This is a genomic window from Giesbergeria sinuosa, assembly GCF_042652905.1.
In the GTDB taxonomy this organism is placed as follows: domain Bacteria; phylum Pseudomonadota; class Gammaproteobacteria; order Burkholderiales; family Burkholderiaceae_C; genus Simplicispira; species Simplicispira sinuosa.
Genome location: NZ_JBHSHJ010000002.1, coordinates 57,672 through 173,014 on the forward strand (window position 1 = coordinate 57,672; position 115,343 = coordinate 173,014).

Below are 115,343 nucleotides of genomic sequence, written 5' to 3' on the forward strand. Positions count from 1 at the left end.
CCACAATGTCGGCGCCGTGTTCAATCGGGCGCAACAGATAGGGGCTGGGCACGGTGTTGTCCACGATCAGTGGCACACCGTGGGCATGGGCCACATCGGCCAAAGCACGGATGTCGGTGACGTTGCCCAACGGGTTGCCAATCGATTCAATAAAGATGGCCTTGGTGCGGGCATCAATGTGCTGTGCAAAGCTGGCTGGGTCGCGCGGATCGGCAAAGCGCACCTCAATGCCTTGTTGTGGGAAGGTGTGGGCAAACAGGTTGTAGGTGCCGCCATACAAGGTGCTGGCCGAGACAATGTTGTCGCCCGCTTCGGCCAAAGTTTGGATGGCATAGGTAATGGCCGCCATCCCCGAGGCGACTGCCAGCGCCGCAATGCCACCTTCCAAGGCCGCCACACGCTTTTCCAGCACGTCGGTGGTCGGGTTCATGATGCGGGTGTAAATGTTGCCTTGGACTTTCAGGTCGAACAGGTCGGCACCATGTTGAGCACTGTCAAAGGCGTAAGCAACGGTCTGGTAGACAGGCACGGCCACCGATTTGGTCGTGGGGTCAGGGGAGTAACCAGCGTGAACGGCAAGGGTATCAAGATGCATGAAATGTGTTCCTCAAAGGCGAGCCCCGCGCTCGTGCGGAGCTGGCGGGCATTGTTGCATGGGGCACTACAGCACCAGCAATGTTTTGCAGATGTGCTTATGCTTTTTGTGTACCGTGGCCGCCCTGCAAGAAATGGATGTCCACGGGATAATGGTCGGCTTTTGCATGGCCGTTTGCGCTCTGCACAGCGTTGTCCATGCGTTCTTCTTCCTCCTCTGTGTTTGTATCGCCGGAGCCTCTCACCGGCCACCGCTTTATCCTTTGGGTGCTGCTGCTGGGGGGACTGACAGCGGTAGCCCCCTTGTCCATCGATATGTACCTGCCCAGTTTTGGGCAGGTAGAGCAAGATTTGCACGCCCCCGCCGGTAGCATGGAGTGGACACTGTCTACCTTCTTTATTGGCCTGATGTTGGGTCAGTTGATCTACGGCCCTGTCAGTGATCGTTTTGGCCGCAAATGGCCGTTGTATGTGGGTTTTTCCGTGTACACCGTGGCCTCGTTGGGGTGTGCTCTGGCCGACAACATCACGATGCTGTGGGTATGCCGGTTTTTGCAGGGCATGGGGGGATGTGCTGGTTTGGTCATTTCCAGTGCCATCGTGCATGACCGCATGGGTGCCCGCGAATCGGCGCGTATTTTCTCGTTGCTGATGCTGGTCATGGGGCTGGCACCTATTCTGGCGCCCTTGTTGGGGGGCTGGTTACTGCAATGGTGGGGTTGGCGGGCCATTTTTGGCGTCTTGGTGGTGTTTGGGCTCATCTGTTTGTGGGGAGTGCGGCTGGGCTTGCAAGAGAGCCACGACACTACCCAAGAGCCACCATTGCAGTGGGGTACGGTGGCGCGCAATTACCGCAACTTGTTGCGTGACCGCACTTTTATGGGGTTGGTGGTCAGTGCCGGCCTGACCCGTGCCGGCATGTTTGCCTACATAGCAGGTTCACCCTTTGTGCTGATGCAGCTTTATGGTGTCACACCGCAGAACTACGGCTGGTTTTTTGGTGCCAATGCGTTGGGATTGATTGTGGCCAGTCAGCTCAACGCTTATTGGCTTAAAAAGACAGCCGCCACTACCTTGCTGCGCTTGGCCTTATGGCTGCCACCATTGGCTGGGTCTGCACTGGCCGTGTTGGCACTGACGGGCTGGATGTCGCTGGGCTGGTTTGCCGCAGGCTGTTTTGTGTTTATGTCCAGTGTGGGGGTCATTGGCCCTAATGCCAGTGCCACTGCCTTGGCAACCCAAGGGCAGCGGGCTGGCACTGCGGCTGCCTTCAATGGTGCCCTGGCTTTTCTGTTTGCCACGTTGGCAGGCACCTTGGTTGGGGGCTTGCACAACGGCACCAGCGAGCCGTTGGCGTTGGTCATGGCCTTGTGTGGTTGGGGGGCATGGGCCAGCTACTATGGTTTAGTCAGGCACGATGCTGCATCCGCACCCGCCACACCCTGCTGAGGGTCAGGCACCAGCACGGCGTGGACGCTGGCGCCACATTTTTTCCAGTTCTACTGCCACATACATCATCGAGGCCGCACCCAGACAAATCACCAACTCCAGCGTGCTCAGAGGTTGGGTTTTGAAGATAGGGTTGAGCGCCGGTACATAAATCGTTGCCATCTGCAACACAAAGGTCAATGCCACAGCACCCAGCAACGGCAGGTTAGTCCCCAGGCCCAAGCGCCACAGTGGTTCTGTTTCGGAGCGTATGCCCATGATGTGTGCCATCTGACCCAAAATCAGCACCGTAAACACCATCGTCTGCCAATTTTCGTGGCCAGTGTGTATGGCCCACGCCTGCACACCCAAGCACAAAGCCCCCAGCAGCAAGCCAATACCCACAATATGTTGCCACATTCCACCGGCAAACATGCTTTCTGTCGGTGGGCGCGGTGGGCGGCGCATGATGTTGCGTTCGGCTGGTTCGGTGGCCAAAGCCAACCCAGGCAGACCATCGGTAACCAAATTGACCCACAAAATGTGGATGGGCAACAGCGGCATGGGCAGCCCCAGAAGCGGGGCCATGCAGATGGTGATGATCTCGCCAGAGTTGTCGGTCATGGTGTACCGAACAAACTTGCGAATGTTGTCGTAGATGCGCCGCCCTTCTTTCACGGCTGCCACAATGGTAGAAAAATTATCGTCCAGCAGCACCAAGCTCGAAGCCTCACGTGCCACATCTGTGCCGCCCTTACCCATTGATATGCCAATGTCAGCCCGTTTGAGGGCGGGGGCATCATTGACGCCATCGCCTGTCATGGCCACAAAATGGCCTTGGGCTTGCAGTGCTTGCACAATCCTGATTTTCTGCGCTGGATCTACCCGCGCATAGACCTGAACGCCACGCACATGCGTTTGCAAACTCGCATCGTCCATGCTGGCTAGATCGGCGCCTGTCAATACGGGTGCGTCGGCATGGGTGACGATGCCCAACCTGTGGGCAATGGCGCGCGCAGTGGCTGGGTGGTCGCCAGTGATCATCACCGGGACGATACCTGCGGTAATGCAATCGTGTACCGCTGCTTGTGCCTCGGGGCGTGGGGGATCAATCAGGGCGATCAGGCCCAGCAGTTCGAGTTGATTTTCTACGGCTTCTAGGGCGTTGGTGTCTGGCAAACGGGTATGGTTGCGCCGGGCCAGTGCCAATACGCGCAGACCTTGCGCTGCCAGCATCTGGGCTTTGTGCAGCACAGCCTCTGTGTCCAGGGGTTGTGGGCCTTGGGGTGTCCATTGCTGGGTGCAGCGCGGTAGCATAGACTCCGGGGCTCCTTTGGTGTAGGCCACAAAGCCAGTACCCTCCCGGTGGAAGGTGGTCATGCGCTTGCGGTCTGAGTCAAAGGGTTGTTCTTGTACCCGTGGCTGGGCCGCTTCCAAGGTGGTTTTGTCTAACCCGCCCGCATAAGCGGCCAAGACCAGTGCAGTTTCAGTAGGGTCGCCTTGCCATTGATGGCTGGGGCTGGTGGTGGCATGGTCGGCATGGCGGGTTGCATCATTGCACAGAGCCGCGGCGCGCAAAGCCTCGGCATGTACGGGGCTGGGCAAAGCATCACCGGGAATCCAGCGATCTTCCAAGGCCAACAACAATTCCGCGTGCATTCGGTTTTGTGTCAAGGTGCCAGTTTTGTCTGAACAGATGGTGGTGACAGAGCCCAGTGTTTCTACCGATGGCAAGCGCCGCACCAGGGCATGAACTCCCACCATGCGGCGTGCCCCCAATGCCAACAGGATGGTCACTACGGCAGGCAGTGCTTCAGGAATGGCCGCGACGGCCAAGCTGATGGCCGTCAGGGCAATCAGCGCCGGGTCTTCTCCGCGCAACAAACCCGTTAAAAACAAGACGGCACAAATCGCCAATACCACCAACGCCAGTTTTTTGCCAAAAGCCGCCAAGCGCAGTTGCAACGGGGTGCTGCGCTCACCGCTGTCAAGCAAAGTGGCTACTTTGCCCAATTCGGTACGCATTCCGGTGGCTACTACCAAACCACGGGCACGGCCATGTGTGGCCGTAGTGCCCTTGAATGCCATGTTGGTGCGGTCGCCCAAAGCATGGCTGTTTTGGCGCTGCAAAGTAGCGGTTTGTTTGGCGACCGTGACCGATTCGCCAGTCAGCGAGGACTCGTCCACCTGCAACTGTGCAATCTCGATCAGGCGCAAATCGGCCGGAATCTGGTTGCCCGCCTCAAGTAGCACGATGTCGCCCGGCACGAGCACATTGGCGGGTACTACCTGCACTTGGCCGTTGCGCAGCACAGTGGCCTGGGCTGCAGCCAATTGGCGCAGGGCTGCCAGCGCCTTATCAGCCCGCCACGCCTGTACAAAGCCGATTACCGCATTGAGCACCACGATAAACAAAATGACCAGCGTGTCGGTCATTTCTCCTATCAACCCAGAGATGATGGCTGCTCCGAGCAACACCAGCACCATGAAATCCTTGAACTGATCAAGCAACAAAACCCAAGGACTGCGCTGGCTGCCGGTTTCCAATTCATTGGGGCCGTGGGTGTTGGCGCGGCGTTCGGCTTCTGTGCTGGCCAAGCCTTGCTGCACATCCACAGCCTGTGCCTGAGCCAAGGTATCGATATCTTGCAGATGCCATTCGCCCGGTTGGGCGGGAGACTCAGGGGTGGTCATGGGCTTGTCTCCTTGCTTCGTTCAGGTAGGACGGGTACGGTAGAACTGCAAAGGCTGTTCTTGCACCGCTTTTTGCTGCTGTTGCAGCACGGATCGCTTGATTTTGCCCATCACATGCATTTCGCAAGGTTTGCAGTCAAAACGCAACGTCAGTTTTTCTTTGCCATTGATCAGGTGCAGTGGCTCGGCCTTGATCGTACCCTTGACGCCAATGACCCCCTTGGCCTGTTTGGGGCACAAACTCAGTGAGAAACGCACGCAATGTTTGGTGATCATCAGGCTGACTTCGCCTTCTTCCTCGTGGCTTTCGTAGGCAGCGTCAATCACCCGTACCCCATGCTTGGCGTAGAAGTCTCTGGCTTTATGGTTAAACACATTTGCCAGGTAACTGAGCGTGTCTTCTGGATATGGCACGGGGGGCTCCACTGGCTGGGCACGCGGTAGGCGTTGTAGCCCACTGAGGCGAGCGGCTTCCAGGGCTGTTGCGGCTTCGCGGCGCAATGCGTTCAGTACCGAGGCTGGCACAAACCACGGTTGTGACAACGACAGACTGACGTCATGCACCGCAAAAATGGTGGTGCCAAAACGGCCCAGTTGTTCATGCAAACTGGCTTCAGCTTTGCCGGGATCTGTGGCCTGCTGGTGGGCTTGCGCTACTTGAGCCGTTCCTGTAAACCCGTCCTCATCGGTGAGGGTGAGGGCAAAGCCGTTCACTATTTCAGTCAGTTGTACCCACAGGCCAATGCGCCGATCACTGGATTTTTTGTCCAGCGTGCGCACCCAATCCATATCTCGGTTGCGGTTGATCTCTGTGCCTTTGCGCAAATCTTTCAGGTTGGCCAGAGGGTCTTTAGGAAAGACCCGCCATTGCGTTTTATGGCGTGCTGATACAGGTTCGGCCCGGTTGATGGCCAGCCCAACCAGTTCTTTTTGCAGGTCGTAGTAACACAAGCCATCGCCGTTGTGCAGCACAGTTTCGGGGTTGCTCACTTCTAGTTCGACAAAATCTGGCCCCAGTTTGGTTACCCAACCAATGGCCTGACCAGGGTTCTTGGGCGTGTCAAAAGCACCAATGTCTGCTTTGCGACCATTGACAAAATAATCCGTGAACTCACGGTTAAAGTTTTGCAATGGATCTGGTGTGAAGGTAAAGGTGGTCTGGCCGCTGGAGGCGCGTGCCAGTGGCTGCTCAGAGAACTGGCGCTCCTCCAAGATGTCATCGAGCAGTTTGCGGTAGTGCGCCGTGATGTTTTTCACATAGGCTATGTCTTTGTAGCGGCCTTCGATCTTGAAGCTGCGCACGCCGGCATCCACCAAAGCACGCAAGTTTTCGCTTTGGTTGTTGTCTTTCATGCTCAAGACATGTTTGTCGTGGGCTACAAACCGGCCCGTGTCGTCCACCACTTGGTAGGGTAGGCGGCAGGCTTGGCTGCAATCGCCCCGGTTGGCACTGCGGCCTGTGTGGGCATGGCTAATGTTGCACTGGCCGCTATAGGCTACGCACAGTGCACCATGCACAAAAAACTCGATGGCGCAGCGTGCAGGGTCGGTGGCGGCACGCACGGCGGCAATTTGTGGCACCGTCAATTCACGGGCCAGCACAATCTGGCTCAAGCCAGCGTCTTGTAAAAAACGTGCTTTTTCGGGTGTGCGGATATCGGTCTGGGTGCTCGCGTGCAGCTGAATGGGGGGCAAGTCCAGCTCTAGCAACCCCATGTCTTGGATAATCAAGGCATCGGCACCGGCGTGGTACACATCCCATGCCATTTGGCGGGCACCTTCGAGTTCATCGTCGCGCAAAATGGTATTGAGCGTGATAAAGATGCGGCTGTGAAAGCGATGGGCATGGCGGATCAGGCGTTCAATGTCGCGCAAATCGTTGCCGGCTCCGGCGCGGGCGCCAAAGGCAGGGCCGCCGATATAAACAGCATCGGCGCCGTGGTTGATGGCCTCAATGCCGATGTCGGCATCGCGCGCAGGAGAGAGGAGTTCAAGCTGGTAGGGCAGGAGAGACATGCCTGCGATTATCCTGTGCAGCTTACACAGTCCTTGTCATGGCACAGTAAAACAACAATTTCCTTTCAGGGCACCATGTCATCTGGGCTCTGCGTGTAAAGCATGGGTGCAGTACGATAGGATTGAGGAAATGAGTGCAGTTCCATCGGAAGCCAAACAACAACCCCTGAGCCTGACTGCCAGTTCAGTAAATGGCAAGGTCTTTCGCATGCCGTTGTTTCGACCCGGCACGGTGGTGTTGCGTGGTACCAAAAGGCACACAGTTCATTATGTGATGATTCGCCGAGGAGACTTGTGGATCTATCTCAACGGTGTAGAAGCTCCAGTACGACCCGAAACCTTGCGCGTAGCACCGGCTTTGTTTGCAATCGAGCGCCAGTCTGGCCGCTGAGGGCACACCAAGGCGGGCTGTTTATGGCGCTGTGGTTTTGTGTTCTGCCATGGTTTGGCCCAGCCGGACGGGGCGGGCAGGCGCCCAGTGGGTGCTGAAATGCAAGGGGCCTGGTGGAAACAGCAGCACCACGGTCGAGCCGAGTAAAAAGCGGCCCATCTCTTGGCCCTGCTCCAAGTAAATGTTCTGATCGGCATAGTTCCAGCTGCGCAATTGTCCGGTGCGCGGTGGATTGACTTGACCGTGCCAAACGGTGGCCATGCTGCCCACGATAGTGGCACCCACCAGCACCATGGCCATTGGGCCGTAGGTTGTTTCAAACAGGCAGACCACCCGCTCATTGCGGGCAAACAGGCCCGGCACCCCGCGCGCGGTGGTGGGATTGACAGAGAACAAGGCTCCTGGCACATGCACCATGCTGTGCAGTTTGCCAGCACAGGGCATGTGAATGCGGTGGTAGTCGCGCGGGCTGAGGTAGATGGTCGCAAAGTGCCCGTTGGCAAACTGAGCGGCCACAGTAGCGTCACCGCCTAGCAATGCGGTGGCGCTGTAGCGGTGGCCCTTGGCCTGAAAAATCTGCTCCCCCTCAATAGCCCCAAATTGGCTTACTGCCCCATCGACAGGGCAAATCAGGTCGGCTCGGGCCAAAGGCCGAACCCCCGGCTTGAGCGAGCGCGTAAAGAAATCATTGAAACTGGCGTAATTGCGGATGTCGGGGTCGGCTGCCTCGGACATGTCAACGCCATAACGGGCTACAAAACGCCGAATCAGGGTTGTCGTCCAGGCACCAGCCTGTGCGCGAGCCACACGACCGGCCAGAGTGGTCAATGCCCGTTGGGGCAGCAGATATTGTGGCAAGACGGCAAGACGATCGGACACAGGTAGGGCTGTCTGGTAATGGCAGGATAGGGGCATTCTATCGGTACCGATGTTGGCATGGGTGTACGCGGGCAGAATCGGCCTCTCTGGTGCTTTTGTTTTCACCCTACGTTCGGTTGCTTATGTCTTTGCCAGACCCCGTTCCATCGACCCCTCCTGTGCCCAAGTCTTCTTGGCCGGGTAAGGCGTGGTGGGCGCGTTTTCAACCGGGGGTTTTGGGCATTGACCGTGTCGAGGCAGTCCGCGTGGTGGTGGGTATTGCGTTGGGGATCTGGGCGGTGGCTTGGGTGGGGCGTTGGTGGCAGGGCTGGATGCCAACGGCGGGGCCGTGGCTGATTGCTCCCTTGGGCGCCAGTGCGGTGTTGGTGTTTGGGATGCCGTCAAGTCCACTCTCACAGCCGTGGCCTTTGTTAGGTGGCAGCATGGTGTCGATGGGCGCTGGGGCATTGGGCGCAGTGCTATGGCCCGAGCCAGTATGGGCGGCTACCTTTGCCGTGGCTGGGGCTGTGCTGGCCATGTTGTTGTTGCGGTGCCTGCATCCCCCTGGGGCCGCATTGGCTTTGTTCATGGTGCTGAGTCATCAACAGCAGGGACTGATGCCCGATGTTCGTGCCGTGTTGCTCATGCTGTGGGTGTTACTGCTGGTGGGGATGGCCTACAACCACTTGACGGGCCGCAGTTATCCCCATGCACCATCGGCATTACCCGCCAGTTCGCAATCACCAGGGCAATTCACGGCCAGTGATTTGGATACGGCGCTGGCCCATTACAACGGTGTGTTGGATATCAGTCGGGCGGATCTAGAAGGGCTGTTGCACATGGCCGGTCGGGCCGCTTTTCAGCGCACGCTGGGCGATTTGCGCTGTGCAGACATCATGTCCAGTCCGCCGCTGGCAGTGCAAGCGGGTGTATCCCTCTCGCAGGCTTGGGCGTTGATGCAGCAAGAGCAGGTAAAAGCCTTGCCCGTAATGGATGCCCAAGGCAGGGTGTGCGGTATGGTCACTACCACTGACTTCATGCAATTGGCCCGTCCCCCAATGCCAGCTTCTTGGGGACAACGCTTGCGTGCAATGGTGCGTCGCAGCCACAAACCACCCAGTGTGGTCAGCGAGTTGATGTCGGGGCCAGTGCAGGTAGCACAGGCCCAACAATATGCAATGGAGCTGGTGCCCTTGTTTTCGCAGGGCCGTTACCACCACATTCCGATTGTGGATGCAGAGTTGCGGCTGGTGGGCATCGTCACACAAACGGATCTTTTGCGCGCCTTAGCTGCTGCAGTGCAGCCAACGGCGCAGCGTTGATACAGCACTGGTCAGACAGGCGACAAGCGCGTTACAATCGAGACTGCTCATGCACAGCGCGTTCTGCATGCACACTGAAGCCGTATCCTCGGCACTTTCCTGACCTGTCCTACGGGTGCAGCGACTCTCACAGCCCGCCACGCCAAGTGCAGCCCACCCCTACAGGGGGCATGGTTCTTGTGCCGGATGCGCAATGCGCGTCAGCACCAGACCTTGACGATAAACATACCAATTTGCTTTTTACGAGATAGAAAATGGCTAAAGAAGAACTGATTGAAATGCAGGGCAGCGTGACTGAAGTCCTGCCCGACTCGCGTTTTCGCGTGACGCTGGACAATGGGCACCAGTTGATTGCCTACACGGGTGGCAAGATGCGCAAGCACCACATCCGTATTTTGGCGGGTGACAAGGTGTCACTGGAAATGTCCCCTTACGATCTGACCAAGGGTCGCATCACTTTCCGTCATTTGGCAGGCCGTGGCCCTGGCCCAGCCCCCCGTTAATGGTTTGTTGGGCTGATTTTTTTAGCCATTCTCTTCAGAACAGAGATTTTTCCGGTTAGAATACAAGTCTTGTCGGAGCGTAGCGCAGCCTGGTAGCGCATCTGCTTTGGGAGCAGAGGGTCGCGAGTTCGAATCCCGCCGCTCCGACCACCGTTTAAAAGCCTGTTGCATTTTGTGCAACAGGCTTTTTTATTTTTTCTGTGCCTGTCTCACAAAAAACGCGGCCGAAGCCGCGTTGTCTGCAAGGGCAGGGCCAAGGGGTTTATTCCACCTTGGCTTTGGTACGCAAGCCTTCTTGGTATTGCGCCAGCTTTTGTTGCCGCAATTGCTGAGCCACTTGGGGCTTGACCTCTTCTAGCTTGGGCAATTGGGCTTGGCGGGTGTCATCCAGGCGGATAACGTGCCAGCCAAATTGGCTCTTGACCGGGGTTTGGGTCATTTTGCCTTTTTCCAGTTTGATCAGAGCTTCGGTGAATTCGGGTACATAGCTGGCTGGATTGGCCCAGTCCAGGTTGCCACCTTTGGCGCCCGATCCAGGATCTTTGGATTGTTTTTTAGCGATGTCTTCAAACTTGCCACCTTTTTTGATGGAGGCAATGATGGCCTTGGCATCGTCTTCTTTCTCTACCAAGATGTGGCTGGCTTTGTATTCTTTGCCACCATTGGCCGCAACGAACTTGTCGTATTCGGTCTGGATTTCGGCATCAGTGACAGGGTTCTTGGCTTCGTAGTTAGAAAACAGCTCGTTGATCAGCACTTGCTGACGGGCCAGTTCCATCTGTGCTTTGTAGCTGGCCGAAGATTCCAAGCCCAGGCGCTGAGCCTCTTGGGTAAACACTTCGGCTGTGATGATCTGGTCTTTGATCCGTGCTTCGATCTCGGGGGTGACTTTGCGGCCAGAGCGTTCTACCTGATCCTTGATGGTGTTCAGACGCTCTGTGGGCACAGGCTTGCCGTTGACGACGGCCAGGTTTTGGGCGGAAGCAGGCAGGGCCAAGGTGCCCAGCATGGCAGCAGCCATCAAGCTGGACAGAAACTGTTTCTTCATGAGAGAAATCCAAAAAAGGGAAAAAGACTGGTCAGAGAATTTCAATGGCGATGGCATGCACGCCACGGTTTATCCATTCTTGCAGCGCATCATACACAAGGCGATGCTGGCGTACACGGGGCAAATTGGTAAACACCGGTGAGCTTATGCGTACTCGGAAATGGCTGCCAGCACCTGTTGCATTAGCACCCGTATGGCCCGCATGGGCCGCGCTTTCGTCTAGCACTTCCAGCGTGGTAGGAGCCAGTGCCGTGTGCAGGCTGTGTGCCAAGGCCGCCGCAGTGATGGGGGGCTGCTGTTGTGGGGTCATGGCTGTGCATCCTTGCCATTGCCGAGCAACGCTGGCTCTTTCAGGTGGCGCGACAGATAGAGTGCCTGTGCAATGACAAAAGCAAACATCAACCCCATGCCGCCAAAGAGCTTGAAGCTCACCCAGGTGTCAGTATCGAAGGTGTAGGCCACCCACAGGTTGAGTACGCCCATGCTGGCAAAAAATCCGGCCCAAGCCCAATTCAAATGGCTCCAGACTGCATCGGGCAATTCCATCTGCGCTCCCATCAGGCTTTTGATGAAATTTTTGCGCAAGAACAGTTGTCCTAACAACAAGGCTCCACCCATCAGCCAATAAAGTACGGTGGGTTTCCATTTGATAAAAGTTTCACTCTGGGCCAGCAGGGTAGCGCCGCCAAATAGCACGATCACGCCCAGACTGAGCCATTGCATAGGCTCTACCTTGCCGTGCTTGAAGCGCAGATAAGCAATCTGTAGCACGGTAGCGGCAATGGCCACCGCCGTAGCTACATAAATGCCACCGAGCTTGAAGGCGACAAAAAACAAAATGATGGGGAAGAAATCGATCAGGAGTTTCATGGGGCAGTGGAGCTAGAGGGTCAAGGCTGGCTAGAGGTGAAATCTAGCGCGGCTGAATTCATACAGTAGCGCAGGCCGGTGGGGGCGGGGCCATCTTCAAATACATGGCCTAGGTGGGCGCCGCACTGGCTGCACACGGTTTCTACCCGTACTCGGCCCAGACTGTGATCCATGACCTCGGTGATAGCACCGGGCAGAGCTTGCGAAAAACTAGGCCAACCACAACCAGCATCAAACTTGGTGTGGGCACTGAACAAGGTGGCGCCGCAGCAAATACAGTGGTAGCTGCCATCGGTCCACTGCTGGTTGTATTTGCCAGTAAACGGGCGTTCGGTAGCCGCATGGCGTGTCACTTGCAACGCACCGGGCTCTGCCCCCTTGGCTTGTAACAGTGCTTGCCATTCGGCTTCGGTTTTTTGGATGGGGAAGTTCATGATGAGCAACTGATGGAAATGGAAGAGGCCCACGCGGGCGGAAAGTCCGCCCACGCCGCATGATCAGGGTGGGCATCAAAAGGACTGCCCAGCACAGTTTGCAAACGTTGGAGCACAGAAAAGTCGCCAAGTTTCGCCGCTTCGATGGTTTCTTCGGCCAGATGGTTGCGCAACACAAAGCGTGGGTTGGTGTGTTGCATCGTAGCAGCCACTTGCCCCCGGCTTTCTTGGCCCAGCCGCGCCAAGTAACGAGGTAGCCAACTATCAAAATCTACCGGATCGAGCAGTAATTCGCGCACGGGGGTAAAGTGGTCTTCGGCCACAGCAACTGATAGCCGGTGCCAGAAGATGGGGTAATCCACTCGCTGGAGTGCCAGCCATTGCAGTAAATTGCCCACCAGTGCCGTGTCTTGATGGCAAGGAGTGGACAGGCCCAGTTTAGCCCGCATTTGCTGCAAAAACGAATCGCTAAACTGTTGCTGGTAGTCCTCCAAAGCGGCTTCTGCGATGGTTGGTTCACCAATCAGTGGTTGCAGAGCTTGCCCCAGGCGGTAGAGGTTCCAGCGCACGATTTCGGGTTGGCGGTGGAAGGCATAGCGGCCGTGGTGATCGCTGTGGTTGCAGATATGGCCGGGATCGAAGGCATCCAAGAATTGAAAAGGGCCGTAATCGAGTGTCAGGCCCAAAATGCTCATGTTGTCGGTGTTGAGTACGCCATGACAAAAACCGATGGCTTGCCATTGCGCTACCAATTGGGCGCTGCGTTGCGACACCGCATGTAGCAAGGCTGCATAAGTGTTGCCATTAAAACGGTCATTGTGGCGACAGTTTGGATAGTAGTGGTCTATCACGAAATCAGCCAGTTGGCGCAGTTCGGGCCATTGTTGACGGGCTGCAAAGTGTTCAAAATGCCCGAAGCGGATAAAACTGGGTGCGACCCGAGTGACCACGGCAGCGGTTTCTCGGGTTTCGCGGTATACCGGCTCGGGCGAGCCAGTGATGCACAGCGCCCTGGTGGTTGGAATGCCCAGCGCGTGCATGGCCTCACTGCACAGAAATTCACGAATACTGGAGCGCAATACCGCCCGGCCATCGCCACCACGAGAATAGGGGGTGCGTCCACTGCCTTTGAGTTGCAACTCCAGTGGGCCGGTGGGAGTTTGCACCTCGCCTAGCCAGATGGCCCGGCCATCACCCAGCTGTCCAGCCCAATGGCCAAACTGGTGTCCACTGTAGACGCTGGCCAGCGGTGCGCTGCCTACCAAGGGTATATTGCCACTGAAGGCGTGTAGGGCGGCATCAGACGACAACCAGTCGGTTTTTAACCCTAGCAGTTGTGCTGTGCTTGGGCTGATGCCCACCCAGTAAGGGGCTGGTAGGGGGCTGGGAGGCAGCCGGGTAAAGAATGCAGGGCCGAGACTGGCAAAACGGTTGTGCCAGACCCAGCCTGCATCGGCCAGCAGTGGATTATCGGCAGACGGATTCATGGAGCCGATTGTCGTCGGCGGCGTGCAAGCACAAAGGGGGCAGGGTTAAAGCCTGGTGGGTATTTGCCAAGCCGCTAACATGCTGGCACCGCTGGTGCTGGATTTGTTCTTGTGTCCAGCGAAGGAGCACTGCTGATGGGTTTGGAGTTATTGTTGGTGTCCTTGCTCAATGGCATCAGCTATGGGTTGCTGTTGTTCATGCTCAGTGCTGGTCTTACGCTCATCTTTAGCCTGATGGGGGTGCTCAACTTTGCCCATGCCAGCTTTTATATGTTGGGGGCGTATTTGGGCTACAGCTTTTCGGCGTTGTGGGGTTTTTGGTTGGCACTGTGGCTAGCACCCTTGGCGGTAGGAGTGCTGGGGGCGATGTTTGAGCGTTATTGTTTGCGTCGTGTGCATCGCTTCGGTCATGTGCCAGAGTTGCTGGTGACGTTTGGTTTGTCTTATCTGGTGCTGGAGTTGGTGCAATTGCTCTGGGGCCGCTCTACGGTGCCTTACACCCTGCCAGAAGCTTTGCAGGGGCCATTGTTCCACCTGTATGGCGTGCAGTTTCCGAAGTCACGCGCTTTCATTATGCTGGTAGCCTTGCTCATGTTGGCGTCAATCGGGTTATTGCTGGCCTATACCCGTATTGGGCTGGTCATTCAGGCGGCACTGGAGCATCCTGAGATGGTGCAGGCGTTGGGGCATAACGTGCCGCGTGTTTTTATGTGGGTATTTGGCGGCGGTTGTGCATTGGCAGCATTGGCTGGGGCGATTGGTGGCAATACCTATGTGACCGAGCCAAGCATGGCGGCTTCGGTGGGCTCCATCATTTTTGTGGTGGTGGTCGTGGGGGGGATGGGGTCGCTGGTCGGGGCTTTTTTGGCCTCTTTGTTGATTGGCCTATTGCAAACATTGGCAGTGGCTATAGACACCCCAGTGGCCCGTTTTTGGCAAGTGCTGGGCGGCTCGTCGCTGGGTGAGGGTAGCGCATGGGGGCAATTAACGGTGGCGCAACTGGCGCCCATTTTGCCCTATGTGCTGCTGGTGTTGGTGCTGGTGTTGCGCCCCCAAGGGCTGCTGGGCCAGCGCCAAGATTAAAGGATATCGCCTGCGATGACTACAACCACTGCCCAAACCATGCGGCCGCGCTGGGTGATGGGTATGCTGTGGGCCTTGCTTATTCTGCTGCCATTGGTGTTGCCCTTTGTGTGGCGCAGCAGTCTGGCCCTGAGCATGTTCTCGCAGATGGGCTATTTGATCATCATTTGTCTGAGTTACAACATTTTGCTGGGTCAAGGCGGTATGTTGAGCTTTGGTCACGCGGTTTATTCTGGCGTGGGCGCTTTTATGGCGGTGCATGTGATGAACACAGCCAGTCAGGGCGGTTGGCTGGTGCCCTTGGTGCTGGTGCCTTTGGTGGGGGGGGCTGCAGGGTTGGTGTGTTCTGCCTTGTTGGGCTTTGCCGCCACGCGCAAATCGGCCACGGTATTTTCAATGATTACTTTGGGGTTGGGCGAGCTGATGGCCGCTGTGGCTTTGATGTTTCCGCAATGGTTTGGGGGGGAAAGCGGCATCAGTACCAATCGGGTTTATGGCCCTGCATGGGGAGGCATCACCTTTGGTTCTGCTATCGAGGTCTATTATTTGATTGCTGTCTATGGCTTGTTGTGTGCTTTGGCGATGTGGGCGCTGACCCAGACACCTCTGGGCCGTGTTCTGAACGCTGTGCGCGACAACCCCGAGCGAGTGGCATTCATTGGTTACAACCCACAACGTGTGCGCCATATAGCTTTCATGATGGCTGGGTTTTTTGCCGGGGTTGGTGGTGCACTGGCTGCCATTCATCTGGAAATGGTGACGGCAGCCGACAGTTTTAGCATGGTGCGTTCAGGCCATTATTTGCTCTTCACCTTTTTGGGGGGAGCAGCGTTTTTTGCCGGCCCGATTCTGGGGGCCGTGTTGATGGTCTTGACATTGGTGTGGTGGTCTGAGATTTCGGCCGCTTGGCTTTTGTATTTGGGGCTGGTTTTCATTGGCATGGTGATGTATGCCCCCGGTGGGTTGGTCAGTGTGTTGGTGGCTGGGTGGCATTGGCTAGGTGCGTTAAGACAATGGCGTTTGTGCTGGCGCTGGTACCTACTGCAAGCCTTGGCTACGGTGTCAGCGGTGCTGGGCGCTTGTGCTTTGGTAGAGATGGCCTACCATTGGCAACAGCAGGCCACGCTGGGGCCAGAATTGGGGTTTTTGGGTGTTGCGCTCCACACCAATCTGTTTTTGCACTGGGGTGGTGCAGCCGTGCTGTGTTTAGGTGGTGGGTGTGCCAGTATCATGTTGCAACGCTTTGCGAATACAAAGGCGTGCAGCAGCCTATAATGCGAAGGCATGCGGGTGTAGTTCAATGGTAGAACGGCAGCTTCCCAAGCTTCATACGAGGGTTCGATTCCCTTCACCCGCTCCAGTCAAACTGGGCAAACGAGTCGCCTTGTGACAAAGACAGTTGATTTCCCTGCTTCGGCGACTGTGCTTTTTCCTGCAAAATTTCATAGCAAGCGTTCTGCGCCGTTTTGCCCGGGCAGCCTCGTGATTCGTGAGGCATATCAAAGCCAAGCACCGCAACGTGCTATGCCAGATTACCGTACCATCCGCGAACGCCTAGTAGCAGCGGTCTCTGTCCTTAGGGGGAGAGACAAGAGCAATCCAATGCACAGTCCGGTGCCGTATCCCGTTTCCCCTTGGGCGCTTGAGTTGTGTGATGTGCATCAGCGGTTTGGCAAAACCGATGTGTTGCGTGGAGTTAACCTGACGGTAGCCAGTGGTGAGCGTCTGGCTATCATTGGCCCTAACGGTGCGGGCAAGTCCACCTTGTTTCATCTCATCAGCGGGCGCATGCCACCCACTGGCGGGAAGATTTGGTTGCAGGGGCAACGCATTGATGGCAAGCCTGCGTATGAGATTAACCGTCTGGGGCTGTCGCGCAGTTTTCAGATCAGTAATCTCTTTCCTCGCTTAAGTGCGTTTGACAATCTACGTTGCAGTTTGCTGTGGAGTCTAGGCTACCGCTACAGTTTTTGGCATCTGCTCTCTGGCTTGCATGATGCCAATGCCCGCAGTGCTGAACTGCTGGAGTTGCTGCAATTAACCGATAGCCGTGATACCCCAGCCATGCACCTGAGTTATGCACAACAGAGGGCATTGGAATTGGGCATGACCTTGGCCAGTGGTGCCCGTGTGATTTTGCTCGATGAGCCCACCGCAGGCATGAGCCGCAGCGAGACGACACATTTCATCCAGTTGATACGGCAGGCCACACAAGGCCGCACCCTCTTGACGGTGGAGCACGATATGGAGGTGGTATTTGGGTTGGCAGACAAGATCGCTGTGCTGGTGCAGGGGCAGATCGTTGCTTGTGACACCCCAGAAAGGGTGCGTGCCAACCCACAGGTGCAGGCAGCTTATCTGGGCACAACGGTATGGAGTGATGTACCAGTACCAACTGGGTTGGCGCAGGAATAGCGCAGGCCGAAGATGCTCCACGTACAAGACCTCCATGCCTATTATGGCAACAGCCATGTGCTGCAAGGCGTTTGTTTGGATGTGCAGCCGGGTGAGATTGTGGCGCTGCTGGGGCGCAATGGCTCGGGACGTTCCACCACAGCCAAGGCCATCATGGGGTTGGTGCAATGGCATGGCACATTGCAATGGTGCGGTCAGAGTTTGGCAGGGCTGGCTCCCCATGATATAGCCCAACAGGGGCTAGGCTATGTGCCTGAGAGTCGTGACGTGTTTGCCCAGTTGACGGTACAGCAGAACCTATTGTTAGGACAAAAAGATGGACGCTTAGCCAAGCGTTGGTCGTTGGATGATATGTACCAGCTGTTTCCGCAACTGCGCCAGCGCCAACACACACGGGCGGGTGTGCTCTCTGGGGGCGAGCAGCAGATGCTGACGTTGTGTCGCACCCTGATGGGAAACCCAGAGTTGATCCTCATTGACGAGCCCACCGAGGGCTTAGCTCCCCAGTTGGTTGCATTGGTAGGGCAGTTTTTGCATACACTGCGTCAGCACGGCGTGGCTGTGCTGCTGATAGAGCAAAAACTGGCCATTGCATTGGAAGTATCAGATCGGGTGGTGTTGATGGGACAGGGCCGGGTGGTGTTTGAAGGCACGCCTGAGAGTTTGCGCGCCCGCAGTGATGTGCGGCAGGAGTGGCTGCAGGTTTGAACGAACTGCCCTATCCTGCGCATTTTTTGCTCTGAAAGTTGCCATGTTAAGTTTTGGTGTTGATATCCCCTTTGTCAAACTGCTGGGCTTTACCTTGCACCGTATGGAGAATGGCGAGTCCGAACTGCACTACGAAGCCCAGCCCGACCATTTGAACTCCTTTGCCGTTACCCACGGCGGTGCCAGCATGACCTTATTGGATGTAACCATGGCCACGGCTGCTCGCAGTGAGATTCCACACATGGGGGTGGTGACGATCGAGATGAAAACCAGCTTCATGCAACCCGCCCGTGGGCCACTGGTTGCCAAAGGACGGCTGCTCCACCGCACGGCGACCCTGGCCTTCACGGAAGGTACTGTTTTGGATGCTGAAGGCCGCATTTGCAGCCATGCTACTGGCACTTTCAAATACGTGCGTCGTTTGCCAGTGGATGGTCGCAGTATTCATGCACTACAGACCATTGCTACCGACTGAGGCGTTGAAGGGGCTTTCAGGGTTGCCGAAATGGGGTGCCCGTCAGCCGTGCGCCAGCCTTGAGCCCCCGCTGTTTGAACCAGCCTTGGTGCATTTCTAGCACATAGCGCACGGGTTTGCTGGAGCAGTGTGACTCCAGACTCTGGGGTTGCATGTCGACCAAATTGACGATAGTGCCATCATCTGCCAAAAAGGCAGCTGTCAGGGGCAACAGGGTGTTTTTCATCCAGAAACATTGGGTGGCGGCTTGTTCAAACACAAACAGCATGCCTTCATGGCCGGGCATATTCTGGCGGTGCATCAGCCCAATCTGGCGTTCTTCAGGGGCTTGGGCTACTTGCGCGTCAATGCGGTGCATGCCTGTGGTGAGTACGACACGTGGCAGATGCAGTTGGGGTGCGTCTTGGGCGAGGGCGCCAGTAGCCACTGTAGACAAGAGCAGCGCGAGTAGGGAGCGCAACAGCACAAGGGCTGTACTGGGTACAGGCATGCGGCCACGCAAGGCAGACAGGAGCGAAGACATAAGTGGGCAGTACAAAACAAAGACAAACAGAAATGCCAGTTCTACCGCACCGGGGCCGATGGTGGGGTGGTCGATAGAAAAAATTTCTGCGTAGAACGGTAGTAAATTTTGTATTACGCAATTTCAATGCCAAAAACCGGATTTCTACCGATGCTTGGAAACGAAAATCAGGCACCATCGGAGTGCGCCTGTCGGCCTACCGTTACAGTTGCCAGCGTTTCTGAATCTTATTTCTGGAGATAAGCCATGAGTACCCAAGCACCTACCATCATCTATACCCTGACCGATGAAGCGCCACGTCTGGCCACTGCATCGTTCCTGCCTATCGTTCGCGCTTTTGCCAAGTCGGCTGGTATTTCGGTAGAAACCAGTGACATTTCGGTGGCAGGTCGCATTCTGGGCCAGTTTCCTGAGTACCTGAGCGAAGAGCAGCGCGTGACGGACAATCTGGCCGAGCTGGGCAAGCTCACGCTCAAGCCCGAAGCCAACATCATCAAGCTGCCCAATATCAGCGCCTCCGTGTCTCAGCTGTTGGCAGCTATCAAAGAGCTGCAAGCCAAGGGCTACGCCATCCCCGACTTTCCCGAAAATCCCAAAGACGAGAAAGAAAAGGAAATCCGTGCCCGCTACAACAAGTGCATTGGTAGCGCCGTGAACCCTGTTTTGCGTGAGGGCAATTCCGACCGCCGCGCTCCCAAGGCCGTCAAGGAATACGCCCGCAAAAACCCACACAGCATGGCCGAGTGGAGCCAAGCCTCGCGCTCGCACGTCTCGCACATGCACCACGGCGACTTCTACCACGGTGAAAAGTCCATCACCCTAGACCGCGCTCGCGATGTGAAAATGGAGTTGCTCACCAAGAGCGGCCAAACCATCGTGCTCAAACCCAAGGTCTCGCTGCTGGATCGTGAAGTGATCGACAGCATGTTCATGAGCAAAAAAGCACTGGTGGCGTTTTACGAAAAAGAAATCGAAGACGCGCACAAAACAGGTGTCATGTTCTCGCTGCACGTCAAGGCCACGATGATGAAGGTATCGCACCCCATCGTGTTTGGTCACTGCGTGAAGATTTTCTACAAAGATGCCTTTGAAAAGCACGCCAAGCTGTTTGAAGAATTGGGTGTGAATGTCAACAACGGTATGGTGGATCTGTACAACAAGATTGCCACCCTGCCCCAAAGCCAACAAGACGAAATCAAGCGCGACTTGCACGCCTGCCACGAAGGCCGTCCCGAGCTGGCGATGGTGGACTCTGCCAAGGGCATCACTAACTTCCACTCGCCCAACGACATCATTGTCGATGCCTCCATGCCCGCGATGATCCGCAATGGCGGCAAGATGTGGGGTGCGGATGGCCGCCTCAAGGACGTGAAGGCGGTGATGCCCGAATCGACCTTTGCCCGTATCTACCAAGAGATGATCAACTTCTGCAAGTGGCATGGCAACTTCGACCCCAAGACAATGGGCACCGTGCCCAATGTGGGTCTGATGGCCCAGCAGGCAGAAGAATACGGCTCGCACGACAAGACCTTTGAGATTCCTGAAGACGGTATTGCCAACATCACGGACCTGAATACCGGTGAAGTGTTGATGAGCCAGAACGTGGAGCAAGGCGACATCTGGCGCATGTGCCAAGTCAAAGATGCAGCGATTCGCGATTGGGTGAAGCTGGCGGTGAACCGTGCCCGCAACTCCGGTATGCCTGTGGTGTTCTGGCTGGACGCTTACCGTCCGCACGAAGCCCAGCTCATCACCAAGGTCAAGATGTACCTGCACGAGCACGACACCACTGGCCTCGACATCCAAATCATGAGCCAAGTGCGCGCTATGCGCTACACCTTGGAGCGCGTGATCCGTGGTCAAGACACCATCAGCGCCACTGGCAACATTCTGCGCGATTACCTGACCGACCTGTTCCCCATCATGGAACTGGGCACCTCGGCCAAAATGCTGTCCATCGTGCCTTTGATGGCTGGTGGCGGTATGTACGAAACTGGTGCAGGCGGTTCGGCACCCAAGCATGTGCAACAACTGGTGGAAGAAAACCACCTGCGTTGGGATTCGCTGGGTGAGTTCTTGGCCTTGGCGGTGTCGTTGGAAGACTTGGGCATCAAAGAGCACAACGCCAAAGCCAAGCTGCTGGCAAAAACTTTGGATGCAGCCACTGGCAAGCTGTTGGACAACAACAAGAACCCCAGCCCCAAGACAGGCCAGCTCGACAACCGTGGCAGCCAGTTCTACTTGGCGCTGTATTGGGCGCAAGAATTGGCTGCACAAACTGAAGATGCTGCATTGGCTGCCCAGTTTGCCCCCTTGGCCCAACAACTGTCTGCCAACGAACAGCAGATCGTGGAAGAGCTCAATGCCGTTCAGGGTCAGCCCGCTGACATTGGTGGTTACTACCTGCCCGAAGTGCAAAAGCTCGATGCTGTGATGCGTCCAAGCCAAACCTTCAATACCGCACTGGAGAGCCTGCAGGCTTAATCCTGCGGTTGGGCGATAGCTTTTGGAGCCATGTTTGTATGGCTCTGGGGCACCGCTAGAATCAAAAAAGCACACACAGGCTGTGGCATTTGCCCAGCCTGTTGTTTTTTGATCCATAGAGTTTTCACCACCATGACCCATTACCAGCATATTCAGGTACCTACCCAAGGTCAGAAAATTACTGTCCAAAACGATCTGTCGCTGCAGGTGCCAGACCGGCCCATCATTCCGTTCATTGAGGGTGACGGAGTGGGGGTGGACGTGATCCCTGTCATGATGCGGGTGGTCAATGCGGCAGTAGAGCGCGCTTATGCGGGTCAGCGTCAGATTCAGTGGATGGAAGTCTATGCGGGGAGTAAAGCGACCCAGATTTATGGCCCGGATGTGTGCCTACCCGAAGAAACCGTTGCGGCTCTGCGCGATTTTGCGGTGTCTATCAAAGGGCCATTGGCTACTCCGGTGGGGGAAGGTATCCGTTCGCTCAATGTGGCACTGCGCCAGGCACTCGATTTGTATGTCTGCTTACGCCCTGTGCGCTACTTCAAGGGGGTGCCTTCGCCTTTGAGAGAGCCTGAAAAGACCAATATCGCCATCTTCCGTGAAAACTCAGAGGACATCTATGCCGGTATTGAGTTTGAAGCGGGATCGGTGCAGGCCCAAAAACTGATTGACTTCTTGCAGCAGGAATTGGGTACGCAAAAAATTCGCTTCCCAGACACCTCTGGCATTGGCATCAAGCCGGTGTCGCGCGAGGGGACAGAGCGTTTGGTGCGCAAAGCCATCCAATATGCGATTGATCATGACAAGCCTAGCGTCACCTTGGTGCATAAGGGCAACATCATGAAATACACCGAGGGAAGTTTCCGCAATTGGGGCTATGCCTTGGCGCAAAAAGAGTTTGGCGCTCAGCCCGTGGACGGTGGCCCTTGGTGCCACCTGACCAATCCGAGGACGGGCCGAGAAATCACCATCAAGGACAGCATCACAGATGCTTTCTTGCAGCAAATCTTGTTGCGTCCAGCAGAGTATTCGGTGGTAGCTACCCTGAACCTCAATGGGGATTACCTCTCAGATGCATTGGCGGCCCAAGTGGGGGGTATTGGGATTGCCCCAGGCGCCAATCTGTCTGACTCGGTGGCCTGCTTTGAGGCCACGCATGGCACAGCCCCACGTTATGCGGGCAAAGACTATGTGAATCCAGGCTCGGCCATTTTGTCGGCAGAGATGATGTTGCGCCATATCGGGTGGACGGAAGCTGCCGATCGGATGGTGGCGGCACTGGAGCAGGCGATTGCGTCCAAAAAAGTGACTTATGACTTTGCCCGTTTGATGAGTGGTGCCACCCAGGTCAGTTGTTCTGGTTTTGGTCAGGTTGTGGTCTCCTATCTGTGATGGGTATGGCAAAACCAGCACCTCGTAGCAGTTCTAGCTCTACTGTGTCCATGTCTGCAGCCTTGGTGGTGATGATGCTGGCGCTGCTGCTGGGGCTGCAACCTATCACCACCGATTTGTATTTGCCGGCACTGCCTGCCTTGCAAGGGCAGTTGGGGGCAGGTATGGCGCAATCCCAATTGACACTGACGGCCTTGCTGTTGGCTTTTGGGTGCTCGCAGCTGGTCTGGGGGCCGCTGTCAGACCGCTGGGGGCGGCGGCCTATTTTGCTGCTGGGCCTGTCAGCCTATGTGTTGGCCGCCTTGGGTTGTGCGTTGGTGCAATCGGTTGAGGCATTGATTGTCTGGCGTGCGGTGCAGGGTGTGGCAATGGGGGCTGCGGTGATGTCGGCCCGTGCGGTCGTGCGTGATTTGTATGCGCCTGTAGAAGGAGCGCAGGCCATGTCACGTGCCCTGACAGGGCTGGGCGTCATTGCCTGTCTGAGTCCGCCTTTGGGGGGCTGGCTGGCGGGGTATTTGGGTTGGCGGGCAACGATGGGGGCGCTGGCCGCTTTTGGTTGTTTGGCTTTGTTATTGATTGCATTGCGTTTTCAAGAGACATTGCAGCGGCCCAATCCTCAGGCATTGCAGCCCACACATTTGCTGCGTACGTGGGGGCAGATATTGCGCCACCCCACGTTTTTGGCCTTTACAGCCACCACGACCTGTACTTATGCTGGGTTGTTTACCTATTTGGCTACGTCTTCGTTCACCTTCATTCAGGTGCTAGGCTGGAGCAGTACGGCCTACGGCATGTTGTTAGCGTGTAATGCCCTGCTCTATATCACGGGCACGGTGTTGTGCCGCCGTTTGGTGGTGCGTTGGGGCGTACGACGTAGCATGGTGTTGGCTGGGGCTTTGAGCTTGGGTGGCGGTTCGCTCATGGGCGTTTTTGCCTTGCTAGGGGTGCAAAATGGCTGGGCCTACGCTCTGCCATTTTGGCTCTACCAAATCGCCCATGGTATTCATATGCCTTGTAGCCAAAGTGGTGCGGTGGGGCCATTTCCGCAAGCGGCCGGTACCGCGGCAGCACTGAATGGGGTGGTGATGATGGTGGTGGCCTTTGGTATTGGGCACTGGCTGGGCCAGCACATGAATGGCACGGTGTTGCCCCTGGCGCTGGGGGTTTGGTTTTGGGGGGCCTGCGCTGCTACTGCTGCCTGGACGTTGGTACAAAAGTTTGGTGATCCGCAAAAACCATGAATATTGCATTGCCTTGCATTGCTCTGGCAGGCCCGACTGCTGCTGGCAAGACGGCTGGCGCATTGGCTATCGCTGCAGCGTTGGCACAACACCAGCAACCCGTAGAAATCATCAGTGTGGATTCAGCCTTGGTGTATCGGGGCATGGATATCGGCACTGCCAAACCAAGCCCTCAAGAGCGGGCTGCTGTGCCACACCATCTGATCGATATTCGGGATCCCTTACAAGCGTACAGTGCCGCAGAGTTCGTCAGGGATGCCACACATCTGGTGGCTGAGATTCGCACCCGCGGGGCGCTGCCCTTGCTGGTGGGGGGGACGATGCTCTATTTCAAGGCTTTGTTGGAGGGGCTGGACGATATGCCGGGGGCCGATCCAGTGGTGCGTGCCCAGATTGAGGCGCAGGCGCTTGAACGGGGCTGGCCTGCACTCCATGCAGAACTGGCCCAAGTGGATCCGATAACGGCAGCCCGGTTGGCCCCGGCAGACAGCCAACGTATTCAACGGGCGTTGGAGGTTTGGCAGGTGTCAGGGCGACCGCTATCGAGTTTCCACAAGGTTAAACGTGCTGTGGCTGGCGCTGGCGTGGTGGCTCCAGAGCATTTCTTTGCCTTGGAGCCACAAGATCGCTCTTGGTTGCACGAGCGTATTGCCCAACGCTTTGATGCCATGATCGATCTTGGTTTGTTGGAGGAAGTCCAAGCCTTACGACAGCGTGGTGATTTGCATTTGGATTTGCCCTCTATGCGTTGTGTGGGCTATCGGCAAGTTTGGGAGGCGTTGGATGTGCAAGACAGCCAACAGGAGAAAACACCTTTAAACCTGGCTGACCTGCGTGAGCGTGGCATTGCAGCGACCCGTCAGTTGGCTAAACGCCAGATCACTTGGTTGCGCAGCATGCCCCAGCGCCATGTGATTGCTTGCGACCAGCCCCACGCCCTGCAAGCACTGGTGGCTACTGTTTGCAAGGGCTTAGGGCTGGTTTAGACCCAGAGTGTGTGGGCGGGCCTGCTTTATTCGATAGTCAGGCGTTGCGCGTTGCCACCCTGCTTTTTAGGCAGTGTCAGGGTCAGTACGCCGTGGTCGTATTTGGCTTTGGCACGGGAAGTATCGATATCAGCGGGCAGCTGGAAGCTGCGGGCCACTTGACCAAAGTAGCGTTCTGAGCGCAGTACCTTTTCTCCCTCGACTTGTTGATCGAGTTGGCGCACTTCGGCGCGCAAACTCACCACATTGCCTTCAATCGAGACATGGATGTCTTCTTTTGGTACGCCTGGCAGCTCGGCCTGTACGGTGTAGCTATCGTCGGCTTCTGTGACATCCACTTTCATTTGCGATGGTGAAGGCAGGGGATCGCCATGCAGGGGGCGCACATAAAACCCCGGATTGACATCTTTGAAGAACTCGTCCAGCAGACCGCCGCGACCAATCAATGCATTCATGAGGTGCTCCTTCAAAATCAGTGGAAAAAACAGTGGTGCGTTTTAGGCACCCTGCCAAGATAGGTCGATTGCCGTGCAAATTCAAGCGGGACAACACCAAAAAATGATGCTTACCAGCGGATCTGTTGTGCGTGTCGTTCTTCCCTATAAACTGCCCATATTCAAGGCTCCTGTGGCCCATCTCGGCACAATGCAGGTCTGCGGGTGATAATCTGGGCTTCGGCCCTGCGGGCGCTTGCGCCTTGTCACGGTAGATACCCATTTCTCATCATCCGATCTCCCGCCGTCGCTCTTTTATCCATGACGCTTTCCTTTTGCACCGCGCAGCTCAACTTTGTTGTCGGTGATCTGTCCGGCAACGCACAAAAAATCATTGCTGCAGCCCATAAGGCCTATGCAGCCGGTGCCCGTGTGTTGCTCACCCCTGAGTTGGCTTTGTGTGGTTATGCTGCGGAGGATTTGTTCCTGCGCCCAGCCTTTCTGCGGGCCTGTGATGAGGCGGTGCATACCGTAGCCCGCGAAACCGCCGCATTGCATGGATTGGTGATTGTGCTGGGGCATCCCCACCCACAGGCCTCTGGTGGATTGCCGCTCAATGCAGCCAGTGTGTTGTGCAATGGTCAGATAGAGCAAACTTATGCCAAGCAGGCATTGCCCAACTATGGCGTGTTTGATGAACAACGCTATTTCGCCCCCGGCTCCCAGCCTTGCGTGTTTGAGGTCGAAGGAGTGCGTATCGGTTTACTGGTATGTGAAGACGCTTGGTGGCCCGCTGCGGCGCAGGCCGCCGCAGCGGCTGGTGCCCAGTTGTTGGCCGTTATCAATGCTTCCCCGTTTCACGCGGGGAAACCACACGAGCGCGAACAGGTGTTGCGCGCCCGGGCGCAAGAAACCAGTTTGCCTGTGGTGTATGCCCATTTGGTAGGGGGGCAGGATGAACTGGTGTTTGATGGTTATTCTTTTGCCCTGAACGCTGATGGCACGGTGGCCGGACGGGCGGCAGGCTTCCAAGAAACACTGTTTTTTACGCAGGTGCAGTCTACGCCTGTTGGCTTGCAGTGCAGTGCTGCCATAGCCCCCCATGCCAGTGCTGAGGCTGATCTGTGGGATGCCTTGGTGTTGGCTGTGCGCGACTATGTGGGTAAAAACCGTTTTCCAGGTGCCTTGCTGGGGCTGTCGGGGGGCATTGATTCAGCGTTGGTATTGGCTATTGCCGTGGATGCCTTGGGGGCCGACAAAGTCCGTACGGTGATGATGCCATCGCCTTACACCGCAGACATTAGCTGGTTGGATGCCCGTGACATGGCTGCCCGTTTGGGCGTGCGTTACGACGAAATCGCCATTGCTCCGCAGTTTGACAGCTTCCAACAGGCATTGGCTGGAGTGTTTGACGGGCGTCCGCAAGACACCACAGAAGAGAACATCCAAGCCCGTATTCGGGGTACTTTGCTGATGGCGATGTCTAACAAGTTGGGTGCCATCGTCTTGACCACGGGCAACAAGAGTGAGATGGCTACCGGCTATTGCACGTTGTATGGCGATATGGCGGGCGGCTTTGCCGTCATCAAGGATTTGGTCAAAACCACAGTCTATGACTTGGCTCGCTGGCGCAATGCCCATGACCCCTACAGTACAGGACTGAACCCTATTCCCGAGCGCATCATCACCCGTGCGCCCAGTGCTGAGCTGCGCCCAGACCAAACAGATCAAGACAGCCTGCCGCCCTATGAGGTGCTCGATGCCATTGTGGTGCGCTATATGGAACAAGATGAATCCATCGCGGCTTTGGTGGCAGATGGGTTCGCTCCTGCTGATGTGGAGCGTGTCACCCGACTGATACAGCTCAATGAATACAAACGCCGCCAAGCGCCACCCGGCCCGCGTCTGACACGGCGCAGTTTTGGCAAAGACTGGCGCTATCCGATCACGAACCGTTTTCGGGCCTGAGCTGGTATGGGCCTGCCGATTTAACCATTAGAGGAGTGTTATCCCCATGAAAATGATCACCGCCGTCATCAAGCCCTTCAAGCTCGAAGAAGTGCGCGAAGCACTGGCCGAATGTGGCGTCACTGGACTGACTGTCACCGAGGTCAAAGGGTTTGGCCGCCAAAAAGGCCACACAGAGCTGTACCGGGGTGCCGAATATGTGGTCGACTTTTTGCCTAAAGTGAAGGTCGAAGTGGTGGTCAAGTCCGACGACGTCGACCGCTGTGTCGATGCGATCGTCAACGCCGCTCGCACGGGCAAGATTGGCGACGGTAAGATCTTTATCACTGCCGTGGAGCGGGTGGTGCGCATCCGCACAGGCGACATGGACGAAAGCGCAGTGTAAACAACACTGCCCAGAGGGCCATTGATGCCCTCTGGTTATCGTCAGATCACAGATTCTAGAGCGACACCGGCAGCGCGGCAGCTGGCTGTCTGCACCAAGCTGCGCAGTAGCGTGGCGCTGTCGGTGCTGCTGTGCAGCAGATCAAGTTGCCACGATCCCATAAAGTCTTGCGCTGTGCTGTGCCGGACGAAGTCTAATAGACCATCGTAGTAACCGGCCACGTTCAACAAGCCAATCGGTTTTTGGTGGTAGCCCAGTTGGCGCCAAGTCCAGACCTCAAATAATTCTTCAAAGGTGCCGATACCACCGGGCAAGGCCAGAAATGCGTCACTGCGTTCTGCCATCAGCGCCTTGCGTTCGTGCATGGTTTGCACCACATGCAACTCGTCGCAGGCCTCGCGGGCATGTTCTTTGGCTACCAGACTTTCTGGAATCACACCCACTACCCGGCCCCCGGCGGCTTGGGTTGCATCCGCTACCGTGCCCATCAGGCCACTGCGGCCTCCACCATAGACCAGCTGGCCTCCGTGGCTGCCAATCCAATGACCAACCGAGCGTGCTGCCTCGGCAAACTGTGCATCCTTGCCAAGGCGCGAGCCGCAATAGACTGCCAGTGAAAAAGTGGGTTCAGCCATGAAAGAACCTTTGCAAAATGGCCCCTGTCCAGATGCCTATACACAGCAACAAAGTGAGCAGTACCGCCGCACTGCCCATATCCTTGGCCCGTTTGGACAATGGATGCCACTCCGGGCCAATGCGATCAATGGCGGCTTCAATACCTGTGTTGAGCAGTTCAACCACCATCAGTAGTACCACAGACCCCGCCAATAAGGCCATTTCTGTCCAACTCTGGCCCAGCCAGACAGATGCGGGCAACAAGACCAATGCGGCCAAGGCTTCTTGGCGAAACGCTGGCTCGGCCCAACCTGCACGCAGACCGTGTAGCGAGTACCGTGTAGCATGCCAGAGACGGTGCAGACCGGTGCGGGTTTTTTGTGCGTTGACCGGTTCACTCGGGGGGCTGAGAGGCTTTGTCACGGTTTGGGCTTTCGGTGGTGAACAAAGTGGACTAGCCGTGTGCCTGCCAGTGCATCGTGCCAGAACTGTCTTTGTGGGTGCAAGCGGCTCAGTACGGCCCAGATAGTGACCCAACCCAACAGCAGCACCGTGATGGCACCACCCGAGAGGTCAAAGGAGGCTGCTGCCAACAGTGGGGGCAAAAACCATAGCCAGCTCAACACATAGCGTCCTAAAGCGCGTGTTTGTGTCAGTGCTCGCCCGGAGGTGTCAACCACCCGAATATGCCAAGTCTTCATGGCCAGCGTGTGGCCTTTGGCCCAAAACCAAGTGAAATAAATGCCAAACACAATGAACAGAAAACCTTGCAGTGCATGGCGGTTATCAAGCGCATGGCGTGTCTGGCTCAAGGTGCCAAACAGGTAGCCCGCAATAAACACAACGCCAAACATCAACAGGCCTTCGTAAAGCCAGCAGGCCATGCGCCGCCACAAAGCGGGTGCTTGTAAGCGCAAGCCCTCCTCAGTGGGTTCGGGGGATGGTGTGGTGGAGGTAGGGGCAGGAGCGTGCATCGGGAAGTCAGTGCCCGTAAGCAGAAGGGGGCAGAGTAGGCACGGCAGTCTCTGGTGCGGGTGTGCCAGGCGCTGCCGATTCTGCCAAAGGCGGCAGGGCTTGGATCACAGGGCTGTTAGGAACAGAGACAGGTGCTGTCTCTACCACCACTGGGGGGGCTGCCACTGGTGTGCTGCTCTTGTGCTCTTGCGGTGCCACAGTAGGATGTGGGCGTGGCATCGTTTGTGCTGTGGCAGCTTGGGGCGGGATTTTGGGCGGGTTCACGGGGTTGGCGTTGCTGGCGGTGGCCGCGGGCACCTGTACGAGTTTGCGGGCAGGCACTGGGCGCAATGCGGTGGCTGCGCCCTTGGGGCGTGGGGCGGCATTGGCGGCCAAACGGCGTTTTTCCTCTGCGCTCAGGGCTTGATAGGCCTCCCACTGCGCTCGTTTGTTATCGGGGGCTAGTTTGTTAGCCGTTGCGAAATTAAGCCTGGCTTGATTGCGTTGCTGCGCGCTCAGATTGGCCCACTCGGTCATGCGGTTATGCAGTTTGGTCTGCTCTGCGACTGGCAGGGTGGCAAACGTTTGAGCCAATGCCAACCAACGGCGTTTCTGAATCTCGCTCAATAAAGCCCAACGGGCCGCCAATGGTTGCAGGGCATGCTTTTGCCCCGTTTCTAGGTCACTCCATGCAGGCCCAGAGGCTACTACCATCATGGCATCTGCACTGCTGCGCAACTCATTGCCCGTCTGTCCGGGCAGTGCCAGGGCACCCATAGCCAGTACCGTACTGGGTGCCATACGCACCTGTTGCAGTATGTACACACCATAAGCCGCCAGCAAGCACAGCAGGGCCGAGGCCAATACCAGTGGTACACGAACGCGACAGCGTCGCTCAGGGGCAGAAGGGTGCAACATGCAGGCGTGCAGGATTTCGCAAGAAACGTAGCTTAATGGCTTTGCTGGTTGCCGCCGTTTTTCAGAAACTGGACAAAACCGGGATCGGCATAGGCTTCAGGCGGGAGGTCGTCGGTGAGCAGAGCCGCATCTACCTCTGCCACTTCGGCAGTGCCATATTCGTTTTGGGCGGTGTTGATGACGACCAACCCCACCACCAGGGCCATTGCTGGAATGGCCGCCAGTAGCGATTGCCACCAGCCGCCCCCTTCACCACGCCAACCCAAGGCAGCAGCGCCGCCCGAGGGAACGATCAGCGTGGCTGTTTGGGGGGCATGCACCGGCACCGCCTTTTTGCGTCGGGCCAACGCTTGCTCGCGCGAGGCACGCAGGCGCTCAGAAATGTCGTAGGGCAAAGAGCTGGCGTTGTCGTCCAGACGCGCCACCACGCGCCGCGCATAGGCGTGCAGCGCCTGTTCATCAGGGGGCAGGTGTAGATTTGTGTTCATGGCTTGATTCCTTTGGCCCGCAGGGCTTTGCTGAGGGCTTGGATGGCGCGGAAGCAATGGGTTTTGACACTGCCTTCAGAGCAGCCCATAGCCGCTGCGGTTTCCGCCACATCCATCTCTTCCCAATAACGCATTAAGAAGGCTTCTCGTTGACGCGCGGGCAGTGCTTTGATTTCTTGTTCTATGCCGTGCAGGGTTTCGCTGCGCTGCGCCATGTCTTCTGCACTGTGCACCCGCTGGTCGGGGTCGCTGTCACTCCAAGTTTCGAGCAGATCAAAACCCTCGGCATCATCGCCGCCAGAGTCAAAATCACTCAGATCAGAAAACAGGGCGTGGTGCCGTTTTTGGCGTCTGAACCAGTCCAGCGTGCAATTGGACAAGATCCGCTGAAACAGCATTGGCAACTCGTTGGCCGGCTTGTCGCCGTAGTGCTCTGCCAGCTTCATCATGCTGTCTTGCACGATATCGAGCGCGGCTTCCTCATTGCGCACATGGTAGAGCGAACGTTTGAAGGCACGCTTTTCCACGTTTTTGAGGAAATCAGAGAGTTCTTGTTCGGTGGCCAAGAGAGACGGGCTTGCGAGTGGGCGTGGGGCGCACCATGCGCCATGCGCCATGCAAAAGCCTGAGATTATCGCACTGCTGATGCTTTTTTGTCGTGTTGGCAGCGACAGTGATGTTGCAGTGCGATAATCGCTGCTGCATACTAAAAAAGCAAACGGGTCACGGTCCGGCGCGGCAATCATCTCGCCCATGTCCCTGGCCTCAAGTTCCGAGCCGGCTTCACGAGAGTGCGTGCAAGGAGCACCCAAGGTTTTTCGTCAGAGAAATTCACAAAGGTTCATCATGGAAATCAACAAGGCAGACGCCACTACCACCCCTACTACTGAGACTCCCGAATTGATGGGGTCTGAGATCCTTGTTCGTGCCTTGCAGGCCGAAGGCGTACAACAGATCTGGGGCTACCCTGGCGGTGCCGTGCTCTATATCTATGACGCGATCTACAAGCAAAACACCATCCAGCATGTGCTGGTGCGCCATGAGCAGGCGGCGGTGCATGCGGCCGATGGCTTTGCCCGCGCTACCGGCGAAGTCGGCGTAGCATTGGTCACGTCGGGGCCAGGTCTGACCAACGCAGTGACGGGCATTGCGACAGCCTATACCGACAGCATCCCTATGGTGATTATCTCGGGTCAGGTGGGCACAGCCGCCATTGGCTCAGACGCTTTTCAAGAATGCGACACCGTAGGCATTACCCGCCCCATCGTTAAGCACAACTTCTTGGTCAAAGATGTGCGCGATATGGCTGACATCATGAAAAAGGCCTTCCACATTGCCCGCACAGGTCGCCCTGGCCCGGTGGTGGTGGATGTGCCCAAAGATGTCTCGTTCAACAAGACCGCCTACCACGGCTACCCCGAGAGCGTCACCATGCGCTCGTACAACCCAGTGCGCAAGGGCCACGGTGGTCAGATTCGCAAGGCGCTGCAACTGCTGCTCAATGCCAAGCGCCCCTATATTTACACTGGCGGCGGTGTGTTGCTGGGCAACGCCTGCAACGAACTGCGCACGCTGGTCGATATGCTGGGCTACCCGGTGACACATACCCTGATGGGCTTGGGCGCTTACCCAGCTACGAACAAAAAGTTCTTGGGTATGTTGGGTATGCACGGCACGGTCGAGGCCAACTATGCCATGCAGCATTGCGATGTGCTGCTGGCGGTGGGGGCGCGCTTTGATGACCGTGTGATTGGTAACCCTAAACATTTTGCTTCGGTAGAGCGCAAGATCATCCACATTGATATCGACCCGTCCAGCATTGCCAAGCGCGTGAAAGTAGATGTGCCGATCGTGGGCGACGTGAAGGACGTCTTGACCGAATTGATCACGATGATCAAAGAGACGCCACAGCGCCCCGATGCCCAGGCCTTGGGCGCATGGTGGGACACCATCGAGGGCTGGCGCGTCAAGGATTGTCTGGCTTACGACCGTGCCAATACCGAAGTCATCAAACCCCAGCGGGTCATTGAAACCCTGTGGAATATGACCAAGGATGATGACTGCTACATCAGCTCCGATGTGGGTCAGCACCAGATGTTTGCGGCGCAGTTCTATAAATTCAATGAGCCACGTCGCTGGATCAACTCCGGTGGCTTGGGCACGATGGGGGTGGGTCTGCCCTATGCGATGGGCATCAAGCTGGCCAAGCCGCAAGCAGATTGCTGGTGCGTGACGGGCGAAGGCTCCATCCAGATGAACATCCAAGAGTTGTCTACCTGCCAGCAGTACGGCACCCACGTCAAGATCATCTCGCTGAACAACCGCTACCTGGGCATGGTGCGCCAGTGGCAAGAGCTGATCTATCAGGGCCGCTACAGCCATAGCTATATGGATGCGCTGCCTAACTTCGTTAAGTTGGCCGAGGCCTATGGTCATGTGGGGATGCTGATTGAGCGCCCTGAAGACGTGGAGCCAGCCCTGCGCGAAGCCCGTGCCATCAAAGACCGCACCGTGTTCTTGGATTTCCGCACCGACCCGACCGAAAATGTCTGGCCGATGGTGGAAGCGGGCAAAGGCATCACTGAGATGCTGTTGGGCTCTGAAGAACTGTAATCCCCTTTAACTTTTTGGACGAATCTATTGTCCGCCAAGCCTGCGGCTTACCGGCAGCAGGGGAGGGCGGCGAAAAGAGGACTTTCCTATGAAACACATCATTGCCGTTCTGCTAGAAAACGAACCCGGTGCGCTGTCGCGTGTGGTGGGTTTGTTTTCTGCCCGTGGTTACAACATTGAGTCTTTGACAGTGGCGCCGACCGAAGATCCTTCGTTGTCGCGCATGACCATCCAAACCACGGGTTCTGAAGACGTGATTGAACAAATCACCAAGCACCTGAACCGCCTGATCGAAGTAGTCAAGGTCGTGGATTTGACCGAAGGTGCCTATACCGAGCGCGAGCTGATGATGGTCAAGGTGCGGGCGGTGGGCAAAGAGCGCGAAGAGATGAAGCGCATGGCTGACATCTTCCGTGGTCGCATCATCGATGTGACCGATAAGAGCTACACCATCGAACTCACGGGCGATCAGAGCAAAAACGATGCTTTCTTGCAGGCGCTCGATCGCACGGCCATCCTTGAGACTGTGCGTACTGGTGCCAGCGGCATTGGCCGTGGTGAGCGCATCCTGCGCGTCTAAATCTATTCCCTGATTTCATTTATTTCCCCTATTCAACCCTGGAGCCAACATGAAAGTTTTCTACGACAAAGACTGTGACCTGAGCCTGATCAAGGGCAAAACTGTAGCCATCATTGGCTACGGCAGCCAAGGCCACGCACACGCCCAAAACCTGAACGAAAGCGGCGTGAAAGTCGTAGTCGGTCTGCGCAAGGGTGGCGCTTCTTGGGACAAGGTCGCCAAGGCTGGCCTGACCGTGATGGAAGTGGATGATGCCGTCAAGGCTGCCGATCTGGTCATGATCTTGTTGCCCGACGAGAACATCCCTGAGGTCTACAACAACAATGTGGCCCCCAATATCAAGCAAGGCGCCACGTTGGCATTTGCCCACGGTTTCAATGTGCATTACAACCAAGTCGTGCCCCGCGCCGATCTGGACGTGATCATGGTAGCCCCCAAAGGCCCAGGCCATACGGTGCGCTCCGAATACCTCAAGGGCGGCGGCGTGCCTACCCTGATCGCTGTCTACCAAGACAAATCGGGCAAGGCTCGTGATTTGGCCCTGTCTTACGCTTCGGCCAACGGCGGTGGCAAGGGCGGCATCATCGAGACCAACTTCAAAGAAGAAACCGAAACCGACCTGTTTGGCGAACAAGCCGTGCTGTGCGGTGGTGCCGTTGAACTGGTGAAGATGGGTTTTGAAACCCTGACCGAAGCCGGTTACGCTCCTGAAATGGCCTACTTCGAGTGCCTGCATGAGCTCAAGCTGATTGTGGACTTGATGTACGAAGGCGGCATTGCCAACATGAACTATTCCATCTCCAACAATGCGGAGTATGGCGAGTACGTGACTGGCACCGAAGTCATCAACGACAAGTCGCGTGAAGCCATGCGCAACGCCCTCAAGCGCATCCAAACTGGTGAATACGCCAAGATGTTCATTCTGGAAGGCAAGACCAATTATCCTTCCATGACGGCCCGCCGTCGCCTGAATGCCGAGCATTCGATTGAACAAGTGGGCGCCCAACTGCGTGCCATGATGCCTTGGATTGCCAAGAACAAGCTGGTCGATCAGACCCGCAACTGATTCGGGCGCTGATTGCCCTGATCTCCCAAGGCCACTGCGGTGGCCTTTTTCATTGGGGGTACGGGTAAACTGCTATCTTGTCCTGCCCCATCGGGGCGGTAGACGGATACTCTGTTTGGAATAGCTGCTTGCGCACCACGGGGATTGCGCTGGAGGTCAATTTGATGGATGAAGGTACATCGGGTGTGCAAAACCCTGAGTTGCTGGTGCGCAAGCGCCGCAAGGGAATTTACATCCTGCCCAACCTGTTCACGCTAGCGGCGTTGTTTGGTGGCTTTTATGCTGTGGTCATGGCGATGAACGGTCGTTTTGACATGGCGGCCATTGGTGTGTTTTGCGCGATGGTGCTCGATAGTCTGGATGGCCGCATTGCCCGCATGACCAACACCCAGAGCGCGTTTGGCGAGCAGATGGATTCGCTCTCGGACATGGTGTCTTTTGGCGCGGCACCAGCACTCATTGCCTATATTTGGGCACTCAAAGATTTGGGGCGCTGGGGGTGGGTGGCGGCCTTTGTCTACTGTGCCTGTGCTGCACTGCGTTTGGCGCGTTTTAACGTCAATACGGGGGTGGTGGATAAACGCTATTTTCAGGGGCTTCCCTCGCCCGCTGCCGCCGCCTTGGTGATGGGGGTGATCTGGCTGATGACCGAACTGGGTGTGCAGCGTGGTGGCAGTACATTGCTGCTGGGGTGGCACGGCATCACATGGCTGATGTTTGCCTTTACTTTGTATGCAGGCCTGACGATGGTGACCAATGTGCCGTTCTATAGTTTCAAAGACATACAGATGAAGAAGAGCGTGCCTTTTGTGGTCATTGTGCTCATGGCACTGGGGATTGCTGTGATCAACATCCATCCACCTATCGCCTTGTTTGGTGTGTTTGTGCTCTATGGCTTGAGCGGCTATGTGGTCTATGCGTGGCGCAAGGCCAAAGGCTTGCAAACCAGTGTCATCAGCACCTCGACTGACGAGCCTGAGGAACGCGGTTTGCACCAATAGTCTTAACAAGACGGCCACAACTGTGCTACATTGAGCGCCATGAAAACGTTGGCCCTCGCTCTATTGCTACCCTCCACTGGGCGGAGGCAGTAGGCGCGCGCGCACACTTTTTCCTCAAAGGCCCGTATGCATCCGCAGCGGGCCTTTTGTTTTGGCGTTTCAGAAACCAGGAGAAACACATGGCCGATCAATTGATCATTTTTGACACTACTTTGCGCGATGGCGAACAGTCGCCCGGTGCTTCCATGACCAAAGACGAAAAACTGCGTATTGCACGCCAGTTGGAGCGTCTGAAGGTGGATGTGATTGAGGCAGGTTTTGCCGCCAGTTCCAACGGCGACTTTGAAGCGGTGCAGATGATTGCCAATGCCATCAAAGACTCCACCATCTGCTCGCTTTCGCGTGCCAATGACCGCGATATTGCCCGTGCTGCCGAGGCACTGAAGGGGGCCAATCGGGGGCGCATTCACACCTTTATCGCCACGTCGCCGTTGCACATGGAAAAGAAGTTGCGCATGACACCCGAGCAGGTGTTAGAGCAGGCCAAGCAGGCGGTGCGGTTTGCCCGCAACCTCTGTGGTGATATTGAGTTTAGCCCTGAAGATGGCTACCGCAGTGAGATGGATTTCTTGTGCCGTGTCATTGAGACAGTGATTGCCGAGGGGGCGACCACGATCAATGTGCCCGACACCGTGGGTTATGCCATTCCTGAACTGTATGGCAATTTCATCAAAACCCTGCGTGAGCGTGTGCCCAACAGCGATAAGGCGATTTGGTCGGTGCATTGCCACAATGATTTGGGCATGGCTGTTGCCAACTCGCTGGCCGGTGTCAAGATCGGCGGTGCCCGCCAAATCGAATGCACTATCAATGGCTTGGGTGAGCGTGCAGGCAACTGCGCCTTAGAAGAAGTGGTGATGGCCGTTAAAACACGGCGTGACTATTTCAACTTGGATCTGGGCATTGATGCCCAGCACATTGTGGCGGCCAGTCGCATGGTCAGTCAGATCACGGGCTTTGTGGTGCAACCCAATAAGGCGGTGGTGGGGGCCAATGCCTTTGCCCATGCCAGCGGTATTCACCAAGATGGCGTGCTCAAGGCCCGCGATACCTACGAAATCATGCGTGCCGAAGATGTGGGCTGGAGCAACAACAAGATTGTGTTGGGCAAGCTCAGTGGCCGTAATGCCTTTAAGCAACGGTTGCAAGAGTTGGGCGTGAGCTTGGATAGCGAGACGGAGACCAACGCCGCCTTTGCGCGCTTTAAAGAGCTGGCCGATCGCAAGAGCGAGATCTTTGATGAGGACATTTTGGCGTTGGTCAACGACGAGAGTGTCAGCCACGACAATGAGCACTTTGGCTTTGTCTCGCTGGCGCAGCACAGCGAGACGGGTGAGCGCCCCCAGGCCACTGTGGTTTTTACGGTCGATGGTCAAGAGATCAAGGCACAATCGGATGGCAATGGCCCCGTTGATGCTTCGCTCAAAGCGATTGAGTCCCATGTGCAAAGCGGTGCCGAAATGGTGCTGTATTCAGTCAATGCCATCAGTGGCTCCACTGAGAGCCAAGGCGAAGTGACGGTGCGCTTGCAAAGCAGTGGCCGGGTGGTCAATGGTGTGGGTGCCGATCCGGACATTGTGGTGGCATCGGCCAAGGCTTACTTGAGTGCCTTGAACAAGCTCCATAGTAAGACCGAGCGTGTAGCTGCCCAAGGATAAAAGGCATGGCTTTCGAGCCAAAAAGACCCTTCGGTGCAACATCGGCACTTCAATTCTATAATTGAGGCCAAGATACAAAAAGTCACGCAAAATATAACCGTTGCGTGGCTTTTTGTTTTGTACCCTTGTTTTCTGTTTGGAGATGCCTCGTGATCTGCCGTCGTTCACCTACAGCACTGCGCTCCTTGGTTCAGATATTGACTGTTGCTGTCGTGGGAGTGGCAGTGTCTTTGCCGCAGACATGGGCCGCAGAACGCAAGAATGCCCCTGCCAAGAGAGCTGCTAAAGTCAATGTGGTGGCAGCGGCGGCTAAGCCGAGCGGCAAGGCGGTTGCCAAAGTGGCGCCCGCTGCCAACCGCAAGCCCGTGGCTAAACGCGAGGAGCGTGCGCCAGTGTTAGCCCGTGCGGCAGCGGGCAGCCGGGCTCTGGCCCAGTCTCCCAGCCGTGGCAAGACTGCGGGACGTGCTGCAGCAGTGGTGGCTACTGCCGCAGCGGCTACTGCTGTGGCGGCCCAGCCTTCGTTTGGTGAGTTGGCAGGACTGCACCATGCCACTGATCCGCTTGACCTCAAATCCAGTGTCGCTTTGGTCATTGACCAAGACACCCAAGAGGTGCTTTTGCGCAAAAATGACCATGCCGTTTTGCCGATTGCTTCTCTGACCAAATTGATGACCGGGCTGTTGATTTCTGAGGCCCGTTTGCCCATGCATGAGCCCATTACCATCACCCAGGATGACGTGGACACAGAGAAGGGTAGTCGCTCCCGTTTGAGCGTAGGCACAACCCTGACCCGCCAAGAAATGCTCCATCTGGCCTTGATGTCCAGTGAAAATCGGGCGGCCAATGCTTTGGGGCGTACCTACCCCGGTGGCTTGGGGGTGTTTGTGGCAAAGATGAATGCCAAGGCTCGGCAGTTGGGCATGACGGATACCCGCTGCGTGGAGCCCACGGGCCTGTCGAGTAGCAACCAGTCCAGCGCCCGTGATTTGGCGGTGTTGGTCAATGTGACGTACCGTGATCCCTTGTTGCGCGAGTTCTCCACCTCACCGGGCTATGAAGTGGCAGTGGGGCAAAAAACCCTGCAATACAACAACACCAATCGGTTGGTGAAGAACCCAGATTGGGATATTGGGTTGCAAAAAACGGGCTATATCGCCGAGGCGGGCCGTTGTTTGGTGATGCAAACCAAGGTGGCGGGCCGCAAGCTCATCATGGTGTTTTTGGACTCTGCGGGCAAGTTCAGCCGCTTGGGGGATGCGGAGCGCGTGCGCAATTGGGTAGAGGCCCGCCAGCACACGCTGCACTCAGCAGCCACCACGCAGGTGCGTAGTATCAACCGCTGACGCAGGGTTTTATTCGGTGCTGGCTACCTTGTTGTAGCCCAGTGCCGTAGAGATTTTTTGTGCGGTGGCTTGCAGTTTGGACAGCCAGCCTTCGTCCAAACGGTCGGCAGGAGCTGAGATAGACAGGCCTGCAATCAGTTTGCCCTGGTCATCGTAGACCCCGGCTGCCATACAGCGCACGCCCAGCTCCAGTTCTTCGTTGTCGCGGGCCACGCCCGATTGGCGGGCTTTGCTCAGCTCGCGCTCCAACACGGCCAGTTGGGTGATGCTGTTGTGTGTGTGCCCGGGCAAGCCGGTGCGGGTAGCGTAGGTGCGTACATGCTGTGGATCGTCGGCAGCAAGAAACAATTTGCCTGTAGACGTGAGATGCAGTGGTGCGCGGCCCCCAATGGCACGCACTACTTGCATGCCGGAGCGTTCGCTGTAGGCCCGTTCTACATACACGATTTCATCGCCTTGACGCATGCTCAAATTGACGGGTTGTTGGATCAGCTTGTGCAGATCGCGCATGGGGATTAGAGCAGCATCGCGCACGTTCAGGCGCCCTTTGACCAGATTGCCTAGCTCCAACAGGCGCATACCCAGTCGGTAGCTGCCGGACTCTGGGCGATCAACAAATCGGCCTGTAGCCAGATCGTTGAGAATACGGTGCGTGGTGGAGGGGTGCAGGCCGGATTTTTCGCTGATTTCTTTGAGCGAGATGGCTTCCTCGCGCGAGGCCAGAATGTCGATCAGCGTAAACATGCGTTCAATGACCTGAACGCTGGGCTTGGGAGGAAGGGCAGAATCTTTTTTTTTCATGAAGGCGCAACGTACTAGGTGCGCGTATTTTACTTCGTGGAATTTTCTGGGTTTACACGTTCCCAGTGCCGGTTGCGCAGCACTTCATGGGGCAGGTAGAAGGATTTGTAGCTCATCTTGGGGCTGTTGGCGATCCAGTAACCCAGATAGACATAGTCCATCCCTTGCAGGCGAGCTTGCTCAATTTGCCAGAGGATGTTGTAGGTGCCATAGCTGCAGCGGGCTTCGGGTTCGTAAAAGGTGTAAACCGCCGAGAGGCCATCGTCTAGCAGATCCAAGATAGAGACCATTTTGAGCACGCCATCGGGGTGTTGTGCGGAAGGTTCGCGAAACTCTACCAGTCGTGTATCGACACGACTTTGGAGCAGGAACTGGCTGTATTGGTCAATGCTGTCGTGGTCCATGCCACCACCAGCATGGCGGGCTTGTTGGTAGCGCAGGTAGAGCTGGTAGTGTTCGGGCACAAAGCTCGGCCTTAGCACACGCGTTTGCAGCGCAGCATGGCGGGTCAGGGAGCGGCGTTGACTGCGATCCGGGGCAAACTCCTGCACCAGCACCCGCAGGGGCATGCAGTTTTGGCATCCATCGCAGTATGGCCGGTAGGTAAACATGCCACTGCGCCGGAAGCCTTGGCGTACCAGATCCGAAAAGGTATCGCTGCGTACCAGATGGCCTGGTGTGGCTACCTGAGAGCGGGCCTGACGGTCTGCTAGGTAGCTGCATGGGTAGGGTGCAGTGGCGTAAAACTGCAAGGTTTGGGGCGGGAGGTCGTAGGGTTGCGTCATGCTGCGGCAGGGGTGGGCGGCACAAGGGCGTCCCAGTATAGGGGCGTGAATTGCCAGTGCATGGGGGGATGCTGTTGTGCTTGCAGCAAGTGCTGCAAGAACTCTGCCCGTGGTATTTCGTGGGCACCCAAGGAAGCCAAATGGCGGGTGTTCTGTTGGCAGTCAATCAAGCTTGCACCGTGGTGACGGCATAAACCAACCAATGCTGCCAGTGCAATTTTGGAGGCATCGCGTTGGTGGGCAAACATGGATTCACCAAACACAGCCTGTCCGATGGCAACGCAATACAGGCCACCAACCAGACGACCTTCGATCCAGGTCTCTATGCTGTGGGCGTAGCCATTGGTGTGGAGTTGCTGGTAGGCAGTGTGCATGGCGGGCACGATCCAAGAGCCGGATTGGCCGGGGCGTGGGGTGTTGGCGCAGGCCTGCATGACGCTGCTGAAGGCGCTGTCGATGCGTATCTCGCAGTGGGGGTTGGTGCGAAATTTTTCTAAGGTGCGCCGCAGCGAACGGTGCAGACGAAATTTGGCCACAGGCAGCACCATGCGTGGGTCGGGTGTCCACCACAAAATCGGCTGTCCGGCACTGAACCACGGAAAAATGCCATGACGATAAGCACGCAGCAGGTGTGGAACGTCCAGAGCGGCACCGGCTGCCAGCAGGCCAGGGGCTGGAGTGTTTTGGCCCCAGGCTGCATGGGGGGCAGGAAAGGATTCTCCTGGGGCCAGCCAGGGGAGATCAGGGTGCATGGGTGCAAATACGGTGAATGGGCTGGGGATTGTCGTGCCCACTGCGCTGGTGTGCAAGTCTGCAATGCGTGATGGTGCTCGGTGGTGGTGCAGGGGTATCGGCAACGGGTCTGCTGTGGCAGCAGCCTAGAATTGCTTGCAGTGCAATTGAGATAGAGGGGCGTGATGGCCCAAGGAGTCTGCGTAGTGCAAGAAGAGAAAACAGTGTCTGCTGCCCCCAAGCTGGCACAGCGTGTGATTAAAAAATACCCCAATCGACGCCTTTACGACACGGATACCTCGGCCTATATCACGTTGGCAGAGGTGAAACAGTTGGTCATGGAGCACCAGAATTTGGTGGTGCGTGATGCCAAGACGGGTGAGGACATTACCCGCAGCATTTTGTTGCAGATCATTCTGGAAGAGGAGGCGGGTGGCGCACCGCTGTTTACCGAGGCGGTTCTGTCCAACATCATCCGGGTCTATGGTCATGCGATGCAGGGCTTTATGGGCAGCTATTTGGAAAAGAATGTGCAACTCTTTACCGACATGCAGACCAAGCTGGCCGAACAGTCCCAGAGCATTACCCCTGAAATCTGGGCGCAGTTCATGAGCGCACAGTCGCCAATGATGCAGGGGCTGATGGGCAACTATGCCGAGCAGTCGCGCAGCATGTTTACGCAGATGCAGGAAAAGATGCAGCAGCAAACGGAGCAAATGCTGGGTGTGTTGGGCTTGAAGCGTTGAGGTTGGCGGTGTGTCAGCCCCCGGAATGGGGGCTGCTGAAAGCCTGAGGAGCTTTGGGCGGCTTTTACTGACCTTGCTGCGCCTGTTGGGATGCAATGCTGGGACAATACGGGGATGATTGAAGCTTCATCCCCCGCCAAAATTCCAAAAATCGGGTTTGTCAGCTTGGGCTGCCCCAAGGCATTGACCGACTCCGAACTGATCCTCACGCAATTGAGCGCCGAGGGTTACCAGACTTCCAAAACTTTTGATGGGGCCGACTTGGTCATCGTCAATACCTGTGGCTTTATTGACGATGCTGTGAAGGAGAGCTTAGACACCATTGGCGAGGCACTGGCCGAAAACGGTAAGGTTATCGTGACGGGGTGTTTGGGTGCCCGTGCGGGTGACACGGGTGGCAACTTGGTGCGCGAGATGCACCCCAGCGTGCTGGCCGTGACTGGCCCCCATGCGACCCAAGAGGTGATGGACGCTGTGCACCAGAACCTGCCTAAGCCCCACGACCCGTTTGTCGATTTGGTGCCCGGTGGCTTTGGTGTGGCGGGCCTCAAGCTCACGCCCAAGCATTACGCTTACCTGAAAATCAGTGAGGGCTGCAACCACCGTTGTACCTTCTGCATCATCCCGTCGATGCGCGGGGATTTGGTTTCGCGTCCGGTGGGCGATGTGTTGTCGGAGGCCAAGGCGCTGTTTGCTGGTGGCGTGAAAGAGTTGTTGGTGATCAGCCAGGACACATCGGCCTATGGTGTCGATGTCAAGTACCGCACGGGCTTTTGGGATGGTAAGCCGGTCAAGACACGGATGCTGGAGTTGGTGCAAACACTGGGCGAAATTGCCAAGCCGTATGGCGCTTGGGTGCGTTTGCACTATGTTTATCCTTACCCCAGTGTAGATGAGGTCATTCCGCTGATGGCCCAAGGCTTGGTGCTGCCTTATCTGGATGTGCCGTTCCAGCACAGTCACCCAGAGGTGCTCAAGCGCATGAAGCGTCCTGCCAGTGGTGAGAAAAATCTGGAGCGTATCCAACGCTGGCGCGAAGCTTGTCCCGATTTGGTGATTCGCAGCACTTTCATTGCGGGGTTTCCGGGAGAAACCGAAGAGGAGTTCCAGCACCTGCTGGATTTCTTGCGCGAGGCGCAGATCGACCGTGCAGGCTGTTTTGCCTACAGCGATGTGAAGGGCGCTGTAGCCAACGAGTTGCCTGGCATGTTGCCGTTAGAACTGCGCGAGGAGCGCCGGGCGCGGTTTATGGCGGTGGCAGAAGAAGTGTCGATTGCCCGTTTGCAGCGCCGCGTTGGTGCCACCATGCAGGTGTTGGTGGATTCCGCCCCTGCGTTAGGGCGTAAAGGTGGTGTGGGCCGCAGCTATGCCGATGCACCCGAGATTGACGGCACCGTGCAATTGTTGCCTCCCGAAAAGATCAGCAAGCAGCTCAAGGTGGGAGAATTTACCAAGGCGCGTATTGTGGGCGTGCGTGGACACGATTTGGTGGGGCAGCCGTTCTGAGTGCCGTGCATCGCGGAAGCCGTATGTTCCGCCCATGAAAAAAAGGCTTCCCACAGGGAAGCCTTTTTGCTGGGCAGGCCAGTTTGGTTTAAACGCGCTTGCGGTATTCGCCAGTGCGGGTGTCGATTTCGATTTTGTCGCCTTGGCTGACAAACAGTGGCACAGGCACTTCAAAGCCGGTTGCAATCTTGGCAGGCTTGAGCACTTTGCCAGAGGTGTCGCCCTTGACGGCGGGTTCAGTCCAAGTGACTTCACGCACCACGGTGGTGGGCAGTTCGACAGAGATGGCCTTGCCGTCATAGAACACTACTTCAACGGTCATGCCGTCTTCGAGGTAGTTCAACGAGTCGCCCATGTTTTCGGCTTCAACTTCGTACTGGTTGTACTCGGTGTCCATGCAGACGTACATAGGGTCGGCAAAGTAAGAGTAGGTGCACTCTTTCTTGTCCAGAATGACGTTGTCGATCTTGTCGTCGGCCTTGAACACGTTTTCGGTGCCGAAGTTGCCGATCAGGCTCTTGAGCTTCATGCGCACAGTAGCAGCACCACGGCCACCACGGGCGTATTCGGTTTTCAGCACGACCATAGGATCTTTGCCGTGCATGATGACATTGCCAGCGCGGATTTCTTGAGCGATTTTCATAGGAGATTTGCAGGGGTTGGGGCCGCTCTACGCGCGCAAGGGGCGGCTGGCAGGCCGCGCCGGAGCAGGTTCGGCGGCAAGGGTGCGCGGCGCCGGGTACAACAACGTAGCCAGCCCGATTGCGCAAAACCAGAGATTTTAGCGTTGAGCCGTACAAAACCCTAGAAGCTGGGTCAACAAATCCTCTTGTTGCAGGAGTTGTTTGCGGGCGGCCTGCACGCAGGCTGCCCATTCTTCTAGCAGTGCGGTGGTGATAGTTGGCAAGGGCGCGTCGATCAAACCATTCCAGACGGCATGAAATTGGCGCAAGGAGGGCGGTGCATGCAGCCAGTCTAAAAAGGCGTGCAGCTTGGCGTGGTGGGCATTGTCGTGTTGTGGGTAGATGTGCCAGACCAGTGGTTGCCCTGCCCAGAGGGCACGCACCAGCGAGTCTTCGCCGCGCACCAAGTTCAAGTCACAGGCCCAGAGCATTTCATCAAAGGCGGGCTGGGTGACGGGCGCCAGCGTGGTGAGGGTGAGCTGGCCGCTGGCGGGGCAGGCAGACGTTGCCAGGGCCGATTGCACGGCTGTTGTTGCCCGTCCGGGTGTGAGCAGCAGGTGGGTGTGGGAGGGGGCGCTCTGTTGGCATTGGGTCAACAGCGCGGGTAGGCCTGCGGGTTCGTAGCAAAAGAGGCTGATCCAGCGTGCTGGTGCTGGCAGGCCTTGTTGGGGGGTATGGGCTTGGCGCCAAGCCGCCCGGTCAAAACATGCTTGGCGTTGTAGCAGGTCGGGTTCGCGCAACAGGCCGCCAGTGGCAGAAGTAAAGCCAGGGTAAAAAAACCATTTTGTCCAGCCGCTGGCCGGGCCATGCTGCACGGGCGAGGGTAGGCGGTGGCAACGCTCGACGTAGTGCTCGGCAGAGAGGTATTCAAGGTTGATCCATACCGGCGGTGCGTGACCATTGCGTTGGGTCTGTGCTGCCACCTGTGCGATAAAGGGCGTATCGATCTCGCAGCCAAACGCCTCGACCAACACATCGCTGGGGGCGTCACTCGGCAGGAGGCCACTGCCCCACGCACGCACCTGTATGTTGGTATGGCCTTGCGCAGGGGCCATCCAAACCAAGGCGCTGGCATCGTCTGTCCAAAGGCGTACTTGCTGTGCTTGTGTAGCCAGATTGCAGGCCAGACGCCAGCACACGCCAATGTCACCAAAGTTGTCTATGACCTGACAAAAAATATCCCATTGCATTGGTAGGCAGCTCCTTGGTGAGCGATTGTCGCGGCTGTGGCTTGTGTCGTTTAGCGCAAGGACAGACCCGCCCGTTGCAGGGATTGGGACAGTTGGGCGCGGCCATGCAGGGCTGCAGCATCACGTAGCCGTGTGACTACCTGCTGGCTCCACTGGCTGGCGGGCATGCCCTGTGCTGCTTGAAAGGCGGCCAGGCGCTGGTCAAAGTCGCCAATTTCATCTTCAAGGCTTTGCGGTGCTTGGTAGCGTTCGCGGTGCAATACAGCACTTTGTGCCAGCCGGGGTTTGATGGCAGCTGGGCGGGCAGTGGGGTCGGGCTGGCCTACCACCAGACCAAATATTGGAAAGACGCCTGCGGGTGTGCCCAGCAACTGGGCAACGGCCTCGGGCTGATTGCGCAGGCCACCGATATATACCGTGCCCAAACCCAGTGCTTCGGCGGCCAGCACGGCATTTTGTGCTGCCAGCGCGGCATCAATGACGGCAAGCAGTGTGGTGTCGAGGTACTGTACGCCTTCGGCACGTTGTTGTTGGTATTGGGCGATGCGTTCAATGCGTGAAACATCGGCCAGCCAAGCCAAAAACAGCGGCGCTTGGCGCACATGGGCTTGGTGGCCTGCCAGTTCTGCCAGTTGGGCCCGGCGTTCGGGGGCTTCAATCGCAATCACACTCCAAGCCTGTAAATTGGAGGAGGTGGCCGCCGATTGGGCAGCGGCTATCAATGTCTCTAGCGTGCCTTCGGGCAGGGCATCGGGTAGAAAATGGCGGACAGAGCGGTGGCTGAGAATCTGCTCTAGTATGGGCAAGGCTGCATCGGGTGCCTGTAGATCGGGGGCGTGGGCGCCGTAGCGGATGGACAGGTATTGAGGCAACGGGACAGACATGGAAGGAAAACTCCAAGAGTAGGCACAAGCCTCGCACTGTAGCGATATGGGCCAATGCTTGCAGATATAAGCCTATGCCCTGCATAGCGCACAGTCTTACTGTGGCAGGCCACAATAGCGGTTATGTCTGATGATGTTGCTGCTGTGCATCCCCCCGAGTTGTTGGCGCAGGTAGCGGCCTTGCCCGCCTTGCCGGGCGTTTACCGTTATTTTGATGCCCAGGGCGGGCTGCTCTATGTGGGCAAGGCGCTGCACCTCAAGCGCCGTGTAGCCAGCTATTTTCAGAAAAACTGGGACGGCACCCGCATCGGCCACATGGTGGGAAAAATTGCCCGGTTAGAGACCACGGTGGTGCGTTCGGAGGCGGAGGCGTTGTTGCTGGAAAGCAACCTCATCAAGACCTTGCAGCCGCGCTACAACATTTTGTTTCGTGATGACAAGAGTTATCCCTACCTGCAACTGACCGGCGTGACAGCGCACGACGGCCACGGAGAGCCGCCTTGGCAGCGTTTTGCCCGGTTGGCTTACTACCGGGGGGCGGTCGATAACAAGCACCGCTATTTTGGCCCCTATCCCAGCGCATGGGCGGTGAAAGAAACGATTGAGCTGCTGCAAAAGGTGTTCCGGCTGCGCACTTGTGAAGATACGGTGTTTAACCACCGGTCTCGGCCTTGTTTGCTGTTCCAGATTAGGCGTTGCAGTGGCCCGTGCGTAGACAAAATCTCTGCCGAAGATTACGCCCGTGATGTGGCCGATGCCCAAGCCTTGTTGCGTGGTGAGGCCGACACAGTGCTGGCGCAGTTGCAACAACGCATGATGGCCCATGCCGAGCGGCTGGAGTTTGAGCTGGCGGCAGAGTTGCGCAACCAGATTGCGGCGTTGTCGCAGGTGTTGCAGCAGCAGTCGGTCTCTACCACAGATGACCGGGATGTGGATATTTTGGCGGTGCGTGTGCAGGGTGGGCGGGCTTGCGTTAATTTGGCCATGGTGCGTGGGGGCCGCCATTTGGGCGATCGGGCTTATTTTCCCGTGCAGGTACAAGAGGCTACGGCACTGGCTTTGCCAGAGGCAGAGCGGCCTGAGGAGGCTGGTGTGGCGTCTGAGGTGTTGCATGCCTTTATGGCGCAGCATTATTTGGGCGTGCCAGTACCGCCAGTGTTGGTACTGCCCATGCCGCTAGCAGCCCCCTTGTTGCAATTGCTGTCGCAACAAAATGGCCAGCGTGTCCATGCGGTGCATCAGCCGCGTGGTTTGCGCCGTACTTGGCTGGAGATGGCGCAACACAATGCCGAGCTGCAATTGGCTCGGCTGCTGGCTGAAGAAGGCTCGCAACAGGCGCGTACCAGCGCCTTGGCCCAAGTGCTGGATTTGCCGTTGGCCGATGTGGCGCAGTTGCGCATTGAGTGCTTTGACATCTCGCACACGGCGGGCGAGGCAACCCAAGCTTCGTGCGTGGTGTTTCAGGGGCACCAGATGCAGCCCAGCCAATACCGCCGTTACAAAATCGACGGTATTACTGGCGGCGATGACTATGCGGCCATGCGCCAGGTACTCATGCGCCGCTACAGCAAGCTGGCACAAGCCCAGCATGATGAGGCCGATGGCGCCGATACGGCACCCACATCGGCCCGTGTGCCCGATCTGGTGCTGGTAGATGGTGGGCAGGGGCAAGTCAAGGTAGCGCAGGCCGTGTTTGAGGCGCTGGGGCTGGATGTATCGCGCATCGTTGGGGTCGAGAAGGGCGAGGGCCGCAAAGTGGGGCTAGAGGAGCTGGTGTTTGCCGATGGCCGCTCTAAGCTGGCGCTGGCCGCAGATTCTGCGGCCCTGATGTTGGTGGCGCAGATTCGCGATGAGGCACATCGCTTTGCCATCACAGGAATGCGTGCCGCACGCGCCAAGGTGCGCACTGGCGGCAGCCGGTTGGAAGATATTGCTGGTATTGGCCCTAAAAGGCGTGCCCGGTTGTTGCAGCGTTTTGGTGGTGTTCGTGGGGTGGCAGCAGCCAGCGTGCAAGATTTGGCGACGGTGGAGGGTATTTCGCTCGCCTTGGCCGAAACGATTTATCAGGCACTGCGCTGATTGTCCTTGTGGCGACACCTTGGCATGACACAATCGCGGCCATGTTCTGGACTATCCCCACCCTCATGACCTGGACGCGCATTGTCGCGATACCCTTGATCGTCGGGGTGTTTTATGCGCCGTTCGATTTGGCCACGCGCAATTTGCTGGCCACAGTGATGTTTGTGTTGTTTGCAGCCACCGATTGGCTCGATGGCTATTTGGCGCGCAAACTCAACCAAACTTCTTCCTTTGGCGCGTTTCTGGATCCAGTGGCCGACAAGTTTTTGGTGTGCGCCTCTTTGCTGGTGCTGGTGCATTTGCAGCGCGCCGATGTGTTTGTGGCGCTCATCATCATTGGCCGAGAGATTGCGATTTCGGCCTTGCGTGAGTGGATGGCCCAGATCGGTGCCAGCAAGAGTGTGGCGGTGCACATGCTGGGCAAGCTCAAGACAACGGTGCAGATGGTGGCGATTCCGTTCCTGCTCTACGATGGGCAGTTGTTGGGGTTGGTCGATACCGGTGTTTGGGGCACTTGGCTGATTTGGATTTCTGCCGTGCTTACCGTGTGGTCTATGGTGTATTACTTGCAAAAGGCACTGCCAGAAATTCGTGCCAGAGTGCAGCAATAGGCAGTGCAAGCGTTTAGGCCAAACAGTGGCGCAATTGGTGGCGCCGCGAGATCATTTCTGCCGCAATGCTGATGGCAATTTCTGCCGGGGTGTGGCTGCCAATGGGCAGCCCCATGGGGGCATGAAAAAATGCTGGGCGTGGTTTGCGCCCTAGGATGCGGGCAATTTTGGCGGTGCTGCCCAGCAACCCCAGATAGCCCAGCATCTTGCCTTCCAGTGCTGTCAATGCCGCCGCATCGCGCTCCCAAGCGTGGGTCATGATGCCCACAAAAACCAGTGTTCCATCGGGGATGGTGTGGGCCAGTGCCTCGTAAGGCAGGTTGAGCTGGGCGTGGGCATGGTGGTTGGCGGCCAAGGTGGTGATGCCTTGTCGTTCTTCGCAGACCACCACCCGGAAGTTCACCCCCACCAGCAGGGCCGAGAGCGCCAAACTCACATGACCACCACCAACCAGCCAGACTTCGCCTTCGGTGCCACAGTGGTGCGTATAGACCCAATGTGCCGCATCTGTGTCCACCCAGCTAGGCTGGGCATGGGGGGGGGCAGGTGCCCAGCCTTGGGGGGAGAGTTGCCATGCAAAAGGCTGTTGGTCATGGAGCTGGTCGATGAGATGTTGGATGTCCGCCATTTGGTTGGGCTCCAACAGGGCCAGGACGGTCGTTTGGCTGCCGCCGCAAACCATGCCAGAGGTGGATGGCGTGTGCGAGCGGTGTATTTGGTGCAAACGCTGCACGACTGTATGGCCTGTGGTGAGCAGGGGTTGGGCTTGTTGAATGGTGAGGTATTCGGCCTGCCCCCCACCCACAGTGCCAGCCAGCGGCCCATGCCGTCCTATGGCTAGCAGAGCACCTGATTTGCCAGGGGAGCTGCCTTGGCTGTGTACCACGGCAGCTAGCACCACGGGGCGGTGCGCGGCCAGCTCTTGCACAACGGCATGCCAGAGATCGATTTCAGCCAAACCAGACCTCGCTCCAAGCGTAATACACGGCCATCATTGCCGAGAAGACGGCACTACCCACCACGCGGTGCGGTGGTGCAAGGCGGTTTTGTATCAAGTAGTTGGCGGTCAGGGCCAGTGGGGCATTGCAGACAAAAGAAAAAGCACCTGTGAGCAGTACGCCAGTGTGCAAGTCGGCTATCCTCCCTTCCAATAGGCGCAATAGCCAAGTGTGGCGGGCAATCCACAACGGGTTGAACCACAGCCATCCTAACGCAGCACGTTGCCAGCGCCCACAGTGCTGGGGCTGGTGGGCAAAGCGGCGTTCAATCCAAGCAAAATATGCCCGAATTTCTGGGGCATACAACACAGCGCCTACCAAGCCAATGCCCAAAGCACGCAACAGCTGGGGCGTGCCCAAAATGGATGTTGCTGCCAGATCGCCAGCGCCATATACCAGTCCGATACGCAGCCGTTCAAGGGGGGTCATTGCCATGCAATAGGCCAAAAATAGCTTCGGAGGTGAGTGGCGCACGAAACACTGCCGCGGCTTGCGGTTGCCAAGACGTGATGGCATCTTGCAGCGCAAAGTAGGCGGCTAAACCATACACCAGAGGCGGCTCGCCTACGGCCTTGCTGTGCAGTATGCCTGCGGGGCCGCCATTGTGGGGCAGGAATTCGATCTCTATCGGTGGGGAGCTGTCTAAATCGGGAATTTTGTAACTGGCGAGGTTGTCGGTGAGTAGGCGGCCTTGGCTGTCATGACGGATTTCTTCGCTGGTCATCCAGCCCATACCTTGCACGATGGCCCCTTCGATTTGCCCCCGGTCGGTACTGGCGTCTAGACTGTGCCCAATGTCGTGTACCACCCGTACAGCATCAATGCGCCCCGTGCCCAGCAGCACATCCACGGTAGCCTCCATCAGTGCGGTGCCATACACATGGTAGGCAAAGGGCTGGCCTTGGTTGCGCTGCGGGTCAAAGTGCAGGTTGGCGCTGGCGTAGTGGGCCAATGCCGACAAATGGATGCGCTGGCGGTAGGCTTGGGCAATCAGCTCGTTCCATGGCACGCGCGCTTGCTGGGCATGGGCATGGCCTTCCAAAAACATCACCTCTGCTGCTGGGGCGTTCAGCAGCGCAGCAGCCACAGGCCGCAGCCGTTGCAGAATGTCGAGGCAGGCTTGGCGGGCTGCGCCGCCGTTGAGATCGGCACCGGTACTGGCGGCAGTGGGTGAAACATTGGCTACGCGCAGGGTGCTGGTGGGCATCACTTGCACTTGGGCCACAGGCAGGCCCAAAGTCTCGGCCACGATGCGCTGCACTTTGCCATGCACGCCCTGGCCCATCTCTATCGCTCCGGTAGTTACGGCTACCGAGCCATCGGTATAAACATGCACCAGCGCCTGCGCTTGGTTGAGCAGTGTCGCCGTAAAGGCAATGCCAAAACACACTGGCACCACGGCCATCCCTTTGCGGTAGCGGGGTTGGGTGGCATTCCAAGCCGTGATGCGTTGGCGGCAGGTGGCGATGCCATTTTCTCGGGCCAGCATTTGCCAACTGGCCTCGGCCTTGGGTTGCTGGGCACACATGCCATAAGGAAAAACATCGCCATCGCGCAGCAGATTGCGCGCTTGGAGTGTCTCTGGGGGGCAACGCAATTGGTGGGCAGCGGCGCGGATGGCCGACTCCATCACAAAGATGGCCTGTGGTGCTCCAAACCCCCGAAACGCCGTATTGGAGGGTAAATGGGTACGGCAACTGTGGGCCGTGACCCGCACATGGGGGATGGCATAGGCATTGGTGGCGTGGAACAGGGAGCGTTCCAGAATGGCTGGGGATAAGTCGGTACACCAGCCTGCGTTTTGCCACAGTTGGGCCTCGTAGGCCACAAAGCGCCCATTGGCATCCAGTCCCAACTTGAAGTGGGCTTGGTATGGATGGCGTTTGCCAGTGATACGCATGTCGTCGCTGCGGTCGGGCCACAGGCGTACGGGCTGTTGCAGGCGCTGTGCAGCCAAGGCGGCCAAACAGGCCCAGAGTGTGGCTTGCTCCTCTTTGCCACCAAAACCGCCACCCAACCTGCCTGCCACTACCTCAATCGCGTGCATGGGCAGCCCGGTGATGGTGGCTACGGCCTTGTGTACGCCGCTGGGTGACTGGGTGGCGCTGTGCAGCAGCAGCCCACCGTCGTCGCGCGGCAGTGCCAAGGCGCATTGGGTTTCCATATAAAGATGCTCGGCTGAGCCGATTTCTACTGTGCCACTGACCACAATGGCGCAGCAGCCCCACGCTGTATCAACATCGCCTAGCGCAAAGGTGCGGGGTGGTTGTAGCAAGGCTCCAGCAGCCAAGGCCGAAGCCATATCTAGGCAGGCAGGCAGTGGCGTCCAGTCGGCAGTAACCAAGTGGCTACCTTGCCACGCGGCCTCTATGCTGTCGGCCACCACCAGCGCGTAGGGTTCACCGACGCAGTGCACCTCTTGCTCTGCCAGCAGCGGCTCGTCATGGGCCAGGTTGCTGATGTCATTGCGTCTCAAGATGTCGGCGGCGGTAAGGATGGCCCGTACCCCTGGCACTGCCAAAGCGGCGGCACTGTCGATCTGGCTGAAGCGGGCATGGGCATGCGGCGAGGTAGCGGGTAGCGCGTGTAAACAGCCTTGGGGCAGTGACAGGTCGCTGGTAAAGCGGGTTTTGCCTTGGGCCAAATTTTGTAAGCTGGATGGCAAAAGGGGGGCGGTGCTCATGTGAGTTCCTCCCAACGCAGGGTGGGGTGCAACGCTTGCAGGTGATCCAGCAACAGATGGTGCAACAGGCGGCGCTTGTATTGGGTGCTACCGCGCACATCGTCGATGGGGGCGATTTCGGTATCCATGACGGCGAGGGCTGTGTGCAGCGTGTTGGCAGTCAGGGGCTGACCGCTCAAAGCTGCAGCAGTGCGGTGCAGGCACAGTGGATAAGGTGCTACGCCCCCAGCACTGAGCTGCACAGTGCCTAGCTGCCCTTCTGTCCCCGCATCAATTGCCATGCTGCTGTTGACCGACGCAATATCGTCCAGCCAGCGTTTGCTCACTTTGGCACAGTGCAGGCGTCGCCCTGGCTGACGGGGGATGTGGATGTGTGAGATCAGCTCGCCAGCTTGCAAGGCGGTGCGGTGGTATGCCAGATAGAACTGCGCTAGCGGCAGCCGGCGTATCCCGTTGGTGGATTGCAGACTCAATTCTGCCCCCAGTGCTAGCAGCACCACGGCCAGATCGGCAATGGGTGAGGCATTGGCCAGATTGCCCCCGATGGTGGCGCTGCGGCGGATGCTGGGCGAGGCAAAGCGATCCAAAAAAACCGGCAGATTTGGCCACTCTGCGGCAATCAGTGGTTCATGCTGGCATTGCGCTATGGTGACGGCTGCGCCCAGGTGCAACCAATGCCTATCGGCCTGAATTTGTTGCCATTCAACAATTTGCTGCAAGCGCAACCAAGGCTGTACGGTGTTGGCGCGGTGGTGTGCTTGCTGTACGGTATGGTCAGTTTCGCCCGCCACGATGGTGCAGGCTGGTGCAGCGCCGTGGGTGGGTGCGGGGATGGAGGGGTGTGGCTGGAGCCGTTGGCCGGCTTGGGCCACTGCTGGCGATAGCAGACCCCTGTCTGCCAAGGCTGGCAGCTGGCCTGCGGGTGGCCCAGAGAGTGGCTCTAGCCGGGTGCAGGCCCGTCGGATGCCACCATACCCCGTGCACCGGCAAAGATTGCCTGCCACGGCGGCGGCTGGCTGTTCACCGTTGAGCAGGGCTGCGGTGAGGGCCACCACCAGTCCTGGGGTGCAATAGCCGCATTGGATGCCGCCCTCTTCTGCCAGTGCCTGCTGCACCAGTGTGGGTGTGGCGAGGTTCAGCCCCTCTAGCGTGATCAGGTGGCAGCCTGCCACGCGGCCGGTACTGAGCAAACAACTGTTGACGGCTTGGTAATGTGGTTGGGTTTGGCCTGCCGGGATTTCGCCCAGTAGCACCAAGCACGCAGCGCAGTCACCCGTACCACAGGCCAATTTGGTGGCCGTGAGGCCGTGGTGCTGGCGCAGAAAGCTCAGCAGGTTGGTGCCTTCGTCGGTGGGTAACGCAACGGTGGTGGCATTGAGAATCAGGGGTCTGGACATGGAAGCACCTTGACAAGCAGCAGAGGCACTGCATGGAGTGCCCATTCTGATTGTTGTCCAGCCTAGCAGGTGCGGCCTAGAGCAGCCAGAGGGATTGGCCCTGTGTTGGGCATTGTCCGTAGCAAAAACCCGGCGCAAGGCCGGGGTAGAACATGGTGCCTGCGCAGCAGCAGCCGAGCGGTATGGGAGGTGCTGAGGCTTTTAAGCCGCAGATCCTTGGACGGCAGCAGCGATATCGCGGGTGGCAAGCTCCAGTGCCTGTGCTTTGGCGGCATCACCCATCGCCACACCTTCGGCCCGCACGATGCGCACATCGGTCACACCAAAAAAACCCAGTACAGTTTGCAGGTAGCTTTCTTGGTGCTCCATCGCTTGACCAGCTTCGCTGGTTGAGTAAATACCGCCACGGGTCGAGGCGATGATCACGGTTTTGCCCTGAGCCAGCCCTTCGGGGCCGTTGGCGGTATAGCGGAAAGTGCGGCCCGGCTGGGCAATACGATCCACCCAGGCTTTGAGTTGACTGGGAATGCTGAAGTTGTAGAACGGAGCACCAATCACCACCACATCGGCAGCCAGAAACTGGCTGACCAGCCGCTCCGAGACAGCGTTTTCGCGCTGTTGTGTTTCACTCAACCCCTCGGTTTGTCCAGTGCGGGGGGCCATAGCATCCATCGTGAAATGACCAGGCGCGTCTGCCACCAAATCAATGTAACTTACCTCAGTATTGATATGGGCAGTTTTCCAAGCATCCACAATTTGAGCCGTCAATTGGCGCGAAACAGAGCCAGCACCAGTGATAGCGGAATCGATGTGCAGCAATTGCATAGTGTGTCTTTCAATAAGGAGGCCACCAGTGGCAGCGATGGGATGAATTGTCATTGGGTTCTAGTGGCGTGATAAGTAGGCAAAATTGGGTTGATTAGTTCTATTTTTGGAACAGTGAGCCCCATCTATGCAAGACCTCAATGACATGTTGTACTTTGCCGAAGTGGTAGAGCGTGGTGGCTTTGCTGCAGCTGGGCGGGCCTTGGGTATTCCCAAATCACGTTTGTCCCGCCGGGTATCGGAGTTAGAAAACCAATTGGGCGTACGGTTGTTACAGCGCACCACCCGCAAGCTCTCACTGACCGAGGTGGGCGAGGCCTACCTGCGCCATTGCCAGGCGCTGCGCGAAGCAGCCCAAGCGGCCCAAGAGGTGGTGAGCCAAGTGCAAACCGCGCCGCGTGGCACGATCCGTATCAGTTGTCCGGTCACGCTGGCGCAAACCGTGCTGGGAGAGTTAATGCCCGAGTTTCTGGCCCGTCATCCTTTGGTGCGGGTAGAAATGCAAGTCACCAACCGGGCTATCCATTTGATCGAAGAAGGGGTGGATGTGGCGCTGCGCGTACGCTCCTCGCTGGAGGACAGTGGCACTCTGGTCATTAAGCGGTTAGATATGGCCCGGCAGGTACTGGTAGCCAGCCCAGCCCTGCTTCAGCGCCAAGGAACACCCACCACCTTGACAGATTTGCTGCGCATGGACAGCATAGCCATGTCGGCCCCTGACGGTCGTGCCATTTGGCACCTGAGTGGCCCAGAGGGTGCCGACCAAGTGCTGCACCACCATCCCCGCTATGTAGCCGATGATCTGCTAACGCTCAAGTTTGCCGCCTTGGCCGGCACAGGCATTTGCTGGTTGCCCGACTATATGTGCTACGAGGAGATGCGCGATGGCCGTTTGGTGCAGGTGCTGCCTGCATGGGCGCCCACACCGGGCATTGTCCATGCGGTGTTTCCGTCGCGCCGGGGGCTGGCTCCAGCGGTACGCAGTTTTTTGGACTACTTGGAGCAGGGCATCCCCGGGCGTTTGAGGTCGCCCCCTGTGTGAGGGCTGGTTGAGCGCCAGTGTGGTTTAGGCATTTAGGCGCAGGGTGTGGGTGTGTGCCCCATCCACCTTGAACACCGCCACCAGATTGGCCAGTTGCTGGGCTTGGGCCTCTAAGTTGGCAGCAGCCACCGTGCTTTGTTCTACCAGTGCGCCATTTTGTTGCGTCATCTGGTCGAGCTGGCCCACGGCCAGATTGACTTGTGAGATGCCTTCGCTTTGCTCCACAGCCGCTGCACTGATCTCACCAATCATGCCGCTGACGCGCTGTACGCCTTGCACGATCTCGCCCATCGCCGTACCCGCATCGGCGACCAGTTGGGTGCCAGAATTGACTTTCTCGACACTGGCTTGGATCAGCTGTTTGATTTCTTTGGCGGCTGCCGCACTGCGCCCTGCCAGACTGCGCACTTCAGTGGCCACCACTGCAAAGCCGCGGCCTTGTTCGCCGGCGCGTGCTGCCTCTACAGCCGCATTCAGGGCCAGAATGTTGGTTTGGAAGGCAATGCCGTCGATTACGCCAATGATGTCGCCAATTTTCTGGCTGCTGTGGTGGATTTCCTGCATTGTCTCCACCACTTGCTGCATCACCACACCACCTTTGCTGGCGGAGTTGGCGGCGGTGCTGGCCAAGGTGTTGGCCTGCTGGGCCGACTCGGTGCTTTGGCGCACCGTGGCAGTGAGCTGATCCATGCTGTGGGCGGTGGTCTCCAAACTAGAGACCGTCTGTTCGGTGCGGGTGCCCAAGTGTTGGTTGCCACTGGCAATATCGGCACTGGTAGCGCGCAACTGCTGGATGTTGTCACGCACTGCCGCCACCAAGGTATGGATGCGCTGTTGCATGTCACGCACAGCAGCCATCACACTGCTGGTGTCATCGGGGCGCACGGGCACTGCCACTGTGAGGTCGCCATGCTGGATGGCCTGCACTACGGCCCGCACTTCATTGGGTTCGGCACCCAGTTCATGGTTGATGCTACGCGATACCGTGGTCGTTACCCCCACACTGATCAACACTGCCAGTAGCGTGATACCCAACATGATGCCGGTAAATTGCCCTGCCTCATGGTTGGCAAACTGGCTGTTTTGGATGATGCGTTTTTCCTCAAAATCGATCAACCGATTGATGGCTGCCAGCCATTGTGTGTATTGGGGCTTGGCCTCGGCCCAGAGCAGGGCTTCGGCACCGGCACGGTCGCCCGCTTGCATCCGTTCGATGACTTTGCGTGATGTAGCCACCGTGCGCACTTCAATCTCTTTGATGGCTTGCAGCAAAGTGCCCACTTCGGTGGGGATGTCTTTGCCCGCTTGCAGCGCGGTGTCGAGCTGGGTGCTCGAAGCAGCATAAAAGGCCGCCAGTTGCTCAATGGCCTGAAGCTCCTTTTGGCGTGATGCCTCGTCTGGGGCCAGCACTACATCGCGTAGCGCAATGGAGCGGTCGTGCGCCGATCCCCGAAAGTTGATGGCGGCCCGCTGAATGATCACATTTTGGCTGGCGTTGGCACTTAAGGCCGCATCGATGCCACGCGCGATATACACGCTGTAGACCGACATGCCCAACAACACCAGAATGACCAGACCGAAGCCTGCCATCAGGCGCTGGCTGATTTTCCATGTCTGCATAAGTATCTTTCTTGAGTGTGGACGGGTATAGAAGGCAGTGTCGGTGATTTGTTCCGATCTTGCAGCGCAGTTTGGCTATCAGGGGTATTGCAAGGTAGCTATCTGGGCCGGATGCTGCGTTATGGTGCTGCGGCACCTTTATAAGATGTTTTTATTATGAATTAAGAGAAATATATTCTTTTGGGTTTTAAAGCTGGCATCGCAGAATGGCCTTTATGGCAACCTTTCCCGAATGGCAAGCGTGACTTCCCGTATCTCAACCATCATTGTTCCTGGCTGGCGCGACTCTGGCCCCGGCCATTGGCAGACCTTGTGGGCACAGCGTCTGGATGGCGCCTCCCGTGTGGTGCAGGACGACTGGATCACCCCTGCACGCACAGCCTGGGTGGGCCAGTTAGAGAAAACCGTGCTGGCGGCACCACACCCGGTAGTGTTGGTAGCACACAGCTTGGGTTGTATTGCCAGCATTCATATGGGGCCAGAGGCATCAGCACGGGTGCAAGGGGCTTTATTGGTGGCTCCCGCCGATCCAGAACGGCGTGCCATCCTGAGCGATTTTGCGCCGGTACCTTATGCACCGCTGCCCTATCGCAGCATAGTGGTAGCCAGCAGCAACGATCCTTACTGCCCGATTCGTCTAGCGGGCGCCTATGCCCGTGCTTGGGGCAGCGAGTTTGTGCGGCTGCAAAATGCAGGTCATATCAATGTGGAGTCGGGTTATGGCGAATGGCCGCTAGGGATGGCGTTGTTGCAATCACTCACAGGGGCATTGGATTGGGGTGGGACTGCGGTGGCGGCAGATCCCGGTACTGTCAGGGTCTCTGCGGGTTGATGACCAGAAGCCCCTAGACGCCAACAGTAGGCTTCTTTATATTCTTTTTGATAGATAAATTAACAAAAATATGTTCTTTTGGTTTTGAAGATGGTTGCGGCAGAATCCTGCCATCTTTGGCTTCCAATGTGACCTGTACCATGACTTCTTTCCAACTCAAGTCCCTTTTGGCGGCAGCCGCACTGGCAGTCGGTGGCATGGCCTCGGCACAGACAACGCTGCTCAATGCTTCCTATGATGTAGCGCGTGAGTTCTACAAAGATTACAACCCTGCTTTTGTGGCCCACTACAAAAAAACCACGGGCAAGGACGTGAAGATTGACCAAGCCCACGGCGGCTCCAGCGCCCAAGCACGCGCTGTCAATGATGGCTTGGCCGCTGATGTGGTGACCATGAACACCACCACCGATATCGAATTTTTGGCATCCACTGGCGTCGTAGCCAAAGATTGGGCCAAAAAGTTTCCGCACGATGCCTCCCCCACCACTTCCACCATGCTGTTTTTGGTGCGCAATGGCAACCCCAAAAACATCAAAGACTGGGATGATTTGACCAAGCCCGGCGTACAGGTGATTGTGGTCAACCCCAAAACTGGCGGCAATGGCCGCTATGCCTATCTGGCCGCCTGGGGCGCCGTGCGTGAAAAGGGCGGCACCGATGTCCAAGCGGCGGAGTTTGTCAGCAAACTCTACAAAAACGTGCCAGTGTTGGGCAAGGGCGGGCGCGATGCCACGGCTATTTTCTTGCAACGCAACATTGGTGATGTGCTTATCACCTTCGAATCTGAAGTGTTGTCAATTGACCGTGAATTTGGTGCAGGCAAGGTGGATGCGGTCTATCCTTCGGCCAGCATCGTGGCCGAAAACCCAGTGGCCGTGGTTGAGCGTACTGTCGCCAAAAAAGGCACTGCTGACGTGGCTAAAGCCTACCTGAACTATCTCTACTCGGACGAAGCGCAAGAGATTGCCGCCAAACACGCACTGCGCCCGCGTTCTGAAGCCGTGCTCAAAAAGCACGCCGCTACCTTCAAGCCAATCAAACAATTTACGGTAGCCAAGTATTTTGGTTCGTTGGGAGAGGCGCAAAAAGTCCACTTTAACGATGGTGGGCAGTTCGACAAGCTCTACACGCCCGGCGCTAAGTAAGTCATGAGCATTGCCACGTCTCCCGCACCGCTGGGTGCGGCGGGTGCTGCTGCGCCTCGCCGTGCTTCGGGCAAAGCCAAACGGGTGTTGCCCGGCTTTGGCCTGACCTTGGGCTACACGCTGTTTTATCTCAGCATCATTGTGCTGATTCCACTATCGGCGCTGTTGTTCAAAACCTTTTCCCTCACTTGGCCCCAATTTTGGGAGGCCATCAGTTCGCCCCGTGTCGTGGCTTCGTACCAACTCACCTTTGGTGCCTCGCTACTGGCAGCACTGGTCAATCTGGTGTTTGGTTTGCTGATTGCTTGGGTGCTGGTGCGCTATCCGTTTCCGGGCAAAAAAATCGTTGATGCACTGGTCGATCTGCCCTTTGCCCTGCCCACAGCAGTGGCCGGTATTTCGCTCACAGCACTGCTGGCCGGCAATGGCTGGATCGGCCAATATTTGGAGCCGCTGGGTATCCAGTTGGCCTTCAAGCCTGCGGGCATTGTGATTGCCCTGATTTTTATTGGTCTGCCCTTTGTGGTGCGCACGGTGCAGCCGGTGCTGGAAGATGCAGAAAAAGAACTCGAAGAAGCAGCCACTAGCTTGGGTGCAACGCGCTGGCAAATTTTTTACAAAGTGATTTTGCCCACCGTCACTCCAGCCCTGATGACCGGCTTTGCGATGGCCTTTGCCCGTGCGGTGGGGGAGTATGGCTCGGTGATTTTCATTGCAGGCAATATGCCCATGATCTCCGAGATCACGCCGCTCATCATCATTGGTAAGTTGGAGCAGTACGACTATGCTGGGGCCACCGCTGTGGCTGTGGTGATGTTGCTGATCTCCTTTACCTTGCTGCTGATTATCAATGCGCTGCAAGCTTGGCAGCGCCGCCACGCTGGAGCCCCCGCATGAGTGCTGCCCCTACCCGTACTGTGCGCCGCGCCCAAGCGGGCACCACTGAAGCCGCTTGGGTACGCTACACATTGATTGGCGTGGCATTGGCCTTTGTGCTGTTGTTTTTGGTGTTGCCGTTGGCGGCGGTGTTTACCGAGGCGCTGCGCAAGGGCATGGGCGCCTATCTGGCTGGTCTGACCGAGCCTGACGCTTGGTCGGCTATCCAACTGACCTTGATTGCGGCGGCCATTGCCGTGCCGCTCAATTTGGTTTTTGGTGTGGCGGCGGCTTGGTGTATTGCCAAGTATGAATTTAAGGGCAAGGCGTTTTTAACCACGCTGGTCGATCTGCCATTTTCGGTCTCGCCGGTCGTGGCCGGGCTGGTTTATGTGCTGATGTTTGGCGCCCAAGGCTGGGTTGGCCCTTGGTTGCAAGAGCACGACATCAAAATCATTTTTGCTGTGCCTGGCATTGTGTTGGCTACCATTTTTGTAACGTTTCCGTTCATTGCCCGTGAGTTGATCCCGTTGATGCAGGCACAAGGCAACGACGAGGAGCAGGCCGCCATTGTGTTGGGGGCCAGCGGTTGGCAGACCTTTTGGCATGTCACCTTGCCCAATATCAAATGGGGTTTGCTCTATGGCGTCATTTTGTGTAATGCCCGTGCAATGGGCGAGTTTGGTGCGGTGTCGGTCGTGTCGGGCCATATCCGGGGCCAGACCAACACCCTGCCTTTGCACGTAGAGATCTTGTACAACGAGTACCAGTCGGTGGCCGCCTTTGCGGCAGCCTCGCTGTTGGCCCTGCTGGCGCTGATAACGCTGGTGATCAAGTCGGTGGCCGAGTGGCGCAACGAACAGGCGCTAAAAGCAGCAGCAGAGTTGCCCCCTGAGCGCCCCACACCAGCCACAGCCCCCACGGCGCGCTGAAAGAACACACCATGAGCATTCAAATCCGCAATATCAGTAAGCAGTTTGGCACCTTTCAGGCGCTGCGTGATGTCAGTCTGGACATTGATTCTGGCGAGCTGATCGCATTGTTAGGGCCATCGGGCTGCGGCAAGACCACTTTGCTGCGCATCATTGCTGGGCTGGAGACGCCTGATGTGGGCAGCATCCATTTCTCGGGTGAAGACACCACCGATGTCCATGTGCGTGACCGGGGTGTGGGCTTTGTGTTCCAGCACTATGCGTTGTTTCGGCACATGACGGTGTTTGAGAATGTGGCCTTTGGCTTGCGCGTCAAGCCGCGCAATGAGCGCCCCAGCGAAGCCCAGATCAAGAAAAAAGTCACCGACTTGCTCAAGCTGGTGCAACTCGATTGGATTGCCGATCGGTATCCCTCGCAGCTCTCGGGTGGTCAGCGCCAGCGTATTGCCTTGGCCCGTGCCTTGGCGGTTGAACCCAAGGTGCTGCTGTTGGATGAGCCGTTTGGTGCTTTGGATGCCAAAGTGCGCAAAGAATTGCGCCGCTGGTTGCGCCGCCTGCACGATGAGCTGCATGTCACCAGTATTTTCGTTACCCACGACCAAGAAGAAGCCTTGGAAGTGGCCGATCGCGTGGTGGTGATTAACCAGGGCAAGATTGAGCAAAGTGGCTCGCCACAAGAGGTGTGGGAGCATCCAGCCAGCCCATTTGTGTATGGATTTTTGGGTGATGTGAATCTGTTCCATGGCCGTGCCCACGAAGGGCTGGTGCATCTGGAGGGCATGGCGCTGGACTCGCCCGAGCACAGTGCAGCACAAAATGCCAAGGCTTTTGCCTATGTGCGTCCGCACGATTTGGACGTGGAGCGTTACGTTACCGGTGCTGGGTTGGATGCACAGGGGCGCGCACGCGGCATCGTGGCGCAATTGAGCCGTGCCATTGTGGTGGGGCCGATTGCCCGGTTGGAACTTATTGCGCTGGACGATGCCAAACCCGCAGACAATGCAGCCCCCGAAGCCCTGATTGAAGCGCAAATTCCGGCGCAACAGTTCAAGGAGATGGGGCTGCGTGAAGGCGAGACGCTGGTTGTCACACCCCGGCGTGCGCGCGTGTTTTTAGACCACGCTGCCAACATTTAACCGGGCTACCTTGGTGGGTGGCCCCCCTGTGGCAGCCACAAGGATAGATATGGGTTTTTTGAACTGCTTGGCCGGTGTATCGCGCCGGGTGCTGGTTTCTATCGCAGCCATCTGCGTTGCCATGCTGGCTTTTGGCGCTTATCTCCAACATGGGTTGGGGCTGGAGCCTTGTCCCATGTGCATCGTGCAACGCTATGCGCTGGTGCTAGTGGCTGTGACCACTGGCATAGCCAGTTTGCGCGATGGCAGAGGCTGGCAAATGGGTTGGTCGGTGGCGGGCTTGCTGGCCGCCGATTTTGGTGCCTTTACTGCCGCCCGCCAGAGTTGGTTGCAGTGGTATCCCCCCGAGATTGCTACCTGTGGCCGTGATTTTTACGGCATGATTGAGAACTACCCCATTAGCCGCGCATTGCCCATGATCTTCCGTGGGTCGGGCGACTGTACCGTGATCGACTGGACTTTCTTGGGAGGGTCGATTGCCAACTGGTCGTTTGTTGGTTTTGCTGGTTTCAGTATAGTGCTGACGGCGCTGCTTGTGGCTTTGCTGCGCCGCAGCAACCACGTTACAACTTCTTGACCAGCACTTGGCTGCGCCGATCCCAGTTGTACTTGCGTTTGCGTGCTTCGGGCAGCCAGTCGGGGTCTACATTCTGAAAACCGCGCTTGATAAACCAGTGCATGGTGCGGGTGGTCAGCACAAAAATGCTGCTCAGGCCCATTGCACGGGCACGTTGTTCAATGCGCTTGAGCAGCTTTTCACCATCGCCAGTTCCTTGGCTTTGCGGTGATACCGTGACGGCGGCCATCTCGGCGGTTTTGGCTTCGGGATAAGGGTACAGGGCAGCACAGCCAAAAATCACACCATCGTGTTCAATGATGGTGTAGTTTTCAATGTCACGTTCAATTTCTGTGCGGTCACGTTTTACCAATGTGCCATCGCGTTCAAACGGCTCAATCAGTTGCAAGATGCCACCCACATCGTCAGCACTGGCTTCGCGCAGTTCTTCCAACTTTTCATCGACGATCATGGTGCCTATGCCGTCGTGGACGTACACCTCCAGCAGCAGTGCCCCATCGGTAGCAAAGGGCAGGATGTGGCTGCGCTCGACGCCCCCTTTGCAGGCCTTGACGCAGTGCTGTAAGTAAAAGCCAGTATCGGTAGATTGGTGGGCTGGGGGCAGTTGCTTGAGCAGCGCCTGGGCCGTGTCCAGTGGCAATTCGGTATCAATCGGGTTGTCTTCGCTGGCGGGCTGGTCGGGGTGAACGCGGATGCCGGGCACTTCGGTCAGAAAAATCAACTTGTCGGCCTGCAATTCAATCGCCACACTGGTGGCAACCTCTTCCATAGTCAGGTTGAACGCTTCTCCGGTGGGTGAGAAACCAAAGGGCGACAACAACACCATCGCGCCAAAATCCAGCGATTGTGTGATGCTGGCTACATCCACCTTGCGCACCAGCCCCGAGTGCTTAAAGTCCACACCATCAACGATACCCACAGGCCGGGCCGTGATGAAGTTGCCCGAGATCATTCGCACTTTGGAGCCTGCCATGGGCGTATTGGGTAGCCCTTGGCTGAACACCGCTTCAATCTCGTAGCGCAATTGACCAGCGGCTTCTTGGGCGCAGTCTAGCGCCACCTCGTCAGTGATGCGGATGCCGTTGGAATAACGGGCTTCATGGCCTTTGGCGTGGAGTTGCTCATTCACTTGGGGCCGAAAACCATGCACCAGCACGATTTTGACGCCCATGCTTTGAATCAAGGCCAAGTCTTGCGCGATGCTGGGTAGTTTGCCCGCTGCAATCGCTTCGCCTGCCAGGCCGACCACAAAGGTCTTGCCCCGGTGCATGTGGATGTAAGGCGCCACAGACCGGAACCAGGGCACGAAAGTGAAATTGAAGACAGTGGACATGCGGGTTTCAAAAAAGGTCAATCAGGCAAAACCAGCAAGGGGCTGGAATAATGGGCGATTCTCTACGAATTCAGCGGTATGGGCGATGCAACCCAGCGGCCTTTGTCGCGCTGCCGCCATACACCGGTGTGTGCTCGTACCAAATTTGCTACCAAAAGTGAAGATTTGGGCAAACCACCCTTACAGTAAGACAGGCTGGGATAATTGGCGATTCTCTAAAAAGTCGCTGCCTTGACTGCTTCTACCTCTGCTTCCCCCCTCCAAATCACCTTTCCAGAGTCGCTGCCGGTATCGGCCCGGCGCGACGAGATCATGGCTGCTTTGCAGCAGCACCAAGTCATCATTGTTTGTGGTGAGACTGGCTCGGGTAAGACCACCCAACTGCCCAAAATCGCGCTGGCCCTAGGGCGTGGCAAACTGAATGCCGCACCCGGCCAAAAAGGCCAACTCATCGGCCACACCCAGCCACGGCGCATTGCCGCCAGCAGCGTCGCCAAACGCATTGCTGAAGAGTTGAATACGCCATTGGGCGAAGTGGTGGGCTACAAGGTGCGCTTTCAAGACCGCCTGAGCCGCGATGCCTCGGTCAAGCTGATGACCGATGGCATTTTGCTGGCCGAAACCCAAACCGACCCGCTGCTCAAAGCCTACGACACCCTCATCATTGACGAGGCACACGAGCGCAGTTTGAACATTGATTTTCTGCTGGGCTACATTCGGCAAATTTTGCCGCGTCGGCCCGATTTGAAGGTGGTCGTCACCTCGGCCACCATCGATGCCGACCGCTTTGCCCAACACTTTGCCAGCGCCAAAGGGCCAGCGCCGGTCATCATGGTGTCGGGGCGTACCTTTCCAGTAGAGCAACGTTGGCGGCCTTTTGAAGAAAGCCGCGACTACAGCTTGAACGATGCGATTGCCGATGGCGTGGATGAACTGTGGCAGGGCCGTGCAGGCGGCGATATTCTGGTGTTTTTGCCCGGCGAGCGCGAAATCCGCGAAGCTGCCGACCATCTGCGCAAGCATTTGGCCCACCACCCGGTCACGCGCAGCGCCGAGGTGTTGCCGCTGTTTGCCCGCCTGAGCCAAGCCGAGCAAGACCGCATTTTTGACGGCCACACTGGGCGGCGCATTGTGTTGGCCACCAACGTGGCCGAAACCTCGCTGACTGTGCCCGGCATTCGTTACGTGATTGATGCCGGTACGGCGCGGGTGAAACGCTACAGCCTGCGCAGTAAAGTAGAACAATTGCTGGTAGAGCCGATCAGCCAAGCGGCGTCCAACCAACGTGCAGGCCGCTGTGGCCGGGTGGCGAATGGCATTTGCATCCGCTTGTACGATGAGGCAGATTTTGCGGGCCGCCCGCGCTTTACCGACCCTGAAATTTTGCGCAGCTCGCTGGCCGGGGTTATCTTGCGCATGAAGTCTTTGCACCTGGGCGTGGTAGAAGATTTTCCGTTCATTGATGCACCCTCGGGCCGTGCCATTGCCGATGGTTACCAGTTGCTGAACGAACTGGGCGCTGTGGACGAGCGCAATGACTTGACCCCTATCGGGCGCGAGCTGGTCAAACTGCCGCTAGACCCGCGTGTAGGCCGCATGATTTTGGAAGCGCGTGCCAGAGGTGCTTTGAACGAGGTGTTGATTATTGCCAGCGCCTTGAGCCTACAAGATGTGCGCGACCGCCCCCTAGAGGCACAGCAACAGGCCGACCAGCAACACGCCAAGTTTGATGACGACAAGAGCGAATTCAGTGGCTACCTCACGCTGTGGAACTGGCTGCAACAAGCCCGTGGCGGCACGCCACCCACCTTGCCTTCGGCACGAATACAGCAACAGCAAGCGCGGCGCAAAGGGCCATCACAGGCCGTGTTGCCTGTGGCGCAACGTCTGGCGGCCCCAGCACCCATCGCTGCACCCATACCTGCACCTGCCATAGCTACCGCCCCCACGCACAAACTCAGCAACCGCCAATACGAGCAGTTGCTACGGCAAAACTTTATCAACGTGCGCCGGGTGCGTGAGTGGCGCGACGTGCATAGCCAATTGCTCACGGTGGTGGCTGAACACGGTTGGACACTCAACCCACAACCGGCCAGCTACGAGCAATTGCATTTGTCCATGTTGTCGGGCTTGCTGGGCAATATCGGCTTCAAGCCCGAGGAAGAAGATGTGTACCTGGGGGCGCGCGGTATCAAATTCCACCGCCATCCGGGCGCGCATTTACGCAAAAAACCGGGCCGTTGGATAGTGTGTGCCGAGTTGGTCGAAACCACACGCCTGTTTGGTCGCGGCATTGCTGCCATCGAGCCCCAATGGCTAGAAGAAGTGGGCGCACACCTGCTGAAAAAGCAGTTGCTCGACCCGCACTGGGAGAAAAAAGCCGCCGAAGTGGTGGCCTTTGAGCGGGCCACACTTTATGGCATCGTTGTTTACAGCGGGCGGCGCATGGGTTACGACAAAATTGACCCGCACGCCGCCCGCGAGATGTTTATCCGCCAAGCCTTGGTCGCAGGTGAAGTACCGGTAGACTGGGACAAGCGCCTGCCTTTTCTCAAGGCCAATGAAAAACTCATTGCCAAGGTGGAGGAGCTAGAGCACAAATCCCGCCGCCAAGATGTGTTGGTGGATGAAGAACTGATTTTTGCTTTTTACGACCAACAAATTCCGCAAGACCTGTGCAATGGCCGCACTTTTGAGCAGTGGTACAAGAGCGAGAGCAAAAATCGCCCCGATTTACTCAAACTGTCACGCGATGAACTGATGCGCCACGAGGCCGCTGGTATCACCACCAGTGCCTTTCCGCGTGTGGTGCGGCTGGGCGGTGTGGACTGTGCCGCCAGCTACCTGCATGAACCCGGCGATCCACGCGATGGCCTGACTGTCACCGTGCCGTTGTTCGTACTCAACCAAGTGCAGGAGGAACGCTGCGAATGGTTGGTGCCGGGTATGTTGAAAGACAAAATCCAAGCCCTGCTCAAAAGCCTGCCCCAGCGCCCGCGCAGCCGCTTTGTGCCCCTGCCCGAATCAGCCACCCGCCTGGCCGAACTGCTGGGAACGCCCGACCGCATTGGTCATATCGGGCTGGTAGATGCTTTGCTCAAGCAGGTGCGCGACGAAACCTCTTTGGATGTGAAGCGCACCGACTTCAAATTGGATATGTTGCCTGCGCACCTGTTCATGAACTTCCGTGTGGTGGATGAGCATGGACGGCAGTTGGGGCATGGGCGCAATTTGGGGGCGCTCAAGGCAGAACTGGGGGCCAAAGCGCGTGGAGCCTTCCAAGCACTGGCAGGCTTAAAGCTAGCCAGCCAATCAAGCTCTGGCGCCACAGCTACGCCAGAACCAGATGCTTCCCCGCGCCCCCAGATGGCCGCCAAAGCCAAGGCCGCCCCCCAACTGCCAGAAACAGCCACCCCGGCCAATGCAGAACAACGCTACACCGCTTGGACATTTGGTGAACTACCCGAGTTGATGGAAATTGGCCGACGCGGCCAAACTTTGATTGGTTTTCCGGCCCTGATCGATGGCGGCGATGCTGTGACCATTGAAGTGTTTGATGAGCCAGAAGTAGCCGCTGCCAAGCACCGCATGGGCTTGCGCCGCTTGTGTGCGCTGCACATTAAAGATGCGCTCAAATACCTCGAAAAAAATATCCCTGATTTGCAAAAAATGGCCGTGGCCTACATGCCACTGGGTACGCAAGAAGAGCTGCGCCAGCAAATTATTGATATCGCCATCGACCGGGCCTTTTTATTGGAGCCGTTGCCCACCACCGCGGCCGATTTTCAACGCCGCATTGATGAAGGCCGAGGCCGCCTGACTTTGATTGCCAATGAGGTGGCCCGACTGGCAGGCACGGTCTTGGCCGAATACGCTGTGGCGGCCCGCAAAATCAAAGACACCAAAGGTGCCCCTGAAGCTACCGCCGATGCCGCACAACAATTGCAACGTTTGATGCCAAAAAACTTTTTGGCATTGGCACCGTGGCCGCAATTGGCCCACTTTGCACGCTACCTCAAGGCCATCACCTTACGGCTAGACAAGTTCCGCGCCGACCCAGCCCGCGATGCCGCCAAACTGATGGAGTTGCGCCCACAAGAGCAACGCTATTGGCGTTTGGTGGCTGAGCGTAAGGGCCAGGTGGATGCCCGCATGCAAGAGTTGCGCTGGCTGCTAGAAGAGTTGCGCGTGAGTTTTTTTGCCCAAGAGCTGCGCACACCCCAGCCAGTCAGTATCAAGCGGCTAGATAAGCTGTGGGGACAAATCAATAGTTGATTGCACAGGTGATCATGCCCTTTATTATCGGCAGTGGTGTGGGGCTGCACACAATGCAGACCACCACACTCCCCACAATCTCTGTGATCCGGTAAGAGAAGGAACCACTATGCAATCTTCCGTTTGTTCGTTGGCACGCCGTGCCACGGTGTTAGCTTTGGCCTCTTTGGCCTTGGCCCCTGCGGTACAGGCCCAGGATGCTTGGCCCGCCAAACCCATTGTTTTGGTGTCGCCCTATGCCCCAGGCGGCACTACGGATGTGTTGGCGCGTCTGCTGGCCCAGCAACTGCAACAGCGTTTGGGCAAGAGCGTGATTGTGGAGAACCGTGCTGGCGCTGGTGGCAATATCGGTACCGACTTTGTCAGTAAGGCCAAACCGGATGGGCACACCTTTTTGGTGGCCTCTAGTGGCCCTATTGTGATTTCTGGCGCGTTGTACCCTAAGCTGCCTTACAAGCCAGCCACTGATTTCACGCCGGTGGCCCCGTTGGCACGCGCTTCTTTTGTGTTGGCGGTGTACGAAAAATCGGGCCTGAATTCGGTGGCCGATGTGGTTGCCAAGGGCAAGGAAGGCAAGCTCAATTTTGGCTCGGCAGGTTCTGGTACGCCCCAACACATCATTGGCGAAATGTTCAATGCTGCTACGGGCACCAATATCCAGCATATCCCCTACAAAGGGTCTGGCCCGTTGCTGACAGATCTGGTGGGCGGACAGGTGCCCATGGCCTTTGAGAATCCATTGCCGATCATGCCCCAGGTCAAGGCGGGCAAGGTCAAGGTGCTGGCCGTTACCAGCGCCCAGCGTTCGGCAGCGTTCCCACAAGTGCCCACCTTGGCTGAAAGCGGGGTCAAAGGCTTTGATGCCACACCGTGGTACGGCTTGTTGGCGCCTGCTGGGTTGCCCGCAGCCATCACTGCCCGCATGAATACTGAGGTGCAGGCCATCATGAATTCGGCAGAAACCAAAGAAAAACTGGCCGGTTTGGGGGCTGAGCCGATGGCCATGAACCCCGAACAATTCAAGTCCATGATTGCCACCGACATCCAAAAGTGGTCAGCGGCTGTGAAGGCATCGGGAGCCACGGTAGACTGATTTTTTTCTCAGTCAGTGTGGCCCAGCGCCTCTTTGGGCAAGGGGCGCCCTGCTGTCAAAAGCAGATCACGCCCCATGATTTCTTATCCAGCTTGCACCACTTGGTTGCGCCCCGCAGCTTTCGCCTGATAAAGAGCCGCATCCGCCTGTTGGAGCAAATCGCTAGGCTGGTCATTGGGGCGTGGTATGGTGGCTGCCATACCAATACTCACGGTGACGATGCCAAAAGGTGACAGCGGATGCGGCAATTGCAAAGCCCGTACCGCTTGGCACATGGATTGCACCAACGCTTGTGCCTCCTCTGGCGGTGTGTTGGTGATGATCAATACAAACTCCTCGCCACCATAACGGGCCACTACATCACCTGCCCGGTGGGCATGGGCCTGAATGCTGTGGGCTACACGCCGCAGACACTTATCACCGCCTTGATGACCATAATGGTCGTTGTATTTTTTAAACCAATCTACGTCCAACATCGCCAATATGACATAGCTGCCACTGCGAGTGGCATGTTGCCATTCTGCGTGCAGTGCCTCATCAAAGTGGCGCCGGTTGGCCAGTCCGGTCAGGCTGTCGGTCATGCTCAAAGCGGCAAGTTTTTGATTGGCTTCTTCCAAGGCCAACGTGCGTTGTTGCACTGTCGACTCCAAGCGTTCATGGGCCTCGTAAATACGTTCCGACATGCGTGTAAAGTCGCGAGACAACTCGCCAATTTCATCTCCCGATTGCACCGGAAGGTCGTATTTCCCCAGCTCGGCGGTCGCTCCTACCTCGCGGGTGGCCCGCATCAGCCGTTGTAGTGGGCGTGTGACTTGGTTTTGCAAGATGGAGCGCAGGAGAAACACTTCCACCAACAAAGTGACCAGCCCTAGGGTGGCCACCACGGCCAAATTCTGCAAAATGGCCGGTTGCATTAAGGCACGGGGGTAGTGGATGGTTAAGATCGTGGGGGTCTCTGGGATTCGGCCCACAGCCACGATTTCATCCGGGGTGTCCACCAACACTACCTTGCCCGGTTCCAGTTGGCCCCCAGTGTGCAATAAGGGACGATACATTCCAAGATGCAAGGACTCGATGGACGCTTTGCCCTCGGATTGCTGGATGGCCTCCATCTGCTGCGGATGGAACATCAATGTGCCTTCGGTATCGGCCAAAAACAAGGTACTGTAAGCCCCTTCAATCGACGGGCGTGCCAAACGCTCCATCAAGTCATCCAGCAAAATATCGACACAAGCCAGAATCCGGTGTTGGCCACCGGCCTCCACGGTATCGGGTGTCCCCATCGTCGTCATCCACGCATTGTTGGAGGAGTCAAAATACATCCGTGTCAAAAACGTCTCGGACTGGCCAGAGGCAAAACCACGGGAATAAAACTCGTAGGTTTCGAGTTTGAGCGCCTCTGGGCCACGATAGTGGAAGACTTTGGCAATATCGGCGGCTTGGTAGATCGGAAAGCCCTTTTCCGGCACTACGCCGTAAAAATTGAACAAGCGACCTTGGGTGGTAGAGCCGTATTTGTGCGAGAGCAGATAAGACAGAACAAAACGCGCCTTCACGTCATCTGAAGGTGCAATGTCTGGTGCATAGGTGGCCGACATGTTGGCAAAGCGCCTGCCATCGGCCAACGGCTGGCCTTCAAACAGGCCCGGACGTTGGGTATAAGAGCCGTCGTCGTGGCGATAAAAAATATCGTCGAAACTGCGCACCAGTGCTTGGCGTTGCAAGGGGTCGCGGTCTATGGCCCGGAATTCGGCCAGAAAGTTTTGCTGTAGTTCCCGAATCTCCCGAAAGGGCAGTGATTCGCGTTGGATGGTTTTTTCGGTAGACAGCAGCAGTTGTGCGCGCACGGCCTCTTCGATCAAGGAACGGTTGAGCACATAAGAGACCACGCTGGCGCAGACCACCACCATGCTGATGCGCAAGACAGCCAAACGCAGTGTTCGGCCCGCCAAAGAGTGTCTCAAGTCCATATCCGGTCGGGCAAATAGGGCAGTATGGCAAAAAAGCCACCGCAAGGGTGGCTGTTTCTGTCGCAATGGCAGGCCGGACGGGTGGCTTATTTGCTCTCGCTGCTGCCCAGTTGGGCCAACGCAGCATCGCCGCCCAAAGATAACAAACCCGATTGGGCATAAATGCCCAGCTTGCCGCGCGTATCCACAATGTCCAAGTTGCGCATGGTCAGTTGGCCGATACGGTCTAGCGGGCTAAACGGCGCATCTTCTACCTTTTCCATGCTCAGGCGCTCGGGGTGGTAGGTCAGGTTGGGCGATTCGGTGTTGAGAATCGAGTAATCATTGCCCCGGCGCAGTTCCAGCGTGACCGTGCCGGTGATGGCGCGGGCCACCCAGCGTTGTGCAGTTTCGCGCAGCATGATGGCTTGGGGGTCAAACCAGCGGCCTTGGTACAGCAGGCGGCCCAGTTTCAGGCCATTCATGCGGTATTGCTCGATGGTGTCTTCGTTGTGGATGCCGGTGACCAAACGCTCATAAGCAATGTGCAACAGCGCCAAACCGGGGGCTTCGTAGATGCCACGGCTCTTGGCCTCGATGATGCGGTTCTCGATTTGGTCGCTCATGCCTAAACCGTGGCGGCCACCGATGCGGTTGGCTTCCAAAATCAGCTCTACCGGGTCGTTGAACTCGACACCATTGAGCGCCACTGGTTGGCCTTCTTCAAAGCGTACCGACACTTCTTCGGCCTTGACCACCACATCGTCTTTCCAGAACGCCACGCCCATGATCGGGTTGACAATGCGGATGCCGCTGTTCAAAAACTCCAGGTCTTTGGCCTCGTGCGTAGCGCCGAGCATATTACTGTCGGTGCTGTAGGCTTTTTCGGCGCTCATCTTGTAGCCAAAGCCTTCTTTCTGCATAAAGGCCGACATTTCGGCCCGGCCACCCAGCTCGTCAATAAATAATTGATCCAGCCAAGGCTTGTAAATTTTCAACGCCGGATTGGTCAGCAAGCCGTAGCGGTAAAAACGCTCAATGTCGTTGCCCTTGAAGGTGGAGCCATCGCCCCAGATGTGGACATCATCTTCCTTCATGGCTGCCACCAACATGGTGCCCGTGACGGCGCGGCCCAGCGGGGTGGTGTTGAAGTAGGTGATACCAGCAGTGCTGATATGGAAAGCACCGGCTTGCAATGCGGCAATGCCTTCGTGTGCTAGTTGGGTGCGGCAGTCAATCAAGCGGGCTTTTTCTGCGCCATATTCCATCGCCTTGCGCGGAATGGCATCGTAATCGGGCTCGTCCGGCTGGCCCAGATTGGCGGTGTAAGCATAGGGCAGAGCGCCCTTGTTTTTCATCCAGCGCAGTGCAGCACTGGTGTCTAAACCGCCAGAAAAAGCAATACCGACCTTTTGGCCGATAGGAAGGTTTTGGAGAATGGTGGCCATAGGCTCAAATCCTGTCGATAAAAAGGGTTTAGCCGAAATGGCAGATGTAGTGATAAGCCTCAGTGACGCGAATCTCGAAGCTGGAATGGCCCGGCACGCTGAATTGCTGTCCGGCGGTGCTTTGTAGCCAAGTGTCGCTGCCTGCGAGTTTGTATTCGCAGCTGCCTGCCACACACTCCATGATTTCGGGGGCGCCCGTGTTGAAGGTCAAGGTCGAGGGCAGCACCACCCCGACCGATTTTTTTGTGCCATCGGCAAAAGTAATGCCGTGGCTAACGCACTTGCCGTCAAAGTAGACATTGGCTTGGGTGGAAACGGTAACGTTATCGATTTTTTCGGTAGTCATGCGCAGAGAGGATCAGAGGGTAAACCGGCAATTTTAGGCCGCTCACCCACGGCCCAAGATGCTGATGGGTAAAAAAGCCGCACGCCCGGACGGCTGCCTTGCGTGTAACAGCGTGGGGTTTAACGCCAGTCCTCGCGGTGGTGACGATAGTGGGGACGTGGCGGTGGTGGCGGCGGGTAATACTCACGCTGGCGGTTGTATTCAATCACGGTCACAGGGGGTTGGATAACCACGGACTCCAGCGGCATGGGCTCCTCTGGGTAGCTGCGGCTCACCACCCGACCGGGTTGGCTAGGACTGTCTGGCACAGTGGAGTACACCCGCCCGTGGCGCCGGTCGGCCACAGGTTGCACGCTGATCGGAATCCACCCCCCCGGATCGCGTTCGGTACGGGTGGTGTATTGGCGGCCCGCGTATTCATACACCACGGTGTAACCGACAGTGCGGTTTTCATAAAAAGTTTCTGTGCTGCATCGCTGCACGTCTTGGTATGCGGGGCGCCCTTGGCCCTCAATTTGATTGCCCAGCAAAGCGCCACCAATGACGCCAATCGCGGTGGCTGCTGCTCGTCCACTGCCACCGCCAATGGCATTACCAGCGGCACCTCCAGCAATGGCCCCCAACACAGCCCCACCACCACTGGTGCGTGGGCCGGTGTAAACCGTCTCGTCTTGGCACACCTGTTGCGGCACGGCCACTTGTTGCACGATGGGGGTAGATGAAATCACGCGCGCTTGCTCTTGCGCCAGTGCCAATCCAGCCATGCTGAACAGGCTTGCCAGCAGTACCAGTTGTTTCATGAAAATTCCTTTCAGTCCGTTCAGTCTTTTAACGTTCCAAGTACAAGAGTGGTTACTGTGCTTGGTGGTAAAACTGCGTAAAGAAACGCTGGCCTTGGGGCATTGGTGTCACTGCCCGGTCAGACCAGCCGTTGTTCCCATTGCTGGGGATCAAAACCCACCATGATTTCCGTGGTTTCGCCCTGTTGCCATTCAATCACTGGGCGTTTGATGGCGCTGCTGTGTTCCAACAGTAGTGTGCTTGCGCTGGCCGCGTCACCAACGGTGCTTTGGAGTGCAGGATCGAGTTTGCGCCAAGTGGTTCCTTGACGGTTGAGCAGGCGCTCCCAGCCTACGGCAGTCATCCATGCTGAGAGTCGCTCGGCGGGCACGCCCTGTTTCTTGAAATCATGAAACTGGTAGGCCAGACCTTGCATCGCCAGCCAAGCACGGGCCTTTTTGACCGTGTCGCAATGGGCAATGCCATAGAGAGTGATGTCGGTAGTACGCATGACCACATCATGCGCCACTGTAGCCTGGGCGACAATAGCGGTCTGTATGCACACCAAAATCCACACCCTTGAAGGCTGGCTGGCGCATTGCGAGCGCCTGCATCCGCAACATATCGATATGGGCCTGGAGCGCGTGCGGGAAGTCTCCCGCCGCATGGGCCTGCGTTTTGACTGTCCTGTCATCACCGTGGCCGGCACCAACGGCAAAGGCTCCACCTGCGCCATGATGGAAGCCGTTGCCTTGCAGGCAGGTTGGCGCACGGGGGTTTACACCTCGCCACACCTGGTGCATTTTGAGGAGCGTTGCCGTATCCACGGCGACATCGTGCAAGCGGCCGATTTGTTGCCACATTTTGAGGCCGTAGAAAACGCGCGCACGCAAAATGGCAACGAGGTCTCACTCAGCTATTTTGAGTTCACTACGTTGGCTATTTTGCGCTTGATGAGCCACTCATTGCTGGATATTGCCATTCTCGAGGTGGGGCTGGGTGGGCGCTTAGACGCTACCAATATCATCGATGCAGACTGCGCCATCATCACCAGCATCGACATTGATCACACCGAATACCTTGGCCCCGACCGCGAAACCATAGGCCGTGAAAAAGCGGGCATCATGCGTACTGGGCGGCCTGTGGTTGTGAGCGACCCTGTGCCACCGCAAAGCGTTATCGACCACGCCCGTGAAATCGGTGCTGACCTGTGGCGTTTTGGCCATGACTTCAACTATGCTGGCGACAAACAGCAATGGGCTTGGAGTGGGCGTGGGCGCCGTTATGCCGGATTGGCCTATCCGGCCCTGCGCGGGGCTAACCAGCTGGTGAATGCTTCGGGTGCCTTGGCCGCCCTAGAGGCGCTGCGCGACCGCATCCCCGTGACGGCACAGGCAGTGCGCAATGGCTTGTCAATGGTCGGACTGCCAGGGCGTTTTCAGATCGTGCCTGGACAGCCCACGCTGGTGCTGGATGTGGCACACAATCCGCATTCTGTAGCGGCACTCACAGCCAATTTGGATGCGATGGGTTATTTCCCCACTACCCATGCTGTTTTTGGTGCGATGGCTGACAAAGACCTCAATCCAATGTTGGCAAAAGTGGAGCCTCTGATTGACCGTTGGTATTTCACAGACCTGCCCACACCACGCGCCGACTCGGCTGCCAACCTGCAACAAAAGTGGAACGCCTTACAAATTGTGGCCGGTGGACGCCGTGAAGTGCCGACCAGCACCCATGCCAACCCACAGGTTGCACTGAAGGCAGCGGTCGCGGCAGCAGACCCCGCTGATAGAATCGTCGTCTTTGGCTCCTTCTATACGGTCGGTGCTGTTTTGCAAAATGGTACGCCCCGTTTGCAAGCCAAACATCTGGACACTTGATGTCCGCCCCGTGGTTGCTTACTCATGGCATTTTTCAAGTTTCGGTGGCCTACTTCATCTGCTGCCAGTGACACGGCAATGCGGCCCTCGCGCGCTCCCCGTGCCGAGAGCATTGATGTCATGCGTCGGCGTGCCCGACACCGCCTGATTGGTGCAGCCGTCTTGGTGCTGCTGGGCGTGATCGGCTTTCCCATGCTGTTTGACACGCAGCCACGGCCCATTCCTGTCGATATCCCCATCGAGGTGCCAGACCGCAATAAAGTGGCGCCTCTGGTGGTTCCTGCCGATGGCTCCTCTGAAGGCACTACTGTGGCGGCCAACGCGGCTGCTAGCTTAGGTGCGGGCGAACAGGTGTTGAGCGCCAATCCTATGGCGCCTGCACTACCCGGATTGCCCGGAATGGGTGTGCCCGCCAAATCGGCACTCAAACCAGAAACCAAGCCCGAGCCCAAGCCTGACCCCAAACCACCCAAGCCCGAGCCTAAACCCGAGTTGAAGCCCCCTAAACCTGAGCCAAAACCCGAGCCTAAGCCTGAGCCTAAACCACCCAAGCCCGAGCCAAAACCCGAAGCCAAACCAGAACCTAAGCCTGAACCCAAACCCGTACGGGTGGATGAGGCTGCGCGTGCCCGTGCTCTGTTGGAAGGGCGTGCTTTTGAGCCGTCGTCAGCATCTGCTGCCTCTGCACGTGCCGACGAAGGTAAGCGATTTACCATCCAGATCGGTGCTTTTGCCGACAGTGGAAAGGCTCTGGAAGTACGCCAGAAACTGGAAAGTGCTGGGCTCAAGGCTTACACCCAAGTGGTAGATACCAAAGATGGCAAGCGCACACGGGTGCGGGTTGGGCCTTTCACGGGGCGTGCCGATGCTGATAAGGCTGCAGGTCGTATCCGTGGCATGGGCCTGCCTGCTTCTGTTGGCGCCTCCTGACCCTCCATACTGTGATGGCCACACTGGATTGGTACGTATTGGCGGTGCTGCTAGGCTCTATGGCCTTGGGGGCTTGGCGTGGCTTGGTGTTTGAGGTGTTGTCATTGGCGGCTTGGGGGGCTGCGCTTGTGTTGGCACGCCTATTGGCTGCTGATGCTGCGTTGCATTTGCCACTGGGGCCATTGCAAGGCAGCCCCCGTTACGCCGCCAGTTTTGTGGTGGTGTTTGTTGGGGCCGCTTTTCTGTGCGGTTGGGTGGCCGCTTTAGGTCGCCAGTTGGTTCAAGCGGTAGGGTTGCGGCCCATGGACCGCTCTTTGGGGGCGTTGTTTGGTGCTGTACGGGCGGTGTTGCTATTGTTGGTGGGGACGCTGGTGATGGAGCTGTTCCAACTACAGCAGCAGCCTTGGTGGCAAGAGTCGTTCAGCACCCCGTGGCTGTCTATGGCCTTGCGGGCAGTGGCACCAGCACTGCCCATCGAATTGATCCAGAACATGTCCTGGTAAGGAATCAGGTCAAGAAATTCGTGGGGTGGTGGGGCCAATAGCCTGACCACATCCTGAAAGTATGCGGGACAACCCCGCCAAAAGATGAAAGTCAACTATGTGTGGAATCGTCGGCGTCATCAGCAACGCCCCAGTGAACCAATTGATCTATGACGCCCTGCTGCTGTTGCAGCACCGGGGGCAGGATGCAGCAGGTATCGTTACCCAGCAAGAACGCAAGTTCTTCATGCACAAGGCCAAGGGCATGGTCAAGGATGTGTTCCGCACCCGTAACATGCGTGCTTTGCCCGGCAATTGTGGCTTGGGCCAAGTGCGTTACCCCACCGCAGGCAACGCCTTTAGCGAGGAAGAAGCCCAGCCGTTCTACGTTAATGCCCCTTTTGGTATTGTGTTGGTTCACAACGGCAACCTGACCAATGCCCAGGCACTGCGTTCCGACTTGTTTAACACCGATCACCGCCACATCAACACCGAGAGCGACTCCGAGGTGCTGCTCAATGTGTTGGCCGATGAGGTGGACAAAGCCACACGCGGCAAGGCACTGGATGTGCAGGATGTATTTGCCGCTGTGGCAGCGGTGCATAAGCGCATCCGTGGCTCTTATGCAGTCATCGCCTTGATCGCTGGGCATGGTCTGCTGGCTTTCCGCGACCCCTACGGGATTCGTCCCTTGTGCATGGGCCGCAATACCGATGGCACCATCATGTTGGCTAGCGAGTCCGTGGTGCTTGAGGGCTCAGGCCATGTACTCGATCGCGATATTGCCCCCGGCGAAGCCGTGTTTATCGACTTGGCAGGCAACATCAGCAGCCAACAATGTGCCCAAGCCCCCCGTTTGCACCCCTGCATTTTTGAGTTTGTCTATCTGGCCCGACCTGATTCGGTACTCGACGGCATCTCGGTCTACCAAGCCCGCCTCAACTTGGGCGAAACCTTGGCCAAACGCGTGGTCTCTGCGGTGCCACCCAGCCAAATCGATGTGGTTATTCCCATCCCTGAATCCAGCCGCCCCAGTGCCATGCAGTTGGCACAGTTGCTGGGCTTGCCGTACCGCGAAGGCTTTGTCAAAAATCGCTATGTGGGCCGTACCTTCATCATGCCAGGCCAAGGCGTGCGCAAGAAATCAGTGCGACAAAAGCTCAATGTGATTGGCAGCGAGTTCAAGGGCCGCAATGTGCTGCTGGTCGATGACTCCATTGTGCGCGGCACCACCAGCCGCGAAATCGTGCAAATGGCGCGCGAAGCTGGGGCCAACAAGGTTTACATGGCCAGTGCTGCCCCGCCGGTGCGTTATCCCAACGTCTATGGCATCGATATGCCCACCAGCAGCGAACTGGTCGCTCACGACCGCACGATTGAGCAGGTGCGTGAACTCATCGGCTGCGATGCCCTGATTTACCAAGATGTCGATGCCATGAAGCAGGCCGTGGCCTGCCTGCGCGCTGATTTGGACGGTTTTGATGCCTCTTGCTTTGATGGTATTTATGTCACGGGTGACATCACCTTGGCCGATATTGAGCGCCTGAACGACGAGCGTCCCACCACCCAAGAAGATGACGAAGATACCTCGCGTCTGTCGCTGCCCAATGCGCGGCGCACCTAAATTGGCCGCTCCATTTGCTGTCTCAAGGCCCAGACCATGAATCCAGAACTACTGGCTAGCCTGCACCCCGACACCTTGGCCGTGCGCCAAGCGATGCCGCGCAGCGCCTACGGCGAACATTCCGAAGCCCTCTACCTCACCAGCAGCTTTGTGCAGCCCGATGCGGCCACCGCAGCGCGTCGCTTTGCAGGCGAAGAAGAAGGCTATACCTACTCACGCACCTCCAACCCCACTGTCAGCAGCTTCGAGCGCCGTCTGGCTGCTTTAGAAGGCACCGAAAGTGCCATCGGCACCGCCAGTGGCATGTCGGCCATTTTGCTGATGTGCATGGCACTGCTCAAGGCGGGTGACCACGTCATCTGCTCGCAATCCATGTTTGGCTCCACCATCAACCTGATTGGCAAAGAGCTAGCCCGGTTTGGCGTGCAATCGAGCTTCGTCGCCCAAACCGATGCCACCGCCTGGCAAGCGGCGCTGCGGCCCGAAACCCGGCTCATGTTTGCCGAAACCCCCACCAATCCTTTAACGGATTTGTGCGATATCCGGGCTTTGGCCGACATCGCCCATGCTGCCGGGGTGCTGCTGGCGGTGGACAACTGCTTTGCCTCGCCCGCTTTGCAGCAACCGGCCAAGTTGGGGGCTGATCTGGTCATCCATTCCGGCACTAAATTCTTAGATGGTCAAGGCCGCGTCATGGCCGGTGCCGTCTGTGGCCCCCGCGCCTTGATTGATGACAAACTAGCCCCCCTGATTCGCAGTGCGGGCATGAACCTGTCGCCCTTCAATGCTTGGGTAGTGCTCAAAGGCATGGAAACCCTGTCCTTGCGCGTCAAGGCACAAAGCGCCAATGCCTTGGCCTTGGCGCAGTGGTTAGAGCAGCAGCCGCAAGTCGCGCGGGTCTATTACCCCGGTTTGGCTTCGCATCCACAGCACGATTTAGCAATGCGCCAACAATCGGGCTTGGGCGGTGCCGTGTTGTCGTTCGATGTACGTGCTACCAGCCCCGAAGAGGGCCGCACTCGTGCCTTTCATGTGATTGACAGCACCCAAGTGTGCAGTATCACCGCCAATTTGGGCGATACCAAAACCACCATCACCCACCCGGCCAGCACCTCGCATGGCCGCCTGACGGAAGCCCAACGCCAAGCCGCAGGCTTAGGCCAAGGTTTGATTCGCGTGGCCGTGGGTTTAGAACATATTGACGACTTGAAAGCCGACCTTGCGCGCGGCCTGGACACCCTGCCATGACTGAACAGACCCCCTCCACCCCTGCCCGTCGGGTGCGTACCCGCTTTGCCCCCTCGCCCACCGGCTTTATCCATCTGGGCAATATCCGTTCGGCGCTCTACCCTTGGGCTTTTGCCCGCGCCACCGGCGGTGATTTCATTTTGCGCATTGAAGACACCGACCTAGAGCGTTCTACCCAAGCGGCGGTCGATGTCATTCTGGAAGGCATGGACTGGCTCGGCATGAACCCCGACGAAGGCCCGTTCTACCAAATGCAGCGCATGGCGCGCTACAAAGAAGTGCTGGCCCAATTGCAAGCCGCTGGCCATGTTTATCCCTGCTATATGAGCGTGGCCGAACTCGATGCCCTGCGCGAGCGCCAGATGGCCGCCAAAGAAAAGCCGCGTTACAACGGCACTTGGCGGCCCGAGTCGGGCAAAGTGCTGCCCCCCGTGCCTGAAGGTGTGCAACCGGTGTTGCGCTTCAAAAATCCGAAAGACGGCGTAGTGGCTTGGGATGACAAAGTCAAAGGCCGCATCGAAATCCGCAATGACGAGTTGGATGATTTGGTGATTGCCCGCCCCGATGGCACACCCACCTACAACTTCTGCGTCGTGGTCGATGACATCGATATGGCAATTACCCATGTGATTCGGGGCGATGACCATGTCAACAACACCCCGCGCCAAATCAACATCTTCCAAGCCTTAGGCCAAGAGCCGCCGGTCTATGCCCACTTGCCCACCGTGCTGAACGAGCAGGGCGAGAAGATGAGCAAGCGCAACGGGGCTAAACCCGTCACGCAATACCGTGACGAAGGCTACTTGCCCGACGCCATGATCAACTATCTAGCCCGTTTGGGTTGGAGCCACGGCGACGACGAAATTTTTAGCCGCCAGCAATTCCTAGAGTGGTTCGATTTAGACCACCTGGGCCGCAGTGCCGCTCAGTTTGACGAGGCCAAGCTGCGTTGGGTGAATGCCCAACACCTGAAAGCCATGAGCGATGAAGCCTTAGCCGCTTTGGTAGCGCCACAACTGCAAAAGCGCGGTATTGCTGCTGCCGACTTAGCCGATGGCCGTCTGCCACGCATCTGTGCTTTGTTCAAAGACCGCTGCGACACCACGGTGGCTCTGGCCGATTGGGCGTTTGTGTTTTATACCGACACCATTAGTCCTGATGCCCAAGAGCTGCAAAAACATCTCACAGTGGCGATTGAACCGGCGCTAGATGCGTTGGTAACAGCGTTTCAGTCCTGCGATTGGGAAAAATCGGTGATTGCAGGGGTCTTTAAGCAGGTACTGACTGAAAAAGGGCTTAAAATGCCGCACTTGGCCATGCCGGTGCGTGTGTTGACTGTGGGTACTGCCCACACACCATCTGTCGACGCAGTACTCGAATTGGTTGGAAAAGAAAAAGTTTTGGCAAGATTGCAAAGTCGCTAAAAATTGTTCTATAATTCAAGTCTCAGTTAAACGCAGTAAGCAAATAAAAAATGCTTGTTGCAGGTTGTGGGGGTATAGCTCAGCTGGGAGAGCGCTTGCATGGCATGCAAGAGGTCAGCAGTTCGATCCTGCTTATCTCCACCAAGTTTTTCTGATGGATTAGTTCCAAGGTTTTGACCCTATCGTCTAGAGGCCTAGGACATCACCCTTTCACGGTGAGTACCGGGGTTCGAATCCCCGTAGGGTCGCCAAGTTTTAGCACTTGGCTTGTAGCTCAGTTACAAGCAAACGCTAACTGCCAGGAGTGGTAGTTCAGTTGGTTAGAATACCGGCCTGTCACGCCGGGGGTCGCGGGTTCGAGTCCCGTCCACTCCGCCAGTATTTTTGGGGGTATAGCTCAGCTGGGAGAGCGCTTGCATGGCATGCAAGAGGTCAGCAGTTCGATCCTGCTTATCTCCACCAAGTTTTCGGATTAGTTCCAGGTTTTGACCCTATCGTCTAGAGGCCTAGGACATCACCCTTTCACGGTGAGTACCGGGGTTCGAATCCCCGTAGGGTCGCCAAGTTATAGCACTTGGCTTGTAGTAAAAATGCAAGTAAAGCTATCTACCAGGAGTGGTAGTTCAGTTGGTTAGAATACCGGCCTGTCACGCCGGGGGTCGCGGGTTCGAGCCCCGTCCACTCCGCCAAAATTAAAAGCCCTATCAGTTCGCTGGTAGGGCTTTTTGGTTTTTTCAGCTCTGTACCCCACACCATCCTCTGTATAGCAAGCGCACACAGAGGATGATAAAAGAGTCGTTTTGTGGTGGGCTCAACGGGGTGGCATACGAATCGCACCGTCCAAGCGGATCACTTCGCCGTTGAGCATGTCATTTTCCAGAATATGTTGTACCAACTTAGCGTAGTCCTGCGGCGTACCCAACCGGCTAGGAAAGGGGACGCCCGCAGCCAAGCTATCTTGTACCGCTTGGGGCATGCCAAAAATCATGGGAGTGCCAAAAATACCGGGGGCAATGGTCATGTTGCGAATACCATTGCGGGCCAAATCACGGGCAATAGGTAAGGTCATGCCCACAATACCGCCCTTAGAGGCGCTGTAAGCAGCTTGGCCCATTTGTCCATCATAGGCGGCAATGCTGGCGGTGGAGATCAATACGCCACGCTCACCCGTGCTGGCAGTAGGTTCGTTCTGGCACATAGCTTCAGCAGCCAAACGTAGCATGTTAAAGGTGCCAATCAGATTGATTTGGATGGTCTTGTTGAATCCTGCCAGACTGTGCGCGCCTTGTTTGCCCACCATTTTTTCTGCTGGTGCCACACCAGCACAATTGACCAGCCCCGACAAGCGCCCCAGTGCCACAGCTTGGGCCACTACAGCTTGTCCATCGGCTTCTTGGCTCACATCGCAGCGCATAAAAGTAGCACCAATCTCTTGGGCTAACAGTTCACCTTTATCGACCTGAACATCGGCAATTACCACCTTGCCGCCCTGCGCCGCTAGCATTCGGGCGGTACCTTCACCCAACCCTGAAGCTCCTCCGGTCACGATAAAGACATTGTTTTTGATTTCCATTGCTTGTCTCCTTGGTTTAACGTTGACGTAAACGTAAATTATGCCTTGCAGTTACGCAGGACGGGGCATCAGGTCGGTGAAGAACTGATGCGTGTCTGGCATGTGAGAGCCAAAGAGCTACTGGGTTGGAGGCGGTGGATGCTGGAGACGCACGCTTATTGGGTAGGGGTTGAAAAAATACCCCATCGTATGCAAAGCACCCAATCTCCCCAGCTTGATGGCTTGAATAGAATGCAAAAAGACAAAAAACCCCAGTAAGTCAATGACTTACTGGGGTAACTTTGTACTTTAGCGAACAGTGGCGAACCACTGAAAACTTATCTGTGGCGGAGAGGGCGGGATTCGAACCCGCGGTGGGGATTAGCCCACACACGCTTTCCAGGCGTGCGACTTAAACCGCTCATCCACCTCTCCGTGAGCCTCTCATTATAGCGATGAATTTCTACAATTCAGAAGCCATGAGAAATAAATATAAGTTCTGTGGTTTCTTAGGCAGAGCGTTCAACTTGCACCATCTTCATTGCCGAACCAATCAGTGCAGATACCTCAGTCATGTTGCTGGGCACAATCAAGGTGGTGGTGGCATCTTGTGCTACTTTGCCATAGGCCTCCACGGCCTTTTCGGCCACTTTGAGTTGTACGGCCTGCTCGCCACCGGGTTGACGAATGGCGGTTGCCACCCGTTCAATCGCTTGTGCTGAAGCTGACGCCAGTGTCATGATGGCGGTGGCTTCACCTTGGGCTTTGTTAATGACCGCTTGTTTGTCACCTTCTGAGCGGGCAATGGAGGCTTCTCGTTCGCCGGTGGCAATGTTGATCTGTTCTTGGCGTCGGCCTTCAGAGGCAGCGATCAAGGCCCGTTTTTCACGTTCTGCAGTGATTTGGGCCTGCATGGCGTGCAAAATTTCTTTGGGTGGTGTCAGGTCTTTGATTTCGTAGCGCAGCACTTTAACCCCCCAGTTGAGTGCAGCCTCGTCAATCGCTTGCACCACTTGGGCATTGATGATGTCGCGCTCTTCAAAGGTTTTGTCCAGCTCCAGCTTGCCAATCACGCTGCGCAGGCTGGTTTGCGCCAGTTGTGTGACGGCCATGATGTAGTTGGATGAGCCGTAGCTGGCACGCATTGGGTCGGTGACCTGAAAATACAGGATGCCATCCACCTGCAACTGCGTGTTGTCGCGGGTAATGCAGATTTGGCTGGGCACATCCAGCGGAATTTCCTTCAAGCTGTGTTTGTAGGCGACCTTCTCGACAAAAGGCATCAAAAAATTCAGCCCTGGAGTGAGGGTGCCAGCGTACTTGCCCAGCCGTTCTTTCACCCAAGCGTTTTGTTGTGGAACCACTTTCACTGCGTGTGCGGTAAAAATCACGGCAATGACAAACACGATGATGGCGATTTCCATGATAGGCCTTTCTGCGGAGATGGAAAAAAACAGGCACAAGCATTACACCGGATCCACCAACAGGCGGCTGCCCACCAGTTCTGCTACTCGGTGTGCGCCAGTGCGTGGCGTGGTGCCTGGGCGGTGAATGGCTGTCCATTGTGCGCCCCGATAACGCACCAGTGCGGTACCGTCTGCATTCCAGCCTTCAATATGTACCACTTCGCCAATGTCCAGATTGACGCTGCGATCTGAGCGGGGCGATGGATCACCCGGACGCCTGCGCCGGTACCATTGGCACAGCACCACGGCTCCGCCTCCTACTATTGCAGCCGACATGATCTGCACCGCTTGGCCAAGACCCCAATGGGCTGCCAATGCTCCAGCTGTTGCTCCCAACGCCAGCATCAGCAAATAAAAAGTGCCCGTTAGCAATTCGGCTATCACAATGGCACCAGCCAACAGCCACCAGAGTGTGGAATCATCCAAGGTCACAGGGTCCTCGCTTTCAGATCAATCGGCACTACGACATATTCTGGGACATTAACAGTCTGCGTCATGGCACGGACAAAGTTATTCCTTACACTTCGCGCCTATTTTCTTTTTTAGGGCACTGCGCCCTTGAACCCCTACCTACAGAGGTTGCGCATGAAATTTCGCTTTCCCATCATCATCATCGATGAAGACTACCGTTCGGAGAATACTTCGGGTTTGGGCATTCGTGCGCTGGCCCAAGCCATTGAGGCAGAGGGGTTTGATGTTGTGGGTGTGACCAGTTATGGTGATCTGAGTCAGTTTGCCCAGCAGCAGAGCCGTGCCAGTGCCTTCATTTTGTCGATTGACGATGAAGAGTTCACCTTGGGCTCGGGTTTAGACCCGATTGTGCTGAGCTTGCGGACTTTCATTGAGGAGGTGCGACGAAAAAATGCGGATGTGCCCATCTATGTGCATGGTGAGACCAAAACCAGCCGCCACTTGCCCAATGACATTTTGCGTGAGTTGCATGGCTTCATTCACATGTTTGAGGACACCCCTGAATTTGTGGCTAAGCACATTGTGCGTGAAGCCAAGAGCTATCTGGAGGGCATCCAGCCCCCATTCTTCAAGGCGTTGCTCGACTACGCCGAAGACGGCTCTTATTCTTGGCACTGTCCGGGTCACTCAGGGGGCGTTGCCTTTCTGAAAAGCCCGGTGGGCCAGATGTACCACCAGTTTTACGGTGAGAACATGCTGCGCGCCGATGTGTGTAATGCGGTTGAAGAGCTGGGTCAATTGCTCGATCACAATGGTGCGATTGGCGAGAGCGAGCGCAATGCTGCCCGTATTTTTAATGCCGACCATTGCTTTTTTGTGACCAATGGCACGTCCACGTCCAACAAGATTGTCTGGCACCACACGGTGGCCCCCGGCGATGTGGTGGTGGTCGATCGCAATTGCCACAAGTCGGTGTTGCACAGCATCATCATGACGGGGGCTATTCCGGTATTCTTGAAGCCCACACGCAACCACTTTGGCATCATTGGCCCAATTCCGCAAAGCGAATTCGAGCCAGAAACCATCCAGGAAAAAATCCGCGCCAATCCGTTGCTCAAAGGCGTGGATGCCAGCAAAGTCAAGCCACGGGTGCTGACGCTCACACAATCGACCTACGATGGTGTGCTCTACAACACTGAAACCATCAAGACGATGCTAGATGGCTATGTAGACAACCTGCACTTTGACGAAGCTTGGCTACCCCATGCGGCCTTCCACCCCTTCTATGGTACTTACCATGCGATGGGCAAGAAGCGCGCCCGGCCTCAACATTCGGTGGTCTATGCCACCCAGTCTATCCACAAACTGTTGGCTGGTATCAGTCAGGCCAGCCATGTGTTGGTGCAAGAGTCGCAATCCACGCCGCTGGATCGCCATTTGTTCAATGAAGCCTATCTGATGCACACCAGCACCAGCCCGCAGTACAGCATCATTGCCAGTTGCGATGTGGCAGCTGCCATGATGGAGCCGCCTGGCGGCACTGCCTTGGTGGAAGAGAGCATTCTGGAAGCCCTCGACTTCCGCCGGGCTATGCGCAAGGTAGAAGAGGAGTTTGGCAAGAACGACTGGTGGTTCAAGGTCTGGGGGCCAGAAAAGTTGGTGGATGAGGGCGTGGGCCGTGCCGAGAGCTGGATCATCCGCAACGATGGCAAAGGTAAAGGCAAGAAGAACGACAGCAAGTGGCACGGCTTTGGCCCGCTGGCCGATGGCTTCAATATGCTAGACCCGATCAAATCCACCATCGTGACTCCGGGCCTCAATTTGGATGGCGAGTTTGACAAGACGGGGATTCCGGCCTCTATCGTTACCAAATACTTGGCCGAACATGGCGTGGTGGTAGAAAAGACCGGCCTGTATTCGTTCTTTATCATGTTCACCATCGGTATCACCAAGGGCCGCTGGAACACGATGTTGACGGCCTTGCAGCAGTTCAAGGACGATTACGAAAAGAACCAGCCCATGTGGCGCATCTTGCCCGAGTTCTGCCAGCAGCACAAAGTGTATGAACGCATGGGTCTGCGTGATTTGTGCCAGCATGTTCATGAGATGTACGCCAAGTACGACATTGCCCGCTTGACTACCGAGATGTATCTCTCGGATCTCAAACCGGCCATGAAACCTTCGGATGCTTATGCCCACATTGCCCACCGCACCACTGAGCGTGTGGCGATTGATGACTTAGAGGGGCGCATCACGGTAGGCTTGGTCACACCTTATCCACCGGGCATTCCACTCTTGATTCCTGGTGAAGTGTTTAACAAGAAAATCGTGGACTACCTCAAGTTTGCCCGCGAGTTTGCCAAGATTTGTCCCGGTTTTGAGACCGACATTCATGGTCTGGTCGAGGTAGAAGGCAACGATGGGGTTGTGCGTTACTACGCTGATTGCGTGGCGCAATAGAGAGGGGTTGGTTGCCGGAGTGCCTGATGAACAGGCACTCCACAGCCAAGCACCGTTGGTGACTGGTGTTTATTCTGTTTCTTCAAATACCAGGGCAGGCCGGGACATGACTCGGGCCACTTCAGACAGCCCACCAATCAATTGGTGGGTGAAGTAACTGTGGCCTGTATCAGGCTCTAAAGCTGCCGTGACCAGATTGGCCAAGGGTTGACTCAATGAGACGTAATAGCTACCCACGGGCACGTCCAATGCACTGCGCACCAGCACCATTGGTGCTTGGTTGGTTTGCACCGAGGTATTGCCCGAGGCTGTGAAAGTCTCTGCTACCACGCCGCCAGGCTCGGCCACACGCAGCACCTGCACCCCCAGCAGACGTAAACGCTCCACAGCATCTGCGGCACCAGGGGCCAGCCAATAGCCACAAGGCCTTGTTCGCGTCTGTACGGTGCGTGGTTGTAGCGATGACTCCCAAGTGACACGCTGTGTGCGTATAGCCCCGGTGGCAGATTCTAGGAAGGTTACATCACGGCTTTCAGGCACCGTGGCGGTCTCTAGCACCAGTCGATCGCGGCAAGCCTGTGCCATGCTGTCGCGGACGACAAAAGAGCGCACCTGTTCTAAACTGGCCGCACGTTCTGCCGTGGTGCGCAAAGCACTGCTGATGGCTGTGACTTGGGCATGGACACGCCGCTGAAGGTGGGCTCGTCCTAAACCAATGCCACGCGTCACGACAACGGCACTGACCGCCTGTTTGAGTCCGTTGGCATTGCGGCTGGTGTCTGGCGTGGCAGCACCCATGACCAGTCGGGCCTGGCCTTGTTCACCCGAGGGCGTGTGATACCAGTCGCTGCGCAGAGCTTGTGCCTGTAGGGCACTGACCTGTGCTGTGTGATACCACTCACGGGACGCTTTAGATAAGAACTCAGGTGTGCCCGCTGCATTGGCATATTGCAACAGCACATCATTGTGTGCCAGTGCATTGAATTGCGACAAATAACGCCCTGCTGGGTTGTATTCATGGGCATCTAACACCAGGGTGGGGCGAAAGTCACGCACCAACAACGCCAATGCCCGCGCTTCGGGTGTTTGCAACAGCAGGTGATCGTGGTTCAAATCCACACCATTGGCCGTGTTTCTCTGACCAGATTGGGCTCCGTCGGGATTAGCACGCGGTACCAACACGACATTGATTTTGTCCAGCAATGGAGCCAGTTGTCCCGTGGACAACTCCTGTGCCAAAACCAGCAAGGCTTCGCTGCCCGCTGGCTCATCGCCATGTTGCTGTGCCAGTAGCAACACCGTAGGACGCTTACTGGCTATCAGACTGTCTGGGGCGGTGCTGGGTACTCTGGTCAGAAGCAGGGCATAGATGGGCTTGCCCTGCTGTGAGGTGCCAGGCGTTAACAAGACGGCCTGCGTCCCTCCTGGCAGGGGTGCCGTTGCCAATTGGTGCAACCATTGGGCCAGTTCGGGATTGCTGGTGAATGTTTGCCGTTGTGGCGCCAGTCCTGGCGTGAGGTAACTCTGGGCTGGCTCGGGAAAATGTACGGCCAGCGCAGGGGCTCCGAGGCCATTGGTTGCCATCGCCGCAGCAGGTGGCGTTGCCGATGGGGGCAAGGCCGCTGCCACCGTGGCTGCCCCCGAAGGGGGCGGCAATTTGGCTGGGGACGCCTTGAAAGGGTTAGACCATGGTGGCAATGGGGTCGTAGTGGCACAGCCCGCCAACAGGGTTGCCAGCCACAGGGCTTGTGCTCGCAGTAGGATCATGGTGTGTACAAAGTGGAGCCAGAAAGGGCCTTGTGATATTACTACCGCTTGATGATGGCAATACCCAAGAGGCCGCGTCCTGACCCCTGTGCGAGCACCTCAGCGGTTGAAAGAGCCACCGCGCGAACCACCGCCACCACCACTGCGGGAGCCACCGCGCCCGCCACCACCACCGTAGCCGCCACCATTGCGGAAACCACCGCCACGGCGACCGCGCTCTAGCATGCTGTCCACACTGGTACGCATGGGGTCTGGCTGGCCCGATGGCCCAGAACCACGGCTAGAGGGCATGCTGTGACCACCGTGCGTGCCCAAATGGGCATTCTCTCGTGGCGGCTGGGCATCGCTGTTGAAACGATTGCCACCACCAGTACGGCCACGTCCGGGTGCGGGGCCGCGCCCGCCAGTGTTGGGCTGATGCCCTGCGGCTGGTGCATTGCGTGGCGCCCCACGGCCACCACCGCCTGCATTGCTACGTGGGCCATTGTGGTTGCTATTTCCCGCCTTGCTGCCGCCAGTGCGTTCGCCTTGGGCTACTTTGCTGGCACGCATGCGCTCCATCATCTCCCCTCGGGCTGCCTTGGCTGCCGCCTGCATGACCTCACGGCTTGGTGGTTTGCCTGCTCCTCCCCAAATCGTTTGGCGCCCCATGGCGATGGGTTCAGCTTTCTCGCCCTCTTCGGGGCCAAAGCCCTCTATCACTTGCACCGGAATGGTTTGCTTGGTAAAGCGTTCAATGTCCATCATGAAGCCTTCTTCGTCCATGCAAACCAGGCTCACTGCTTCGCCACTGGCACCAGCACGGCCCGTACGGCCAATGCGGTGAACGTAGTCTTCGGCAACATTCGGAATTTCGTAATTGACTACATGCGGCAAGTCATCAATATCAATGCCGCGTGCTGCAATATCTGTGGCTACCAAGGCTCGGATCTCGCCGCTCTTGAACCCGGCCAGTGCCTGTGTGCGCGCACTTTGGCTTTTATTGCCGTGCAACGCCATCGCACTGACGTTGTGTTTGGTCAGAAACTCTGCCACATTGTTGGCACCGAACTTAGTGCGGGTGAACACCAACACTTGGCTCCAATTGTTCTGTTGGATGATGTGCAACAGCGCCTGCTTTTTCTTGCCGCGTCCTACAGGATGGATCACTTGGGAGATGCGCTGTACGGTGGTGTTGCGCGGCGTGACCTGAATGCTTTGTGGGTCTTTCAGCAACGTTGCTGCCAGCTCGCGGATTTCATCGCTGAAGGTGGCGGAGAACAGCAAACTTTGCTTTTCTTTGGGTACCAACGCCAAAATCTTCTTCACATCGTGGATAAAGCCCATGTCGAGCATTCGATCGGCTTCGTCCAGTACCAACACTTCCACGGTGGACAAATCCAGAAAGCCCTGCTGCTGCAAGTCCAGCAGCCGCCCTGGGGTGGCCACCAACACATCCACACCACGGCGGATACGGTCAATTTGTGGGTTCATGCCCACGCCACCAAACACTACTGTGGAGCTTAAATCCAGGTACTTGCCATACTCGCGCACCGATTCTTCTACTTGCGCGGCCAGCTCGCGGGTGGGTGTCAGTACCAGGGCACGCAGCCCTTTGTTACCAAACTTGCTTTTGGGTGCGCCACCCTGTGCAAGGCGGTGCAATAAGGGCAAAGTGAAGGCTGCTGTTTTGCCAGTGCCCGTTTGGGCACCCGCCAACAAGTCATGTCCTGCCAGTACGGCCGGGATAGCTTGGGCCTGAATAGGCGTGGGGGTATCGTAGCCTTGCTCGTGTACGGCCTTCAGAATGGCCGGGGCCAGGTTCAAATCGTCAAATGTCATGGATGTCAGACGCGCCCATCCGGGCGCCGGGTATCGACCTGTCGTGGCAACCTAAAAGCTGCCGAGCCAGTATCAGGCCGATGAGGTTCAAGGGTGGGAGCCGGCAATGGCTTGCGTCGTCCCCAGCAAACTGCTGATATTGCTCACAACTGGAGTGCGCAACGGCAGCTATTGTCGCATGGGCCGATAATGGAGGTCTGTTCGCAGAAGCTTCTGCGCTTTCTTTTCAGGTTGAACAAGTACCGATGGCCCAATACGTCTATTCCATGAATCATGTCAGCAAGACCGTGCCGCCTAAGCGGCAGATCTTGAAAGACATCTCTCTGTCCTTCTTCCCCGGTGCCAAAATTGGTGTGCTGGGCCTTAACGGGTCGGGCAAATCAACGCTGCTCAAGATCATGGCAGGCGTGGACAAGGAAATCGAAGGCGAAGCTATCCCTATGGCCGGCCTGAAGATTGGTTATCTGCCCCAAGAGCCCCAGCTCAACCCAGAGCACACGGTGCGTGAAAGTGTGGAAGAGGCCATGGGCGAAGTCTTTGCTGCCAAAGCCAAGCTCGAAGAGGTCTACGCCGCCTACGGCGAAGAAGATGCTGATTTTGATGCCTTGGCCGCCGAACAAGCCCGCCTAGAGGCCATCATTGCTACGGCAGGCACCGATTCTGAACACCAACTCGAAATTGCCGCCGATGCCCTGCGCTTGCCACCGTGGGATGCTAAGGTGGGAGTGCTCTCTGGTGGTGAAAAACGCCGCATTGCCCTGTGTCGCCTGTTGTTGTCCAAGCCCGACATGCTGCTGTTGGATGAGCCTACCAACCATTTGGATGCTGAATCGGTGGATTGGTTGGAGCAATTCCTGCAACGCTTCTCAGGCACCGTGGTGGCTATTACCCACGACCGCTACTTCTTAGACAACGCTGCCGAGTGGATTTTGGAACTGGACCGGGGCCACGGCATCCCTTACAAAGGCAACTATTCTGACTGGCTGTTGCAAAAGCAGAACCGCTTGGAAGCCGAACAAAAGGGAGAAGAAGCCCGTGCCAAGGCACTCAAGAAAGAGCTGGAATGGGTGCGCCAAAACGCCAAGGGCCGCCAAGCCAAGAGCAAGGCACGTATTGCGCGCTTTGAAGAACTGAGCGATTACGAATACCAACGCCGCAATGAAACCCAAGAGATCTTCATTCCGGTGGCGGATCGTTTGGGTACACAGGTGTTTGAGTTCAAGAACGTCAGCAAGTCGTTTGGTGACCGTTTGCTGATTGACAACCTGAGCTTCAACATTCCTGCGGGTGCCATCGTAGGCATCATCGGCCCCAATGGCGCTGGTAAGTCCACACTGTTCAAATTGCTGGCGGGCAAAGAGCAACCCGACAGCGGCGAGGTGGTGGTCGGTGCCACCGTCAAAATGGCTTTTGTTGACCAACACCGCGATGCGCTAGCCAATGACAAGACGGTTTGGGAAGACGTCTCCGGCGGCTTGGACATGATCAACATTGGCAAGTTCCAGATGGCTAGCCGGGCCTATTGCGGCCGTTTCAACTTCAATGGGGGTGACCAGCAGAAGAAGGTTGGCATGCTCTCGGGTGGTGAGCGTGGTCGTTTGCACCTTGCCAAGACGCTCATTCAGGGCGGCAACGTGTTGCTGCTAGACGAACCATCCAATGACTTGGACGTTGAAACCCTGCGTGCGCTAGAAGATGCCTTGTTGGAATATGCAGGCACCGTGCTGGTTATCAGCCATGATCGCTGGTTCCTAGACCGTATTGCCACACATATCCTGGCCGCTGAAGGTGACTCCCAGTGGGTATTCTTTGATGGCAATTACCAAGAGTACGAAGCTGACAAAAAGAAACGTCTGGGCGAAGAGGCTGCCCGTCCCCATCGCATGCGTTTCAAGGCATTGAAGTAAAACCCTCTTGCTGCATGTCGGAGTCGTGACTGGAAGTTTGTTACATACCATGTCGGTTCCCGTTTCTAACGCCCAGTCGATTTTGCAAGACTGTGTCATCAAGGCCGTTCGTGAAGGCGAAACCTTGATGGCGCAATTGCTGGCGGCAGCCAGCCAGAGTCTGAACGACCAAGCACAAAGCAGCACACAAGGCCCACAAGAGCGGCAACAGGCGGCTGACGCCTTGCGCTTGCTCTTGCTCCAAGAGTCAGCTTTGCTCAGAGCCTACCCTCTTGCGCTGCTGGAGTGTTTTGCCCAAGACCGCAATGCAGGCAACGACCTGCCCTCACCGCCAAAGGCATCGGGGATCGATTTCGGTAGTCTGTCCTTGGTGGATGAAAAAGAGCAAGAGGCTCAGGTTGAACGGGTGCGTGCCCAACAACAGGTCAGCCATGTGGCGGAGGCTGTGCTGTCAGAACTCAATGCTTTGGTCAGTGCAGCCCAAGGGCTGCACCGCGTACAAGCAGAGCGCAATCCTTTGCGTCCAGAAAACTACATTCGTGCCCTGCAACAGGCGTTGAACCAGCGTGTAGAGGTGCCCGACGCGGTTCGTGCTACTTGGATGCAGCATCTGTTGCCAGTTTTGGGGGCTGCACTGATTCCGGGATACCAACAGGCCGTCCAGACGCTGCGCCAACAAGGCATCGAACCTGTGGGGTATGGTGTGGTGTCGAGCCGACCCTCTCACCTGTCTGCGCACCACAGTGGGATGGCGGCCATGACCCAGAGCCACTACGGTGCTGGACTTGCCTCGGGGCAGGGCCATTTGCACACTGACTGGCCACAGGCTACCGCAACCCATGCGGAGGCTCAAGAAGATGCACTGACGGCCAGCATTCTCCACCAGTTGCTCCAGGGTGGGGTCGATCCCTACAGCGGTCTGCAAGTAGGTTGGGAACCAGCGCCTCCTCCAGCCACCGATGATGGTCTGATGCCTGCCCCTGATGTTGCTTGGCAAGCAGGGGATGTGGTGGCGCGGATGATGGACAACATTGCACAAGACGCCCGTTTGTTGCCTACGGTACGAAAAACGTTGCAAGACATGGGGCCAGCCATCGGTCAATTGGCAGGCCATGACGCTGCGTTCTTTAGCAATCCCCTTCATCCAGCCCGGCGTTTGTTGGACGAAATCACCGAGCGTAGCCTGACCTTTACCACGGAAAACCAGACGGGGTTCAGTCGCTTTATTGGGTTGCTGCATCAACTCAACCACCATCTTCTTCAACAAGATACACGCCAAGCGGCGCCGTTTGCCACCGCACTTCAGCGCCTAGAAACTGTCTGGGCGCAATGGCAACAACAGGAGCAACAGCAGCGCCAAGCGGCAGCCCAGGTGGCAGAGCAGGCTAATTCCCACCAGCATCTGACCTCGGAAATCGCCAGCAATATCCGTAAGCTGCCTGACACTGGACATGTTCCCACCGAAGTGATGGGCTTTGCAACCGGGCTCTGGACTCAAGTGATTGCTCAGGCGCAACTGGAACAGCCAGACAGCGGGGATGGTGATCCGCATGGCTATTTGGCATTGATTCCGCTATTGTTCTGGAGTGTGCGGCCCAACATGCCTCCCGATGAGCGCGAGCAAATTGCCCAAGCTGTGCCACAGATGATCAGTACCCTGCAAAAAGGCTTGCAGGATATTGGGCGGCCACGCATGGAAACAGAGCGTTTTCTTGCCAGATTGCAGCGTTTACACCAGCAAACGCTGGCGGTTGCTCGGCCCGTCTCGGCACCCGTTGCCTCTTCTAGGCCCGCTCTTGCTGCCCATACACAACATCACGAACCTCTTGGTAAACCCGATATTGATTTGGATGCAGGGCCAGATATTGATATCGAACTCGATTCGGTTTATGGCACACCAGCGGAGCTGATGGATGCTACTGCACCCGCCACCACCCCTGTGCTGGCCCATGATGACTTTCCTACGGGTACTTGGGTAGAACTGCATGGCAACCGGAAGGTGGTGCGCACCCAGCTGACTTGGGCTAGCCCAAAAGGCACTCTGTTTTTGTTTACTGCCGCAGATGGCAGCACCCAATCCATGACCCGACGCATGCGCGACCGTTTACTCACAGAAGGTGCAATGCGCATACTGACCGCTGGCCCGTGAATTGGCAATACACCATCAGGACAGACCTATCGCTCTGCTAAATGCCATCTAAAAATAGCACTTGCATTTGCGATCACCTTGCCTAAAATGACCTAGATGCTGCACTGCAACATGGTAGTCAAGCCACATCAGCGCAGATTCATATATTCTTGGCCTTCTGGCCGTCACTATTGGAGACCCTATGTCGCTGACCAACGAACAAATCCTGGCCGCTCATAAAGCCAACATCGAGACCTTGTTTGGCCTTACTAGCAAAGCCTTTGAAGGCGTAGAGAAGCTCGTAGAACTCAATGTCACGGCTTCTCGTGCTGCTCTGAGTGAGGCCGCCAACCACTCCCAAGCCCTGCTCAGCGTGAAAGACGCACAAGAGTTGTTGGCACTGCAAGCGGGGTTGTTCCAGCCGTTGGCAGAAAAGGCTGCTGCCTACAGTCGTCACCTGTATGACATTGCCTCGGGCACCAGTGCAGAATTCACCAAGACTTTTGAGGCCAAGACCGCAGAAGCGCAACTGAACTTTGTGAGCCTGCTTGACAATGCAAGCAAGAATGCGCCTGCCGGTTCTGAACCAGCAGTGGCTGTGATGAAAAATGCTGTTTCTGCCGCGAGCAGTGCTTTTGAATCGGTGCAAAAAGCCGTCAAACAAGCTTCGGAAGCAGCAGAAGCCAATTTCAATGCGGTGACGGCTTCTGCCATTGATGCTGCCAAGTCGGCAGCTCCGCGTAAACGCTAATCTGCACCTGCCCTGCTTTAGGCAGGGCATGGTGGTTGTGGTTGTCTCCTTGGATCTCCTCGAATCCGTTTCAGGAGTCCTTTCAAGCCCGGTCGATGTGCCGGGCTTCTTTTTTGCCCTATCTGATTGCGAATGGTTCGCGTTTGATCTATGATGTGGAATTATCTATCTACAAGATCCCTATGCGACACATTCTCTCTGTTGTAGCGACGGCTTGCTCTGTCTTGCTGACCACCGGCATCGCACAAGCCCAGGAACAGGTTGTCAACCTGTATTCAGCCCGCCACTACAGCACGGACGAGGCGCTGTACAGTGGCTTTACCAAAACTACAGGTATCAAGATCAACCGGGTAGATGCCGACGATACGGGCATCTTGGCACGCCTCAAGGCCGAAGGCGGTGCCTCGCCTGCAGATGTTATTTTGTTGGTGGATGCCGCACGGCTGTACAAAGGTGAGGTAGACGGCCTGTTTAAGCCGATTAAATCCAAGGTGCTGGATGAGCGCATCCCCGCCACCTTGCGCAGTCAGCCTGCAGCCGATGGCAGTACTGCTTGGTTTGGTTTGTCCACCCGTGCTCGTGTGATTGTTTATAACAAGATCAAAGTACAAAAATCTGATATAGATACCTACGAAGAATTGGCCGATCCTAAACACAAAGGAAAGCTGTGTATTCGTTCTGGTTCACACCCCTACAATTTGAGCTTGTTCGGTTCGGTGGTTGAACATTTGGGTGAACAGGCTACAGAAAACTGGCTCAAAGGCTTGGTGGCTAATTTGGCTCGCCCCCCCAAGGGAGGGGATACAGACCAGATCAAGGCGGTAGCATCTGGAGAGTGTGATATTGCTGTCACCAACAGCTATTATCTGGCCCGTTTGCTGCGTTCGAGCAAGCCAGAAGATGTGGCAGTGGCCAACAAAGTGGGAGTGGTTTTTCCTAACCAAAAATCTTGGGGCACACACCTGAACATTGCTGGGGGGGCTGTTGCCCGTCACAGTAAGAATCAGGCCAATGCCATCAAATTTCTGGAATATCTGACCAGTGCTGAAGCGCAGAATTATTTTGCTAATGGTAACAATGAGTGGCCTGCAGCCAAAGATGTGCATGTAGAAAACCCAGCCCTGAAGGCCATGACAGGGGGTATGGCGTTCAAGAGCGAGACTATTCCGATCAGTGCAGTGGGGGCAAACATGCCTAAGGTGCAGCAAATGTTGGATCGAGTTGGTTTTCCTTAATACGTTTGTATTGAAAATGTTTGTTGAAGCCCGATAAATCCGGGCTTTTTAATGATGTATGCACGGTTAAGAATTCAGATAATTTAGAGTTTTGCTTTTTATTGTATTTAATAATTATTATTGTGTTTTTATGTAATTTTTTGAAGATTGCTAATTAATAATTGGTGCTAGACAATATTCGTTTCGCAAATTCATGCCAGCTAACATAACTTATCCACGAAGCGAGAGCAGATGATGGTAGCGGCCAAGTTCAGTAGCGTTTAGTGAATATAAAGTTGCCGCTCGAATCGGATGCGTAACTTGCCAAAGCCCGCAATCCATGCATGCCTACGCTCGACCACCCAGCAGTATTTACCCAGCCGATCACTGCTCTCTATTCCTCTGCGTGCTATGCGGCTGGTAATGCCCCACGCCTTCAAATAATCGCGACAATGGCGTACGTCATACCCTTTGTCGGCATGCAACTTCCGGGGCTTTCGGCGTACTCGGCCCTTCAACCCTCGCACTGCTGGGATGGCTCCAAGCACTGCTCAAACAGTGTCGAACCATGTGTATTGGCATCACTGACCTGCGCTACCAGAGGAACGCCACGCGCATCTACAACGATGTGCCTTTTCGAGCCGCGTTTGCCTCTGTCGGTCGGATTTGGGCCTGTCTCTTACCCCTAGGAGCTAGCCACCGTTGCGCTATCCACACTGGCACGCTCCCAATCGATTTACCTGTGTTCACAGTTGTGTACTGATGGGGCGCGTCTAGCCATAGTGACTAAAGCATAACGCTTGGCGGCCTCCCAACACAAGTTGTGTTAGCCAATCTAAACGTGTAAAGTGTTTCATAGACCAATAAATTCGGATTCTATAAAAGATTTATCCATGAAAATTTATAAAATAAATAAGCCTCTTCAATACATCAGCCTGATTACCACGTTGATTGTTCCCATGCTCACCGCTTGTGGGGGAGATTCGAAGAGTTCAACAGAACTACAACCACCAGTTTCTTCTGCCAATTTGTCACTGTTAGCGGGTTATACCCTCGGTGAGGGCAATCAGGATGGACTGACCAGTACGACTGCCAGTCTCAGCACTAGAGTGGCTGGGATGGCCTTGACCAGTTCGGGGGAAGTAGTTATTGCTGACACTAACAATAACCTGATACGTAAGCTCAGTGCTAACTATGATCAAATTAGTACATTGGCTGGGGGCTTGGTGCCTTCGGGTGCCGTTTCTGGCGCCTTATCCAGCTATTCGGATGGTAATCGCCTTGAGGCACGGTTTTATCGCCCCACTGGAGTTGCCGTAGATGTAGCAGGAAACACCTATGTGGCAGATACTGCAAATCACCTGGTACGTAAAATAAGTGCTACAGGAGCGGTGACTACCTTGGCTGGTCAGCCAGGGGTATGTGCCAACCAAGATGGTATGGGTAGTACGGCTATTCTATGTAACCCCAGCAGCATTGCCGTAGATAAGGCCGGAATTATCTATGTGTCTGAAGCCAATCTCTCTGGTAAAAACGAAACAGGTCGAATCCGCAAGATCACTACCGATGGTGTAGTTAGTACAATCGCTAGCCAAACCAGAGGGAAAAACCCAATTTTAGCCATTGATTCTGCTGGTACGCTCTATGTTGCAGATTCTGGCCTAATCCTGAAGTATGCTGTGAACGGCCAACCCACTGTAGTATCCGGCACCGATGGACAGCTCGGGAACACAATTGTGGCTATCACATTTGACTCGGCAGATCGCCTGTTCGTGTTGGATAAAGAGGTGAACTACTCCCTAATGTTAGGCCCCCCTTCCATACGTTATCTTCGGCTTGGTATTCGTCATGTTGGCAGGGATGGAAGCGTTACGACTCTAATCAGCGCCCCCTCCGATTGTCACAACTACAGCGGTTTGAGCAACGATGATTTATGTCAGGCTATCAGTATGGTAGCTGGAGCCGATGGCCAGTTCTTGGTGGCCGAAGGTAATTACGACACGCGCGAGGGAGTCCAGTTGCGCAACTACACACGTCAGGGTACATACGCTGTGGTTGCAGGGCCTGTCCATCCCAAAGGCTTGAAAGATGGGCAAGGCAATCTAGCTCGCTTTCATAATCCCTCCGCACTAGCATTTGATCCTTCCGGGGCACTATATGTGCGCGATAAAGGCAACCAGACCATCCGTACGGTACAAGCGGATGGTCAAGTAGGCACCTTGGGGCAGCCCGGAGGGCATTGTGTTTCGCTCACAGGCCTAGGCAAGGAAATGCTTTCAAGTGGAATTTTCGGGATTCCCGGATCGGCTTTGGCCACCGATGGAGCTGGCAACCTTTACACCTATATCGATTCACGCATCCTGAAGATGAGCAACTGTGAAGTTGTAGTTTTAGCAGATATAAACCCTTTGCTTGATGTATCAGTCAACAACCCAGTCACCGGTATTGCTGCAGACATTTTAGGTAACGTCTATGCGTCTACATACCAGGGTGTCATCTTCAAAATAGATACCCAAGGAATACCGACACTGTTCGCAGGCAGAGAAGGGACGTGGGGGCACAGGGATGGTCAAGGTGAAACCGCTTTATTTTCTTGGTTGGGCAATATGACTACCGATACAGCAGGTAACCTCTATGTGGTCGACAGTCTTAATTATTTTGAGAGATTAGGCCCAACCATTCGAAAAATCACGCCATCTGGACTCGTTAGCACTTTGGCAGGTAACCCCAACGCTCCTCCTGGCTATGCAGATGGCTCTGGAACCAACGCACTGTTTTCGGTGGATTGGCCAGAGGAGCTAAAGACTGCCAGTCTTGCAGTGGATAAAAAAGGCAACGTGTATGTATCGGATCCAGCAAATAGCGTGATTCGCAAGATTAAACCTGACGGTCAGGTGAGCACCATAGTGGGACAGATGGGGCATCGGGGATTTGTCGCAGGTGATCTACCAGGGAGCATTAACCGTCCCGCAGGCATTGCAATTCGTGATTCCATGCTGTATGTCAGCATTTCGCATGCTGTGATTCAGGTGAAGCTCCCCGATTGATCTCAAGTGCAGATATAGCTGCACCAAGATCAGATGGCAATTTTTTGCCAAATTGGCCCCATGTACGATCAGGCTTGTGGCAGCGCGCTGTGTTGTTTTTCTTTGGAGACTGCCTGCTTCTGGCCAGTTAGGCATGGCTACCCCAATTTTCTCCTCGATAAGGAATGCTTATCCCACTTTTGACTAAAAAATAGGCAGGTTTCAGTAGATTTAGCAGGGGTCACAATGTTGTGGCTCTGCACCATCGGTGGAATCTTTACTACTGATAGTGGGCAAGTTGTGCGCTGTACGGATTCGATAGATGCCGTCCGTCCACACTTGGTGGTTAGAGCGACTAACACAACCCATAAAAATCAGGCTTGCGGTCGAGATGAGGCGTAAGTCAGTGATGAGGCATCGCGGTTGGTGCGGCAGAAAACATTCCGCAAAAAATGCAGGAATCACCATACAATTTCTAAGCTGCCTGTGCGGCAGAAAACGCCCAGTTGCGTGAGCGCCTAGCGGCTAGTGATTTCTAAGCTGCCTGTGCGGCAGAAAACGCGGTGAAGGTCGAGGCGCTTCGGGATGAGCTTTTCTAAGCTGCCTGTGCGGCAGAAAACGTGTTGATGGATACGGTAAAGAGTTTCATGGCTTTCTAAGCTGCCTGTGCGGCAGAAAACAATCACGTAGCGGATTGGCTACAGCTTTCCCTTTTCTAAGCTGCCTGTGCGGCAGAAAACGCCATAAGAGAACCCCTACGGCCCTGCGGAAATTTCTAAGCTGCCTGTGCGGCAGAAAACAAGGCGCGGGCTGTGGTTGTGTTTTGCTTGACTTTCTAAGCTGCCTGTGCGGCAGAAAACGTCCGCATGACGCCCAAAACCCTGTTTGTTTTTTTCTAAGCTGCCTGTGCGGCAGAAAACAGGGGTTCTCTTATGGCACGGCGACGAACTAATTTCTAAGCTGCCTGTGCGGCAGAAAACACCGGCGGATTTCCGGGCCATCGTGTCCGAACTTTCTAAGCTGCCTGTGCGGCAGAAAACTGCCAGCGCAGGCGAGTCGCGAGAGCGTGCCTTTTCTAAGCTGCCTGTGCGGCAGAAAACAGGGCGCTTGGCCTGCGGGCGATAAGGCACCATTTCTAAGCTGCCTGTGCGGCAGAAAACGTGGGCCAGTATCAGCCACAACAACGCGCTGCTTTTCTAAGCTGCCTGTGCGGCAGAAAACTTTTCAGCCAACGCGAACAAGAACTCCAACAATTTCTAAGCTGCCTGTGCGGCAGAAAACTGTGTCTCTGCGCGATGAACCTCCGCACCAACTTTCTAAGCTGCCTGTGCGGCAGAAAACGCGTGCCAATGCGGTACGTGCCGCCTCATACGTTTCTAAGCTGCCTGTGCGGCAGAAAACAAATGAAACCAAAATCGTTGGCGGTGTCCGAGTTTTCTAAGCTGCCTGTGCGGCAGAAAACAGCAAGCAACAGTTTTGGCGCAACGCCAGCAATTTCTAAGCTGCCTGTGCGGCAGAAAACAAACATTTGACAGCGTTTCTTCGCTCGGTGCTTTTCTAAGCTGCCTGTGCGGCAGAAAACGGCTGATGCTGAATTTGCACGTGAGCAAGGATTTTCTAAGCTGCCTGTGCGGCAGAAAACATTGAAAACAACATTGTCACTAACGCTGTTGATTTCTAAGCTGCCTGTGCGGCAGAAAACAGAGGCTGAGTTTGATCCAACCGCCTACGCATTTTCTAAGCTGCCTGTGCGGCAGAAAACTTCCAGGGGGCTTTGACTCAGATAAAAACATCTTTCTAAGCTGCCTGTGCGGCAGAAAACTAAATGACTCCCCATAAACGCAATTCACCACGTTTCTAAGCTGCCTGTGCGGCAGAAAACATCAAAGCAAACTCACCGCCAATAGCGGCAGGTTTTCTAAGCTGCCTGTGCGGCAGAAAACATGCCAGAAGCCGTGATATGATTCGCGTCGAATTTCTAAGCTGCCTGTGCGGCAGAAAACAAAGCCAGCACGGTATTTTCCCGTGCGTTTGGCTTTCTAAGCTGCCTGTGCGGCAGAAAACTCTGAGAAAAATCGCATTAGTGATGATGCTCATTTCTAAGCTGCCTGTGCGGCAGAAAACATTATTGTAATATTCCAGAGGTTACTATTCCGTTTCTAAGCTGCCTGTGCGGCAGAAAACAACCGGCGGGTGCTGTTGGTGTTAGTTCTGGTTTTCTAAGCTGCCTGTGCGGCAGAAAACGTTATTCACGCTGATTTTCAAAAACGGCAGGATTTCTAAGCTGCCTGTGCGGCAGAAAACTGACTTGGAGCCGTAGTAAATGTTTTTTGTAATTTCTAAGCTGCCTGTGCGGCAGAAAACGATGGTCAAACCGAGATTGGGTTTATCGTTCATTTCTAAGCTGCCTGTGCGGCAGAAAACTCTAGCGGTGGAACGGCGCTATCGCACGCCTTTTTCTAAGCTGCCTGTGCGGCAGAAAACATCACTTTCAATGCTGGCGCTGCTGTCAAGAATTTCTAAGCTGCCTGTGCGGCAGAAAACTGCCGCGAAACAATGCGCCACTGGGCACAGCATTTCTAAGCTGCCTGTGCGGCAGAAAACGTACCCAGCTGATCTTGCATTTTTTTGTTAGATTTCTAAGCTGCCTGTGCGGCAGAAAACGGGTACTCACGCGATGAAGGATGAACATCAGGTTTCTAAGCTGCCTGTGCGGCAGAAAACCATTCGATGCCACTGGCTATGGCGCCGTGACCTTTCTAAGCTGCCTGTGCGGCAGAAAACCTTGGCATCAAATGGCAGCTGGCTCCCGTCGCTTTCTAAGCTGCCTGTGCGGCAGAAAACGCTGTTGGCACCAACTACGTTCCACGCGATATTTTCTAAGCTGCCTGTGCGGCAGAAAACATGGCAGATGCTTGCGCGTTAATAGCTGAAATGTTTCTAAGCTGCCTGTGCGGCAGAAAACATACCAAATCGCCGCATCTCAAGAGATTGACAATTTCTAAGCTGCCTGTGCGGCAGAAAACATCCGTGGAGTAGCGTGCGAGGCGAGTTATGATTTCTAAGCTGCCTGTGCGGCAGAAAACGCTTGATACTCGACTGACATTGCTCGCATTCTTTTCTAAGCTGCCTGTGCGGCAGAAAACTGGCGACAGCACGGCCCCGGTTAGACCATTGATTTTCTAAGCTGCCTGTGCGGCAGAAAACAGAATGCGATCAACGCTCTCGATGACGCTCCCTTTCTAAGCTGCCTGTGCGGCAGAAAACCGGCAGCCGCATGAAAGGCCTCTCGTTCCCGTTTTCTAAGCTGCCTGTGCGGCAGAAAACATTGACGCGCTAGAGTCAGGCATGACAGAAGCTTTTCTAAGCTGCCTGTGCGGCAGAAAACCGGGGTATTGGGTGGTGCCGTGGCCCACTGTAGTTTCTAAGCTGCCTGTGCGGCAGAAAACTCGACATGAACGTCAAAGGAATGATTTAATATTTTCTAAGCTGCCTGTGCGGCAGAAAACGCAGAGCTATCTTGGGCTGTGATGCTATTCTGTTTCTAAGCTGCCTGTGCGGCAGAAAACGAGGGATGGAGTAGCCAAGCGCCAAGCGGCATTTTCTAAGCTGCCTGTGCGGCAGAAAACGTGTTAGGCATTTGTTATGATAAGCGTCATTGTTTTTCTAAGCTGCCTGTGCGGCAGAAAACGGTGTTATTGCATTGGGCAAGCGCCGTGATCTTTTCTAAGCTGCCTGTGCGGCAGAAAACACGTCTAAGCTCTGCAAGTGTTATACGCAGCATTTCTAAGCTGCCTGTGCGGCAGAAAACTGGTCATATCCAAAAGAAGCTTTTGGTAAAAATTTCTAAGCTGCCTGTGCGGCAGAAAACGGGTAGAGTTGCACCCCAGCGCAGACCAATCATTTCTAAGCTGCCTGTGCGGTAGAAAACAATGTACCGCAACCCAGAGACGGGCGAAACATGGTTTCTAAGCTGCCTGTGCGGCAGAAAACGATAGGGTTTCATCTGGGCTGCCGCCCCTCATTTTCTAAGCTGCCTGTGCGGCAGAAAACTCCTGGGTATCGGTTATTAGACGGCATTATGTTTCTAAGCTGCCTGTGCGGCAGAAAACAAATTCGTCAACGCCATTGCTCTCTATGGGTTTTTCTAAGCTGCCTGTGCGGCAGAAAACTCTGTTTGTGCGCTGTGATGGTGAAACCGTCTTTTCTAAGCTGCCTGTGCGGCAGAAAACTCGCTAGGTTCCGCTATATCACAACAAGCAGCTTTCTAAGCTGCCTGTGCGGCAGAAAACAAAAATTACGGATGCAACAAAGCCCCATCGCTTTTCTAAGCTGCCTGTGCGGCAGAAAACGCAGCACGTCATTTGCAGGGATAACAGTAAATTTTCTAAGCTGCCTGTGCGGCAGAAAACAAATACTTTAATGATCACAACGTCCGTGACGTTTTCTAAGCTGCCTGTGCGGCAGAAAACGCAGGTGAGCAAGGCGCTCACAGCCCACGCAATTTTCTAAGCTGCCTGTGCGGCAGAAAACGTTGAGGTCATCTATCAGGAAAAAGCCAGCTCTTTCTAAGCTGCCTGTGCGGCAGAAAACGTCAAGTTGATATTGACTGGCAGCCACACCAATTTCTAAGCTGCCTGTGCGGCAGAAAACGATGCGGTTTGGGCGCTTCTGAAGGAGCTGATTTTCTAAGCTGCCTGTGCGGCAGAAAACTCAATACCGTCATCGGCTATCGGTGCTACTCATTTCTAAGCTGCCTGTGCGGCAGAAAACCCGCCCTGACACCGCACCCGGCAAGCCTATGTTTTCTAAGCTGCCTGTGCGGCAGAAAACACAAAAACCGTAATCTAGGAGAGAACAGCACAGATTTCTAAGCTGCCTGTGCGGCAGAAAACCAGCTCGCTCAAAAGTTTGCTGAAGGCCTGATTTTCTAAGCTGCCTGTGCGGCAGAAAACGCTATCGCAGCGACGCCTATCGCCCCGTCCCCTTTCTAAGCTGCCTGTGCGGCAGAAAACTGACCGAGCGCGATTCGCACTTGGTAGTTGCTTTTCTAAGCTGCCTGTGCGGCAGAAAACGCATCAGCAAACAAGCGTTAGATGCTGCACTACTTTCTAAGCTGCCTGTGCGGCAGAAAACTAGCCCATAAACCGGCCTTAACAGCCTGAATATTTCTAAGCTGCCTGTGCGGCAGAAAACATGCAGACTGACCCATCTAAAGTTTCTAATAAATTTCTAAGCTGCCTGTGCGGCAGAAAACTACTGAAGATTATGTTCTGGCTCGTTTGCCACTTTCTAAGCTGCCTGTGCGGCAGAAAACGTGAAACTCATTGGAATGTTGTTCGCGCTTTTTTTCTAAGCTGCCTGTGCGGCAGAAAACCCATTGATTTTTCGCCATTTTTCGCTCCTTGATTTCTAAGCTGCCTGTGCGGCAGAAAACCTGCTGTTGGTTCTATCTCGCTGCCTGAGCGATTTCTAAGCTGCCTGTGCGGCAGAAAACGTGAAACTCATTGGAATGTTGTTCGCGCTTTTTTTCTAAGCTGCCTGTGCGGCAGAAAACGCTTACATTGCAACAGTAACAGCATAATCTACTTTCTAAGCTGCCTGTGCGGCAGAAAACTACTGAAGATTATGTTCTGGCTCGTTTGCCACTTTCTAAGCTGCCTGTGCGGCAGAAAACATCCATCCGGTAGTCCTGAGCGCCGTTTGGCCCTTTCTAAGCTGCCTGTGCGGCAGAAAACCGAAGAAGGCCGCACTGCGATAGCGCAGCATCTTTCTAAGCTGCCTGTGCGGCAGAAAACAACAGCAACACCAGCTGGATTGCCATCGCCTCTTTCTAAGCTGCCTGTGCGGCAGAAAACCTCGGAATCTTGGAATCCGGTGACTTCAAAAATTTCTAAGCTGCCTGTGCGGCAGAAAACGGGCTGTTCATGATTCAGGTGTTGGGTGCTGTTTTCTAAGCTGCCTGTGCGGCAGAAAACACCTTGGAAACCGCCCAGCTGGTGATTTCTTCTTTCTAAGCTGCCTGTGCGGCAGAAAACGCCAGTCCAATGGCAAACCGAGCAGAAAAATCTTTCTAAGCTGCCTGTGCGGCAGAAAACCCGTAGGCGTGGCGGCTGTTGGTTTTTTTACATTTCTAAGCTGCCTGTGCGGCAGAAAACTCACCGGCTTTGCATTGCGGCAAAAGCTGGGCTTTCTAAGCTGCCTGTGCGGCAGAAAACACACCCGGAGGGTGGGGGTGAAAAACGCATGGTTTCTAAGCTGCCTGTGCGGCAGAAAACCGCGCGCTGCTGGCATGGGGGAAGGTCTACGAGTTTCTAAGCTGCCTGTGCGGCAGAAAACGCCCGCAAGGACGCATCCAAGGCCGTGGAGAATTTCTAAGCTGCCTGTGCGGCAGAAAACCGGCCAGCCCCCCAGGTCTTCGATTACTGCATTTTCTAAGCTGCCTGTGCGGCAGAAAACAATCCGTCAAGCAATGCGGAATTACTGCCTCTTTTCTAAGCTGCCTGTGCGGCAGAAAACTGGAAAAATCCCAGTGTAAGTCTCAGTTTTTAAAGAACATCCTAGCATAACCCTCTATCAACCCCTTTTTTAGCACTCCAATGTAACTTATTGATTTGTATGGAGTTGATGGAGGAGCGCAAAAAAGGGTCAAAACCAAGGGATGCTGGCTCCTCTATCCGCTTGGCCTAGGCCGTAGGTGTTGAAGCTGCCCGGAACAGGGGTTTCGTGTAAAGGGCCGAGCTCAATCCAAAGATAAAACGATTGGCCGCTGCTGTTGCTACGCAGTTGCACATAGGGCAACCTAGGATTGCGTTCTACATGCGACGGAATGGCTATAGCGGCTTGCTCGGCGGTTTCGCCTTTGCGCTGCATTCGGCGGCGGCGTAACCGTTCGGCGCTGGTCTTGAATTGCCGACGCTGCACGATGCGGTGTTGGGCTTGCGAAGGAACCAAGCCGACAGGCGTGATGTCCACATGGTCATACATCCCTTTGAGCCAATCAGTAGCCATAAATTGCTCTAAAGGGGTTGCGTGACCGTGCAAACGCAGCACTTGCCCTAGACTTTGGGAGCGCAACTGGTACTGCGGAAAACTGACCCCAACAGATGAAATGGCTTGTTGTACCAAGGCCCGATGCAGTTTGGCATACAAGGCCCGCCAAAGATGGGCAGGGCTAAACTCTGGGTCGGGTAGTAACCGAATGTCAATGTAATGTGTAGTCATGGCTTAGGCTAAATTAGCTGGCATCACCAAAAACACCACCGCGAATCAGCACGGCCATCAAAAAATGTTGTTGCTCTTCGGTCGGGGTTTTATCATTCAGCAACCAATTGTCTAATAGGGTATAAAAATCCTGTTTTTGTTTAGGTTGGCGATAGGCTTTACCCTGTGTGGTTACAGAGCCATAGGGTTCTACAGCAATTGGGCCTAACTCTTCAGCACCTTCGTACCAATCATCAATAGTGCGGATGGCATTGCCAATTTTTTGCGAGTGAATGGCGGCAATTTCATGGCCTTTTTCGCCTACTTGGTACAGGGTTTTGCTTTTCTTCGTCTTATCCTTGTCTAAAATCAATTCTTGCGATGGAAAAACTTCTTGCCCGGCCCCCATGCGCACAAAGGCAGTGATTTGTAGCAGTACATGGGATACTCCGGCCAAGCCATCGGCCATCAAAGCCGCTAAAGATTGCACTACATCATCTTCGGTATGGGCCGAGCGTAAATGGTATGACAGTGCATCAAAAGTCCATGTGGTTTCAGCTTTGCCGTTTTTCAGCTGGCTGACTTGCACTTGCACGCTTTCTGCACCCACACGGTTACGCCACAAGAAGCGGCCATTCGCTAAGTTGGCGGCATAACGCTGCGCTAATACCGTAAAACCATACTGCTCTACATAACCTTGAATGGTTTGGGCCAATTTAGCTTGGTAGTCGGCATTATTGCAGGCTGATGGTTTGCCAGCACCAGCTAAAACCCGCAGGGTAAATTGCACTTTCAGGGTGTCCGCATCGGCAGGTAAGGCGGCCACATCCACGGTTTGCAGGTTCGGGTTTTCGATGGCAGCATCGAGTTTGGCTGGGTCTTGGTCTTTGGCTTTGAGGCGGTTAGAGATGGTGCCACGTACCGATTTAGTCCGTACCTTGACGGGTGCCCAAGGTGCAGCTGTGTCGCGTTGTTCCCAGCAGCCTGCATGAAATACGGCATCCGAAGGGTCTAATTTACGCTCGAAGGCCAAGACGGAGGCGGTTTCCAGTTTTTTCGACATGGTGAAATCCTTTTAAAAAACGATGGAGAAGCGGGAGGGCACAGGGAATGCGGGAGGCTTAATAAGGAAAGTAATCGTCGTCACTGTGGTCAGTGTCTGGGGGACTAACAGCCATATAGCCATTGCGGCAGCGGTATAAGCCTTGGGCTTGCTGGGTTTCGGTGTGCCACAGCAGTTGTCCCAGATGGTTTAGTCGGTGTGGACTGACCCATTGGCCCAAAGAGTAAATGGCCTCGACAAAGCGCACGGGTATGCGGGTATCACGGGCATGACCGACACTGCCTGCGGGATGTGCCTCAGATAAAGCCGTGTAACCTACCGGAATCGGCACAATCCAACCCTTGCCAGGGCCGCGGCAAGGGTCTTCCCATGTCACTCTCTTTTGAGGGGCTGCATGATCTTCTGGGGCTGGAGTGCCCGGGTCTTCTGTGGGGGTGGGTGCTGTGGGCTGGTAGTTAAAGCGACTGGCGTGTAACCAAGCATCCAGCAAGGTGGCTTGTGGATCTTGGGCTTGTAGGTCTTTTAAACGCTGGGCCAACAGGTCGTCTCGGGCTACCAAGGCGAAACCGGGCAACCATTGTCGCCGCCAGCGTCGCCATTGCGCTGCTTGTTGGGTCGCATCGTCGGGCAGTACGGCCAACCAAGGGCGCAACCGTTGGCCGGGTGTAGCACGCGCTGGCAGTATGCTGCCGCCAGCGATGCGCATCTGTGATAGCACTTGTCCTGCGGCATCGGCCCATTGCTGCATGGCTTCTTCGCTGCCCTGCACCAAAGTGGGCACTGCGGTGGCAGGGATGCTTTCAGAGACGCTAAATACCAAAGTTATCTCTACATGGATGCGGCCTTCTTCCACAATGGCGGCGGTGCTGCCGTCTTTGTCTATCGGGTTGCGGGTCAGGTGAAAGGTATGGACAAAACCGGGGGCTACTTGCTCTTGGTGTTGGTGGCAAATCACCCCTACGCCGTGCAAATGCAATGGGATATGGGCTTGGGCCAGTTGGCGCTCTAGTGCCCACATCAGGCCGGTGAAGGCGGTAATGGCTGGAAAACCATGCGTGAGCGGGCTGGAAATGGCGTTGGCGTTCTGTACGCGCAGGTGTGGGAACACCAAAATGGCTTGTGGCTGCTCAGCAGTACTCATGGCAGTGCTCCGCGTTCTGCTGTCGGGGTGGCGTGGTGGGGGCGAATGGGTATGTAATGCGGCGCATCCAGCCGCTCGCGTTGCTCACGCAGTTGTTGCTTGAAACCATCCTCATCCGTGAGCAAGAGTTTTTGCCATTGCCGGGCTTCGGCATCGCCTACGGGCAATCGGTGTTGGAGTTCATGATTGAGCCAATTGGCAAAGTGTTTACCGACTTGGGCCGGCCAATCCATTTGTAACCATTCTTGGGCAAACTCGGCTTCGGGCGGGAGTTCGGCGCGCAGAGGGTCGAGCCAAAGTTGTTCTGCGCGCGCCAGATTGTCGAAACGGCCTTCGGTGTCTATGCTGGGGCTAGTCCAGCCTACTGGCATGGTTTGCAGTAGCTCGCCAGCCAGGGATACCAGCTCATCCAACAGGGTATCGATATAGGCTTCGCGGCGCTGGCGGGTATCCAGATTGGGGGGTGGGTCAGATTCCAGAAATTGACGTAACTGGCGCAGCGTTTTGCGTACCTCGGGCCGGGCTGGAAATAGGCGCTCAAAGATGGAATGGCTATGCACTGGCGGGCGGGAGGCACTGGCTTGCCATGTGGGGGGCAGTGAGGCTAAGAGGTAATTGGTGCCGTTACGATCAACATTTAATTTTCCGACATTCTGCTGATTGGTACCGCCTATCTTTTGCACTGCCAGTCTCGGATAATCGTGAAAAACTCCATCATGTGCTTGCTGATGGTGGTAGGCTTGTCGGGCAATTTTGTTGGCTTCACCAAAGCGGTGCTCTTGGATTTCTGCATAGACCATATGCACCAAGGACGTGGGAAACAGCGGAGCCAGTAACCCATAGTGGCTATCCACACATGGATTGCTACCAGTAAGCCAGTACAACTGTTTAGCTAAGGGGTGTGAGCTGGGGCCTGCGGCGCGTGGTTGCATCAACCCGACAAAGGCATCACGCAAAGTTTTAGCCTGCACCGGATCATGATGCAGCGCTTGCGTAGCGCCCTCATCTTGGGCCAGCAGAGCGGCAAGCAGGCTGCACCCATTGACTTCTAATTTCAAAAATTTGTAAACATCCAAGGCAGCAGCGTTGCCAACGACATCATTGACAAAGGACTGACCTAGGACATGGCTGCCTAATACATCCAGCGATGACAATTTATCAGGATGCACATAGAGACTGGTACCCTTTGCATCAGAGTGGATACCTTTGATGGAGTGGGTGACAGCCTGAAGTTGTGAGACACGGTGCGCCGCATTTTCAATCCATGTACCGTATTGGTATTTCTCTAGCAGCTCGATACGCTTGGGATCATCGTCCTTGAGCTTTTCCAGCTTGGCATCCAGCCGTTCTTGAATGAAGGCTGCAATGGCTTCATGCCAAAGCAGGCGCTGTTCAGTGAGGGGCATATTGGTTCCTCGGTGGGTGTAGGATGCCAGCTTAATTTAATCCATGATACTTAGAATCTTAAGTTACAATGCAACACAATTTTTCTACTGTGTAAGTAGCTTAGAAAATGATGCTTAGGAACGTTCTTATTCTGTTTTCTGCCGCACAGGCAGCACAAGCCAAGCCATTTACTTGGCTGCCGTAAACCCCAGCAATTCATGCCAGCACCAGCCCTGTGTGTTGTCTGGCAAGGTGGCGGTGGCGTAGTGCTGCGCACATTTTTGGAGCGCCCCATCTTGGTCTTGGGCTAGGCCACGCAGTTCTTCTAGCAGATCCACCCGAATCCACGGTGTGATGCTGCCTTGCATTGGCAAGTGCGTACGCTGCAATAGGTTTTCTGCACGGGGATATAACTTGTCGCCACGCCGAGGGCCATCGGCCACGCGGTGCAAAGTGAGATGCTCGTCATCCTCGTCGGGTAAAAACACCACTTCTGTCTGTGGCACAGGGTCGTAACGAAAACGTTGATACTGTGGCAGCACCCCGGTGAGCCATAGCTTTTCACTGCTGGCCCAATGCAGACTGGCAGCACGCTCTATGCTGGTGACAGCAGTGGTGCTGTTGGGCAACATGGCCTCGCGCATACGGGCGTGTTCTAAGTCCACCAAATTGGTTCTGGGTTGTAATTTGTCGGCGGCAGCAATGCGCGGGCGGGCATCTATCGGCCAAGCCATTGGCCCTTGGAGTGCCGCTGGTAGTAAGTCTTGCAAACGGTGCGATTGCAAATGAAAGTAATACGCTACATCCGTTTTTACCTGGACTGCTTGCATCTCAAACCCCGGTTTGCAAAATGCAGCTTGGCCTGGTTGTTCATAAGCGCGCAAATTGCTATCCAATAGCAGGATGTTTGGCCCATCCACCGCACCGCTACGATGGCGACGTACCCGGCCTGCCAGTTGGATAAAGGAACGCATAGAGGATGGCTCGACCACTGCCCAGTCATAGTCATGATCGCGGCCCACTTCGGTCACGGGGCTGCCCAGCACAATCAACAGTTGGTCTTTTTCTGGATAGGCGTCCACCAATGCCCGAACAGCAGGCCGCTGCAAAATGGGGTCAGGGCTGCCAGCAGCTGTACGGCGGTTGAGCAGGGTATCGAGTTGGCGCTCTATGCCAGAGCGCATCAGCAAGGGAAATTGGGAGTGATACACGCACAAATGCACCCGTACCCCGGCCACTGTCATGCCCTGTTGGTACATGGCCGATGCCACTTCCACCAGCGGCTCGATATTCGGCATACGAATCAATCCCACGCTGATACGCTTGCCGCTGGTGGCATCTAGGCTGTGGTTGTGTGGCTGTTGGTGCAACTGCCATGCAGATTGCAGCACCAAGCGGGCTAACTCGGTGCGGCGCAATGCCTTGTCCATGCTCTTTTCTTGCCAGTGGGTGGGCAAGGGTGCAATCTGGGCGCGGCGGCGTATTTCGGCTTTAGCTAATTGGGCGCTGCGTTGTTGCACATATTTGTGATGGGCAACCTGAAAAGCCCCACGGTCTGGACAATCCAAGGCGGTTTGTTGAAATTCATCTATCCACAAACAGCATATCTGGGGGGATTCGGTGGGGCGTTCGCTGCGGTGCTGTTGAAACACGCTGCGCCCGGCTTGGTAAGCTAAAAAGAGCCCTTCCACCAGTGCCGGTGGCAAGGTAGCCGAGGACAACAACACCCGCGCCCCCAGCAGCCCAGCCCAATGCACCAAGCGCGACAGGGCGGGCAAGTCGGCCATGTCGAAATCGTCGGGCTCGTCCAGCACCAAATCGCCCGTCATGAGGCGCAACATGGGGGCAATCTGGCGGCCTCCGCGCAGGCTTTCGGTGGCCGGGGTCAGGTGGTCGACGGTACACACCAGCAAGGGTGCGGCAATCAAGGAGCGCACTTGGGCATCGTGGCTCAGGCGCTCCAGCAGGGGGTGGTGTTTATGGCCCTCAAACAAAACCTGTCCGCCTTCATCCAGCAGGGCTTGGCTAGAGGCCGAGCCGCTGGCTTCGGCTTGGGTCTCATAGTGTTCAAACAGGGCACGGTTGGCAGCGCCCCCCACTTGGATGGCTAATTGTTCATCGCTTAAGCCCAAGTCGTGCTGAAACACGCGCCCGGTTTGTAAAGTCAGGGTGCGTAAACCCATAGCAAAGGCACAGCGCAGGCCTTGCTGCGGATCGGCCAGTGCATTCATGATGCGGGCATTGCCCAAAGTTTTGCCGCAGCCGGTAGAGGCCATATTGACAATGAAAGCCCCGTGGGCCCCACTGCGCTGGCGCACGCTGGCAGCCATGTCGGCGGCTTTGTCCTGCCATTGAAAACGCGCCTCGGCACTGCGTTTTTTCAGGCCTCGGTGGTTTTGTAGGCTAGGCAAACTGCGTACCAACGAGGGCAGAGAATGCGCTACCAGCGTGGCATGGGCTTGCACGCCCAGCAAGTGCTCATCCAGTGTTTGGTTAAAAATGGACGCACCCGGTGGCTTTGGTTTTTGGCGGGTGTTGGCATACAGCGGATAGCCGGGTTGCAAATAGGGCTGGCGGCGCTCTGTGTCTTCGATGCTGGAATAGTGGTGGTCGGCCAGCATCAGGCACAGACGCGACAGGTGCATGGCAAAGGGATCTGCGAACACCTGTATCTGGCCGGGCTGTTGCGACAGCGCCAGTAATTTTTGGGCATAACGTGCGGCTTGCTTGCGCCAAGGCAGTGTGACGACTGGCAAGCCATGCGGAAAAGTCCAATGTGCGCGCACGGTGGCATCGTTGCTGCCGTTGTTACCCGTTTCGTGCGGTTCGTTCCAGTCGGCATTGATACGCTGCAACAGGGCTTGCAGGTCGCGCTGGTTTACCGAGCGAGGGTGTGCCCCAAACCGGCGGTATGGGTATTGCGGCTGGTCGATGTCCTCGTCACTGCTACCGTCTGCTTTTTTAATGGGCAGACAAGGCAGGCGGTGGTGGGTAAGCACCAGCCATGCTACAGCTTGCGCCAACGGTGGCAGGCTGGCAAATGGATTGTTCTGCTGTAGCAGTGCCGCTGTGTCCAGCGTATCGCGCAACAAGCGCCCGTTTTGGTGGTCTAGCCACAGGGCTTCAAAGGCTGAGGCATCGACCGCCGCATCGCCACCAGCGGCCAAGCGTTGCAGCCAGCCTGTATCGTCATCGTTGCCCACAAAAGCCTGAAACAGCCGCACCGAGACCCATTCATGCCGATACAGATTGCGTTCGCGCAGGGTGGGTTGCCGTAGTCGTTGCTGAAACGCTTGGGTCGCTTTGCCCAAGTCATGCAGCAACGCAGCCAAGGCACTCAAGGCCGTGATGAATGGCAAATGATGCCAAGTGTTTTCATCGGCAGCCCGCAATACATCGTGGGCGGTGGTGTTGGTAGGCACGGCACCTTCGGGATTGAACTGGCGGCCATCGCCCACCACCCAGAGCAGCTCACTGTGGTCTTTGCCATGTATCCAGTGGCAGGCCACAGCGGTATTTTTGCGGGCAGTTTGGCGCAGCAGTTTGCGCACAGTGTCTAAACCGGCTTGGGTGATGGGTGTTTGCCACGTTCTATCGCCCCGGCGTTCGGCAAACTGGTCTAGGATGCGCCGGGTTTCGGTCAAGGCCCGCTTGCTGCATTGTGAAATAAACAGCACATTCATGGCGTGTCTCCCGCCGTACTGGTTGAGGTTGCGGTTGGCTGGGCCAGTCGTGCGGTGTCGGTGGCAATCTGCTGGAGCGATTCGATGATGAAGTCCAACGCTTCGGTGCGGGTCAGGGCTTCGATGCAATGGCGACGGAAAGTTTGCTCATCGTCACCCCGCATGGCCGAGAGGAAGGCTTGCGGCAAAATCACTGCGTCCTTCACCAAGTCGGCGGCATCAAAAACCAAGCCGCCCCGGCGCGTTTTGCCATGCAATACCGCTAAACCATGTGGCAACCCCAGCACCCAAGTGGCCGTGGCACCTAAACCATAGGCCAAATAATTGCCGTGGTCTAAAAAACGGTTGGCTGGGTCGGTGCCTGTGCCGCGTTTGGCGCGGGTAAAGTCGCCATAGCCGGTGGCTTCTACGGCCAACTTAAACAGGGCTTTGGT

At 56.3% G+C, this 115,343-nt stretch carries 92 protein-coding genes, 9 tRNA genes, 1 pseudogene and 1 CRISPR repeat array (2 of these 103 cut by a window edge); of the genes and pseudogenes, 54 read left to right on the forward strand and 48 right to left on the reverse strand.

Annotated features, from left to right (window positions below; translation table 11 throughout):
* A protein-coding gene (locus tag ACFO6X_RS02915) for an O-acetylhomoserine aminocarboxypropyltransferase/cysteine synthase family protein (protein ID WP_382429902.1) crosses the window boundary here: on the reverse strand, nt 1-595 show its start. The gene continues 689 nt to the left of window position 1, outside the view; the window shows 595 of its 1,284 coding nt (coding positions 1-595); its start codon is at nt 593-595; its stop codon lies beyond the left edge, outside the window.
* A gap of 197 nt (nt 596-792) precedes the next feature.
* On the opposite strand from ACFO6X_RS02915, the gene ACFO6X_RS02920 reads away from it, so the two are divergent.
* Nucleotides 793-2,043 carry a Bcr/CflA family multidrug efflux MFS transporter gene (locus tag ACFO6X_RS02920; RefSeq protein ID WP_382429904.1) on the forward strand — a complete coding sequence of 417 codons (1,251 nt, stop codon included), beginning with the start codon at nt 793-795 and terminating at the stop codon, nt 2,041-2,043.
* A 3-nt stretch (nt 2,044-2,046) separates the two neighbouring features.
* Here the strand turns inward: ACFO6X_RS02920 and ACFO6X_RS02925 are convergent, their stop codons facing one another.
* Both ACFO6X_RS02925 and ACFO6X_RS02930 read right to left on the reverse strand, forming a co-directional pair.
* Nucleotides 2,047-4,716, reverse strand: a complete 2,670-nt coding sequence (locus tag ACFO6X_RS02925) for a cation-translocating P-type ATPase (protein WP_382429906.1) — start codon at nt 4,714-4,716, stop codon at nt 2,047-2,049.
* A gap of 21 nt (nt 4,717-4,737) precedes the next feature.
* Nucleotides 4,738-6,732, reverse strand: coding sequence for a peptidase U32 family protein (locus ACFO6X_RS02930; protein WP_382429908.1), 1,995 nt, complete (start codon nt 6,730-6,732; stop codon nt 4,738-4,740).
* Nucleotides 6,733-6,862: 130 nt separating this feature from the next.
* On the opposite strand from ACFO6X_RS02930, the gene ACFO6X_RS02935 reads away from it, so the two are divergent.
* Nucleotides 6,863-7,123 carry a hypothetical protein gene (locus ACFO6X_RS02935; protein WP_382429910.1) on the forward strand — a complete coding sequence of 87 codons (261 nt, stop codon included), beginning with the start codon at nt 6,863-6,865 and terminating at the stop codon, nt 7,121-7,123.
* A gap of 21 nt (nt 7,124-7,144) precedes the next feature.
* Here ACFO6X_RS02935 and asd read toward each other — a convergent pair whose 3' ends face one another.
* Nucleotides 7,145-8,002, reverse strand: a complete 858-nt coding sequence (asd, locus tag ACFO6X_RS02940) for an archaetidylserine decarboxylase (protein ID WP_382429912.1) — start codon at nt 8,000-8,002, stop codon at nt 7,145-7,147.
* 158 nt (nt 8,003-8,160) lie between these two features.
* Between asd and ACFO6X_RS02945 the strand changes: the two genes are divergently transcribed.
* The 3 genes from ACFO6X_RS02945 (at nt 8,161) to ACFO6X_RS02955 (ending at nt 9,956) form a co-directional block, all read left to right on the forward strand.
* Nucleotides 8,161-9,303, forward strand: a complete 1,143-nt coding sequence (locus ACFO6X_RS02945; protein WP_382429914.1) for an HPP family protein — start codon at nt 8,161-8,163, stop codon at nt 9,301-9,303.
* Between the two features lie 254 nt (nt 9,304-9,557).
* Entirely contained in the window at nt 9,558-9,806 is a 249-nt protein-coding gene (infA, locus tag ACFO6X_RS02950; RefSeq protein WP_382429916.1) for a translation initiation factor IF-1, read from the forward strand.
* Between the two features lie 73 nt (nt 9,807-9,879).
* A tRNA-Pro gene (locus ACFO6X_RS02955) sits at nt 9,880-9,956 on the forward strand.
* 112 nt (nt 9,957-10,068) lie between these two features.
* On the opposite strand, the gene ACFO6X_RS02960 is transcribed toward ACFO6X_RS02955, so the two are convergent.
* The 5 genes from ACFO6X_RS02960 to ACFO6X_RS02980 are packed head-to-tail and all read right to left on the reverse strand — an operon-like array spanning nt 10,069 to nt 13,645.
* Nucleotides 10,069-10,854 (reverse strand): peptidylprolyl isomerase, encoded by a 786-nt coding sequence (locus tag ACFO6X_RS02960; RefSeq protein WP_382429918.1) that lies wholly within the window; start codon nt 10,852-10,854, stop codon nt 10,069-10,071.
* A 31-nt stretch (nt 10,855-10,885) separates the two neighbouring features.
* Nucleotides 10,886-11,164 carry a BolA family protein gene (locus ACFO6X_RS02965; RefSeq protein ID WP_382429920.1) on the reverse strand — a complete coding sequence of 93 codons (279 nt, stop codon included), beginning with the start codon at nt 11,162-11,164 and terminating at the stop codon, nt 10,886-10,888.
* Nucleotides 11,161-11,724 carry a septation protein A gene (locus ACFO6X_RS02970; protein ID WP_382429922.1) on the reverse strand — a complete coding sequence of 188 codons (564 nt, stop codon included), beginning with the start codon at nt 11,722-11,724 and terminating at the stop codon, nt 11,161-11,163. The genes ACFO6X_RS02965 and ACFO6X_RS02970 overlap by 4 nt, the downstream gene beginning before the upstream one ends.
* A gap of 20 nt (nt 11,725-11,744) precedes the next feature.
* Complete coding sequence (gene msrB, locus ACFO6X_RS02975) at nt 11,745-12,158, reverse strand: peptide-methionine (R)-S-oxide reductase MsrB (protein ID WP_382429924.1); 414 nt, start codon at nt 12,156-12,158, stop codon at nt 11,745-11,747.
* On the reverse strand, nt 12,155-13,645 hold the full coding sequence (locus tag ACFO6X_RS02980) for a protein adenylyltransferase SelO (RefSeq protein WP_382429926.1): 1,491 nt from the start codon (nt 13,643-13,645) through the stop codon (nt 12,155-12,157). The genes msrB and ACFO6X_RS02980 overlap by 4 nt, the downstream gene beginning before the upstream one ends.
* A 135-nt stretch (nt 13,646-13,780) precedes the next feature.
* Here ACFO6X_RS02980 and ACFO6X_RS02985 point away from each other — a divergent pair, with 135 nt between their 5' ends.
* The 6 genes from ACFO6X_RS02985 to ACFO6X_RS03010 all read left to right on the forward strand — a co-directional run bounded on the left by ACFO6X_RS02985 (nt 13,781) and on the right by ACFO6X_RS03010 (nt 18,326).
* Nucleotides 13,781-14,728 carry a branched-chain amino acid ABC transporter permease gene (locus ACFO6X_RS02985; RefSeq protein WP_382430490.1) on the forward strand — a complete coding sequence of 316 codons (948 nt, stop codon included), beginning with the start codon at nt 13,781-13,783 and terminating at the stop codon, nt 14,726-14,728.
* Nucleotides 14,729-14,743: 15 nt separating this feature from the next.
* Nucleotides 14,744-16,003, forward strand: coding sequence for a branched-chain amino acid ABC transporter permease (locus tag ACFO6X_RS02990; RefSeq protein ID WP_382429928.1), 1,260 nt, complete (start codon nt 14,744-14,746; stop codon nt 16,001-16,003).
* Between the two features lie 11 nt (nt 16,004-16,014).
* A tRNA-Gly gene (locus ACFO6X_RS02995) sits at nt 16,015-16,088 on the forward strand.
* A 242-nt stretch (nt 16,089-16,330) separates the two neighbouring features.
* On the forward strand, nt 16,331-17,143 hold the full coding sequence (locus ACFO6X_RS03000; RefSeq protein WP_382430492.1) for an ABC transporter ATP-binding protein: 813 nt from the start codon (nt 16,331-16,333) through the stop codon (nt 17,141-17,143).
* A gap of 12 nt (nt 17,144-17,155) precedes the next feature.
* On the forward strand, nt 17,156-17,851 hold the full coding sequence (locus ACFO6X_RS03005) for an ABC transporter ATP-binding protein (RefSeq protein ID WP_382429930.1): 696 nt from the start codon (nt 17,156-17,158) through the stop codon (nt 17,849-17,851).
* A 43-nt stretch (nt 17,852-17,894) separates the two neighbouring features.
* The gene (locus ACFO6X_RS03010; protein WP_382429932.1) at nt 17,895-18,326 is read left to right on the forward strand and encodes a PaaI family thioesterase; all 432 of its coding nucleotides are present in this window, start codon (nt 17,895-17,897) and stop codon (nt 18,324-18,326) included.
* Nucleotides 18,327-18,342: 16 nt separating this feature from the next.
* Here the strand turns inward: ACFO6X_RS03010 and ACFO6X_RS03015 are convergent, their stop codons facing one another.
* Nucleotides 18,343-18,816 carry a DUF192 domain-containing protein gene (locus tag ACFO6X_RS03015; protein ID WP_382430494.1) on the reverse strand — a complete coding sequence of 158 codons (474 nt, stop codon included), beginning with the start codon at nt 18,814-18,816 and terminating at the stop codon, nt 18,343-18,345.
* Nucleotides 18,817-19,095: 279 nt separating this feature from the next.
* Between ACFO6X_RS03015 and ACFO6X_RS03020 the strand changes: the two genes are divergently transcribed.
* From ACFO6X_RS03020 to miaA, 4 genes are all read left to right on the forward strand, one after another.
* Nucleotides 19,096-21,333: an NADP-dependent isocitrate dehydrogenase gene (locus tag ACFO6X_RS03020; protein ID WP_382429934.1), complete on the forward strand. Its 2,238-nt coding sequence runs from the start codon at nt 19,096-19,098 to the stop codon at nt 21,331-21,333.
* A 132-nt stretch (nt 21,334-21,465) separates the two neighbouring features.
* Entirely contained in the window at nt 21,466-22,725 is a 1,260-nt protein-coding gene (gene icd, locus ACFO6X_RS03025; protein ID WP_382429936.1) for an NADP-dependent isocitrate dehydrogenase, read from the forward strand.
* Nucleotides 22,726-22,775: 50 nt separating this feature from the next.
* Entirely contained in the window at nt 22,776-23,966 is a 1,191-nt protein-coding gene (locus ACFO6X_RS03030; RefSeq protein ID WP_382429938.1) for a multidrug effflux MFS transporter, read from the forward strand.
* A complete protein-coding gene (gene miaA, locus ACFO6X_RS03035) occupies nt 23,963-24,952 on the forward strand; it encodes a tRNA (adenosine(37)-N6)-dimethylallyltransferase MiaA (RefSeq protein ID WP_382429940.1) in 990 nt (329 codons plus the stop codon). The genes ACFO6X_RS03030 and miaA overlap by 4 nt, the downstream gene beginning before the upstream one ends.
* Nucleotides 24,953-24,978: 26 nt before the next feature.
* Here the strand turns inward: miaA and ACFO6X_RS03040 are convergent, their stop codons facing one another.
* Nucleotides 24,979-25,407 (reverse strand): Hsp20/alpha crystallin family protein, encoded by a 429-nt coding sequence (locus ACFO6X_RS03040; protein WP_382429942.1) that lies wholly within the window; start codon nt 25,405-25,407, stop codon nt 24,979-24,981.
* Between the two features lie 300 nt (nt 25,408-25,707).
* Here ACFO6X_RS03040 and ACFO6X_RS03045 point away from each other — a divergent pair, with 300 nt between their 5' ends.
* Nucleotides 25,708-27,354, forward strand: a complete 1,647-nt coding sequence (locus ACFO6X_RS03045; protein WP_382429944.1) for an NAD+ synthase — start codon at nt 25,708-25,710, stop codon at nt 27,352-27,354.
* 46 nt (nt 27,355-27,400) lie between these two features.
* The gene (locus ACFO6X_RS03050) at nt 27,401-27,739 is read left to right on the forward strand and encodes a P-II family nitrogen regulator (protein ID WP_382429946.1); all 339 of its coding nucleotides are present in this window, start codon (nt 27,401-27,403) and stop codon (nt 27,737-27,739) included.
* Nucleotides 27,740-27,780: 41 nt separating this feature from the next.
* Here ACFO6X_RS03050 and ACFO6X_RS03055 read toward each other — a convergent pair whose 3' ends face one another.
* Genes ACFO6X_RS03055 through ACFO6X_RS03080 form a run of 6 tightly spaced genes read right to left on the reverse strand, consistent with a single transcriptional unit; the run spans nt 27,781 to nt 31,280 of the window.
* Nucleotides 27,781-28,374 (reverse strand): LOG family protein, encoded by a 594-nt coding sequence (locus tag ACFO6X_RS03055; protein ID WP_382429948.1) that lies wholly within the window; start codon nt 28,372-28,374, stop codon nt 27,781-27,783.
* A complete protein-coding gene (locus ACFO6X_RS03060) occupies nt 28,367-28,777 on the reverse strand; it encodes a diacylglycerol kinase (RefSeq protein ID WP_382429950.1) in 411 nt (136 codons plus the stop codon). Before ACFO6X_RS03060 ends, ACFO6X_RS03055 begins: the two co-directional genes overlap by 8 nt.
* Entirely contained in the window at nt 28,774-29,328 is a 555-nt protein-coding gene (locus ACFO6X_RS03065; protein ID WP_382429952.1) for an RDD family protein, read from the reverse strand. The genes ACFO6X_RS03060 and ACFO6X_RS03065 overlap by 4 nt, the downstream gene beginning before the upstream one ends.
* Before the next feature lie 7 nt (nt 29,329-29,335).
* Nucleotides 29,336-30,226 carry a DUF3106 domain-containing protein gene (locus ACFO6X_RS03070; RefSeq protein ID WP_382429954.1) on the reverse strand — a complete coding sequence of 297 codons (891 nt, stop codon included), beginning with the start codon at nt 30,224-30,226 and terminating at the stop codon, nt 29,336-29,338.
* Between the two features lie 32 nt (nt 30,227-30,258).
* The gene (locus tag ACFO6X_RS03075) at nt 30,259-30,714 is read right to left on the reverse strand and encodes a DUF3619 family protein (protein WP_382429956.1); all 456 of its coding nucleotides are present in this window, start codon (nt 30,712-30,714) and stop codon (nt 30,259-30,261) included.
* Nucleotides 30,711-31,280 carry an RNA polymerase sigma factor gene (locus ACFO6X_RS03080; RefSeq protein WP_382429959.1) on the reverse strand — a complete coding sequence of 190 codons (570 nt, stop codon included), beginning with the start codon at nt 31,278-31,280 and terminating at the stop codon, nt 30,711-30,713. Before ACFO6X_RS03080 ends, ACFO6X_RS03075 begins: the two co-directional genes overlap by 4 nt.
* A gap of 280 nt (nt 31,281-31,560) precedes the next feature.
* Here ACFO6X_RS03080 and ACFO6X_RS03085 point away from each other — a divergent pair, with 280 nt between their 5' ends.
* The 6 genes from ACFO6X_RS03085 (at nt 31,561) to ACFO6X_RS03110 (ending at nt 39,035) form a co-directional block, all read left to right on the forward strand.
* Entirely contained in the window at nt 31,561-33,327 is a 1,767-nt protein-coding gene (locus ACFO6X_RS03085; protein ID WP_382429961.1) for an acetolactate synthase 3 catalytic subunit, read from the forward strand.
* Nucleotides 33,328-33,415: 88 nt separating this feature from the next.
* On the forward strand, nt 33,416-33,907 hold the full coding sequence (gene ilvN, locus ACFO6X_RS03090) for an acetolactate synthase small subunit (protein WP_382429963.1): 492 nt from the start codon (nt 33,416-33,418) through the stop codon (nt 33,905-33,907).
* 49 nt (nt 33,908-33,956) lie between these two features.
* Complete coding sequence (gene ilvC, locus ACFO6X_RS03095; RefSeq protein ID WP_382429965.1) at nt 33,957-34,973, forward strand: ketol-acid reductoisomerase; 1,017 nt, start codon at nt 33,957-33,959, stop codon at nt 34,971-34,973.
* A 164-nt stretch (nt 34,974-35,137) separates the two neighbouring features.
* On the forward strand, nt 35,138-35,974 hold the full coding sequence (gene pssA, locus ACFO6X_RS03100; protein WP_382430496.1) for a CDP-diacylglycerol--serine O-phosphatidyltransferase: 837 nt from the start codon (nt 35,138-35,140) through the stop codon (nt 35,972-35,974).
* 179 nt (nt 35,975-36,153) lie between these two features.
* Complete coding sequence (locus ACFO6X_RS03105) at nt 36,154-37,692, forward strand: 2-isopropylmalate synthase (protein ID WP_382429967.1); 1,539 nt, start codon at nt 36,154-36,156, stop codon at nt 37,690-37,692.
* A 152-nt stretch (nt 37,693-37,844) separates the two neighbouring features.
* A complete protein-coding gene (locus tag ACFO6X_RS03110; RefSeq protein ID WP_382430498.1) occupies nt 37,845-39,035 on the forward strand; it encodes a serine hydrolase in 1,191 nt (396 codons plus the stop codon).
* Between the two features lie 9 nt (nt 39,036-39,044).
* Here the strand turns inward: ACFO6X_RS03110 and ACFO6X_RS03115 are convergent, their stop codons facing one another.
* The 3 genes from ACFO6X_RS03115 to aat are packed head-to-tail and all read right to left on the reverse strand — an operon-like array spanning nt 39,045 to nt 41,373.
* Nucleotides 39,045-39,836: an IclR family transcriptional regulator gene (locus tag ACFO6X_RS03115; protein WP_382429969.1), complete on the reverse strand. Its 792-nt coding sequence runs from the start codon at nt 39,834-39,836 to the stop codon at nt 39,045-39,047.
* 29 nt (nt 39,837-39,865) lie between these two features.
* On the reverse strand, nt 39,866-40,621 hold the full coding sequence (locus tag ACFO6X_RS03120) for an arginyltransferase (RefSeq protein WP_382429971.1): 756 nt from the start codon (nt 40,619-40,621) through the stop codon (nt 39,866-39,868).
* Entirely contained in the window at nt 40,618-41,373 is a 756-nt protein-coding gene (gene aat, locus ACFO6X_RS03125; protein ID WP_382429973.1) for a leucyl/phenylalanyl-tRNA--protein transferase, read from the reverse strand. Before aat ends, ACFO6X_RS03120 begins: the two co-directional genes overlap by 4 nt.
* Nucleotides 41,374-41,538: 165 nt before the next feature.
* On the opposite strand from aat, the gene phaR reads away from it, so the two are divergent.
* Nucleotides 41,539-42,099 carry a polyhydroxyalkanoate synthesis repressor PhaR gene (gene phaR, locus ACFO6X_RS03130; RefSeq protein ID WP_382429975.1) on the forward strand — a complete coding sequence of 187 codons (561 nt, stop codon included), beginning with the start codon at nt 41,539-41,541 and terminating at the stop codon, nt 42,097-42,099.
* A gap of 114 nt (nt 42,100-42,213) precedes the next feature.
* Nucleotides 42,214-43,605: a 30S ribosomal protein S12 methylthiotransferase RimO gene (gene rimO, locus ACFO6X_RS03135; protein ID WP_382429977.1), complete on the forward strand. Its 1,392-nt coding sequence runs from the start codon at nt 42,214-42,216 to the stop codon at nt 43,603-43,605.
* 88 nt (nt 43,606-43,693) lie between these two features.
* Here rimO and efp read toward each other — a convergent pair whose 3' ends face one another.
* The 3 genes from efp to ACFO6X_RS03150 all read right to left on the reverse strand — a co-directional run bounded on the left by efp (nt 43,694) and on the right by ACFO6X_RS03150 (nt 46,362).
* Complete coding sequence (efp, locus tag ACFO6X_RS03140) at nt 43,694-44,248, reverse strand: elongation factor P (protein ID WP_382429979.1); 555 nt, start codon at nt 44,246-44,248, stop codon at nt 43,694-43,696.
* 138 nt (nt 44,249-44,386) lie between these two features.
* Nucleotides 44,387-45,478: an elongation factor P maturation arginine rhamnosyltransferase EarP gene (earP, locus tag ACFO6X_RS03145; protein ID WP_382429981.1), complete on the reverse strand. Its 1,092-nt coding sequence runs from the start codon at nt 45,476-45,478 to the stop codon at nt 44,387-44,389.
* 50 nt (nt 45,479-45,528) lie between these two features.
* Nucleotides 45,529-46,362, reverse strand: coding sequence for an NADPH-dependent oxidoreductase (locus ACFO6X_RS03150; protein ID WP_382429983.1), 834 nt, complete (start codon nt 46,360-46,362; stop codon nt 45,529-45,531).
* 123 nt (nt 46,363-46,485) lie between these two features.
* On the opposite strand from ACFO6X_RS03150, the gene uvrC reads away from it, so the two are divergent.
* Both uvrC and pgsA read left to right on the forward strand, forming a co-directional pair.
* Nucleotides 46,486-48,441, forward strand: a complete 1,956-nt coding sequence (uvrC, locus tag ACFO6X_RS03155; protein WP_382429985.1) for an excinuclease ABC subunit UvrC — start codon at nt 46,486-46,488, stop codon at nt 48,439-48,441.
* Nucleotides 48,442-48,482: 41 nt separating this feature from the next.
* Nucleotides 48,483-49,052 (forward strand): CDP-diacylglycerol--glycerol-3-phosphate 3-phosphatidyltransferase, encoded by a 570-nt coding sequence (pgsA, locus tag ACFO6X_RS03160; RefSeq protein WP_382429987.1) that lies wholly within the window; start codon nt 48,483-48,485, stop codon nt 49,050-49,052.
* Between the two features lie 13 nt (nt 49,053-49,065).
* On the opposite strand, the gene ACFO6X_RS03165 is transcribed toward pgsA, so the two are convergent.
* The 5 genes from ACFO6X_RS03165 to ACFO6X_RS03185 form a co-directional block, all read right to left on the reverse strand.
* Nucleotides 49,066-50,010: an XdhC family protein gene (locus ACFO6X_RS03165; RefSeq protein WP_382429989.1), complete on the reverse strand. Its 945-nt coding sequence runs from the start codon at nt 50,008-50,010 to the stop codon at nt 49,066-49,068.
* A complete protein-coding gene (locus ACFO6X_RS03170; RefSeq protein WP_382429991.1) occupies nt 50,003-50,485 on the reverse strand; it encodes a hypothetical protein in 483 nt (160 codons plus the stop codon). Before ACFO6X_RS03170 ends, ACFO6X_RS03165 begins: the two co-directional genes overlap by 8 nt.
* Nucleotides 50,466-52,733 carry a molybdopterin cofactor-binding domain-containing protein gene (locus ACFO6X_RS03175; protein WP_382429993.1) on the reverse strand — a complete coding sequence of 756 codons (2,268 nt, stop codon included), beginning with the start codon at nt 52,731-52,733 and terminating at the stop codon, nt 50,466-50,468. The genes ACFO6X_RS03170 and ACFO6X_RS03175 overlap by 20 nt, the downstream gene beginning before the upstream one ends.
* Nucleotides 52,730-54,130 carry an FAD binding domain-containing protein gene (locus tag ACFO6X_RS03180; protein ID WP_382429995.1) on the reverse strand — a complete coding sequence of 467 codons (1,401 nt, stop codon included), beginning with the start codon at nt 54,128-54,130 and terminating at the stop codon, nt 52,730-52,732. Before ACFO6X_RS03180 ends, ACFO6X_RS03175 begins: the two co-directional genes overlap by 4 nt.
* Nucleotides 54,131-54,331: 201 nt before the next feature.
* Nucleotides 54,332-54,955 carry an FMN-dependent NADH-azoreductase gene (locus tag ACFO6X_RS03185; RefSeq protein ID WP_382429997.1) on the reverse strand — a complete coding sequence of 208 codons (624 nt, stop codon included), beginning with the start codon at nt 54,953-54,955 and terminating at the stop codon, nt 54,332-54,334.
* 127 nt (nt 54,956-55,082) lie between these two features.
* Here ACFO6X_RS03185 and ACFO6X_RS03190 point away from each other — a divergent pair, with 127 nt between their 5' ends.
* Nucleotides 55,083-55,997: a LysR family transcriptional regulator gene (locus ACFO6X_RS03190; RefSeq protein ID WP_382429999.1), complete on the forward strand. Its 915-nt coding sequence runs from the start codon at nt 55,083-55,085 to the stop codon at nt 55,995-55,997.
* A 24-nt stretch (nt 55,998-56,021) separates the two neighbouring features.
* On the opposite strand, the gene ACFO6X_RS03195 is transcribed toward ACFO6X_RS03190, so the two are convergent.
* Entirely contained in the window at nt 56,022-57,617 is a 1,596-nt protein-coding gene (locus ACFO6X_RS03195) for a methyl-accepting chemotaxis protein (protein WP_382430001.1), read from the reverse strand.
* Between the two features lie 232 nt (nt 57,618-57,849).
* Here ACFO6X_RS03195 and ACFO6X_RS03200 point away from each other — a divergent pair, with 232 nt between their 5' ends.
* From ACFO6X_RS03200 to ACFO6X_RS03225, 6 genes are all read left to right on the forward strand, one after another.
* A complete protein-coding gene (locus tag ACFO6X_RS03200) occupies nt 57,850-58,449 on the forward strand; it encodes an RBBP9/YdeN family alpha/beta hydrolase (protein ID WP_382430003.1) in 600 nt (199 codons plus the stop codon).
* A gap of 140 nt (nt 58,450-58,589) precedes the next feature.
* Nucleotides 58,590-59,594: a sulfate ABC transporter substrate-binding protein gene (locus ACFO6X_RS03205; RefSeq protein WP_382430005.1), complete on the forward strand. Its 1,005-nt coding sequence runs from the start codon at nt 58,590-58,592 to the stop codon at nt 59,592-59,594.
* Between the two features lie 3 nt (nt 59,595-59,597).
* Nucleotides 59,598-60,491: a sulfate ABC transporter permease subunit CysT gene (gene cysT / locus ACFO6X_RS03210; RefSeq protein ID WP_382430007.1), complete on the forward strand. Its 894-nt coding sequence runs from the start codon at nt 59,598-59,600 to the stop codon at nt 60,489-60,491.
* Entirely contained in the window at nt 60,488-61,402 is a 915-nt protein-coding gene (gene cysW / locus ACFO6X_RS03215; protein ID WP_382430009.1) for a sulfate ABC transporter permease subunit CysW, read from the forward strand. Before cysT ends, cysW begins: the two co-directional genes overlap by 4 nt.
* 11 nt (nt 61,403-61,413) lie before the next feature.
* Complete coding sequence (locus ACFO6X_RS03220; RefSeq protein WP_382430011.1) at nt 61,414-62,538, forward strand: sulfate/molybdate ABC transporter ATP-binding protein; 1,125 nt, start codon at nt 61,414-61,416, stop codon at nt 62,536-62,538.
* Nucleotides 62,539-62,587: 49 nt separating this feature from the next.
* Nucleotides 62,588-63,115, forward strand: coding sequence for a disulfide bond formation protein B (locus ACFO6X_RS03225; RefSeq protein ID WP_382430013.1), 528 nt, complete (start codon nt 62,588-62,590; stop codon nt 63,113-63,115).
* On the opposite strand, the gene argA is transcribed toward ACFO6X_RS03225, so the two are convergent.
* Nucleotides 63,102-64,448 (reverse strand): amino-acid N-acetyltransferase, encoded by a 1,347-nt coding sequence (gene argA / locus ACFO6X_RS03230; protein WP_382430015.1) that lies wholly within the window; start codon nt 64,446-64,448, stop codon nt 63,102-63,104. The two genes, ACFO6X_RS03225 and argA, sit on opposite strands and share 14 nt — an antisense overlap.
* Nucleotides 64,449-64,760: 312 nt before the next feature.
* On the opposite strand from argA, the gene hrpA reads away from it, so the two are divergent.
* Together hrpA and ACFO6X_RS03240 are read left to right on the forward strand one after the other, a co-directional pair.
* A complete protein-coding gene (hrpA, locus tag ACFO6X_RS03235) occupies nt 64,761-68,723 on the forward strand; it encodes an ATP-dependent RNA helicase HrpA (protein ID WP_382430500.1) in 3,963 nt (1,320 codons plus the stop codon).
* A gap of 109 nt (nt 68,724-68,832) precedes the next feature.
* Nucleotides 68,833-69,816, forward strand: coding sequence for a Bug family tripartite tricarboxylate transporter substrate binding protein (locus ACFO6X_RS03240; RefSeq protein WP_382430017.1), 984 nt, complete (start codon nt 68,833-68,835; stop codon nt 69,814-69,816).
* Nucleotides 69,817-69,899: 83 nt separating this feature from the next.
* On the opposite strand, the gene ACFO6X_RS03245 is transcribed toward ACFO6X_RS03240, so the two are convergent.
* From ACFO6X_RS03245 to ACFO6X_RS03265, 5 genes are all read right to left on the reverse strand, one after another.
* Entirely contained in the window at nt 69,900-71,780 is a 1,881-nt protein-coding gene (locus ACFO6X_RS03245; protein WP_382430019.1) for a GGDEF domain-containing protein, read from the reverse strand.
* Between the two features lie 92 nt (nt 71,781-71,872).
* Nucleotides 71,873-73,213 carry an argininosuccinate synthase gene (argG, locus tag ACFO6X_RS03250; protein ID WP_382430021.1) on the reverse strand — a complete coding sequence of 447 codons (1,341 nt, stop codon included), beginning with the start codon at nt 73,211-73,213 and terminating at the stop codon, nt 71,873-71,875.
* Nucleotides 73,214-73,241: 28 nt separating this feature from the next.
* Complete coding sequence (gene ppnP, locus ACFO6X_RS03255) at nt 73,242-73,559, reverse strand: pyrimidine/purine nucleoside phosphorylase (RefSeq protein WP_382430023.1); 318 nt, start codon at nt 73,557-73,559, stop codon at nt 73,242-73,244.
* A gap of 119 nt (nt 73,560-73,678) precedes the next feature.
* Nucleotides 73,679-74,359, reverse strand: a complete 681-nt coding sequence (locus ACFO6X_RS03260) for a glycine zipper 2TM domain-containing protein (RefSeq protein WP_382430025.1) — start codon at nt 74,357-74,359, stop codon at nt 73,679-73,681.
* A gap of 119 nt (nt 74,360-74,478) precedes the next feature.
* Nucleotides 74,479-74,850, reverse strand: a complete 372-nt coding sequence (locus ACFO6X_RS03265; protein WP_382430027.1) for an ArsC family reductase — start codon at nt 74,848-74,850, stop codon at nt 74,479-74,481.
* A 46-nt stretch (nt 74,851-74,896) separates the two neighbouring features.
* Here ACFO6X_RS03265 and folC point away from each other — a divergent pair, with 46 nt between their 5' ends.
* The 12 genes from folC to ACFO6X_RS03325 all read left to right on the forward strand — a co-directional run bounded on the left by folC (nt 74,897) and on the right by ACFO6X_RS03325 (nt 82,619).
* Nucleotides 74,897-76,222, forward strand: a complete 1,326-nt coding sequence (gene folC, locus ACFO6X_RS03270) for a bifunctional tetrahydrofolate synthase/dihydrofolate synthase (RefSeq protein WP_382430029.1) — start codon at nt 74,897-74,899, stop codon at nt 76,220-76,222.
* Nucleotides 76,223-76,246: 24 nt separating this feature from the next.
* Entirely contained in the window at nt 76,247-77,152 is a 906-nt protein-coding gene (locus tag ACFO6X_RS03275) for an SPOR domain-containing protein (protein ID WP_382430031.1), read from the forward strand.
* A gap of 14 nt (nt 77,153-77,166) precedes the next feature.
* Complete coding sequence (locus ACFO6X_RS03280; protein ID WP_382430033.1) at nt 77,167-77,655, forward strand: CvpA family protein; 489 nt, start codon at nt 77,167-77,169, stop codon at nt 77,653-77,655.
* 97 nt (nt 77,656-77,752) lie between these two features.
* Entirely contained in the window at nt 77,753-79,258 is a 1,506-nt protein-coding gene (gene purF / locus ACFO6X_RS03285) for an amidophosphoribosyltransferase (protein ID WP_382430035.1), read from the forward strand.
* 36 nt (nt 79,259-79,294) lie between these two features.
* Nucleotides 79,295-80,506, forward strand: coding sequence for an O-succinylhomoserine sulfhydrylase (locus tag ACFO6X_RS03290; protein WP_382430037.1), 1,212 nt, complete (start codon nt 79,295-79,297; stop codon nt 80,504-80,506).
* On the forward strand, nt 80,503-81,930 hold the full coding sequence (gene gltX, locus ACFO6X_RS03295) for a glutamate--tRNA ligase (RefSeq protein WP_382430039.1): 1,428 nt from the start codon (nt 80,503-80,505) through the stop codon (nt 81,928-81,930). The genes ACFO6X_RS03290 and gltX overlap by 4 nt, the downstream gene beginning before the upstream one ends.
* Nucleotides 81,931-81,998: 68 nt before the next feature.
* A tRNA-Ala gene (locus ACFO6X_RS03300) sits at nt 81,999-82,074 on the forward strand.
* Between the two features lie 31 nt (nt 82,075-82,105).
* Nucleotides 82,106-82,181 (forward strand) — tRNA-Glu (locus ACFO6X_RS03305).
* 50 nt (nt 82,182-82,231) lie between these two features.
* Nucleotides 82,232-82,308, forward strand: a tRNA-Asp gene (locus ACFO6X_RS03310).
* An 8-nt stretch (nt 82,309-82,316) separates the two neighbouring features.
* A tRNA-Ala gene (locus tag ACFO6X_RS03315) sits at nt 82,317-82,392 on the forward strand.
* A gap of 25 nt (nt 82,393-82,417) precedes the next feature.
* Nucleotides 82,418-82,493 (forward strand) — tRNA-Glu (locus ACFO6X_RS03320).
* A gap of 49 nt (nt 82,494-82,542) precedes the next feature.
* Nucleotides 82,543-82,619: transfer RNA gene (locus ACFO6X_RS03325), tRNA-Asp, on the forward strand.
* 122 nt (nt 82,620-82,741) lie between these two features.
* Here the strand turns inward: ACFO6X_RS03325 and ACFO6X_RS03330 are convergent.
* From ACFO6X_RS03330 to ACFO6X_RS03345, 4 genes are all read right to left on the reverse strand, one after another.
* Nucleotides 82,742-83,503, reverse strand: coding sequence for a 3-hydroxyacyl-CoA dehydrogenase (locus tag ACFO6X_RS03330; RefSeq protein ID WP_382430041.1), 762 nt, complete (start codon nt 83,501-83,503; stop codon nt 82,742-82,744).
* Between the two features lie 324 nt (nt 83,504-83,827).
* Nucleotides 83,828-83,917, reverse strand: a tRNA-Ser gene (locus tag ACFO6X_RS03335).
* Nucleotides 83,918-83,991: 74 nt separating this feature from the next.
* Entirely contained in the window at nt 83,992-84,906 is a 915-nt protein-coding gene (locus ACFO6X_RS03340) for an SPFH domain-containing protein (RefSeq protein ID WP_382430043.1), read from the reverse strand.
* A 42-nt stretch (nt 84,907-84,948) separates the two neighbouring features.
* Nucleotides 84,949-85,374, reverse strand: coding sequence for an NfeD family protein (locus tag ACFO6X_RS03345; RefSeq protein WP_382430045.1), 426 nt, complete (start codon nt 85,372-85,374; stop codon nt 84,949-84,951).
* A gap of 159 nt (nt 85,375-85,533) precedes the next feature.
* On the opposite strand from ACFO6X_RS03345, the gene ACFO6X_RS03350 reads away from it, so the two are divergent.
* Complete coding sequence (locus ACFO6X_RS03350) at nt 85,534-87,819, forward strand: Orn/Lys/Arg family decarboxylase (protein ID WP_382430047.1); 2,286 nt, start codon at nt 85,534-85,536, stop codon at nt 87,817-87,819.
* Nucleotides 87,820-87,888: 69 nt separating this feature from the next.
* Here the strand turns inward: ACFO6X_RS03350 and ACFO6X_RS03355 are convergent, their stop codons facing one another.
* Nucleotides 87,889-89,586 carry a M14 family metallopeptidase gene (locus tag ACFO6X_RS03355; RefSeq protein WP_382430049.1) on the reverse strand — a complete coding sequence of 566 codons (1,698 nt, stop codon included), beginning with the start codon at nt 89,584-89,586 and terminating at the stop codon, nt 87,889-87,891.
* Nucleotides 89,587-89,685: 99 nt separating this feature from the next.
* Nucleotides 89,686-91,407, reverse strand: coding sequence for a DEAD/DEAH box helicase (locus ACFO6X_RS03360; protein ID WP_382430051.1), 1,722 nt, complete (start codon nt 91,405-91,407; stop codon nt 89,686-89,688).
* 245 nt (nt 91,408-91,652) lie between these two features.
* Here ACFO6X_RS03360 and ettA point away from each other — a divergent pair, with 245 nt between their 5' ends.
* From ettA to ACFO6X_RS03380, 4 genes are all read left to right on the forward strand, one after another.
* Entirely contained in the window at nt 91,653-93,314 is a 1,662-nt protein-coding gene (gene ettA / locus ACFO6X_RS03365; protein ID WP_382430053.1) for an energy-dependent translational throttle protein EttA, read from the forward strand.
* Between the two features lie 49 nt (nt 93,315-93,363).
* Nucleotides 93,364-95,463, forward strand: coding sequence for a DUF1631 family protein (locus ACFO6X_RS03370; RefSeq protein WP_382430055.1), 2,100 nt, complete (start codon nt 93,364-93,366; stop codon nt 95,461-95,463).
* Between the two features lie 181 nt (nt 95,464-95,644).
* Nucleotides 95,645-96,193, forward strand: a complete 549-nt coding sequence (locus ACFO6X_RS03375; RefSeq protein ID WP_382430057.1) for a phasin family protein — start codon at nt 95,645-95,647, stop codon at nt 96,191-96,193.
* A gap of 182 nt (nt 96,194-96,375) precedes the next feature.
* On the forward strand, nt 96,376-97,428 hold the full coding sequence (locus ACFO6X_RS03380) for an extracellular solute-binding protein (RefSeq protein ID WP_382430059.1): 1,053 nt from the start codon (nt 96,376-96,378) through the stop codon (nt 97,426-97,428).
* 260 nt (nt 97,429-97,688) lie between these two features.
* On the opposite strand, the pseudogene ACFO6X_RS03385 reads toward ACFO6X_RS03380, so the two are convergent.
* Nucleotides 97,689-98,143: pseudogene (locus ACFO6X_RS03385) on the reverse strand (transposase); the annotation flags it as partial.
* Nucleotides 98,144-98,300: 157 nt separating this feature from the next.
* Here ACFO6X_RS03385 and ACFO6X_RS03390 point away from each other — a divergent pair.
* Nucleotides 98,301-100,454, forward strand: a complete 2,154-nt coding sequence (locus ACFO6X_RS03390) for an NHL repeat-containing protein (protein WP_382430061.1) — start codon at nt 98,301-98,303, stop codon at nt 100,452-100,454.
* Between the two features lie 451 nt (nt 100,455-100,905).
* A CRISPR array of direct repeats spans nt 100,906-106,952; the repeat unit is 28 nt; unit sequence TTTCTAAGCTGCCTGTGCGGCAGAAAAC.
* 129 nt (nt 106,953-107,081) lie between these two features.
* On the opposite strand, the gene cas6f is transcribed toward ACFO6X_RS03390, so the two are convergent.
* From cas6f to cas1f, 6 genes are all read right to left on the reverse strand, one after another.
* Nucleotides 107,082-107,657, reverse strand: coding sequence for a type I-F CRISPR-associated endoribonuclease Cas6/Csy4 (gene cas6f / locus ACFO6X_RS03395; protein ID WP_382430063.1), 576 nt, complete (start codon nt 107,655-107,657; stop codon nt 107,082-107,084).
* A 13-nt stretch (nt 107,658-107,670) separates the two neighbouring features.
* On the reverse strand, nt 107,671-108,699 hold the full coding sequence (csy3, locus tag ACFO6X_RS03400) for a type I-F CRISPR-associated protein Csy3 (RefSeq protein WP_382430065.1): 1,029 nt from the start codon (nt 108,697-108,699) through the stop codon (nt 107,671-107,673).
* 58 nt (nt 108,700-108,757) lie between these two features.
* Nucleotides 108,758-109,840: a type I-F CRISPR-associated protein Csy2 gene (gene csy2 / locus ACFO6X_RS03405; RefSeq protein ID WP_382430067.1), complete on the reverse strand. Its 1,083-nt coding sequence runs from the start codon at nt 109,838-109,840 to the stop codon at nt 108,758-108,760.
* On the reverse strand, nt 109,837-111,246 hold the full coding sequence (gene csy1, locus ACFO6X_RS03410) for a type I-F CRISPR-associated protein Csy1 (RefSeq protein WP_382430069.1): 1,410 nt from the start codon (nt 111,244-111,246) through the stop codon (nt 109,837-109,839). The genes csy2 and csy1 overlap by 4 nt, the downstream gene beginning before the upstream one ends.
* A gap of 168 nt (nt 111,247-111,414) precedes the next feature.
* Nucleotides 111,415-114,909 (reverse strand): type I-F CRISPR-associated helicase Cas3f, encoded by a 3,495-nt coding sequence (gene cas3f, locus ACFO6X_RS03415; protein ID WP_382430071.1) that lies wholly within the window; start codon nt 114,907-114,909, stop codon nt 111,415-111,417.
* Nucleotides 114,906-115,343, reverse strand: partial view of a type I-F CRISPR-associated endonuclease Cas1f gene (gene cas1f / locus ACFO6X_RS03420; protein WP_382430073.1) — the final stretch only. The gene runs 585 nt beyond the window's last position; 438 of the gene's 1,023 nt are visible here — the last part of the coding sequence; the start codon falls outside the window, past its right edge — the gene reads right to left on this strand; the stop codon is at nt 114,906-114,908. The genes cas3f and cas1f overlap by 4 nt, the downstream gene beginning before the upstream one ends.

Bases quoted from the DNA above. Each gene is read 5' to 3' on its own strand.
- ACFO6X_RS02920 (WP_382429904.1), top strand. From the start codon at position 793: ATGCGTTCTTCTTCCTCCTCTGTGTTTGTATCGCCGGAGCCTCTCACC.
- ACFO6X_RS02925 (WP_382429906.1), bottom strand. From the start codon at position 4,716: ATGACCACCCCTGAGTCTCCCGCCCAACCGGGCGAATGGCATCTGCAA.
- ACFO6X_RS02930 (WP_382429908.1), bottom strand. From the start codon at position 6,732: ATGTCTCTCCTGCCCTACCAGCTTGAACTCCTCTCTCCTGCGCGCGAT.
- ACFO6X_RS02935 (WP_382429910.1), top strand. From the start codon at position 6,863: ATGAGTGCAGTTCCATCGGAAGCCAAACAACAACCCCTGAGCCTGACT.
- infA (WP_382429916.1), top strand. From the start codon at position 9,558: ATGGCTAAAGAAGAACTGATTGAAATGCAGGGCAGCGTGACTGAAGTC.
- ACFO6X_RS02960 (WP_382429918.1), bottom strand. From the start codon at position 10,854: ATGAAGAAACAGTTTCTGTCCAGCTTGATGGCTGCTGCCATGCTGGGC.
- ACFO6X_RS02965 (WP_382429920.1), bottom strand. From the start codon at position 11,164: ATGACCCCACAACAGCAGCCCCCCATCACTGCGGCGGCCTTGGCACAC.
- ACFO6X_RS02970 (WP_382429922.1), bottom strand. From the start codon at position 11,724: ATGAAACTCCTGATCGATTTCTTCCCCATCATTTTGTTTTTTGTCGCC.
- msrB (WP_382429924.1), bottom strand. From the start codon at position 12,158: ATGAACTTCCCCATCCAAAAAACCGAAGCCGAATGGCAAGCACTGTTA.
- ACFO6X_RS02980 (WP_382429926.1), bottom strand. From the start codon at position 13,645: ATGAATCCGTCTGCCGATAATCCACTGCTGGCCGATGCAGGCTGGGTC.
- ACFO6X_RS02985 (WP_382430490.1), top strand. From the start codon at position 13,781: ATGGGTTTGGAGTTATTGTTGGTGTCCTTGCTCAATGGCATCAGCTAT.
- ACFO6X_RS02990 (WP_382429928.1), top strand. From the start codon at position 14,744: ATGACTACAACCACTGCCCAAACCATGCGGCCGCGCTGGGTGATGGGT.
- ACFO6X_RS03000 (WP_382430492.1), top strand. From the start codon at position 16,331: ATGCACAGTCCGGTGCCGTATCCCGTTTCCCCTTGGGCGCTTGAGTTG.
- ACFO6X_RS03005 (WP_382429930.1), top strand. From the start codon at position 17,156: ATGCTCCACGTACAAGACCTCCATGCCTATTATGGCAACAGCCATGTG.
- ACFO6X_RS03010 (WP_382429932.1), top strand. From the start codon at position 17,895: ATGTTAAGTTTTGGTGTTGATATCCCCTTTGTCAAACTGCTGGGCTTT.
- ACFO6X_RS03015 (WP_382430494.1), bottom strand. From the start codon at position 18,816: ATGCCTGTACCCAGTACAGCCCTTGTGCTGTTGCGCTCCCTACTCGCG.
- ACFO6X_RS03020 (WP_382429934.1), top strand. From the start codon at position 19,096: ATGAGTACCCAAGCACCTACCATCATCTATACCCTGACCGATGAAGCG.
- icd (WP_382429936.1), top strand. From the start codon at position 21,466: ATGACCCATTACCAGCATATTCAGGTACCTACCCAAGGTCAGAAAATT.
- ACFO6X_RS03030 (WP_382429938.1), top strand. From the start codon at position 22,776: ATGTCTGCAGCCTTGGTGGTGATGATGCTGGCGCTGCTGCTGGGGCTG.
- miaA (WP_382429940.1), top strand. From the start codon at position 23,963: ATGAATATTGCATTGCCTTGCATTGCTCTGGCAGGCCCGACTGCTGCT.
- ACFO6X_RS03040 (WP_382429942.1), bottom strand. From the start codon at position 25,407: ATGAATGCATTGATTGGTCGCGGCGGTCTGCTGGACGAGTTCTTCAAA.
- ACFO6X_RS03045 (WP_382429944.1), top strand. From the start codon at position 25,708: ATGACGCTTTCCTTTTGCACCGCGCAGCTCAACTTTGTTGTCGGTGAT.
- ACFO6X_RS03050 (WP_382429946.1), top strand. From the start codon at position 27,401: ATGAAAATGATCACCGCCGTCATCAAGCCCTTCAAGCTCGAAGAAGTG.
- ACFO6X_RS03055 (WP_382429948.1), bottom strand. From the start codon at position 28,374: ATGGCTGAACCCACTTTTTCACTGGCAGTCTATTGCGGCTCGCGCCTT.
- ACFO6X_RS03065 (WP_382429952.1), bottom strand. From the start codon at position 29,328: ATGCACGCTCCTGCCCCTACCTCCACCACACCATCCCCCGAACCCACT.
- ACFO6X_RS03070 (WP_382429954.1), bottom strand. From the start codon at position 30,226: ATGTTGCACCCTTCTGCCCCTGAGCGACGCTGTCGCGTTCGTGTACCA.
- ACFO6X_RS03075 (WP_382429956.1), bottom strand. From the start codon at position 30,714: ATGAACACAAATCTACACCTGCCCCCTGATGAACAGGCGCTGCACGCC.
- ACFO6X_RS03085 (WP_382429961.1), top strand. From the start codon at position 31,561: ATGGAAATCAACAAGGCAGACGCCACTACCACCCCTACTACTGAGACT.
- ilvN (WP_382429963.1), top strand. From the start codon at position 33,416: ATGAAACACATCATTGCCGTTCTGCTAGAAAACGAACCCGGTGCGCTG.
- ilvC (WP_382429965.1), top strand. From the start codon at position 33,957: ATGAAAGTTTTCTACGACAAAGACTGTGACCTGAGCCTGATCAAGGGC.
- pssA (WP_382430496.1), top strand. From the start codon at position 35,138: ATGGATGAAGGTACATCGGGTGTGCAAAACCCTGAGTTGCTGGTGCGC.
- ACFO6X_RS03105 (WP_382429967.1), top strand. From the start codon at position 36,154: ATGGCCGATCAATTGATCATTTTTGACACTACTTTGCGCGATGGCGAA.
- ACFO6X_RS03115 (WP_382429969.1), bottom strand. From the start codon at position 39,836: ATGAAAAAAAAAGATTCTGCCCTTCCTCCCAAGCCCAGCGTTCAGGTC.
- ACFO6X_RS03120 (WP_382429971.1), bottom strand. From the start codon at position 40,621: ATGACGCAACCCTACGACCTCCCGCCCCAAACCTTGCAGTTTTACGCC.
- aat (WP_382429973.1), bottom strand. From the start codon at position 41,373: ATGCACCCTGATCTCCCCTGGCTGGCCCCAGGAGAATCCTTTCCTGCC.
- phaR (WP_382429975.1), top strand. From the start codon at position 41,539: ATGGCCCAAGGAGTCTGCGTAGTGCAAGAAGAGAAAACAGTGTCTGCT.
- rimO (WP_382429977.1), top strand. From the start codon at position 42,214: ATGATTGAAGCTTCATCCCCCGCCAAAATTCCAAAAATCGGGTTTGTC.
- efp (WP_382429979.1), bottom strand. From the start codon at position 44,248: ATGAAAATCGCTCAAGAAATCCGCGCTGGCAATGTCATCATGCACGGC.
- earP (WP_382429981.1), bottom strand. From the start codon at position 45,478: ATGCAATGGGATATTTTTTGTCAGGTCATAGACAACTTTGGTGACATT.
- ACFO6X_RS03150 (WP_382429983.1), bottom strand. From the start codon at position 46,362: ATGTCTGTCCCGTTGCCTCAATACCTGTCCATCCGCTACGGCGCCCAC.
- uvrC (WP_382429985.1), top strand. From the start codon at position 46,486: ATGTCTGATGATGTTGCTGCTGTGCATCCCCCCGAGTTGTTGGCGCAG.
- pgsA (WP_382429987.1), top strand. From the start codon at position 48,483: ATGTTCTGGACTATCCCCACCCTCATGACCTGGACGCGCATTGTCGCG.
- ACFO6X_RS03170 (WP_382429991.1), bottom strand. From the start codon at position 50,485: ATGGCAATGACCCCCCTTGAACGGCTGCGTATCGGACTGGTATATGGC.
- ACFO6X_RS03175 (WP_382429993.1), bottom strand. From the start codon at position 52,733: ATGAGCACCGCCCCCCTTTTGCCATCCAGCTTACAAAATTTGGCCCAA.
- ACFO6X_RS03180 (WP_382429995.1), bottom strand. From the start codon at position 54,130: ATGTCCAGACCCCTGATTCTCAATGCCACCACCGTTGCGTTACCCACC.
- ACFO6X_RS03185 (WP_382429997.1), bottom strand. From the start codon at position 54,955: ATGCAATTGCTGCACATCGATTCCGCTATCACTGGTGCTGGCTCTGTT.
- ACFO6X_RS03190 (WP_382429999.1), top strand. From the start codon at position 55,083: ATGCAAGACCTCAATGACATGTTGTACTTTGCCGAAGTGGTAGAGCGT.
- ACFO6X_RS03195 (WP_382430001.1), bottom strand. From the start codon at position 57,617: ATGCAGACATGGAAAATCAGCCAGCGCCTGATGGCAGGCTTCGGTCTG.
- ACFO6X_RS03200 (WP_382430003.1), top strand. From the start codon at position 57,850: ATGGCAAGCGTGACTTCCCGTATCTCAACCATCATTGTTCCTGGCTGG.
- ACFO6X_RS03205 (WP_382430005.1), top strand. From the start codon at position 58,590: ATGACTTCTTTCCAACTCAAGTCCCTTTTGGCGGCAGCCGCACTGGCA.
- cysT (WP_382430007.1), top strand. From the start codon at position 59,598: ATGAGCATTGCCACGTCTCCCGCACCGCTGGGTGCGGCGGGTGCTGCT.
- cysW (WP_382430009.1), top strand. From the start codon at position 60,488: ATGAGTGCTGCCCCTACCCGTACTGTGCGCCGCGCCCAAGCGGGCACC.
- ACFO6X_RS03220 (WP_382430011.1), top strand. From the start codon at position 61,414: ATGAGCATTCAAATCCGCAATATCAGTAAGCAGTTTGGCACCTTTCAG.
- ACFO6X_RS03225 (WP_382430013.1), top strand. From the start codon at position 62,588: ATGGGTTTTTTGAACTGCTTGGCCGGTGTATCGCGCCGGGTGCTGGTT.
- argA (WP_382430015.1), bottom strand. From the start codon at position 64,448: ATGTCCACTGTCTTCAATTTCACTTTCGTGCCCTGGTTCCGGTCTGTG.
- hrpA (WP_382430500.1), top strand. From the start codon at position 64,761: ATGGCTGCTTTGCAGCAGCACCAAGTCATCATTGTTTGTGGTGAGACT.
- ACFO6X_RS03240 (WP_382430017.1), top strand. From the start codon at position 68,833: ATGCAATCTTCCGTTTGTTCGTTGGCACGCCGTGCCACGGTGTTAGCT.
- argG (WP_382430021.1), bottom strand. From the start codon at position 73,213: ATGGCCACCATTCTCCAAAACCTTCCTATCGGCCAAAAGGTCGGTATT.
- ppnP (WP_382430023.1), bottom strand. From the start codon at position 73,559: ATGACTACCGAAAAAATCGATAACGTTACCGTTTCCACCCAAGCCAAT.
- ACFO6X_RS03260 (WP_382430025.1), bottom strand. From the start codon at position 74,359: ATGAAACAACTGGTACTGCTGGCAAGCCTGTTCAGCATGGCTGGATTG.
- ACFO6X_RS03265 (WP_382430027.1), bottom strand. From the start codon at position 74,850: ATGCGTACTACCGACATCACTCTCTATGGCATTGCCCATTGCGACACG.
- folC (WP_382430029.1), top strand. From the start codon at position 74,897: ATGCACACCAAAATCCACACCCTTGAAGGCTGGCTGGCGCATTGCGAG.
- ACFO6X_RS03275 (WP_382430031.1), top strand. From the start codon at position 76,247: ATGGCATTTTTCAAGTTTCGGTGGCCTACTTCATCTGCTGCCAGTGAC.
- ACFO6X_RS03280 (WP_382430033.1), top strand. From the start codon at position 77,167: ATGGCCACACTGGATTGGTACGTATTGGCGGTGCTGCTAGGCTCTATG.
- purF (WP_382430035.1), top strand. From the start codon at position 77,753: ATGTGTGGAATCGTCGGCGTCATCAGCAACGCCCCAGTGAACCAATTG.
- ACFO6X_RS03290 (WP_382430037.1), top strand. From the start codon at position 79,295: ATGAATCCAGAACTACTGGCTAGCCTGCACCCCGACACCTTGGCCGTG.
- gltX (WP_382430039.1), top strand. From the start codon at position 80,503: ATGACTGAACAGACCCCCTCCACCCCTGCCCGTCGGGTGCGTACCCGC.
- ACFO6X_RS03330 (WP_382430041.1), bottom strand. From the start codon at position 83,503: ATGGAAATCAAAAACAATGTCTTTATCGTGACCGGAGGAGCTTCAGGG.
- ACFO6X_RS03340 (WP_382430043.1), bottom strand. From the start codon at position 84,906: ATGGAAATCGCCATCATCGTGTTTGTCATTGCCGTGATTTTTACCGCA.
- ACFO6X_RS03350 (WP_382430047.1), top strand. From the start codon at position 85,534: ATGAAATTTCGCTTTCCCATCATCATCATCGATGAAGACTACCGTTCG.
- ACFO6X_RS03355 (WP_382430049.1), bottom strand. From the start codon at position 89,586: ATGATCCTACTGCGAGCACAAGCCCTGTGGCTGGCAACCCTGTTGGCG.
- ACFO6X_RS03360 (WP_382430051.1), bottom strand. From the start codon at position 91,407: ATGACATTTGACGATTTGAACCTGGCCCCGGCCATTCTGAAGGCCGTA.
- ettA (WP_382430053.1), top strand. From the start codon at position 91,653: ATGGCCCAATACGTCTATTCCATGAATCATGTCAGCAAGACCGTGCCG.
- ACFO6X_RS03370 (WP_382430055.1), top strand. From the start codon at position 93,364: ATGTCGGTTCCCGTTTCTAACGCCCAGTCGATTTTGCAAGACTGTGTC.
- ACFO6X_RS03375 (WP_382430057.1), top strand. From the start codon at position 95,645: ATGTCGCTGACCAACGAACAAATCCTGGCCGCTCATAAAGCCAACATC.
- ACFO6X_RS03380 (WP_382430059.1), top strand. From the start codon at position 96,376: ATGCGACACATTCTCTCTGTTGTAGCGACGGCTTGCTCTGTCTTGCTG.
- ACFO6X_RS03390 (WP_382430061.1), top strand. From the start codon at position 98,301: ATGAAAATTTATAAAATAAATAAGCCTCTTCAATACATCAGCCTGATT.
- cas6f (WP_382430063.1), bottom strand. From the start codon at position 107,657: ATGACTACACATTACATTGACATTCGGTTACTACCCGACCCAGAGTTT.
- csy3 (WP_382430065.1), bottom strand. From the start codon at position 108,699: ATGTCGAAAAAACTGGAAACCGCCTCCGTCTTGGCCTTCGAGCGTAAA.
- csy2 (WP_382430067.1), bottom strand. From the start codon at position 109,840: ATGAGTACTGCTGAGCAGCCACAAGCCATTTTGGTGTTCCCACACCTG.
- csy1 (WP_382430069.1), bottom strand. From the start codon at position 111,246: ATGCCCCTCACTGAACAGCGCCTGCTTTGGCATGAAGCCATTGCAGCC.
- cas3f (WP_382430071.1), bottom strand. From the start codon at position 114,909: ATGAATGTGCTGTTTATTTCACAATGCAGCAAGCGGGCCTTGACCGAA.